This window comes from Pseudomonas sp. S31, from assembly GCF_016648105.1.
Classification (GTDB): Bacteria; Pseudomonadota; Gammaproteobacteria; order Pseudomonadales; family Pseudomonadaceae; genus Aquipseudomonas.
In genome coordinates this window covers 1-115,343 of record NZ_JACVVE010000015.1, presented here as the reverse complement: position 1 = coordinate 115,343, position 115,343 = coordinate 1, and the positions used below count along the sequence as shown (strand labels likewise).

The window sequence follows — 115,343 nt, the reverse complement described above, 5'->3', positions numbered from 1 at the left end:
GGAGGAACACCAGCTGGTTGGACACCTCGCGGGCGAAGCCCATTTCGTGGGTCACCACCACCATGGTACGGCCTTCCTGGGCCAGCGCCTGCATGACCTTGAGCACATCGCCCACCAGTTCGGGGTCGAGCGCCGAGGTCGGCTCGTCGAACAGCATCACCTCCGGCTCCATGGCCAGCGCTCGGGCAATCGCCACACGCTGCTGCTCACCACCGGACATATGCCCGGGGAAAGCATCCTTGCGATGCGCGACGCCGACCTTGGCCAGGTAGTGCTCGGCCTTTTCCAGCGCTTCTTTCTTGTTCACGCCCAGCACATGCACCGGCGCCTCGATCACATTCTCCAACGCGGTCATGTGCGACCACAGGTTGAAATGCTGGAACACCATCGACAGGCGCGAGCGCATGCGCTGCAGCTGCCGTGGGTCGGCGGCCTTGAGCGCGCCATCCTTGCCGGGGACCAGCTTGAGCGCCTCGTTGTTGAGCAGGATCTTGCCGGCGTGGGGCTGCTCGAGCAGGTTGATGCAGCGCAGGAAAGTAGACTTGCCCGAACCACTGGAGCCGATGATGCTGATCACATCGCCTGCCTTGGCCGCCAGGGAAACGCCCTTGAGCACTTCGTGGGTGCCATAGCGCTTGTGCAGGTCTTGGACTTCGAGTTTGTACATGCTGTCGGTTCTCACAGAGCGTTCAGTGCTTGCGCGGCGCCAGGTAGCCGAGCCAGCGGCGTTCGGCCATCTTGAACAGGCGCACGAGGATGAAGGTCAGGCACAGGTAGAACACGCCCGCCGTGATATAGGCCTCGAAAGGCAGGTAGTACTGGGCATTGACCGTACGCGCGGCGCCAGTGATGTCGATCAGGGTGACGATCGACGCCAGGCTGGTGGTCTGCAGCATCATGATCACTTCGTTGCTGTACTGCGGCAGCGCCCGGCGCAGGGCCGAGGGTAGCAGGATGCGCCGGTACATCTTCATGCGCGACATGCCCATGGCCTTGGCCGCCTCGATCTCGCCGTGGGGCGTGGCCTTGAGACTGCCGGCGATGATCTCCGCCGTGTAGGCGCTGGTATTGACGGCGAACGCCAGGCAAGCGCAGAACGTGGCGCTGGACAGCAACGGCCAGAATACGCTGCTGCGTACCGCCTCGAACTGGGCCAGGCCGTAGTAGATCAGGAACAGCTGCACCAGCATCGGCGTGCCGCGAATCACGTAGGTGTACAGCCAGGCGACAAGGTTCACCAGCGGCTGCTTGGACACCCGCATCAGCCCCAGCGGGATCGCCGCCAGCAGGCCAAAGAACAACGACAGCGCCAGCAGCTTGAGGGTGGTCAGCAGGCCGCCGAGGTAAAGCGGCATGGCCTCCCACACCACGTTGTAGTCGAAGATCATAGCTCAGCCACCTTGACGCCCACCGAATAGCGGCGCTCGAGATACTTCAGGGCCAGCAGCGAGATGCTGGTGATAACCAGATACAACGCGGCCACCGCCAGGAAGAACGTGAAAGGTTCGCGGGTGGCATCGGCCGCCTGCTTGGCCTTGAACATCATGTCCTGCAGGCCGACCACCGAGATCAGTGCCGTGGCCTTGGTCAGCACCAGCCAGTTGTTGGTGAAGCCTGGAATGGCCAGGCGGATCATCTGCGGCACCTGGATACGGAAAAACACCTGGCGCGCGCTCATGCCATAGGCCACCCCGGCCTCGGCCTGGCCCTTGGGGATACCGAGAAACGCGCCACGGAAGGTTTCCGACAGGTACGCGCCGAATATGAAGCCCAAGGTACCGATACCGGCAACCAGTGGGTTGAGGTCGATGTAGTCCTCGTAGCCGAGCAGCGGTGCCAGCCGGTTGATGATGTCCTGCCCGCCGTAGAAGATCAGCAGGATCAGGACCAGGTCGGGGATGCCACGAATCACCGTGGAATACAGATCCCCCAGCCAAGCCAGCCAGCGCACCGGCGACAAACGCAGCGCCACGCCGATCAGGCCGAGCACGATGGCCAGGGCCATCGACGACAGGGCGAGCTGTAGCGTCAGCCACGCCCCGTCGAGGATGACTGCCCCGTAGCCTTTCAACATGATTGGGATTCCTCAGGGCTTGGGAATGAAAAATGGTGCAAACCTCAGAGCCTCTGCTGTTTGCACCATTGGAGCGGTGAAACTCGACGTCTTAGTTCGAGTCTGGACCGTAGATATCGAAGTTGAAGTACTTCTTCTCGATTTCTTTGTACTTGCCGTTGGCGCGGATGGCGTCGATGGCAGCATTGATGCGCTCGCGGTTGGCGTCGTCGCCCTTGCGCACGGCGATGCCGACGCCGTCACCGAAGTACTTCACGTCGGTGAACGATGGCCCGACGAAGGCGAAGCCCTTGCCGGCGTCGGTCTTCAGGAAGCCATCTTCAAGCAGGGTGGCGTCGGCAACGGTGCCGTCCAGGCGTCCAGCGGCGACGTCCAGGTAGATTTCATTCTGGGTGCCATACGGCACGACGGTAGCGCCCTTCGGCGCCAGCACTTCCTTGGCGAAACGGTCGTGGATCGAGCCACGCTGCACGCCGATCTTCTTGCCCTTGAGCTCGTCGAGACCTTCACTGACGGTGGTGCCTTCCTTCATCACCAGGCGTGCCGGGGTCAGGTAGTAGCGCTTGGTGAAGTCGACCGACTTCTTGCGGTCGTCGGTGATCGACATGGACGACAGGATAGCGTCGATCTTGCGCACCTTGAGCGCCGGAATCAGGCCGTCGAACTCCTGCTCGACCCAGGTGCACTTGGCTTTCATCTCTTCGCACAAGGCATTGCCGATGTCGTAGTCGAAGCCGGCGATGCTGCCATCGGGCTGCTTGAAGGCGAACGGAGGGTAGGCGGCTTCGATGCCAATCTTCAGCGGCTTTTCATCGGCCTGCGACACCAGGGAAAACACGGACAGCGCCAGGGCGCCAAGCAGTGCGAGCTTCTTCATCAGGTAACTCCATCGTCACGGGGCAATACAAGGCAGGGGTAACGGCTGCCCGATTTGCGAATGGGTACAACGCAGCTACGGGGCATCGACCAAGGTCGCAGACCACGAGCGAGTGAGTGGCATTTTAACGACAGCCCGGTAGTCGATATTTCTTGAAAGCGACAACTACGTATAGAAGCGCAAGAAACTGCGGCGGGCGAGGTTGACAGCCTCTGCAATATATGCAAGAGCGCAAGGAACAGGACCTAGAGAACTAGCAATTAACGGGCCTATTATTGGCAAAGCCTTGTAGGACGGCAAGTGAAGGCTGCGCTCTTGTAAAAAATGCCTACAAAATGCACCGAAAAAATTCACAGCTGTTTCTTCCTGCCCCGTTTGCGTGCGAAAGCGGTGACACAAAGAGTTACCGATGAATGCCGGGTGACAGAAAAGCACAAACCCCGCCGATTGCCCTGGCGGGGTTTGTGGGAAGCGCCCATAGGCTGGCAGGCAGCCCAGGATCTATCAGGCCGAAGCCAGGCTCATCGCCTTGTGGGTATCGATCAGGTGCTGCACCACACCCGGGTCGGCCAGGGTCGAGATATCGCCCAGCGCATCGTATTCACCTGTGGCGATCTTGCGCAAGATACGCCGCATGATCTTGCCCGAGCGGGTCTTGGGCAGGCCTGGGGCCCACTGGATCACATCAGGCGAGGCGATCGGGCCGATCTCCTTGCGCACCCAGTTCTTCAGTTCCAGACGCAACTGCTCGCTCGGCTCCTGGCCGGCATTGAGGGTGACGTAGACATAGATGCCCTGGCCCTTGATGTCATGCGGCACGCCTACGACCGCGGCCTCGGCCACCTTGCTGTGGGCGACCATGGCGCTTTCGATCTCGGCGGTCCCCATGCGGTGGCCGGAAACGTTGAGCACGTCATCCACGCGACCGGTGATCCAGTAGTAGCCATCCTCGTCGCGGCGCGCGCCATCGCCGGTGAAGTACATGCCGCGGAAGGTCTTGAAATAGGTATCGACGAAACGATCGTGGTCGCCATACAGCGAACGCGACTGGCCCGGCCAGGAATCGAGGATCACCAGATTGCCCTCGGCCGCGCCGTCGATCAGGTTGCCCAGGTTGTCCACCAGGGCTGGCACCACGCCAAAGAACGGACGCGTGGCCGAACCCGGCTTCAGACCGGTCGCGCCCGGCAGCGGGCTGATCAGGATGCCGCCGGTCTCGGTCTGCCACCAGGTATCGACGATCGGGCAACGCTCCTTGCCCACGGTCTTGTAGTACCAGTTCCAGGCCTCGGGGTTGATCGGCTCACCCACCGAACCCAGCAGGCGCAGGCTGGAACCATCGGCACCGGCCACGGCGGCCTCGCCCTCGGCCATCATGGCGCGGATGGCGGTAGGTGCGGTGTAGAGGATGTTGACCTTGTGCTTGTCGACGATCTTCGACACGCGGGTGATGTCCGGGTAGTTCGGGATGCCTTCGAACAGCAGCGTGGTCGCGCCATTGGCCAGCGGGCCGTAGACGATGTAGCTGTGGCCGGTGACCCAGCCGACGTCGGCGGTGCACCAGTAGACTTCGCCCGGGCGGTAGTCGAACACGCGCTCGTGGGTCAGCGCGGCGTACACCAGGTAGCCCCCGGTGGTGTGCAACACACCCTTGGGCTTGCCGGTGGAGCCGGAGGTATAAAGGATGAACAGCGGCTCTTCGGCGCCCATTTCCTTCGGCGCGCAGTGGCTGGAGGCGACCTTCATCAGGTCCTCGTACCAGATGTCGCGGTGTTGGTGCCAGGCGATGTCGCCACCGGTGCGCTTGCACACGATGATTTTCTGTACGCTGTTGGTTTCAGGGTTGGTCAGCGCCAGGTCGACGTTGGCCTTGAGCGGAGTACGACGACCGCCGCGCACGCCCTCGTCGGCGGTGATCACCACCTTGGACTTGCAGTCGATGATGCGCCCGGCCAGCGCTTCGGGGGAGAAGCCGCCGAACACCACCGAATGGATCGCACCGATGCGGGCACAGGCCAGCATGGCCACCACCGCCTCGGGAATCATCGGCATGTAGATGGTCACCACGTCACCACGGTGCACGTCCTGGCCACGCAAGGCGTTGGCGAACTTGCACACCTGCTCGTGAAGCTCGCGGTAGGTGATGTTGCGGTGTTCGGAAGGGTCGTCGCCCTCCCAGATGATCGCCAGTTGGTCACCACGCTCCTCGAGGTGGCGGTCCAGGCAGTTGGAGGACACGTTCAGAGTGCCGTCGGCAAACCACTTGATATCGACATGGTGGTCGTCGAAGGAGGTCTGCTTGACCTTGCTGAAGGGCTTGATCCAGTCGAGACGCTGGGCCTGCTCGCGCCAGAATCCGTCCGGGTTGATCACCGATTGCTGGTACATGGCCTTGTAGGTGGCCTCGTCGGTCAGGGTAGTGGCCGCAACCTCGGGACGAACGGGATACAGTGGAGCCGCACTCATCTGTGTTACCTCGGTGTAATAGTTGTTTTTGTATGAAACCGTATGAATCGTTTGTAACTGTACCAGAGCGGGAAAATCCATTCGACGATGGTAGTAGCGCAGCGTTGCGAATCGCGCTCGGCTCTGGCGCGGGGCCTCTAGCCCGCGGCCAGCGGCCCGGCAAGGGAGCAAACCGGGGCGGCCTGCCAGGGCGATTGTTACCGATTCTGTCAAAAGGCAAAAAAACTTTATCAAAACGGACTCTGTTTCCCACAACTAACGGGGCATAAAATTCATCTCGCCAACAAGGCAAAGGCGATTAACAACTGGTAACAGCCCCCACGAAGGCAAACGTTAATCCCCCTCTAATCCCGATAGTTGAAACTTGGCTGTACTCGCGGCGCCACAAGCGCCGCGCACCCCATCACGACCTTAGACAGGTAAAATGAAAATGAAAGCTTTACTGGTATTGGTACTTGGCGGTTTTTGCGGCGCGGCACTGGCCGATGAAGCAAAAGATGTCGAGCAGATCCCGGTTGAACAATACAGCTACTCGCAACACCTGGACATCGCCCGCGTCATCTCCATGAGCGAAGTGCCAAATGTCTGCGAAGTGGTGCCAGCCCGCATGACCTATGAGGACTCCCAGGGCCAGAAGCACATTCTCGAGTACCGCGTGATGGGTAACGGCTGCTCCAACGGCTGATCGATGATCCGGGGCCCTGCTGCGGGGGCCCCTTCACCGGCAAACCAGCCAACGACACCATCCGTTTTGAATTAACAGCCGATTAATTAAACACTCATTATTCCGCCGACTTGCCCAGGTTATATTCCCGTAACTTGTTGGCAATCGTCGTGTGCGAAACACCCAAACGTTTCCCCAATGCACGACTACTTGGAAACTCTGCCTGCAGACTTTCCAATACGGCCTTTTCAAATCGTCCGACAATCTGCGAAAGATCACCGTCCAGGGAAAAATCACCCAACGGTTGCCGTGCGCCATAATCCGGCAAGCGGATATGTTCGCTCTTGACCACCCCGCCCTCGCATAACGAAACCGCCTGGAACAATACGTTTTCCAACTGCCGCACATTGCCCGGCCAATGGTACTGGCCGAGCTTGTCCATCGCCGCCGGCGCCAGACGCGGCATGGCGCAGCCGATCTGCCGGCTGGCCTGATCGAGAAAGTGCTGCACCAGCCCTTCCAGGCCATCCATGCACTCGCGCAGCGGCGGAATATGCAGCGACAGCACGTTGAGCCGGTGATAAAGGTCCTGGCGAAACTCGCCGCGCGCGCACAGTTCGGACAAATCGACCTGGGTCGCACAGATCACCCGCACGTCCAGATACACCTCCTCGTCGCTGCCTACTCGGCGGAAGCAACCATCCTGCAGGAAGCGCAGCAGTTTTACCTGCAGGCGCGGGCTCATCTCGCCGACACCGTCGAGGAACAGCGTTCCGCCCGCCGTCAGCTCCAGCAGGCCCAGCTTGCCTTCGGCGCGCGCACCCTCGAACGCCCCAGGGCCGTAGCCGAACAGTTCGGTCTCGGCCATGGATTCGGGCAAGCCGGCGCAATTGAGCGCCATCAGCGGCGACTGTCCACGCGGGCTGGCCAGATGGCAAGCTCGCGCCAGCAACTCCTTGCCGGTGCCGGTCTCGCCTTCGATCAGCAACGGCGCATCCAGCGGCGCCATACGACGCGCCTCGCGCACCACCGCCGCCATCACCCGCGAGCTCTGGAAGATGCTGTCGAAGCCGCGCAACTCCTGCTTGCGCACGTTGTAGATGCGCTCACCGATGCGATCGGCGCGGTGCAGGGTGAGCACCGCGCCAGCCAGCGCCTCGCTGTCGTCATGCTCGGACTGCAACGGCGCGATATCAGCCAGGAACACATCGCTCTTGACCTTGATGCGCAGGCCATTGATACGCGACTTGTTGGCCCGTACCAACTCGGGCAGGTCGAAGTCTTCGACATAACGTGACAGTGGCAGGCCCGGCACCTCGTCCACTCGCACGCCCAGCAACTGCGCCGCCGCGCGATTGCCAGCGACGATGCTGCCGCCCATGTCGATCGACAGCACCGGAAAGTCCAGCGCGCCGAGCAGGGCATTGAGTTCCATGTGCCGCCGCTCGCTGGGCATCAGGCCCACGCGCTTGACGCCGAACACGCCGGCAATGGCCTCGAACTTGGGGCGTAGCGCCTGGAACTGCAGGTTGATCAGGTTAGGGCAGTGCAGGTAGATGGCGTTGCCATGGTCGCCACCGACTTCGCCTCGCAGCACGTTGATGCCGTATTCCACTAGCAGGTTGAGAATGTCGCGAAGAATGCCGATGCGGTTCTGGCAATGCACTTTGATACGCATGGTAGGTCTCGGGCAGCGAGATTTTTCAACCCCGCGAAGAAAATTCGTAAAGATAAGCTGACAGAATTCCAGGTTTTGCCAGCTCGATACCGCGAATTTTCCGTTACCCTGGCCTTTTTGTAAAATAATCGTTACGAAAACCCTCGCAACGACTGCAGGCGTGCCGCGCCCTCCCCGTGCAAACCGCTGCAATACGAGTAACGTCTAGGTCATGTCGTGGACATAACAAGAAAGCCCTCACCAGGAGAGCCACATGAAACAGACGCAATACGTGGCACGCGAGCCCGATGCGCACGGCTTCATCGACTACCCGCAACAGGAACATGCGGTATGGAACACGCTGATCACTCGTCAGCTGAAGGTGATCGAAGGCCGCGCCTGCCAGGAGTACCTGGACGGCATCGACCAGCTCAAGCTGCCCCACGATCGCATCCCGCAACTCGGCGAGGTCAACAAGGTGCTGGGCGCCACCACCGGCTGGCAGGTTGCCCGGGTGCCAGCGCTGATTCCCTTCCAGACCTTCTTCGAGCTGCTGGCCAGCAAACGCTTCCCAGTCGCGACGTTCATCCGCACCCCGGAGGAGCTCGACTACCTGCAGGAGCCGGACATCTTCCATGAGATCTTCGGCCACTGCCCGCTGCTGACCAACCCCTGGTTCGCCGAATTCACCCACACCTATGGCAAGCTTGGCCTGGCCGCCAGCAAGGAACAGCGCGTGTACCTGGCGCGGCTGTACTGGATGACCATCGAATTCGGCCTGATGGAAACCGCACAAGGCTGCAAGATCTACGGCGGCGGCATCCTGTCCTCGCCCAAGGAGACCGTCTACAGCCTGTCGGGCGAGCCGGAACATCAGGCTTTCGACCCGATCGAAGCCATGCGCACGCCTTATCGCATCGACATCCTGCAGCCGCTGTACTTCGTGCTGCCGAATCTCAAGCGCCTGTTCGACCTGGCCCACGAAGACATCATGGGCATGGTCCAGCAGGCCATGCAGCTTGGCCTGCACGCACCGAAGTTTCCTCCCAAGGCGGCCGCCTGAGCCCGCCCAGACAACAACTCGAACGGAAGACACCCCATGAATGCCTTGAACCAAGCCCATTGCGAAGCCTGCCGCGCCGACGCGCCGAAAGTCACCGACGAGGAACTGGCCGAGTTGATCCGCGAGATTCCGGATTGGAACATCGAGGTACGCGACGGCCACATGGAGCTCGAGCGCGCGTTCCTGTTCAAGAACTTCAAGCACGCCCTGGCGTTCACCAACGCGGTTGGCGAAATCGCCGAAGCCGAAGGCCACCACCCTGGGCTGCTGACCGAGTGGGGCAAGGTCACCGTGACCTGGTGGAGCCACTCGATCAAGGGCCTGCACCGCAACGACTTCATCATGTGCGCACGCACCGACAAGGTGGCCGAAACAGCTGAAGGGCGTAAATAAACGCTGCACCAGGGCCTCCGTCAGGGGCCCTTTTTCATGGAATCTGTCCGGTATCCGCCCGCAAAACCGACAAGCGACAGGGAAAAAATCCAAACTGTCATCCAGACTTGTGTATCCTGCCCCAGCTTGAAAAAGCCTAGAAACGCGCCTGGCGCAGTCTTTTCACTCACACTTGCGAGGAACGACGAGATGCATGAAATCCCGAATCTTCCCTTCCCAAGCCTGAACCCCGAAGAGCAAACCGTTGCTGCCCACTCCGAACCGACGCCTGCCGTCGAGGATGGCGACGATAAATCCAGCGCTGACCAGGAATAACCGCGCACCCCACCCGACTGTGTGAAAACGGCTGACCTGCGGGCTACCCCCGTCATCACGTTTTCACACCGTTCAACAGCATTCCTCTACTCCTATACCACCTACCCTCGGTTGCGGCCACGCAATCTTTCGCCTCCCCCTCACAGGAGGCAGCGTCATGCCACTTACCGCCGAATTACTCGCACGAATCGATGCCCTCGATGCCGAAAGTGTGCGCCTGCACAGTCCACTGTCCGGACCACAAGACCTCATCACCTCGCTGAACGACCATTTCGATCGGGCCCTCGGTCTTGACTCAAGGTTCCCCACCGAGCTGGCTGACCCGGCACTGTTCGCCCGCCTGAGCGAAGCCTTCGCCAGCGAAGCCGCTCGTACGCATTTCAACCACACCCTGCAGCGCCCCGACGATGCACAGGTACACGCACAGCACGTGGCCCTGCTGTTCGCCAGGTGGGTCAAAGTGGTCGTACTCGAGGTCGATCACATCTTGGCAGCGCAACTCGCCGGGCTCCCGCCAGCAGCGCACCCCTACGCCAGTTGCAGCCTGGCGCAGACTTTCTGGAGCCGCCAGCTGTTCCGGCGTCGACGCGAGTGCTTCATCGCCGCCGCGCTGCTGCTCTACCCACTGCGCTCCAGCCCCCCTCTTGCAGCGCGCGCCCCCGCCCCCTCGCTGGCAGTGGACGACTACCTGGCGTTGCCGGTGTTGGCCGCCCATCTGTGGCCCGCACCCGCGGGTAGCAGCAGCGCCGCGCATGTGTTCGAGGTGATGGGGGCGTCTTTGTATGCCCAGGGCCGCCGCTATCGACCACCCACTGCCCGCGAACAAGCGGCAGGTCACACCGCCGACCAGTACGGCAAGGCATGGCTGCCCGGCCTCGCGCTGAATGCCCCTTCAGACCAAGCCCTGGATGCCCTGCTGCACTCGGCCAGCTTCGCAGACCGCGCGCGCGAGCTGGCCGACGCAGCCGAGTGGGAGGCCGTTGGCGACCCTCTGGCGCTGGCTGAGCAGACCCTGGTCGATACGTTGTATCCGCCAGAAGTACGTCGCCCAGGGTTCATTCTGGATTTCGAACTGTTTACTCCCACCAACGCCAACCTCGGCGTGGCCGAGATCCGTCTGGACCTGATCGACAGCCTGCAGGCCAGTCTCGCCTGCATGCCGGCGATCGCCGAACTGGCCAGCGAACTGTTGTTGCGGCGCTTCGCTCCAGAGCTGCTATTGACGGGCTATCCGGAAGACTTCAGCTACCAGGCTGACCTCCCCTGGATGCAGATCCGCCAGGGGGCGTCGATGCTGATCGCTCGCCAGCAACCGATGACCTTCGAGCTTGCCGAGCAGGCCATGCAGCAGCCGGGGACAGAAGGTGACCCGATCGCTGCTGCGGCCTTGCGCGATACGCTTGCCGTGTGGGCACCGCTCAAAGGCGGTTTCGAGGATGCTCCGCCTTGGTCCGACCGCCAATGGCAGTTGGCCCTCGACCGTTATCGAGTTCTTAGGGACCAGGAGAGCCTGCGCGACCTGCCCGACCGTTTCGAAGAAGCCCGGCGGCAACTGCGCCAAGCCGGGATCGACCCGCAGGGGCACAACGTCGATGGCCAGCAGCATCTACAGCGCTACCTGGACGTGGGGGCCGGCTATCGGCATATCCGCGAACTACCGGATGTGACAGCCTGGTACGAAAGCGCGTTCGCCGCCTGGTTCCAACGTGCCAGCAAGGTTTACCAGGGTATCTTCGATCGCTGCCTGGCTCACTTGCCGCAGGACTACCAGGACCGCTTGCGCGACCAACCCTGGACGGCCTATGCCGTGACCTGGCCACTGTACCTGGGCCCCGCCGGTCAGCTGGCGTATGGCGACGGCGCCGATGAAGACTGGCACCGTGAAACCGCCACCCAGGGCATGGTCGTGCATGCCCCCGGCGAGAGCTGCGACCTGCTCTGCGAGCTCTTTCCCGAGCGGCTGGAATGGCGCGCACACGAGATACCTCCGACATCAGCCGAGCGACTCGCCAGCCAGCTGCATCTGCAATACGAGCAGTACAACCAGACCGCGCGACCGTGGCATTCAGCCGATTTTCCAGCACTGCTGGCGTTACCCGAAGCCCCTTCGAAGGATCGCCTGGCTGCCCTTGCCCAGTGCTACGCAGGCTCCATCGCCCTGGCCAATCGGGACGCCTTGCACGCCCTGGGCAAGGGCGCGACCGAACATGAGCTGTTCCTGGCCAGAACCCACTCCGTAGGCATGGGCCGCTACCTGCTGAAACTGTTTTCGAACATCGTGCCAGGCGTTAGCTGCGTGGCCCCCCAAGACGGAGCCGACGCCGCCAGTTGCGCCGCAGATTTCATCACTTCGGCAGGCGCCGTACTCACTGTTGGCGGACGCCTTTTCCGGCCGATCGCCAGGCTGCCAGGCGTACTGGGCGACAATGCCAAGGCGGCACGGCTGGGCGCCACGCGCGCAGCCAGGCGCTGGAGCAGCGGACCCGACAGCGCGGCCATGTATTCGCGGGTGGGCGACCTGCGGCCTTGGCACAGCGCTCCGGAGCTTGCCATGGGCCGCCCTGGGCCCGAGGGCCTGAGGGTGCAGCAGCATACATTGCCAGGCCAGACACCCGACGCCTTGCTGCTCGATCGCTTTCCGGGGAACGATATCCCCCTGGCCTGGAACCACCCCGAACGGCCCATTCTGATTCGCCGTGACGCCGAACATGTCGACGCCATCGTCCAAGGCACAGCGTACCGCTACCAGTCCAGACAACCAGGCGACCTGGCTCGCCGACTGCAGCACGAACCGCTGCTGGGCCAACCTCCCGCTGTGCAAAGCCCACCTTATCCGAGCCCTGAAGCCCGTATCGCCTTGCATTTCGCGCCCCCGCCCAACGACGCTGGCACGCCCCTGTTCGGGCAACAGGTCAGTCATGCCTTCCAGACCGTCAGAATCGAGCCGGCCCCCATCCGATTTCGCCCGCAGAACAGCCGTTTCGATACGTGGGCCCAGGTCATGGTGCGCGACGGCAAGGTGGTCAATTACGTGCCTGGCAACCCGAGCCGCATCAAACCGCTGGCGGTGGATGAAACCCAATTGCGCCTTGGCGTCATCGCACCGCCCGTTTATCACAAGCGCATCGTGGTGGACCCGTCGGCCGAAGTTGCCTTTGGCCTGCCGGACGACCTTACAGCAGACCAGGTCAGGCACATCAATCGCTACTGCCCCCCGGTCCGCCTGGGCGGCCTGGCACGTACGATTGCCGACCGACGCACGCTGCGTGGCGCGATAATAGACTGGCGCGGCGAGCGATGGCTGGTCGTCGAAGCCGACCTGGGCGTGTTCTATGGTGCGCCCTACACCCCCTGGGCCTGGCAGGCGCAGCTTCCCGTCACACCCCAGCTGCCGGGCCAGTTGCCACAACCTCCACGAAACCTGCGCCGCTACTTCGCCAGGATCAAGGACGAGGAAGCGATCGAACGCTACCTGGAAATCAGCGAAACCTACCGAATCGTCGCGCAGCGCCCAAACCTGCAGCATGACATCGACAATCTGACGCAACTGCTGCGCGACTGGATCGATCAGGGCACGGCCTTCGAGCCCGTGCAACCCTCGCCATTCTTGGAGTTCCTGAAGGCGGCACAAGAGCGCCTGCTACCCATCCACGCCCGCAACATCCTCACCCAATCACCGGCACAGGATGCCCTGGCAGGCCTCGCCCGAAACGGCGTGGTAGGGCTGAATCGGGAAATCATCCCCAACTGGAGGCAATTCAACGCAGCCAGCGGGCTGGAGCGCCAGCGCATGCGAGGCATACTCGACGACCTGCTGCCGGCATCGGGCAGCACTTCACCGTACACGCTGAGCACCGCACCAGCGGAACTCAGCCCCGCCGACATCGCCGCGCTACGCCAACACGTGTTTCCCACCAACCTGGCGTTTGCCAGCGTGACCCTCACGGACCAGAGCCGACGGGTCTATTTTTCGTTGTCTGGCAGTGTTGGCCGGCGCCCGCTGACGATCCTCGCCCATCCCAGGACCACGCCATTGGTACACTACATCGATGCGCGCCAGGCGATGCAAGGCCTGCCACCGGACCCACGCTTTACCGAGCTGACCAGCCTGCGCCGCGTCGACTTCCTGGAGCTCAAGCAGCACAAACGCCACCTCGATGCCGAACGGCAGATCGCCTCGGCGCTGAACCGTGACCTGCTCGAACGGGCCGACGAGGTCGAGACCATCGAGTTCTTCACCCTGCTCGACACCTGTCGCTCGTGCGGAGGCTTCGTCCTGCCGCGGCTGCGCCTGGACTATCGGCAAGCCCGCTTCAGCGTGACCTGGATGGCCGAATACCCGCAGTGAATGGACGGTCACGATGGCTACCCGAAGCGATCGTGACCGCTTGCTGAAAAGCTTCACCCACAACGGCAGCCTCTGTCGCTAAGATAGCAGCACTCTCGTGTCAGCCTCAGCGCCTCATTGGACTCCCGCAATGCCACAACGCAGCACATCTTCGTTGGCTATCACCGCCCAGGTGGTATCCATCGTCCTCTTCACCTTCATCGGCTACCTGAACATCGGCATTCCCCTGGCCGTGCTGCCAGGCTACGTACACACCGAGCTGGGCTTCGGCGCGGTGGTCGCGGGCCTGGTGATCAGCGTGCAGTACCTCGCCACCCTGCTCAGCCGCCCCACCGCCAGCCGCATCATCGACACCCAGGGCAGCAAGAAGGCAGTCATGTATGGCCTGGCCGGCTGCGGCCTGAGCGGCGTGTTCATGCTCGCCTGCGCGTTTCTCACCCAGCTCCCTTGGCTGAGCCTCACCTGCCTGTTCATCGGCCGCCTGGTGCTCGGCAGCGCCGAGAGCCTGGTGGGCTCTGGCTCGATTGGCTGGGGCATCGGCCGGGTCGGTGCCGAGAACACTGCCAAGGTGATTTCCTGGAACGGCATCGCCAGCTATGGCGCGCTCGCGATCGGCGCGCCGCTGGGCGTGGTGATGGTGCGCAACCTCGGGCTGTGGAGCATGGGCGTGAGCATCATCCTGCTCTGCGCGATCGGCTTGTCGCTGGCTTGGCCGAAGCGTGCCGCGCCTATCGTCAGCGGCGTGCGCCTGCCCTTCTTGCAAGTGCTGGGCAAGGTGTTCCCGCACGGCTCGGGGCTGGCCCTGGGCTCGATCGGCTTCGGCACCATCGCCACCTTCATCACCCTCTACTACAGCAGCCGTGGCTGGAACAACGCCGCGCTGACCCTGAGCCTGTTCGGCGCCAGCTTCATCAGTGCCCGCTTGCTGTTCGGCAACCTGATCAACCGCATTGGCGGTTTCCGCGTGGCGATCGTCTGCCTGGCGGTGGAGACCTTGGGGTTATTGATGCTATGGCTGGCACCGAACGCCGAGCTGGCCCTGGCAGGCGCGGCATTGAGCGGGTTCGGCTTCTCGCTGGTGTTCCCGGCGCTGGGCGTGGAGGCGGTGAACCAAGTGTCGGCCGCCAACCGCGGCTCGGCGGTAGGGGCGTATTCGCTGTTCATCGATCTTTCGCTGGGGATCACCGGGCCGTTGGTGGGCGCGGTGGCTGCGGGGTTCGGCTTTGCTTCGATGTTTTTGTTCGCCGCCGGAGCGGCGGGCTGTGGGTTGGTGCTGAGCCTGTATCTGTATCGCCAGGCGCGGCGAGGCTACGAACGCGCGGGGGCTTGAGAGATTCGGCCTATTCGCGGGTAAACCCGCTCCTACAGGGGTCCGAGATACCTGTAGGAGCGGGTTCATCGGGGCGCCGAACCGCCGCGAATAGGCCCTCCCAGGTCAGCGCTGTGCGTACTGCAACACTACTTCCAACGGATGGCGCATCTGCCGCTCGGTCATGCGCTTGACCTGGCTGCGGCACGAATAACCGGTCGCCAACGCCTCGCCCTGCTTGTCCAGCTTGGTCGCCCACGACTGCTCGAAGATCGTCCGCGAGGTGTCCTGATTACGCGCCTCATGCCCGTAGGTGCCAGACATGCCGCAGCAACCGGTGGCCTCGGTCACCAGCTTCAGCCCCAGGCGCGCGAACACCTGCTCCCACTGCTTGGTGCTGGCCGGCACGTTGGTCTTCTCGGTGCAGTGCGCCATCAGACGGAAATGCTCCGGCGCGCCGCCAACGGCCTGCTCGGGCAGCACGTCGACCAGCCACTCTTGCGGCAACAGCACCGTCGGGCATGCCTCCAGGCCTGGCACCTTCTGGTACTCCTGGCGGTAGACCAGGGTCATCGCCGGGTCCAGGCCCACCAGCGGCACACCGCAGTCGGCCAGGGCCTTGAGCTGGGTGGCGTTGCGGATCGCTGCCTTGGCGAAGGCGCCGAGGAAGCCCTGCACGTGCAGCGGCTTGCCATTGGCACTGTACGGCGCCAGGAACACCCGGTGACCGAGGCGATGGGCCAGCTCGATGAAGTTGGCCAGCACCGACGTCTCGAAGTAACGGGTGAAGGCATCCTGCACCAGCACGATACTGCGCTCGCGCTGGGCCGGGGTCAGCTCCATCAGGGCCGGCACGCTGGCCACGCCGACCTTGCAACGGGTCAGGGTCGACTGGAAGTTGAAACGGCTGATCAGCGGGCTGTCGACCATGCCGATCTTGTCGGCCAGCAGCCTGCTCACCCACTTCGAGCCCATCACAGCGTTGTAAAGACCCGGCGCATGGGCCAGGTAGGGAATGGTGAACTCGAGCGAGCCGATCAGGTAGTCACGCAAGGGGCGCTGGTAACGGCCGTGGTACAGCTCGAGGAAGCGCGAGCGGAAATCAGGCACGTTGACCTTGATCGGGCATTGCCCGGCGCACGACTTGCACGCCAGGCAACCGGCCATGGCGTCGTAGACCTCATGGGAGAAGTCCTCTTGCCCCTGGTTGCGCGCACGGTTGTTGCGCAGGCGCGCCGGCAGGCCCTTGAGCCACGACACCTTGTTGCGCGCCGCAGCCAGCACGTCGATGTTCGCCTCGCCCTGCAGGCGCAGCCACTCGCGCATCAGCGAAGCGCGGCCCTTGGGCGAATGCTGGCGTTCGCGAGTGGCCTTCCACGACGGGCACATGGCGTCGTTGGGATCGTAGTTGTAGCAGGCGCCGTTGCCGTTGCAGTGCACGGCGCTGGGGAAGTCCTGCCAGACGCGCTCGTCGATGGTGCGGTCGAGGTCGCCGCGCAGGGTCACGCCATCGACCTTGGTCAGGCCTTCGGCGCTGTCCGGCGGAGTGCAGATCTTGCCTGGGTTGAGCTGGTTGTGCGGGTCGAAGGCGCCCTTCAAGCGCTGCAACGCAGGGTACAGCTCGCCGAAATACTCCGGCACGTACTCAGACCGCAGGCCCTTGCCGTGCTCGCCCCAGAGCAGGCCGCCGTAGCTTTTGGTCAATGCCGCCACGGCATCGGAGATCGGCTTGACCAGCGCGGCCTGGGCCGGGTCCTTCATGTCCAGCGCCGGACGCACGTGCAGCACGCCGGCATCGACGTGGCCGAACATGCCGTAGGCCAGGCCATAGCCGTCGAGCAACGCACGGAAGTCGGCGATGTAGTCCGCCAGCTGCTCCGGCGGCACTGCGGTGTCTTCGACGAACGGCTGCGGACGCACCTCGCCCTCGACGTTGCCGAGCAGGCCCACCGAGCGCTTGCGCATGGTGTAGACGCGGGTCACGGCCTCGGCCCCCTCAGCCAAGGTGTGGCCCAGGCGCTCGACGCTGGTATCGCTGCGCAGGTGCTCGATGAACGCCTCGACCCGGGCGTTGACCTCAGCCGGCTCATCGCCGCAGAACTCCACCAGGTTGATGCCCAGGGTCGGGCGCTCGGGGTCGGCCGGGAAGTATTCGGCCACGCTGTGCCAGACGATGTCCTTCATCGCCAGCATGAGCACCTTGGAATCCACGGTCTCGATCGACAGCGGCTTGAGCGCCATCAGCGCATTGGCATCGCGCAAGGCGTCCATGAAGCTGGTGTAGCGAACGTTGACCAGCACCGCATACTTCGGAATCGGCAGCACATTGAGCTTGGCCTCGACCACGTAGCCCAGTGAACCCTCGGCCCCGCACAGCACGCTGTTGAGGTTGAAGCGGCCCTGGTCGTCGCGCAGGTGGGCCAGGTCGTAGCCAGTCAGACAGCGGTTGAGCTTGGGGAAGGTCGACTCGATCAGTTCGGCCTGGGTTTCCTGGATCTCGCGGGCCATGCGGTAAACCTCACCGGCTCGGCCTGGCGCGGCACAGGCCAGCTCCAGCGCGGCATCGTCGATCGGCAGGCTGTGCAGACGCTCACCGCCGAGCAGCACGCTGTGCAACTCGAGCACGTGGTCGCGGGTCTTGCCATACGTGCAACTGCCCTGGCCGCTGGCATCGGTATTGATCATGCCGCCGACGGTGGCGCGGTTGGAGGTGGATAGCTCTGGGGCGAAGAACAGGCCGTGGGGCTTGAGCGCGGCATTGAGCTGGTCCTTGACCACACCGGCCTGGACCCGCACCCAACGCTCCTCGACATTGATTTCGAGGATCTTGTTCATGTGCCGCGACAGGTCGACGACGATCCCATCGGTCAGCGACTGGCCGTTGGTACCGGTGCCGCCGCCACGCGGGGTCAGCTTGACCTGCTGGAAGCGCGCCTCACCCATCAGCGTGGCGACCCGCGCCACGTCGTCGGCGTCCAGCGGGAACACCGCCGCCTGGGGCAGCCGCTGATAGATCGAGTTGTCGGTGGCCAGCACCGTACGGGTGGCGTAGTCGGCACTGATCTGGCCACGGAAGCCGCTGTTGCGCAGGGCTTCGAGGAATTCGGGATAGTTGGCGCTCGGTGGGGTGGTCTGCAGCTGGGCGATCATCGAAGGATGGCCTCTTGATATTGGCTAATTCACGGGAAACCTGTCGTTCCGGCATGGGTCGTTGCATGCAGGGATGACGCATGGGCCAATGTTCCTGTAGTTTCGCTCTGGGGGCAAACGGATAATCCTGCCGCTATCGATGACTTTTATGAATGAATTACCGCCACCTCACCCCGTCGATGTCACTGCTGCTGGCTTTCGAGGCCGCCGCCCGGCATGAAAGCTACACCCGCGCCGCTGCCGAACTGTCGCTGACCCAGAGCGCGGTCAGCCGCCAGGTACAAGCCCTGGAGCAACAGCTTGGCCTCACGCTGTTCCGCCGCGAAGGCCGCCAGGTACAGCTGACCGACGTCGGCCGGCTGTACCAGCGCGAACTGAGCGAGGCGTTGGGGCGCATCCGCAGCGCGACCCTGCAGGCGCTGGCCTACCAGTCCGGGGTTGGCACCTTGCGCCTGGCAACCCTGCCGACCTTCGGCTCCAAGTGGCTGCTGCCGCGCCTGCATGCGTTCTACGGTGCGCACCCCGGCATGCTGGTGCACATCCATTCACGCATCGAAGCCATCGATTTCGCCACCAGCGAGATCGACGCCGCCATCGGCGTGGCCAGCCACGACCTGCCGGGGTTGATCTGCCACCGCCTGCACGCCGAGGAACTGGTGGTGATCCTGCCGCCCGAGGCCGGAGGCGATGCCCAGGGCTGGGGGCCGACGCGGATCAGCGAGGAAGTCTTGCTGAACGTGGCCAACAACCCGCACGCCTGGGGAGAATGGTTTTCCCACCACGGCCTGCCGCACCGGGCGATGCGCCTGGGGCCGAGCTTCGAGCTGACCTCGCACCTGATCCAGGCGGTGCGGGCGGGGATCGGCATTGGCTTGGTGCCGCGGATACTGGTGGAGGAAGAACTGGCCAAGGGCGAACTGTTCAGCCCAGGGACGGCGGTTGCCAGCCAGCGCAGTTACTACCTGATCTATCCGCCGCGCAATGAGGCGCTGCCTTCGTTGCGGGCGTTTCGGAGTTGGTTGCTGGAGCAGATCTGAGATTTCTGTTGGCTGCTATGGCCTCTTCGCGGGTAAACCCGCTCCTACAGGGGGCAGTGCAGTCCCTGTAGGAGCGGGTTTACCCGCGAAAGGGCCGGCACAGGCAATAAAAAACCCGATGCCAGCCACCTGACATCGGGTTCATGCAAATCGCTTGCGCTTACTTCACTGCACTACCGGCAGCAGGCTTCACGGGAACCTGGCGCTTGCCCTTGATCAGGTAGGCCAGGAACATCGCCACCAGCCACACCGGAATCGCATACACCGACACCTGGATGCCTGGGATCTGCAGCATGATGCCGAGGATCAACACCACGAAGGCCAGCACCACGTAGTTGCCATACGGGTAGAACAGCGCCTTGAACAGTGGCTTCTGCCCGGTACGGTCAAGGTGCTGGCGGAACTTCAGGTGCGAGTAGCTGATCATCGCCCAGTTGATCACCAGGGTCGCCACCACCAGAGACATCAGCAGCTCCAGGGCATTCTGCGGCATCAGGTAGTTGAGCAGCACGGCGATCAGGGTCACGGCCGCCGATACCAGGATCGAACGCACCGGCACGCCGCGCTTGTCGACCTTGGCCAGGGCCGCCGGGGCATCACCCTGCTCGGCCATGCCCAGCAGCATCCGCGCGTTGCAGTAGGTGCCGCTGTTGTACACCGACAGCGCCGCAGTCAGTACTACGAAGTTCAGCAGATTGGCGGCCGTATCGCTGCCCAGCATCGAGAACACCTGGACGAACGGGCTGCTGCCATAGCTGCCGCCAGACGCGTCGATGCTGGCGACCAGGCTGTCCCAGGGGGTCAGCGACAGCAACACCACCAGGGCGCCGACATAGAAGATCAGGATGCGGTAGATGACCTGGTTGATCGCCTTGGGGATCACGGTCTTCGGTTTATCGGCCTCGGCAGCGGTGAAGCCGAGCATTTCCAGGCCACCGAACGAGAACATGATGAACGCCAGGGCCATCACCAAGCCGCTGACCCCGTGCGGGAAGAAGCCGCCATGCGACCACAGGTTGCTCACCGAGGCGTCCGGGCCACCGCTGCCGCTGGTCAGCAGGTAGGCGCCCAGGGCGATCATGCCGACGATCGCCGCAACCTTGATGATGGCGAACCAGAACTCGGCCTCGCCGAAGACCTTGACGTTCATCAGGTTGATGGCGTTGATCAGCAGGAAGAAACCAGCCGCCGTGACCCAGGTCGGGATCTCTGGCCACCAGTAATGGATGTACTTGCCGACAGCAGACAGTTCGGACATGCCGACCAGGATGTACAGCACCCAGCAGTTCCAGCCCGAGAGGAAACCGGCAAAACCGCCCCAGTAGGTGTGGGCGAAGTGGCTGAACGAGCCGGCCACCGGCTCCTCGACGATCATCTCGCCCAGTTGGCGCATGATCATGAAGGCGATGAAGCCGCAGATGGCGTAGCCGAGGATCATCGACGGCCCGGCGGATTTCATCACCCCAGCCGAGCCCAGGAACAGGCCGGTACCAATCGCGCCGCCGAGGGCGATCAATTGGATGTGGCGGTTCTTCAGGCCCCGCTTCAGCTCGCCTGAATGCATGTTTTGTCCACTCATGAACGAAGTCACCTGCATTGTTTTTATCTGTGACGGAATCGGACCCACCGCGCTCGTGGCGCAGCGGAATGGGCAAGGTGGTTACCTTGGGTTTCTTGAGCACAGGCCGATCAACCGACCTTGAACAAGAGTGCGCGGGTACGCAGGAGGGTCACAGGTAAAACGCGGCGCACTGTATACCCCCGCAAGCGCGCAGGCGTCAACGCGTTGCGTCGATTCCCGAAAGAAAAACGCAGCGTTCCTGGGGTGAAGGCCTTGGAAGGCTTGGTGATCGGCGTACATGGCGCCTCCGTTTCTTGTTCTGTAGACCCGGCTCTGCGGTCGGGCTTCTTGCGCACGGCAATGGCCGCTATCTCAGCGGTGTAGAGGGGTTGCGGCAAGGGGGTGAGGGTAATTGGCAGGGTGGGGGGAAGCACAGGGATGGCAAGTTCTGTTTACACGGTGCCGGAAAATCCGCAGCCCGAGCTGAATTCGCACGATTTTGTATATATTTCTTTACAAGATGGTTCAAGAACTTGCCAGTCGTCCGAAATAATCTTTCAGTTCAACAAGTTGCAGGCGTAAAAAAGCCAGCCCGAAGGCTGGCCTGTCATCACCGCTGCAAATCAACCACGCGGTTTACCGCGACCGCGACCTGCTGGCTTGTCGCCGTCCGGCTTGGACGGGCGCTTGCGCATGTCGCTCGGACGCTCGGCCACGGCGCTGCCACGCCCGCCCTTGCGCGGGGCTTCTTCACGCGGCTGGCGAGCAGGGCGCTCGGCAGCACCGGCTTCATGGGCCGGTCGCAGGTTGCGTACCCGCTCGTTGCGCCCCATCGGCCGGCTGGACTTGCGCTGCATGCGCTCCATGCGGTCCTTGGTCTTGAGGTTCATGGCCGGCAGCGCCACCGGCTGCAAGCCCACTTCGGCGGCCAGGATGTCGATCTCGCCCTGGGTCATTTCACGCCAGCGGCCCATCGGCAGATCGGAGTTGAGGAACACCGGGCCGAAGCGAACCCGCTTCAGGCGGCTGACCACCATGCCCTGAGACTCCCACAAGCGGCGAACTTCGCGGTTGCGACCTTCCATCACCACGCAGTGGTACCAGTGGTTGAAGCCTTCGCCACCGGGTGCCTTCTGGATATCGGTGAACTTGGTCGGGCCGTCCTCGAGCATCACGCCTGCCTTCAGGCGGTCGATCATCTCGTCGTCGACTTCACCGCGCACGCGCACCGCATACTCGCGGTCCATCTCGTAGGACGGATGCATCAGGCGGTTGGCCAGTTCACCGTCGGTGGTGAACAGCAGCAAGCCGGTGGTGTTGATGTCCAGGCGGCCGATGTTGATCCAGCGGCCCTCTTTCGGCCGCGGCAAGCGATCGAACACGGTCGGGCGGCCTTCCGGGTCGTCACGGGTGCAGATCTCGCCGTCGGGCTTGTTGTACATGATCACCCGGCGGGTGGCCTCGGCGGCCTCCTCGCGCTTGATCAGCTTGCCGTCGACGGTGATGGCGTCATGCAGGTCGACGCGCAGGCCGAGGGTGGCCTCGACGCCGTTGACCTTGATGCGGCCCTGGCTGATCCAGGCTTCGACATCACGGCGCGAGCCGACGCCGATGCGTGCCAGCACTTTCTGCAGCTTTTCGCCGGATGGAGGGGTGATTTCGGTATCTTGCAGGTCTTGCTCACTCATCTGGGCACCTCCCGGTGTAGGAATGAAATCGAGGATCTGGCGACGAACGCGCCAAAAGGCCGCGCATCATACGCGGTTCGGTGGCGGAACGCACTGGAGGGTAGAGGGTTTTGTGGGCTTTGGGAGTGAATTCCGCCTAGTGGTGATGTGAAGGCCTTTCGGGCCTCTTCGCGGGTAAACCCGCTCCTACAGGGATATCACCGATCCTGAATGTGGCGTTGAGCCTGTAGGAGCGGGTTTATCGGGGCGCCGAACCGCCGCGAAGAGGCCGGTACAACCAGCAAAAAACCTCAGGGCTGCAACTTGCCCTCATCCTCCACCGACGCCTCGGGCTCTTCCTCGCGCAGGTCCTCGAAATCGGTCTTCAAGCCCTCTTCCATCTGGTCCAGCTCCACCAGCAAACTGCGGAAGCTGGTCTCTTCCTTGGGCTCGGCCAGCGCCTCTTCCTCACCCAGGCTGGCATCGGCCAATGCCTGCAGGTGCGCCGGCACCGGCGCGTCATCCGGGTCGAGCAGCGGTGCGGGCTCCGGCTCCATCTCGCGCAATTCGGCCAGCGCCGGCAGTTCGTCCAGGCTCTTGAGGTTGAAGTGATCGAGAAACGCCTTGGTGGTGGCGAACATCGCCGGGCGCCCGGGCACCTCGCGGTAGCCGACCACGCGAATCCACTCGCGCTCGATCAAGGTCTTGATGATGTTGCTGTTGACCGCCACGCCACGCACGTCCTCGATTTCGCCACGGGTGATCGGCTGGCGATAGGCGATCAGCGCCATGGTCTCGAGCAGCGCACGGGAGTAGCGTTGCGGGCGTTCCTCCCACAGCCGCCCGACCCAGGGTGCAAAGTCTTCGCGGATCTGCAGGCGGTAACCGCTGGCCACTTCCTTGAGCTCGAAAGCACGCCCGGCACAGGACTTGCCCAGGACCTCCAGAGCCTTCTTGAAGACCTTCGGCTCCGGGCGCTCGGCCTCCTCGAACAGCTCGTAGAGACGCTCCAGGGATTGCGGCTTGCCCGAGGCGAGCAGAAAGGCTTCGATCAGCGACGCCAGGTCGCGGGGTTCATTCAGATTCATCGGGTTCTTCGACAGACTCGGCGCGCAACCGCACATGGATCGGCGCGAAAGGTGCATTCTGCACCAGTTCGACCAGCGATTCCTTCACCAACTCGAGAATCGCCATGAAGGTCACCACCACGCCCAGCTTGCCCTCGTCGCTGGCGAACAGCTCGACGAACGGCACGAAGGCGCCGCCCTTGAGACGTTCCAGCACATCGCTCATGCGTTCGCGAGTAGACAGGGTCTCGCGGGTGATCTGGTGGCTTTCGAACAGGTCGTTGCGGCGCATGACCTCGGCCATGGACACCAGCAGTTCTTCCAGGCTGACCTGTGGCAGCAACTTGCGCACCTTGGCCTGGGGGGCCTCCAGGCGCGGCACGACGACCTCGCGGCCGACCCGCGGCAATTCGTCGATACCTTCGGCGGCGGCCTTGAACCGTTCGTACTCCTGCAGCCGGCGAATCAGTTCGGCGCGCGGGTCGCCCTCCTCCTCCTCGACTTCGGCCGAACGCGGCAACAGCATGCGCGACTTGATCTCGGCGAGCATCGCGGCCATCACCAGGTACTCGGCGGCCAGCTCCAGGCGCACGCTCTTCATCAGCTCGACGTAGCCCATGTACTGGCGGGTGATCTCCGCCACCGGGATGTCGAGGATGTCGATGTTCTGCTTGCGGATCAGGTACAGCAGCAGGTCCAGGGGGCCTTCGAAGGCTTCGAGGATGACTTCCAGGGCGTCCGGCGGGATGTACAGGTCCACCGGCATTTCGGTCAGCGCTTCGCCGTAGACCAGCGCCAGCTGCAACTGCTGCGGCGACGCAGCCTCGGCAGCCGGCGCCGCGGACGCTTCCAGCTGGCTCACGCGTCGACCATGAACGGCGTGGGGTCGCCGCAGCCTTCGCGGATCAAGGCAGGTTCGTCACCGGTGAGGTCGATGATGGTCGAGGCCTTGAGGTCGCCGTAACCGCCATCGATGATCAGGTCGACATGGTGCTCCAGGCGCTGACGGATCTCGTACGGATCGGTCATCGGCTCTTCTTCGGGCGGCAGGATCAGGCTCACGCTCATCAGCGGCTCGCCGAGTTCTTCCAGCAATGCCAGCACGATCGGATTGGACGGCACGCGCAGGCCGATGGTGCGACGCTTTTCGTGCATCAGCAGCCGTGGCACCTCGCGGGTGGCATTGAGGATGAACGTGTAGGGCCCTGGGATATGCGCCTTGAGCAGGCGGAAGGTGGACGTGTCGATCTTGGCGAACAGCCCCATCTGCGACAAGTCGCAGCACAGCAGGGTGAAGTTGTGCTGCTTGTCCAACTGGCGCAAGCGCCGAACCCGCTCGATGGCGCTCTTGTCGCCAATCTGGCAGCCCAGCGCGTAGGCGGAGTCGGTGGGGTACACCACCACGCCGCCCTTGCGGATGATTTCGACGGCCTGCTTGATCAGGCGCGCCTGCGGGTTTTCCGCATGAATCTGGAAAAATTGGCTCACGAAGTCTTCCTGTTCATAGCGCCATAGGCTGTTCATCACGGAATCGACGCCACAGGGGTGGCAGGTCCTCGGGCAATGGCCGGTAGGCACCGATCTCGCCCCAGGTGCCGGGGCCGTGGAAATCGCTGCCAGCACTTGCCAGCAGCCCGAACTCACGGGTGAGGATGGACATCGTGCCCACTTGCTCGGCCGGCATCATCCCATTGACCACTTCAAGTGCCTGCCCACCTGCCTGAATATAGTCGGCTATCAGCCGTCTGCGCTTGCTGCGAGTCAGGTCGTAATGCATCGGATGGGCCAGGCTCACCCATGCGTTGGACTGGCGCAGGGTGGCAACGGTTTCCTCGAGTGTCGGCCAGTGCAGCTTGACGTCGCCCAGCTTGCCGGCGCCCAGCCACTTGCGAAACGCCTCGCCGCGGTCCTTGACGTGGCCGGCGCGCACCAGGAACTCGGCAAAATGCGGCCGCGCAGGGGCATTGCCGCTGTCGCCCAGCTCCTGCTGCACGGCGCGTGCGCCATCGAGGGTGCCGGGCATGCCCTTGGCCGCCAGCCGTCTGTCGATTTCCTCGGCCCGCAACCAGCGGCCACGGTGCAGGGCTTCGATGGCTTCGAGCAACGGAGGGGCATCGAGCGGGAAGTCATAACCCAGCACATGGATGGTCGCGCCACCCCACGTGCACGACAGCTCCACCCCGCTGACCCAGCGCATGCCCTGCGCCTTGCAGGCCTGGCGCGCCTCGGCGAGGCCCTCGAGGGTGTCATGGTCGGTCAGTGCCAGCGTTTGCACCCCATGCTCATGGGCTCGGGCGACCAGGGCCGAAGGCGACAGGGCGCCGTCGGAGGCCGTGCTGTGACAGTGCAGATCAACATTCATTTAGGAGCGCTTTCGCTGGAATCGATGTTTGTTATTATGCCGTCACATCCCGATTCTGGCTGCCATTGTGAAACAATTCATCGATTTCATCCCGCTGCTGCTGTTCTTCATCGTCTACAAGCTCGACCCGCGGCCCATGGAGGTCGCCGGCCACAGCTTCGAGTTCGGCGGCATCTACAGCGCCACGGCGATGCTGATCATCAGCTCGCTGGTGGTCTACGGCGCGCTGTTCCTGCGCCAGCGCAAGCTGGAGAAGGGCCAGTGGCTGACCCTGGTGGCCTGCCTGGTGTTCGGCGGCCTGACCCTGACCTTCCACAGCGAGACGTTCCTCAAGTGGAAGGCACCGGTGGTCAACTGGCTGTTCGCCCTGGGCTTTGCCGGCAGCCACTTCATTGGCGACCGGGTGCTGATCAAGCGCATCATGGGCCACGCGCTGACCCTGCCGGATGCCATCTGGACCCGCCTGAACCTGGCCTGGATCGGCTTCTTCCTGTTCTGCGGCGCGGCCAACCTGTTCGTCGCCTTCACCTTCCAGGACTTCTGGGTCGACTTCAAGGTGTTCGGCAGCCTGGGCATGACCGTGCTGTTCCTGGTGGCGCAGGGCGTATACCTGTCGCGTCACCTGCACGACGACCCTTCCACCTCCAAGACCAAGGATTGACATGCTCTACGCCATCATTGCCAGCGACGTCGCGAACTCCCTGGAAAAACGCCTGGCCGCACGCCCGGCGCACATCGAGCGCCTGCAGCAGCTCAAGGCCGAAGGCCGCGTGGTGCTGGCCGGCCCACACCCGGCCATCGACAGCAACGACCCGGGTGACGCCGGTTTCAGCGGCAGCCTGATCGTCGCCGAGTTCGACTCCCTGGCCGCTGCCCAGGCTTGGGCCGATGCCGATCCGTACGTTGCCGCGGGCGTGTACGACAAGGTCATCGTCAAGCCGTTCAAGCAAGTGCTGCCTTGAGCCGAAACCGCGTAGCGGCCTTTGCGGGCAAGTCCGCGAGGGCCGCTACGCAATCCACATCCATTCATCAAATCTGATAAACGGCCGACAACCTCCTGAACCCATACCGCCTCAGGAGTACCCATGCGCCAAGGTCAGATGTTGCTGTTGTTTTGCCTGTTGTTGCTGTCTCCGCTCGCCGAAGCCGAGCAGCCCCTGTCGCTGGAAGCCGGGGCACGCCTGACCGAACTGCAGCAGCGCCTGGACGACAGCGAAAAGCAACGTGCGGCACTGGCCGAGCAACTGCAGAACAACGACAGCCAGCGCGAAAGCGCGCAGCTGACGCGCCTGCGCCAGGACAACCAACGGCTCAAGCTGGCGCTCCAGCAATTGCAGGCCGTGGCCCCGCAACAACTGCTGACCGATAAGCAACAATGGTTTCTGATTGGCTCGGGTGTTGCACTCTTGTCGGCAGTCTGCGGTATCTTTGCCAGTGGCGGACACAGAAGACGCCGTCAATGGTTGAATTGAGTGAGTCATGAGCGAGCTGTTACTGATTGATGATGACCAGGAACTCTGCGAGCTGCTCGGCAGCTGGCTGAGCCAGGAAGGCTTTGTCGTCCGCGCCTGCCACGATGGCCAGAGCGCGCGCCAAGCGTTGGCCGAGCAGGCGCCGGCGGCCGTGGTGCTGGATGTGATGCTGCCCGACGGCAGCGGCCTGGAACTGCTCAAGCAGCTGCGCAGCGATCACGCCGAGCTGCCAGTGCTGATGCTCTCTGCGCGGGGCGAGCCGCTGGACCGGATTCTCGGTCTGGAGCTGGGCGCCGACGACTACCTGGCCAAACCCTGCGACCCCCGCGAGCTCACGGCCCGTCTGCGCGCGGTACTGCGTCGCAGCCACCCCACCGCCACCACCACCCAGCTGGAAATCGGCGACCTGGCCTTCAGCCCGGTACGTGGCGTGGTCAGTATCGACGGACGCGAGATGAGCCTGACGCTGTCCGAAAGCCGTATCCTCGAAGCGCTGTTGCGCCAGCCGGGCGAGCCGCTGGACAAGCAGGAACTGGCGCAGATCGCCCTGGGGCGCAAGCTGACCCTCTACGACCGCAGCCTCGACATGCACGTCAGCAACCTGCGCAAGAAAGTCGGCCCGCATGCCGATGGCCGCCCGCGCATCGTCGCGCTGCGCAGTCGCGGCTACTACTACAGTCTCTAGACGTTCTTTACCGACCCTTTACCCTCGGCTGACTGCGCTTGACCTTGATTTCCCTAGACTGGGCTCATCCGGTAACGACCGGCCCATGAAAGGAGAGACACCATGCGCAAGACCCTTATCGCCCTGATGTTCGCCGCCGCCCTGCCAACCGTTGCCATGGCCATGCCAGAGGGCGGCCCGCGCCACGACGGCCCGCATCACCGCGGTGACGCGCCTTTCGCCCAACTGGACCTGAGCCGCGACCAGCGCCAGGAAGTCGGCAAGCTGATGGGTGAGCAGATGAAAGCCCAGCGCGACATCACCAAGCGCTACCTGGACAAGCTGCCCGCCGCCGACCAGAAGGCCATGAAGGACGAACTCAAGGCGAGCCGCGAGAAAACCGACAGCCAGGTACGTGCCCTGCTCAAGCCTGACCAGCAGAAGAAGTTCGACGAACTGCAGAAGGAACGCGCCGCCCGCCAGGCAGAGTGGAAAGAGTTCCAGGCCTGGAAAGCTGAAAAAGGCGGCAAGGCCCAGTAAGCTGTCCTACCCCATGCCCGGCCCGCGCCAAGCGAGCCGGGCTTTTCACGCTTACAGGAGGTGCTCTTGCGTTCTCTGTTCTGGCGCATCCTGGCCAGCTTCTGGCTGGCCATCGCCCTGGTCGCCGGCTTGTCCATCCTGCTCGGCCACGTGCTCAACCAGGACGCCTGGATCCTCAGTCGCCATCCCGGCATCAACACCCTGGCCGCCCACTGGACTCAGCATTACGAGCAGGAAGGCCTGGAGTCAGCCCAGCGCTTCCTCGAACGGCGCAAGCAGCGCTACAAGATCGACGTGCAGGTGCTCGACGACAGCGGCGAGGCCGTGGTGCCTGGTACCTTCCCGCGCCGTGCGGCAGCGTTCGAAGCACGCCAGCACAACGATGAGCGCCACCTTCCCTGGCGTCGCCTGACCGAGGAGTACACCAGCCCCACCAGCGGCGAGACCTACCTGCTGATCTACCGTATTCCACACCCCGAGCTCGATGCCTGGCACCGCGAAAGCCTGCTCTGGCCGCTGAGCGCCCTGGGCATCGCCCTGGTGGTACTGACCTTGTTCAGCCTGCTGGTGACGCTGTCGATCACCCGGCCGTTGAGCCGCCTGCGCGGCGCCGTGCACGACCTGGGCCAGACCAGCTACCAGCAGACCAGCCTGGCGCGACTGGCCGGGCGGCGTGACGAATTCGGCGTGCTGGCCAACGACTTCAACAAGATGGGCGCGCGCCTGCAAAGCCTGATCGGCAGCCAGCGCCAGTTGTTGCGTGACGTGTCCCATGAGCTACGTTCGCCCCTGGCGCGCCTGCGCATCGCCCTGGCCCTGGCCGAGCGGGCCGAACCCGAGCAGCGCCAGGCCCTGTGGCCACGCCTGACCCGCGAATGCGACCGCCTGGAAGACCTGATCAGCGAGATCCTGGCCCTGGCCCGGGTCGATGCTGAGCAGTCCCATGCCGAGCCCGTCGACCTCAACGCCTTGCTCGGCAGCGTGCGCAAGGACGCCCAGCTCAGCGCGCCGGAACAGGAAGTACGCCTGGAAGCCCAGCCCGGGCTGACGCTGCAAGGCTGGCCGACGCTGATCGAGCGGGCCGTGGACAACCTGGTGCGCAATGCCCTGCGCTTCAACCCGCAGGGACAGCCGATCGAAATCCGCGCCAACCGCGAGCAGGAGCGCATCGTCATCAGCGTGCGTGACCATGGGCCAGGGGCGGCGCCGGAGCATCTGGAGCAGCTGGGCGAGCCGTTCTTCCGGGCGCCGGGGCAGGAAGCTGCGGGGCATGGCCTGGGGCTAGCGATCGCACGCAAGGCGGCGGAGCGGCATGGGGGCAGCCTGGTGCTGGAGAACCATCCGCAGGGGGGCTTCCTGGCTCGGTTGGAGTTGCCGCTAGCGGTGGTGACTGGCAGTTAAGAGGATGTAGGGTTCACCGGCCCTTTCGCGGGCAAGCCCGCTCCTACAGGCTCAACATTGGCCCTGTAGGAGCGGGTTTACCCGCGAACGAGGCAACGCGCTACTCGCCCCAGGCGCTGACGAACGCGGCCGTTTCCAACACCGGCGCCGTACGCGGCTCGGTCGCCGGCGTGCCCACGTACAGGTAGCCGATCAGTTCTTCGTTTTCAGCCATCCCCAGCCCCTTGTGCACGTGCGCATCGAAGGCCATGTCGCCTGTACGCCACACCGCGCCGATGCCCTGGGCATGCGCCGCGATCAGGATGCCATGGGCCGCGCAGCCGGCCGCCAGGCGCTGCTCGCTCTTGGGTACCTTGAAATGGTCCTGCAGCGTCGCGATCACCACGATCAGCAGCGGTGCCCGCAGCGGCATGGCGCTGGCCTTGTCGAGCGCGGCCTGGCTGGCATCACCCTTGGCCTGCAGCGCTTCGGCGAACAGCTCACCGAGCTTTTCCCGGCCCTGGCCCTCGATGGTCAGAAAGCGCCATGGGCGCAGCTGGCCATGGTCCGGTGCGCGCAATGCAGCCTGGAACAACGCCTCGCGTTGGGCGTCGTTGGGCGCGGGGTCGGTCAGGCGTGGCACGGAAACACGGTTGAGCAATGCGTCGAGAGCCTCCATCGGCTACCCTCCTGGCAGGTTAATGTGCGGCCATTCTAGCGTTTACATCACCAGACCCATAGGTAGAATGGCGCCCTTCCGTTTCGAGTCAGAGCAGATCACATGGCGTTGCCGACCTTAAGGATCATTGGTTTCATCATCGGCATCTTCCTCATTACCCTGGCCGTGAGCATGGCCGTGCCCATGGCCACCCTGGTGATCTTCCAGCGAACAGGCGACATGCCGTCGTTTCTCTGGTCCAGCCTGATCACCTTCGTCGCCGGCCTGGCCATGGTCATCCAGGGTCGCCCAGAGCACGTGCACCTGCGCCCACGCGACATGTACCTGCTCACGGTCTGCAGCTGGCTGGTGGTCTGCGTGTTCGCCGCCCTGCCCTTCCTGCTCACCCAGCACATCAGCTACACCGACGCCTTCTTCGAAAGCATGTCCGGCATCACCGCCACCGGGGCCACGGTACTCAGTGGCCTGGACAACATGTCGCCCGGCATCCTGATGTGGCGCTCGATGCTGCACTGGCTCGGCGGCATCGGCTTCATCGCCATGGCCGTGGCGATCCTGCCACTGCTGCGCATCGGGGGCATGCGCCTGTTCCAGACCGAGTCCTCGGACCGTTCCGAGAAAGTCATGCCGCGCTCGCACATGGTCGCCAAGTCCATCGTCGGGGTGTATGTCGGCTTCTCGGTACTGGGCGCACTGGCATTCTGGTGGGCCGGCATGAGCCCGTTCGATGCCATCAACCATGCCATGTCGGCGATCTCCACCGGCGGTTTCTCGACCTCCGACCAGTCCCTGGCCAAGTGGGACATACCGGCGGTGCACTGGGTCGCGGTGGTGGTGATGATCCTTGGCAGCATGCCGTTCACCTTGTATGTGGCGACCCTGCGTGGCAACCGCAAGGCGCTGATTCGTGACCAGCAGGTGCAGGGCCTGCTGGGCATGCTGGTGGTGACCTGGCTGGTGCTGGGCACCTGGTACTGGTACACCACCAACCTGCACTGGCTCGATGCGCTGCGCCACGTGGCATTGAACGTGACCTCGGTGGTCACCACCACCGGCTTCGCCCTGGGCGACTACAGCCTGTGGGGTAATTTTTCGCTGATGCTGTTCTTCTACCTGGGTTTCGTCGGCGGCTGCTCCGGCTCGACTGCCGGCGGTATCAAGATCTTCCGTTTCCAGGTGGCCTATATCCTGCTCAAGGCCAACCTCAACCAACTGATCCACCCACGCGCGGTGATCAAGCAGAAGTACAACGGCCACCGCCTCGACGAAGAGATCGTGCGTTCGATCCTGACGTTCTCGTTTTTCTTCGCCATTACCATCTGCGTGATGGCGCTGCTGCTGTCGCTGCTGGGCGTGGACTGGATGACCGCGCTGACCGGTGCCGCCGGCACGGTGTCCGGCGTCGGCCCGGGGCTGGGCGAGGTGATCGGGCCATCGGGCAACTATGCCACCCTGCCCGACGCCGCCAAGTGGATTCTGGCCGCCGGCATGCTGCTCGGCCGCCTGGAGATCATTACGGTGCTGGTGTTGTGCATGCCTGCATTCTGGCGTCACTGACCGCCGGGTTGTCCGCTCCCAGGCGCGCCCGGTATTCGCTGGGGGTCGCGTCGAACCAGCGCCGGAAGGCCCGGTAGAAATTGCTGGGATCGGCGAAGCCGAGCAGGTAGGCGGTTTCGAGCAGGGTCATGCCGGGCTGGGCGAGGTACTGCTCGGCCAGCTCACGGCGGGTGTCGTCGAGCAAGGCCTGGAAACTCGTGCCTTCCTCCTGCAGGCGGCGCTGCAAGGTGCGCTGGGACAGGTGCAGGGCCTGGGCCAGGGTCTCGCGCTTGGGCTCGCCCTGGGGCAGGATACGGCACAGCACTTGGCGCACTCGATGAGTGACGCAGCTTTCCGAGAAACGCGCCAGGTATTCGCCGGCGAAACGGTCGTGCAGCACCGCCATAGCTTCATTGGCCGTTGGCAGCGGTGCTTCCATGTCGGCACGCTCGAACACCAGCGCGTCGCGCGTGGCGCCGAACACCAGCGGTGAATGGAACGCCACCTTGTAGGGTTCGATGTTCTTCGGCTGCGGCCCCTGCACCATCACCCGCACCGGCTGGATCGGCCGCCCGCTGAGCCAGGTACACAGTGCCAAGGCGCAGGCCAGCGATGCTTCGGCGCTGTGCCGGGTGGGCGGCAGGTGGTCGCCATGCACGGTCAATATCAGCGAATAGCCTTCGGGACCAAGGCGGAAGCTCAGGTCGGAGCTCTCGGCAATGATGCGCTGGTAGCGCACCAGGCGCTCGAAGCCTTCGGCCAGGGTGCGGCTGGACATCAGCGCATACCCCACCACATGGAACGAGGCCGGACGCACCACCCGCGCCATGTTCAGACCGATGGCCTCATTGCCCGACAGCTCCACCGCCAGTTGCCAGAGGCGGGTCATGTCGTCCTGGGGAAAGCGTGCGTCGGGGTCGTCCAGGGCGGCGAAGTCCAGCCCGAGCTGCTTGAACATGGCCGGGCAGTCGAGCCCTTCGAGCTCGAGTGCCTTGACGATCCCTGATGCCCAGCTGGCTGACGTGGTTCTTTCACTCATGACAGGCTTCTTTCGCTGACCGCTTCATGCGGTAACCCAAGGATACTCAATTGGCGCCCATTGTCACTGGCCGGCTCCGCCAATGACTCTAGACTCGAATCAGGCTCCACGCCGTGTATCCTGTCAAAAAGTGTTAACACTGGAGCGATGCCATGACCAGCACAGCGCAGTTTCGCAGTTTTGCCGAGTTCTATCCCTACTATCTGGGCGAGCACAGCAACCCGACCTGCCGGCGCCTGCACTTCGTCGGCACCAGCCTGGTGATCGCCTTGCTGGCCTATACGATCGGCAGCGGCAAATGGCTGTTGCTGCTGGCCGTGCCGGTGTTCGGCTATGGCTTCGCCTGGATCGGGCACTTCTTCTTCGAGAAGAACCGCCCGGCCACCTTCACCCACCCGCTGTACAGTCTGATCGGCGATTTCGCGATGTTTCGCGACATCCTGCTGGGGCGCATCAGCCTTTAGGGGTGCACGGCGCTGGGGGAAATTGGGGCACAATGCTCGCCTGCCCCGCGAGGACCTTGCAATGCACACCGGCCCGATCCTTTCCCTGCGCCACTACCGCCATGACCTGATCGCCCATAGCCACGAACACCCACAACTGGTGTTCGGGCTGCGTGGCCGCCTGGATTTCGAAGTGCAGGGCCAGGGCGCCTCGCTCGACCGCCAAGGACTGCTGGTAGTGCCGGCGGGTGCACACCACACTTGCGGCAGCGATGCCGGTAGCCATTGCATGGTGCTCGACGTACCGAGCGAATCCTGGCTGCGCGAGCAACTGGGCGAGCATGCCGATGCCAGCCGGCGTCTGCTCGACTGCCCCGGCCCTTTGGCGCTGGACCCTCGCCAGCAACAGCTGGTGGATTGGCTGGCGGCAAGCCCCATGGATGATCCACTGATTGCCCGCCAGGGTGCGGTGTTGCTGCTGGCCAGCCTCAACCCTAGCGCTTCGGCCAGCATCACGCCCAGCCGACGCCTGCCCTATGCCGCTTTCGATGCGCATATCGAGCAGCACGCGGCCTACCCGTTGCAGGTGGCCGACCTGGCGCGCATCGCCGGGTTGTCCAGCGCCCGCTTGCATGCACGCTTCGTCGCGGAGTGTGCAATGACGCCGATGGACTACATCCGCCAGCGGCGTCTGCTCAAGGCACGGCAACTGGTGACCGGCACGACCCTGCCGATGGGCGAGATCGCCGCGCAGGTCGGGTACGGCTCGCAGAGCGCGTTTTCCGCGGCGATGTTGCGGGCGTTCGGTTGCTCGCCCTTGGCCCTGCGGCGCGAGTCTGGCGACAACTGACGCCAGGTGCGCGACAGAAGTCGTTCGCCTGTGGGGATACACTGCGCCTGTGCTGGCCCTTTCGCGGGTAAACCCGCTCCTACAGGAATCGCTGCCCGTTGTAGGAGCGGCGGTTCGCCGCTGCGATTTACCCGCGAAAGGGCCGGCACAGCTGGCAAAAATACCACCCCAGAAGGACCACCATGAACCACCGCACCGCCCTCGGCGCCCTGCATATCGGCGCGCTGTTCTTCGGCCTCACCGGCGTCTTCGGTAAACTGGCCAGCAGCGCCAGCCCGACCCACATCGTGTTCGGCCGCGCCGCCTTCGCCGTGCTCGCCCTGGGTCTGTTCGCCACGCTGGCGCGCCAGGCCTGGCAACCGCTCACGCGCCAGGACATCCGCCGCCTGCTGCTGGGCGGCGTGCTGCTGGCGGGGCACTGGGTGAGCTTCTTCATCGCGGTCAAGGTCGGCGGCGTGGCCATCGCCACCCTCGGTTTCGCCAGCTTCCCCGCGTTCACGGTGATCCTCGAAGGGCTGCTGTTCCGCGAGCGCATTCGCCGTAACGAGGCGCTGCTGGTCGTGCTGGTGAGCATCGGCCTGGTGCTGGTCACGCCGCAGTTCGACCTGGCCAGCGAAGCCACCGGCGGGCTGCTCTGGGCACTGTTGTCGGGGTTGCTGTTCTCGCTGTTGTCGCTGACCAACCGTGCAGGCTCCGGGCGCTTGCCGGCGGTGCAGGCCGCGCTGTGGCAGAACCTGGTGGTGGGCCTGTGCCTGCTGCCGTTCTCCGCACCGGGCATGGCCGAGGTCAAGGCCGTGGACTGGCTGTGGATCGCCCTGCTGGGCATTTTCTGCACGGGTGTCGCGCACAGTCTGTTCGTCGCGAGCCTGGCCGTGATCAAGGCTCGCACCGCCGCCGTGGTGTTCGGCATGGAGCCGGTCTACGGCATCGCCATGGCCTGGGTGGTATTCAATGAAACGCCCACTCTGCGCATGCTGGCCGGTGGCGCGCTGATCATCTTCGCCATCGTACTGTCCAGCCGCCTGGCCGCCGAACAACCACCGCGCCAGCGCGAGGCGGCGCAGGGCGCCTGATCAGCGATCGTTGTGGCCCAGGTCGCGCTGCGGGTCGATCTGGTCACGCACACGCTGCTTGAGCTGCTTGGCCTCGGGGAACCCACCATCGGCCTTGCGCTCCCAGATCTGCACGCCATTGCAGGTGATCCTGAAAACGCCCCCCGTCCCAGGTTCCAGGGCAACCCGGCCAAGGTCGTCGCAGAAGGTGCTGAGCAGTTCCTGGGCCAGCCAGGCGGCACGCAGCAGCCACTGGCACTGGGTGCAGTAGGTAATGACAATTTCTGGCTTGGCATCGGACATGGTCGCGGGTCTCCGGTTGAGTGGCCGCTTATACTAGCGGTCTTTAGCCTTCGGTTTGAGACTCACGATGCGTCGTCTGCTGTTCTGCCTGTTGCTGATGCTCACCACCTGCACGGTGCTTGCCACCGAACCGACCCGGCCCAAGGTCGGCCTGGTGCTGTCCGGGGGCGCCGCCCGCGGGCTCGCCCACATCGGCGTGCTCAAGGCCCTGGAACAACAGGGCGTACGTATCGACGCCATTGCCGGGACCAGCATGGGCGCGGTGATCGGCGGCCTGTATGCCTCCGGCTACAGCGTCGAGGAACTGGAAAAGCTCGCCACCACGCTGGACTGGCAACAGGCGCTGTCGGATGCCCCACCCCGCAAGGATGTACCCTTCCGGCGCAAGCAGGATGATCGCGACTTCCTGGTCAAGCAGAAGATCAGCTTTCGCGACGACGGCAGCCTGGGCCTGCCGCTGGGCGTGATCCAGGGCCAGAACCTGGCCCTGCTGCTGGAAAGCAAGCTGGCCCATACCGCCGACATCCGCGACTTCGACAAACTGCCCATTCCCTTCCGCGCCGTGGCCACCGACATCGCCAGCGGCGAAAAGGTGGTGTTCAACCGCGGCCACCTGCCCCAGGTGATCCGCGCCAGTATGTCGATCCCTGCGGTATTCGCCCCGGTGGAAGTCGATGGCCGGCTGCTGGTGGATGGCGGCATGGTCGACAACATCCCGCTGGACGTAGCGCGCGACATGGGTGTGGACGTGGCCATCGTGGTCGACATCGGCTCGCCGCTGCGTGATCGCAAGCAGCTGGCCACCGTGGTGGATGTGCTCAACCAGTCGATCACCCTGATGACCCGGCGCAATTCCGAGGAGCAACTGGCCAGCCTGCACCGCGACGACATTCTCATCCAGCCACCGCTGGCGGCGTTTGGCGTGACCGACTTCGGCCGCGCCCGCGACATGATCGAGGCCGGCTACCGCGCCGCGCAACTGCTCGAGCCACGCCTGGCGGCCCTGCGCCAGCCCGAGGGCGACGCCAGCCTTGCGGTGGCACGCTCACCGCGCCAGCGCACCCCGGTTATCACCGCGATCAAGGTGGAGAACGACTCCAAGGTCAGCGACGACGTGATCCGCTACTACATCCGCCAGCCGATCGGCCAGCCCCTGGAGCTCGATCGCCTGCAGACCGACATGGGCACCCTCTATGGCCTGGACTACTTCGACAGAGTGCATTACCGGGTGGTGCACAAGGGCGACGACAACACGCTGGTGATCACCGCGCGAGGCAAGCGCGGCGGTACCGACTACCTGCGCCTGGGCCTGAACCTGTCGGACGACCTGCGCGGCGACAGCGCCTTCAACCTCGGCGCCAGCTACCGCGTCAACGGCATCAACGAGCTGGGCGCCGAATGGCTGACCCGCGCCCAGATCGGCGACCAGCAGGAGCTTTACAGCGAGTTCTACCAGCCGCTGGACGTGGGCTCGCGGTATTTCATCGCGCCTTACCTGGACTTCAGCTCGCAGAACATCGAAGCCACACTGGACAACGACCCGATCGCCGAATATCGCCTGGAACGCTATGGTTTCGGCCTGAACCTCGGCCGCCAGATCGGCACCTATGGCGAGGTGCGCCTGGGTGCCGGCAAGGCCTGGGGCGAGGCCGAGGTGCGCATCGGCGACCAGGACCTGCCGAAGGTCAGCTTCAACGAGGGCTTCTACGAGCTCAAGTACTCGTTCGACACGATGGACAACGTGTATTTCCCGCACAGCGGCGAGGACATCGGGCTGACCTTGCGCAAGTACGACAAGTCGCTGGACTCCGACGAGGACTATCGCCAGTGGCTGCTGAACCTGGACAAGGCGATCAGCAGTGGGCCGAACACCTTCGTGCTGGGCGGGCGCTACGGGCGCACCCTGGACGACACCGAGGTGGTCACTTCGAGCTTCGTCATCGGCGGGGCGCGTGAGCTGTCGGGCTTCCGCCAGGATTCGGTCTCAGGGCAGAACGTCAGCCTGCTGCGGCTGGTCTATTACCGCCGGCTGACGCCGCGGGCCTATGTGCCGCTGGACTTCCCGCTGTATATCGGAGGGTCGCTCGAACGCGGGCGAGCCTGGAACAACGACAACGACTTCGACAGTGGCTATATCAATGCGATGAGTATCTTCCTGGGGATGGAGACGCCGCTGGGGCCGCTGAACCTAAGCTATGGGGCCAATAGCGCGCATGAGCAGGCGGTTTACCTGAACCTTGGGCATACGTTCTAGAAGGGTGGTGTTTGGGGGCGGGTTGATCCATTCCTTGTGTTGGCGCTACCGCCCCCAGACAGCCGCGTCACACCTTCTCGAGATTGGCCAGAATCTTGGCATGCACACGCATGCACACATCCAGATCGTCCTGCTCGATCCCGGTGAACAGTTCAAGCCGCAGGGCATTGGCGATGGTCTCGATCTGCTCGATCAGCGGCCTGGCCGGCGGACACAGGGCGATCTTCTTGGCCCGGCGGTCTTCCACCACCGCCAGTCGCCTGACCAGCCCCTGGTTCTCCAGGCTGTCGAGCAGGCGCGCAAGGGTCGGCCCCTCGACGCCCACGCTCTGCGCCAGCTCACGTTGGGTAGGCGGCTCTTCGAAACGCGCCAGGTGCAACAACACCAGCCAGCGCGCCTGGGACAGGTTGAGCCCGGCCAGGCGGCGATCCAGTTCGGCACGCCAGCCCCGGGACATCTGGGCCAGTTGCATGCCGAAGCGGTGTTGGTTGTCGTTCAGGGGCATAGGAAACTCATCGACTAGAACTAATTATTAGGCAGCTAACCATGACCGCACTCATCAAGCAAGGCTACCTGGCGTGGTCAGGACTGAAAATCGTCAAAAAGGATGACAAAGATCAGCACTTGACCGATATGCCCCTCGATCAGAGCTCGAACTCCGCTGCCAGCGCCGCACGCACGCAGTGAAGCACGCCTTCCGGCACCCGAGCGCCGAACAACGGCGCGATGGTGGTCACAGATGGCAGCTCGCCTTCGCCATCGAGGAAGGCGTCCTGGATTTCCATCATCAGGTCTTCAGGGAGGTCCAAAGCCTGTTCCAGGCTCAGTTCCTGACGGCCGATGGCTTCGGCAAGCAGGCTGTAGACGTTCTTCTCGCTGCAGTTCAACTGGCCGGCGATCTGCGCCGGGGTCATGCCCGCACGGGCCAGGCTGACCAGTTCGTGACGCAGGTCGAGCACCACCTTGGGCGCTTCTTCGGTCCCCCCGGCGCCATTGAGCACTTCGAGGAAGGCCTGGCCGTAGCGCTCCAGCTTGCGTGCGCCCACGCCGCTGACCTGGGCCATGTCGCTGAGGCTGTTGGGCTGGCTGCGCAACATCTCGAGCAGGGTCGAATCGGGGAAGATGACGTAGGGCGGTACGCTGTGTTCCTCGGCCAGTTTGCGTCGCAAGGTACGCAGGGCCTCCCACAGCTCGCGCTCTTCGGCGCGCACCAGCTGGCTGGCCGGGCTGCCGCCGCCGGAGGACGTCTTGGCCACGGTCTGCGGCTTGAGGTCGCGGCGTAGCTGCAAGGTCACCTCGCCGCGCAGCAACGGCCGGCAACTGTCCGACAGGCGCAGGCCACCGTAGCCTTCCAGGTCGATGTCGACCAGGCCACGCGCCACCAACTGGCGGAACAGCGAGCGCCATTCGGCCTCGGCCATGGCCTTGCCGACACCGAACACCGATAGCTTCTCGTGCCCGAAGTTGCGCACCTTGTCGGTGTCCTTGCCGAGCAGCACGTCCACCAGGTGCCCGACGCCATAGCGTTGGCCAGTGCGGAACACCGCCGACAAGGCCTGGCGCGCCGGCTCGGTGGCATCCCAGGTCTGCACCTGGTCGACGCAGTTGTCGCAGTGCCCGCAAGGCTGTTCGAGCACTTCGTCGAAGTACGCCAGCAGCGACTGGCGACGGCAGCGGGTTTCCTCGCACAGGGCCAGCATCGCATCGAGCTTGTGCTGCTCCACGCGCTTGTGGCGCTCGTCGCCCTCGGAGTTCTGCAGCATCTGCTTGAGCATCACCATGTCCTGCAGGCCGTAGGCCATCCAGGCATCGGAAGGCAGGCCGTCGCGGCCGGCACGGCCAGTTTCCTGGTAATAGGCCTCGAGCGACTTGGGCAAGTCTAGGTGAGCGACGAAACGCACGTTGGGCTTGTCGATGCCCATGCCGAAGGCGATGGTCGCGACCATGATCAGCCCTTCTTCGTTGAGGAAGCGGTGCTGGTTGGCAGAGCGCGTCTCGGCCGGCAGGCCGGCGTGGTAGGGCAGCGCCGGGAAGCCCTGGTCGCAGAGGAACGCGGCGGTTTCATCGACTTTCTTGCGCGACAGGCAATAGACGATGCCGGCGTTGCCCCGGCGCTCGCCGAGAAACGCCATCAACTGCTTGCGTGGCGCCTCCTTGGGCACGATGCGGTAGAAGATGTTGGGCCGGTCGAAGCTCGACAGGAAACGCTCGGCACCCTGCAGGTGCAGGCGCTGGACGATTTCCTCGCGGGTACGCATGTCGGCAGTGGCGGTCAGGGCGATCCGCGGCACATGCGGGAACAACTCGGCCAACTGGCCCAGTTGCAGATATTCGGGACGGAAGTCATGCCCCCACTGCGACACACAGTGGGCTTCATCGATGGCGAACAGGGCGATGTCCAGCCCACGCAGAAAGTCCAGCATGCGTGGCTGCACCAGGCGCTCCGGCGCCAGGTAGAGCATCTTCACCTCGCCCCGGCGCAGGCGCCCGGCCAGGTCGCGCTGTTGCTCGGCGCTAAGCGTGGAGTTCAGGGCCGCGGCGGCCACGCCCAGTTCGTCGAGGGTGGCGACCTGATCGTCCATCAGTGCGATCAGCGGCGACACCACCACGGTCAGGCCCTGGCGCAGCAGGCCCGGTACCTGGAAGCACAGCGACTTGCCGCCGCCAGTGGGCATCAGCACCAGGGCATCGCCGCCATTGGCCACGCATTCGATGATCGCAGCCTGGCGCCCACGGAAACTGTCGTAGCCGAAGATATCCTTGAGAACCCGCTGAGCCTGTTCGAGCATGTGCAACTCCAAAAATCGCCGTACCATCCTGGACCAACAGGCTGGACGAAAAACCCGCCCCGCACACGTCGAATGCGTAAGCGGCTTTTGCCAACGGGCGGCAAAACACGCCCCTGGATGAAAAACCGCGGAGTATACCGTAGTGACGGGCCGCGCAGTGCGCAGCGCTGACAGACGTTCCTTTGCCCCGCTGTCGCCGCAAGGTGCTAGAATTCACTATCGTTTATTCCCCAAGGTAGCCCTGTAATGTCCTTCGCCGAGCAACTGACCCGCCTGCAAGCCTTCCTCGATGCCGATGAGCTGCACGAAGAAGCGCTGGACTACGTCGCCGCACATGGCTACCTGACCGCCTTGTCGATCACCGCCGAGGAGGTTCCCGAGCGCGAGTGGATCGACGCCCTGTTCGCCGAGGAGCCGCACTACGCCAGCGACGCCCAGCGCACCGAGATCGAGGCCACCCTGGTCGCGCTCAAGGCGCACATCGCCCGCCAACTGGCCAGCGACGACGAATTCGAGCTGCCATGCGACCTGGACCTGACCGACGAGCCGGACGATTCCGACCTACGCGGCTGGTGCATCGGCTTCATGGAAGGCGTTTTCCTGCGCGAAGAAGCCTGGTTCGAGAACGCCGAGGAAGAAGTCAGCGAAATGCTCTTGCCGATCATGGTCGGCTCGGGCCTGTTCGACGAGCAACCGGAGTTCGCCGACATCGCCAGCAACGCCAACCTGCAGGACGACATGATCGTGCAGATCCCCGAGGCACTGACCGCCCTGTTCCTGCTGCTGCACGCGCCAGACGAGAAGCCGGCCCTGCTCAAGCCTCGCCACCACTGAGCCGCGATGCGCTACCTGCTGCTGGCCATCGGCTGGCTCAGCGTTGCGTTGGGGGTCGTGGGGATCTTCCTGCCGGTGCTGCCCACCACCCCGTTCCTGCTGTTGGCGGCAGCGTGCTTCGCGCGCAGTTCGCCACGCTTTCACCATTGGTTGGTCAACCACCCCAAGCTGGGGCCATGGATCCGCGACTACCTCAGCGGTGAAGGCATTCCTCTCAAGGGCAAGGTCTATGCCATCGGCCTGATGTGGGCGAGCATCGGCCTGTCGTGCTACCTGGTGCCACTGTTTTGGGCACGGGCCTTCATGCTGACCAGTGCGGTGCTGGTGAGTGTGTATATCCTCAGGCAGAAGACCCTGCACCGCTAGTGGCGGCATGATTCGCCCCCGAGATGCCCCACGATCTAACAATCGACTTTTCCTACAGTTTTTTAGGACGCCCCCAGACTGCCGGAGCAGCGGTTCCTCGTTAGTGTGAATGGCCCGCACCTTAGCGCCAGTTCATACGTAAAGGAGCCACTATGAACGATGCTTGCGTCAGCAGCGCCACTTCCGATCCTCCCTGCAGTGCTCGCGTACCGATCTTTCCCATTCGCTATGCCATCGTGCCGCGCCCGGCAGGTGGGGCGCACTGTCGCTATGCAGATTCCGGTTTCGACTTGGAGAGAGGCTTCGCCCCTCTTCAACATTCCGCCTACACCTTGCGTACGTTGCGTCCGGGCTACGTCTACGTGTACATGAAAGGTACCCGCGGCGAAAAACTGGTCATTCACGAGCACGATGGCAAAGGCCAGTACAAGGAGCTCCGCTACAAAGGCCTCGATAATTACCACCAGCGAAATCGCTACCTGGCTGGCTACAGCACGGCCTGGGTCTGGGCCGACACCCGCGAGGACACCGCCAAGGAGGTCTGGATCGCCTACAGCCCGCATCTGTGGACCAACGCAATGACCGCCCGCATCACCGGTTCGCTGACGCTACGCAAGCGCCACATGCGCCAGCTCGACATGACTGAACTCGTGGCCAGCAACCAGGCGCCCTCCTCCCAACCCCATGTCTTGCCCATGAGTGCCGTGACGACTTGGGTCGAGGACTTGAAGCCCCTCGACCAACGCATGTCGCTGACCTGGAGCAGCAACCCGATCCATGAGGTTCTGCCCATCGGCAGGCTGACCGCCATGGCGCGGCACTATCCCATTACCCAGCCGAAGATCCCTGCCGTGGTGGCGTTGAGTGATACCGAAGGCATGGCGTTGGACTTGAGCCTCTCCGTTTCGGCGTATCAGCATCAAATGCGTGACCTGATGCCCGCCGAACAACTGGAATACACCAAGCCGGCACAAGGCTCTGAACAAGCCGACGTGCCGGGGTGTTATCAGTTGGATGCCGAACGCATCAGCCGCGAAAGCCACGATTTTCACCATCGCAACCTGATCGGTGCGCTGTTGAACAAGACCCTCGAAAGCCTCTATCCGAGCAAGTCCTCCCCACCCGAAAATGTTGCCCAACTTCTCCGACTTCGTGAGGGAGGCGCCCAATGGTCCGAAGCCGAAGCCCGCTTCCGGGCGCTGACCCACGAGGACTACTCCGAGAACGGTGCGCGCCTCGCGCAGCGAATGGATATCCCCAAGTACCTGCAATTTCTCTCTGAACGCGACGAGCTGGAACAACGCATCGCCGCCCTGCGCGAGGACGCCTTGCAAGCCAGCAACGATCATGACATCTGGCTGGCGACTGCCGAGGATTCGCATCTCGACGATCCCTACAGCCTGGCAGCAGCGCTGGCCTGCTACGACCGCGATGACTCCATCTCCGCCCGAGGGCTGGAGATGTCTCTGGCGTTGTTGATCCACCCGATGAGCCAACCTGCGCAAGGTACCGAAGAACACGACCGTCGCCTGAAGCGCCTGGAGAGGTGGCTCGATCAGCATGACAGCCCACTCTATACGGCGCTGGCGCCGTTCAATCCGTTCAAGGACAAGGCGGATGCGGTCGGTACCTTGCTGGGGGGAAGTGACAATGTCATCCAAGGTCTGGCCGGACGCTTCCCCGCGACAGCCGGCATCACGGACCTGACAGCTCAGACAGTGACCACCGTGGTACTGAAACGCATGCGTGGGGAAACCCGATGGAGCGCGAGTAATACGCTTCGCCAGCAAGTACTGATGGCCGCTCAGGAGGCGAATGCGGAGAAAGCGCTGGGGCTGTTGGCGGCTCGCTACAACGTGACTGATCAACTGATTCGTGACAATCCGTTTAGCCAAGAAGTAGACCGTTATTTGAAAAGCGGAATGGCCCGGATTGAGGAGATGAAGCAACTGCGCATCAGCGGAAGCCGGACGGTTACGCTCGAAATGATCACCACTTCTACCATGAAACCTAAATTTCTTGGTCTGCTGAGCTCTGGGGCGGGGGCCGGCCTTAACTCTGCGGTACTCTGGTTCAACATCATCTCACTGCAAGCTGCGTATCAGAGCCTACAAACCAGCCAGTCGCCTGAGTCCATCACTGGCTTTGCCTCATCAATCTTTGGCGTAATCGGTGCTACCGCCGGAGCATTGGTCAGCGCCAGAACGGCGCAAAGGGCTTTACTGCTGCGTCTAAGTCCATCCGCACCCGGCCTAGCGTTTACCCGCAATCTCATGGAAATGTTCGCGAGCAAATTATTCATATCCACAACTGGATATTTAACCATCCTTTTGGGGCTCTCATCAGACCTTCTGAAATCGTCACGTCAGAAAAGACTTGGAGACCCCATCGCTGCCAACTATACAAAACTTGCAGGCGTTTCAACAGCTATCGGTTCCGCCCTGGTTCTTCAGGCCAGTTTGTCTTTATCAGCGATCACAACCGCAATATCCTTCGCAGGGCTGGCGGCTGCAGGAGTCATACTGATCGGAGGCCTATTGATAGCAGCGGGCTTTTACGCATACTCAAAAGCAAACGAGCGCATTCACACGCCGCTGGAACTGTGGACAGCCAGAGGCGAGTTTGGCAATCGCAATAATGATGGCGAAATACATGAGGGCCTAATCTTGCACTCCGATGCAAAGCTTCCGGGGTACTCGACGGTGACTGAAGAGATCAGTAATTGGTACAACGAATATTATACACCCATCTTGCTCACGGGCACTGAAGCCAAGTCAATTGGTTTAAAAACCGCTACAACCGGATGGAAAGACAGCGACACATGGATCTCAACCAACTGGGCTAGCGTGACACATACCGAGATCACTACCTCTACACCTACTGTTGAGCTCACCATACTACTGCGAGAATTTGTGATTGGGGAAAGTGAATGGCATGCAGAATTTGGCATTTATGATAAAAACAATTCATTTACATCTTTAAACCTAGAACCCACCTGCCACCTTACAGCATACGGCATAGCACTCAACTTCAAGCAACGAATCGCGAGCAAGTCACGCATCACCTTGAGTATAACCTACGCACCCAACCAGGGATTCTCGAAAACGATACCGGTGACGAAAAATTTTCAAATCCAAGGATAATCATGCCCATCACATGGATATACCAAAAGTCCACCAAGACGAAAACAGCACCAAAAATCTATGGGAAGGAAGTTACCGTAAACCCAACTTTTATCGCATTAGACAACCCCTGGGTAACCGACTCAGTAATTATGAGTAAAATCTATACAGTAATGATTCTAGGAATCATGCTCACTGTATACCCAATCATCCTCTCCGACCTTATAGACCAACCCCATACATGGGATGCTATGTCGCTTGCGCTCGACATACTAATACCTTTCACTTTTGCGCCATTCCTAGCCTACAGAATTTATTTAATCAAAAAACTTTCAAAAATATACTTCAACAGAAAAACACAATCAATATATTGCCGAAGAGGAAATAAACTATTTACACTCGACTGGAAGACCATTCATGGTGGGATGCTCACAATGCGTGTATCTTATGGAAATTCATTATGTATTACTTATGCTCTAGCGTTAGCCTCACCGCGGCATGATGGTAGTCTTCATCAGAAAGATTGCATCTGGATAGATAGCAACCGGCCGCATGATCCAGATATACGACATGTGGAAGAACTTTGGGAATATCTTCGGCATTACATGGAGCATGGTCCAGATAAACTCCCTCCTCCCGGTCCGCCCAACTGGTGGCACCGCCCAATGCATGCCATCAGTCTGACCCCAGCAGAGGCTTGGCGTCACTACGTACCCTGGCGCACCGGCGAGCCGGGTGAGATGCAAGGCAAAAAAAACTGGCAGCTCCCGTTCTGGGCTATCGTGTTTCCTCTAACTTTCCCCGTAGCCGTCTGCTGGTACATCATCTGTAAAGTATTCAATGTCAAAGCTGCGCCTGTCCCCCCTGAAGCGTTTGCATCGAAATGAGCGTTCAGGGCGCAAGCCTAGAACAACCGTGCAGCCAGTCACGCCTCAAGGCCGCTCCCATAGCAGAAGCGGCCTGCGTAACGTTCTCTGGTAGAGCCTTACACCGTATCCACCTTCAACGAATGATCATTGAGCATCCCGGTAATGATCGTCGCCGTGTCCTGCCCCGCTGAGATCACTCCCCCCGACCCCGCTGTCACCCCGTAGTGCTGGGCCAGGTCGACGCCGGCCAGGTCGATGGTCTGGGTCGAGGCAGCGCCTGCGATACTGCTGACCTCGATGGTCGAGACGGCCTGGGTACCGGTACCGCTGACCTTGAAGTGCAGGTAATCATCGAGTGACGCAGCACTGCCATTCTCGCCCTGCAACAACTGCGACAGATCCAGATGGTCACTGCCCAGGCTGAAGTCGGTGATGGTGTCGTGGCCGGTGTCGCCCTTCTGCCAGATGAACGTGTCGCTGCCACCGCCACCGGTGAGCGTATCGTCCCCCAGCCCACCGGTGAGCCGATTGTCGCCGCTGTTGCCCACCAGGATGTCGTTGTGGTCCGAGCCGATCAGGTTGTCGATGTTGAGCAGCGTATCGAGCCCGGCACCACCCGTGTTCTGCTGCGCGGTCAGACCCAGGTTGACGGTGACACCCGACGTCGCCGAGGCGTAGCTGGCGGTGTCATTGCCGGCGCCACCGTCGAGCAGGTCGTTGCCTGGGCCGCCGATCAGCAAGTCATCGCCTGCACCGCCGTAGAGCTTGTCGTTCCCCGCGCCACCGATCAGCACGTCATGCCCATCGCCACCATAGAGCGTGTCGTCGCCGCTGCCTGCGAGCAGCACATCGTCGTGCGCGGTGCCGTTGAGGGTCGTCCCCGCCTGGTAGGCGATGTCCACCGCCCCGGTGGCGCTGCCACCATGGCCATCACTGACCGTGTAGGTGTCGTGGTGCACTTCGTTCTCGGCCTGGGCGTAATTCACCTTCAAGTTCAGCGTGTAATCCTCGGGGCCGGACTTGCTGCTGCCGCTGGCATTGACCTCGTTGATCACATGGATGCTGTAGATACCATCATGAGTGGCGGTGAAGCTCTCGCCACTGGCGATCGTGTGATAGCTGCCGGTGTCGTCCTTCCACTCCATCGTCAGGTTTTGCGCAGGGCGATCATGGCCGAGCTGCAGGGTTTCGCCCTTGCGCAACTCGACGGTAATGACATCTTCGCTGTTGCTGCCATTCACCGAGCCCAGGTAGCCCAGCACCACGACTGCCGCAGTCATCGTGCTGGCATTGAGGGTGAAGGCGCTGCGATCCAGCGCCAGGAGCTTGTTCTCTGGCTTGTTGCCACTGCCATCGAACCTGATCTGTGCGTTGGCACTGGTACTGAAACCCACACCTTTGTCAGCAAAGTTGGTATTGAACGTGATCGGCGAAGCGGTCAGGCGGTCGTTATCGGCGTCGCTGTCGTTGTACAACAACGCCTCGGCCGGCACGGTCAGTGTGGCCCCAGTGATGTTGGTGATGATGTGATCGGCGCCAGCCACAGGGGCGGTATTGCCATTGACCCGCACGGTCAGGGTGGCGCTGCTGGTGTCTCCGTCGTTGTCGCTGGCGGTGAAACCGAAGCGTTCCACGGCGCTGCCGCTGCTGCCCTTGGCCGACGTGTAGGTGTATTCACCGGTGTCCATGTCCACCAGCAGGGTTCCGCCCAGCGCCGTCTTGATGCTGAGGGAGTTGGTCACCGTGTCGAAGCTGGCCTTGTCGGCGCCGCCTGCTACCGTGTAGCCGCCCTTACCGGCATCGGCTTTGGGGTCGAAGGTGTAGGTGACGCCATCCACCAGCAAGGCCTTGATGAAACCACCATCGGCGCCGAACCCGCCGCCAGTCATCAGGCTGCCGGTGATTGGCGCGCCTTGCACGGTACCCGACAGTACCGAGCCCAGCTGGTTGAGATCGGTGACCACCACCGAGTTGGTGTCGATATGGCTGCTGCCGTCGTAGGCCAATGGATCGAGCTTGCCCGCGTTGGCACCGTTACCCATACCGATGGCGTAGGACTTGACGTCGTTGCTGTCGAGGAACGACTCCCACTTGCCCTCGCGGGTGGCGTCGATGGCATGACCGGTAGTGGGCGCACCATCGGAGAAGAAGTAGCTGACGTTCTGTGCTCCGCTCAGCTTGCCGGTCTTGTCGAAAGCGGTCTGTGCAAAATCGACAGCGTCATCGTAGTAGGTCGAGCCGCCTGCTTTCAGATTGGCCACCAGGGCCTTGGCCTGGTCGATGGATACCCACTGATCGGACAGTATCTTGGCACCCGTGCCGAAGGTGACGATCTGCACCTTGATATCGCCCATGTCGTCGTACTTGTCGAGCAACGCACTGATCGCCTGCTTGGTCAGCTCCAGGCGGTTCAGCCCAGACACGCCGGAACTCTGGGTCATGCTGCTGGATACGTCGATCACCAGCAGGATATTGGAGTCCACCTGGCCCGGTGTGATGGAGCGCTCGGAGCATACGGTGCTAGGTGCATCGTCCACGATGTTGACATGGATGGTGCCGGTGACCGTGTTGCCCAGTGAGTCGGTTGCCTGGTAGGTGAATTTTTCCGAAGCCGAATCCGCACCCGGGGTGTTCGCCGGGGAGGTCAGTGTGTAGGTGTAGGAACCGTTCGCGTTGATCTGTATCTGGCCGTACAGCCCCTTTGGCTCACCGACAAGGCTGTAGGTGATCGCGCCTATGCCGCCGTTAACCGAACCAGCCAGGCTTCCCGTGGCTGTTTCCGCGGTCGAGGCAGGATCGCTGCCCGTGGCTGTACCGGCGGCCAGGTCCTTGCCGTCCTGGATCATGTCCAGGGCCCGCTCGGACACGGTCACGCTGGCGTCGCCACAGGTCGTCATCGAGATGTCGTGCACCTTGATGGTGATGGTCGTGGTGCTCTGGTCGCCATCGGCGTCGCGGATGGTATAGACGAACACGTCCGTGGCACCGGCTGGCGCCACGCTGTTGGGGTTGGCGTGGTAGAGCGCGTTGCCCTCGGCATCCAGGGTCAGGTAGCCATATTGGCCCTGGACGTGGGTGCCGAGATTGCCGACTGCGGCAGTCGAGGTATTGGAGCCTGCGCGCACACCCACGACATAGGCGCCATCGCTGCGCACGTCGGCGCCGATGGTGTCGTTGTCCAGCACGTTGCCACCGATGGTGCCGCCTTCGTACACGTTGACGAAGTCGCTGTCGGCCTTGGGCACATCGTCGACGATGGTGATGACGATGGTGCCGGTGGTGCTGTTGCCCAGGCTGTCTTTCACTTCGTAGTGGAAGCTTTCGCTGACCTTGTCCGCGCCGCTTTGGGAGTGTTCCGCAGGGTTGGTCAGGGTGTAGGTGTAGGTACCGTCGGACTTGAGCTGAATCTGGCCAAAGTGCCCTTGCGGATCGTCCGTCAAGGTGAACGTCAGGGCCCCCTTGCCGCCATTGACCGAGCCGGCGAGGCTGCCCGTGGCCGTCTCCCCGGTCGAGGTTGGGTCGCTGCCGGTGACTTTGCCCGCGGCAAGGTCCTTGCCGTCCTGCTGCAGGTCCAGGGCTTTTTCGTACACCGTCACGCCAGCATCGCCGCAGACCGTCATCGAGACGTCGTGCACCTTGATGGTGATCGTCGTCGTGCTCTGGTCGCCATCGGCGTCACGGATGGTATAGACGAACACGTCCGTGGCACCGGCTGGCGCCACGCTGTTCGGATTGGCGTGATACACCGCGTTGCCCTCGGCATCGAGAGTCAGGTAGCCGTACTGGCCCTGGACGTGGGTGCCGAGATTGCCGATGGCGGCAGTCGACGTATTGGAACCTGCGCGGACACCCACGACATAGGCGCCGTCGGCGCGGACATCGGCGCCCACCACGTCGTTGACCAAGACGTTGTCGCTGACCGTGCCGCCTTCGTACACGTTGGCGAAGTCGCTGTAGGCCTTGGGCACGTCGTCGACGATGGTGATGACGATGGTGCTGGTGGTGCTGTTGCCCAGGCTGTCTTTCACCTGGTAGGTGAAGGTTTCCGTGATGGTGTGCGCGCTGCCTTGCGGGTGATCGGCAGGCGACGTCAAGGTATAGGTGTAGGTGCCATTGTCGCCCAACTGGAGCTGGCCATACTTGCCTTGCGCGCTGCCCACCAGGGTGAAGGTCAGCGCCCCTATGCCGCCGTTGACCGAGCCAGCGAGGCTGCCCGAGGCCGTTTCCCCGGTCGAAGTGGGGTCGCTGCCGGTGACCTTGCCAGCGGCAAGGTCCTTGCCGTCCTGCTGCAGGTCCAGGGCTTTCTCGTACACTGTCACACCAGCATCACCACAGACCGACAAGGAGATATCGTGCACCTGGAGGGTGATGGTGGTGGTGCTTTCGTCGCCGTCGGCATCGCGAATGGTGTAGACGAACGTGTCGGTGGCCCCGGCTGGCGCCACGCTGTTCGCGTTCGCATGATACGTCGCGCTGCCGTCGGCCTGCAGGATCAGGTAGCCATACTGGCCCAGCACCTTGACACCGAGCTGGCCGCTGGCGGAGGTCGAGGTATCGGAGCCGGCGCGCACGCCTACCACGTAGGCGCCATCGGTGCGCACGTCGGCGCCCACCACGTCGTTGACCAGCACGTTGTCGCTGACCGTGCCACCTTCGTACACGTTGGCGAAATCGCTATAGGCCTTGGGGACGTCGTCGACGATAGTGATGACGATGGTACTGGTGGTGCTGTTGCCCAGGCTGTCCTTGACCTCGTAGGTGAACGTCTCGGTCACGCTGTTCGCGCCGTCGTTCTGATGGACAGGCGAATCGGCAGGTTTCGTCAGCGTGTAGGTGTAGGTGCCATCGGAATTGATCTGGATCTGGCCGTAACTACCCTGCGGATTGCCCACCAAGGTGAAGGTCAAGCCGCCGGATCCGCCGCTAACGCCACTTGCCAGGTTGCCGGACGCGGTTTCACCCGTGGAGCTCGGCTGGCTGCCGGTCACCTTGCCGGGAGCCAGGTCATTGCCGTCCTGGACTGTGTCCAGTGCGTTCTCGTAGACCGTCACGCCACTGGGCCCTGCTACCGACAGCGAGCAATCCGTGACGTTGATGGTGATGGTGGTCGTGCTTTCATCGCCATCGCTATCGCGGATGGTATAGACGAACACATCGGTGGCACCTGCGGGCAGCACGCTGTTCGGGTTGGCGTGATAGACCGCGTTACCCGCCGCATCGATGGTCAGGGTGCCGTACTTGCCTACGATGTCGGTATTGAGGTTGCCGATGGCCGAGGTCGAAGTGTCGGAACCTGCACGCGCACCCACCACGACGTTGCTGCTGGCGACCTGGTCGGCGCCCATCTTGTCGTTGAGGAAGACGTTGCCCGATACCGTACCGCCCTCGACCACGCTGTCGCTGTCCGGGTTGGCCTGCGGCACGTCGTCGACGATGTTGACGTCCAGGGTACCGGTGCGGGTATCGCCGTCCACGTCCTTGGCGATCACGCTGAACTGTTCGCTGATGCTGTTAATGCCGTCGCCGGTCGGATGACTTTCGTTATCCACCAGGGTGTAGCTGTAGCTCACCACGCCGGTGCTCGGGTTGTAGCCGGTCACGGTCAGGGTGTTGCCTTCAGGGGTGGTGATCGACTGCGGGAAGCCCACCGCCGCGCCATTGCTGACCACCGTGATGCCGCCGACGCTCAGGCTTTGCAGGCCATCGGGGGCGGTGACCTTGAAGGTGCCCTGCTGGGTCAGGGCACTCTCGTTAGGCGCGCTGCCGTCGGCGAGGTTCTTCTCGTACACGGTCAGTTCGCCGCCCTTCACGTCCAGGCCTTCGAGGGTGACCGGGTCATCGAGATTGCTCACGTTCAGGGTCAGCGTCGCCTTGCTGGTATCGCCGTCGGCATCCTTGATCGTGTAGGTGAAGGTCTCCGTACCGCTACCGCCACCACCGAGATTCTTGAAGTCCGGGTCGTTGCTGTTCAGGGTATAGGTGTAGGAACCGTCGGCTGCCAGCACCAGGGTGCCATAGGTACCGGTGAAGGTGCCGGCCACCACCGGCCCGCCCGCCACGCGGTCGGCGCCTTGCACATCGTTGGTCAGTACGTTGCCGGTCAGTTCGGTGTGCTGCTCGGTGGCAGTCACGGCGTTGCTGTCATTCACTGCCTTGGGCACGTCATCGACGATGTTCACATCCAAGGTAGCGCTGCGGGTATCGCCATCCACGTCCTTGGCGATCACGCTGAACTGTTCGCTGATGCTGTTGGCATCGCCACCCGTCGGGTGGTTATCGTTGCCTACCAGGGTATAGCTGTAGCTCACCACGCCAGTGGTCGGGTTGTAACCGGTCACGGTCAAGGTATTGCCGGCAGCGGTGGTGATCGACTGCGGGAAGCCGGCCGCCACGCCATTGCTGACCACCGCGATACCGCCCACGCTCAAGCTCTGCAGGCCATCGGGGGCGGTGACCTTGAAGGTGCCCTGCTGGGTCAGGGCGCTCTCGTTCGGCGCGCTGCCGTCGGCGAGGTTCTTCTCGTAGACGGTCAATTCACCGCCCTGCACATTGAGGCCGTCGAGGGTGACCGTGTCGTCGAGGTTGTTGACGTTCAGGGTCAGCGTCGCCTTGCTGGTATCGCCATCGGCGTCCTTGATCGTGTAGGTGAAGGTCTCCGTACCGCTACCGCCACCGCCGAGATTCTTGAAGTCCGGGTCGTTGGTGTTGAGGGTATAGGTGTAGGAACCGTCGGCTGCCAGCACCAGGGTGCCATAGGTACCGGTGAAGGTACCGGCCACCACCGGCCCGCCCGCCACGCGGTCGGCGCCTTGCACATCGTTGGTCAGTACGTTGCCGGTCAGTTCGGTGTGCTGCTCGGTGGCAGTCACGGCGTTGGTGTCATTCACGGCCTTGGGCACGTCGTCACGGATCGTCACATCCAGCGACCCTTGCGCGACGTCACCGTCGCTGTCGCTGACCAGCACCGGGAAGTGCTCGCCCAAGCTATTGGTATCGCCACCACTGGCGTGCTGCTCGGCGCCGTTGAGGGTGTAGCTGTAGCTCACTACGCCGGTTGCCGGGTTGTAGCCGGTGATGGTCAGGGTGTTGCCCAAGGCGGTGGTGATGGACTGGCCGACGCCGGTGACCACGCCAGCCGTCACCACGTTGATGCCGCCTACGCTGAGGTTGAACACCCCGTCCTCGGCCACCACGGTGAAGCTGCCCAGCTGGGTGAGCGCCGCCGGGTTGCTGGCCGACCCCAGGGACAGGTTGGCCTCGTCGAGGGTCAACTCGCTCGGGCTGACATCCAGCCCTTCCAGGGTAACGGGATGGTCCGTCCCAGGAGGGGTCGGTGGCTGCACGATGTCGTCGTTGCTGGGATCGAGGCCACCAATCTCGCGGCTGGCCAGCTCAGGTATGCCGTTGAAGCCTGCGGTGGGGAAGCCGATCTGCGGGTCTACGCGCCCCCCCACTTCGCTCAGCATCACGAAGCTGTGGCCACCGCCCTGGCCGCCAGCGGCACTGTTGCCGGTCGGGCCCGCCGCAGTCGCCTCGGCCACCTGGCTAGGGTCCTGGCCGGCGGCGATGGCTTGCTGGAGTTTCTCGACATCGCTGAGCTGCGCATCGGTGGGAGCCAGGTCGGCAACCTGCACGTGCGGGGCCTGGTTGGCCAGCAGGTTGGGGGCCATCTCCAGGCGGCTATCGCGCCCCAGGGTCAACTCGCTGCCGTTGTCCAGGTGGACCGCCACGGCACCGGCGCTGCCGGTTTCGACCTGCTCGCCCGCGTATACGCGATCGCCTTCCACCAAGGGCCGACGGCTGCCATCGCTGCCAACCGCAAACACTTCGCCGATCACCTTGCCGACCACACCAATCAACTTAGCCATGATCCAACGCCTCCCCTCACCAATGGGTTTTTCCACAACTCGGACAGGGGAAGAAAGCTCAGGCGTGGTCGGGTATTCGACTGCCTCGAAAACGAGACACCAGCTCCCCGAAATATCCATCTTGGCGATAGCGATTCAATCAACGACCGTTCAGTCATGCCAATTTTTTGTCGCCAAAATTCGCTTTTTCCTGCCTATCCCTGTCCCTAGCTGTAAAAAATCTGGAACTTTCCAAGATCCTTGAAACGCGCCTGCTGTAGCGGTTTTTCAAATCACTTGAAGGAAACAATGTCCTGCTTTCCATAGACCGCATAAGTTTTTTTTCGCATATGGCTTATGAGAAATTCTTCTTAGCTCGCGCCGGAAATGTTCTTAGCTCCTTGTTACAAACCTGAAACGGTTTTGATGATAAATATCGCCAATTTTTTGGCGAAACAAAGAAAGCGACACACCGACACTTTGCATATCAGGGAGAAGTACCCCATGCGCGCGCTCACCCCACTCACCAGTGCGATTCTGTTGGCGATGACGTGCGCCAACGCCCAGGCGATGTCGATTACCGAGGCGGTGCAAAGCGCCGTGGACTACCACCCGCAGATCAGCTCCAATCGCAACAGCACGCTGTCGGCCGACGAGGATGTGAAGTTCGCGCGCGGTGGCTACTACCCGACCGTCGACCTGGTCGCAGGCTACGGTCGCCAGCGTTCGGACAACCTCAACACCCGAGGCCTGAACGCCGATGGCACGCGCAACCACAACAAGGAAACCCTCAATTACACCCAGTCCGAACTGCGCCTGCGGCAGATGATCTTCGACGGTTTCAACACCGCCAACGAAGTCGGCCGTACCGAAGCCGTGGCCACCTCCCGGGCCTACTACACCCAGGCCATCGCCCAGGACGTCGCCCTACGCGCCATCGAGGTGTACCTGGAAGTGCTCAAACGCCGCGAATTGGTGACCCTGGCCAAGAACAACCTGCAGGCGCACCTGCGCGTCAACGACCAGATCGGCCTGCGCAGCGAACGCGGCGTCGGCAGCAACGCCGACCTCGACCAGTCCACCGCCCGTCGCGCCCTGGCGGAAAACAACCTGGACACCGCCGAGGTCGACCTGGCCGACGCCGAGGCCAACTTCTATAGCGTGATCGGCCGCGTACCCGACGAGCTGGAAGCGCCGCAGTCGATCCAGCCGCAGATGCCCGCCAACCTGGACGAAGCACGCCAGGGCATGCGCGAGAACAATCCCTACCTGAAGTCCGCCCAGGCCGACGTGAATGCAGCAGAGCAACAGTACGAAGTGGCCAAGTCGCCCTTCTACCCCCGCCTGGATGCGGTGCTGGCCACCGGCGCCAACAACAACATCGGCGGTGAACGCGGACACGCCAACAACGACTGGCAGGCCGGCGTCGAGCTCAGTTACAACCTGTTCCGCGGCGGCAGCGACAAGGCCCGCCTGCAGTCCGATGCGCACAAGATCAACCAGGCCATGGACATCCGCAACAACGCCCTGCGCGAGCTGACCGAGAACCTCAGCCTGGCCTGGAATGCCATGAACAACGCGCGCAAACAGACCCCGACCGCCCGCGAATACGCCGAGACCACCCAGCGCGTACGTGGCGCCTACCAGGACCAGTTCGGCCTGGGCCAGCGTACCCTGCTCGATGTGCTCGACAGCGAAAACGAGCTATACAACGCCAATCGCCGCTACACCGAAGTCCGCTACACCGAAGAGTTCTCGATGTACCGGGTGCTGGCGACCATGGGGGAGCTGCTGAGCAAGCAGCGCATTTCCCTGCCGCCCGAGGCCATCGCCAAGACCGATGTGCGTACCCAGGCACAGTTGCCTGAGATGCGCTGAGCCGCGCACTGCTTCTGGCACTGCTAGCAGTCCCCCATCCACCGTGGCGGAGTAGGCCATCGTGACCAGTATGCAAAGCGGGCAACCGCGCCCGGATGTCGATGACCCGTTGCTCGACGGCTTGCTGATCCTGTGTCACCTGCATGGCCGCCCGGCCAGCAGGGCAAGCCTGTGCAGCGGGCTGCCACTGGCCCAGCAGCGCCTGGGTGTCGACCTGCTGCCGCGGGCGGCAGCCCGGGCCGGGTTGCAGGGCCGCGTGCTGCAACGCCCGCTGGCGGAAATTTCGCCGCTCAACCTGCCGGTGCTGTTGTTGCTCAACGATGGCCGCAGCGCCGTGCTGCAGCGCTGGGGCGAAGATGGCCGGGCGCTGGTCCTGCCCTGCGAGGCCGATGGCGGTGAGCAGTGGGTCGAGCGCGAGGCGCTGGCGCAGGCCTACGCTGGCCGCGCCCTGTTCGCCCGCCCCCGACATACCCTGGAAGACTTGCGCACACCGCTGATGCCACGGGTAGAAGCCTGGTTCCGCGATACCCTGCGCCACTCCCGCTGGCTGTATGGCGATGCCTTGCTGGCCAGCCTGCTGATCAACCTGCTGGGCCTGATGGTGCCGCTGTTCGTGATGCAGACCTACGACCGCGTGGTCCCCAACCAGGCGTTGTCGACGTTGTGGGTATTGGTGGCCGGGTTGTTCATCGGCACGGCCTTCGAACTGGTGCTGCGCATGGTCCGTGCGCACCTGCTGGACCAGGCCGGCAAGAAGACCGACCTGATCCTCTCCGCTACGTTGTTCGAACGCATCACCGGGATGTCGATGAAAGCCCGCCCCGCCACCATCGGCGGCTTCGCCCAGAGCATCCACGACTTCCAGGGCCTGCGCGAATTCCTTACCGCAGTGACCCTCACCAGCATCATCGACCTGCCGTTCGTCGCGCTGATGCTGCTGGTGATCGGCCTGCTGGGCGGCTGGCTGGTCCTGATCCCGCTGATTGCCTTCCCACTGGCGGTGGGCTTTGCCCTGTTCATCCAGGTGCGCTTGCGCGACACGGTGCAGAAAAGCCTGAGCCTGGGCGCGGTACGCCAGGCCCTGCTGATCGAGACCCTCGGCGGCCTGGAAACCCTCAAGGCCTGCGGCGCCGAAAGCGAGCGCCAATACCAGTGGGAACACACCAATGGCGCCATCGCCCGCCTCGATGCCCATGCCCGCAACCTGTCGTCACTGGCCAGCAATGGCACGCTGTTCATCCAGCAGTTCTGCGGCATGGCCACCATCGTCGCCGGGGTGTACAGCATCATCGCCGGCAACCTCAGCGTTGGCGCCCTGGTCGCCAGCTACATGCTCGGCAGCCGCGTGCTGGCTCCGCTCGGCCAGATCGCCGGGCTGATCACCCGCTACCAGCAAGCCCAACTGACCATGCGCAGCACCGACGCGCTGATGGCCCTGCCGCAAGAGCGCCTGGCCGACCAGCAAGCGCTGGAGCACACCACGCTCAAGGGTGCACTGGCCCTGAGCCACGTCACCTTTCGCTACCCCGGGCAGGCCTCGCCGGCATTGCAGGACGTCAGCCTGTCGATCCAGCCTGGCGAACGCATCGGCATCATCGGCCGCAGCGGCTCGGGCAAGAGCACCCTGGCGCGCATGCTGATGGGCTTCCACCACCCCGACGAAGGCCAGGTGCTGCTCGACAACCTCGACCTGCGCCAGCTGGACATCGCCGACCTGCGCAGCCAGATCGGCTATGTCGCCCACGATTTGCCGCTGCTGGCCGGCAGCCTGCGCGACAACCTCACCCTCGGCGCCCGCCACGTCAGCGATGCGCGCATGCTCGAAGTGGCCGAGCTGACCGGCGTCACCGAGCTGGCCCGGCAACACCCCAATGGCTTCGACCGCCCGGTGGGCGAGCGCGGCCAACTGCTGTCGGGCGGTCAGCGCCAAGCCGTGCTGCTGGCCCGCGCGCTGCTACTGGAACCGCCCATCCTGATCCTCGACGAACCCACCAGCCACATGGACAACAGCAGCGAGGACCAACTGCGCCAGCGTCTGCTGGCCTGGGTGCCGGGCAAGACCCTGCTGCTGGTGACCCACCGCACCTCGATGCTCAGCCTGGTGGACCGCCTGCTGGTGCTGGACAACGGCAAGATCGTCGCCGATGGGCCGAAGGATGCGGTCGTCGACGCATTGCGCAAGGGCCGCGTCGGCGCGGCCTTGTAGGAGAAGTCCATGTCCTTGAGCCACGCTGTGCGCAGCTATTTCCAAGCTGCCGACAAGAGCGCCGAGCGCGACTACATGCCCGAACTGGCCGGCGCCACCCTGCAGGACTCGCCGCGCCTGTCGCGCCTGACCGTATGGCTGGCGGCGATCCTGCTACTGGTCGCACTGGCCTGGGCCAGCCTGGCGGTACTCGATGAAGTGACCGTGGGCGAAGGCAAGGCGATCCCCTCTAGCAAGGTGCAAGTGGTGCAGAACCTGGAAGGCGGCATCGTCACCGAACTGTTCGTACGCGAGGGCCAGATGGTGGAGAAAGGCGCCAAGCTGCTGCGCCTGGACGACACCCGCTTCCGCTCGAACAAAGGCGAGAGCGAGGCCGACCGCTATGCGCTCATGGCCCAGGTCGAGCGGCTCTCGGCCGAGTCGGAAGGCCGGTCGTTCGTGCTTTCGGACGAAGTCCGTGGCAAGGCGCCACAAGTGGCCGAGGACGAACAGGCCCTGTACGACTCGCGCCAGCGCCGGCTGGCCAGCGAGAAACAAACCCTCAGCGAGCAACTGCGCCAGAAGACCCAGGAGCTGGCCGAGTTTCGCTCCAAGGTCGACCAATACCGCTCGGCCTTGGGCCTGCTGCAGGAAGAGTTGAACATGTCGACGCCTTTGGTGGGCACGGGTGCCATCTCCCCGGTGGAAATTCTCCGCCTCAAGCAGCGTACGGTCGAAGCCCGCGGTCAGCTCAACGCCACCAGCCTGGCGATTCCGCGGGCCGAAGCGGCGGTGGCAGAGATCAAGAGCAAGATGCAGGAGTCCGACGCGACCTTCCGTTCCGAGGCGGCCAAGGACCTCAACGACAAACGCACCGAGCTGTCGAAGATCACCGCCACCAGCATCGCCATCGATGACCGGGTCAACCGCACCACGGTGGTGTCGCCGGTGCGCGGCATCATCAAGCTGCTCAAGGTCAACACCATCGGTGGCGTGGTGCAGCCGGGCAGCGACCTGGTGGAGATCGTGCCGATCGAGGACAACCTGCTGATCGAGGCCAAGGTCCGGCCCCAGGACGTCGCCTTCCTGCACCCTGGGCAGCAGGCGATGGTCAAATTCAGCGCCTATGACTACACCATCTACGGTGGCTTGAAGGCCAAGCTCGAGCTGATCGGCGCCGACACCGTCACCGACGACAAGGGCAATGCGTTCTACCTGATCCAGGTGCGAACCGAGAAGAACCACCTGGGCGGCGACAACAAGCCGTTGCTGATCATCCCCGGGATGATCGCCACGGTGGACATCATCACCGGGCAGAAAAGCGTGCTGGATTACCTGCTCAAGCCGGTGCTCAAGGCCCGGACCGAGGCGTTGCGCGAACGCTGAATGGCAAATCGCCCTTGCCACTCCTGATAGCGGCAGCCTTGCACAGTGTCGCACTGCTGGAGACCTAGCATTTTTGCCAGTAGAGGCAAATGACGAAAGATCGCATTCTGACGGCTCCCATTACCTGAAGGAGTAGGTCACATGCGATTTCTTGCGATTGTAGGTGTTGCAAGCGTTCTGGCTGTAGGGAACGCATTTGCGGCTACATGCCCAGAGCCATCCAGCATCAGCCAAAAAGCTGATACACAAGACGACATGGATGGGATCGCTTACAGCGCCACGAATGCGGATGGTCAATGGTCGGGTTTCACACCCGATGCAACGGAATCGAACGCCGATGAATTCAAGCTGGTGAATCAGAAAGAGACCACCACCTCGATCATTTGCCGATACGAGAGCGAGGACGAAGGCATCAGCCTGGCATTGAAAAAATGATGCGCTGAGGCTAATGCCGTTCACATAAGAATGCCGGGGCTGCTGCGCAGCCCTTCGCGGCACAAGGCCGCTCCTACAATGTCTGCGTGAGCCCTTTAAACATGGGATTGCGCGATTGGTGTAGGAGCGGCCTTGTGCCGCGAAGGGCCGCAGAGCGGCCCCCATTGGCTTAACTGACTGGCATTATGCGCTGAGGCCCCTCATACAGAGGCAAGACCGTCCTATCATCGAATCTCACATTCAATGAGCGGGGCGGCTTGCTGCTTCAGCAACCATGATTTCGCTCAAACACCTCAGCCCCCATCGCCCTGATCTGCCCTTCGATCAACGCCTCGAACGGCCGCAGCAGCTCATCGAAACCGGCCGGCTGCTCCAGCACGTTCAGCGCCAGCACCACTGCTTCGATGGTCGATACCGCCCCCGGCTGCGGTGCCTTGCGCAAGCGATAGCGCGACGGCGCCACCTGCGCCAAGGTGACCTTCGGCAGTGCCTCTAGCAGTGGGTTCAGGTACAGCAGCTTGCGTGCCTTGCGCCAGGTGCCGTCGGGCACGATGAGCATCAGCGGGGTGTCCTCGCTGCCGGCATAAGGCCCCAGCACCTGGGCCCGCTCGCCTGGGAACAGGAGCACGGGCCGATACCCCGGTGTCGCCAGCAGGGCGTCCAGGCCGTCGAATACCTCACCCACGCGCAGCTCGGCGTTGACCAGGCCCAGGGCCGCCAGGCGCGCAGTATTCAACGCGTGGCTGGTTTCGCTGGGGTGCTGCAGCAGGACGACGCGGGTGCGGCTGTCGAGCGCCGGAATCAGCGGGCAGAGGCAGTGGTCGAGCGGGCGCTGGCAGCGTTCGCAGCGGGGTCTGGGCATAGGGGTCTCCGTTGGCGGAGGGATTTTGCCACAGGCTGGCGTATTGGGCCCGCTTTGCGGGCCCTAGCGGTTGAAGCGCTCGGCCAGATCATGCAGGTACTCAGCCATGCGTTCCAGGTCCTGGCTGATCTCGGCCCCCTGCTTGGCCTGCCCTGCCGTCTCGTCGCACAGATGGCTGATGCGCACGATCTGCTGGTTGATGTCTTCGGCCACGTGGCTCTGCTGCTCCGACGCCGTTGCCATCTGCTGGCTCATGCCGGTGATGCGGCTGACCGCCTGGGCAATGCCGGCCAACGCGGCCTGCACCGCCTCGACACTGTGCACGCTGTCACGGGAGATCTGCTCGCCACGGCTGGCCGTGCTCACGGCACGCTCGGCACTGGCACGCAAGGTGGCGATGATCTGGTGGATCTCGTCAGTGGACGAGCGGGTGCGCCGGGCCAGTGAGCGAACCTCGTCGGCCACCACCGCGAACCCGCGCCCCTGCTCCCCCGCCCGCGCCGCCTCGATCGCGGCGTTGAGCGCCAACAGGTTGGTCTGCTCGGCGATCGAGGTGATCACATCGACCACGCTGCCGATGGACTGGGTCTGCTCGGCCAGGGCGTTGACCGCCTGGCCGATGTCATCGACGGCGTCGCTCATGCTGCCCATCGCCCGCAGGCTCTGTTGCGCCAACTCGCTGCCCTGCTGGGCCAACTGGTCGGCATCGCCCGCAGCATGGGCGGTGTTCTGCACGTTGTGGGTGACCTCCTGGATGGTCGCCGCCATCTGCGCGATGGCCGTCGCCGATTGGTCGGTCTCGCTGCGCTGGCGGTCGAGCATCTGCGCCTGAGCCTCGGACAGGTCGGCGGACTGCGCTGCGCGCGCCTTGACCCCGACACCGGCATCCACCAGGCGGGTCAAGGCAGTCTGCAGGCGGGCTTCTTCGCTGAACATGGCCAGGTCCAGTTGCCCCTGCAGGCCAGGGTTGTCGCTATAGGTGAGCGCCACCACCGGGCTGGTGAAGGCCTTGGGATGCTCGTCCAAGGTTCGGCGAATGGCCCGGTTGTGCTGGTGCTCCAGCAGGTACCAGGCCAGCACCAGGCTGCCGGCCAACACGCCAAACGCCGCTGGCGGCGCCAGCCACAGGCCCCCTGCAGCCGACAGCAGGCCGGCGCCGGCCAGCGGCCAACCACGCGCCAGCCCATGGCCCAGGCGCGTCGCCCAGGACACCGGCGCACGCCCCGCCCGCAACCGTGCATACAGCGCCTCGGCACGGCGGATCTGCTCGCGGCTGGGCAGCGAGCGCACCGACTCGTAGCCGCTGATGCGGCCATTCTCGTAGATCGCCGTCACATAGGCGCTGACCCAGTAGAAATCGCCGTTTTTCGCGCGGTTCTTGACCACGCCCATCCACGGCTTGCCCTGCTTGATGGTCTCCCACATGTGGCCGAACACCGCTGCCGGCATGTCCGGATGGCGCACCAGGTTATGTGGCTGGCCGACCAGTTCGTCGTAGGTGAAACCGCTGATCGCCACGAAGGCGTCGTTGCAGTAGGTGATCCGACTGTTCAGGTCGGTAGTGGAAATCAGGCGCTGTTCGCTAGGAAAGGTTCTTTCATGCTCAGTGACAGGCACATTCATGCGCATCTGGGCGGTCCTTCTAGGCAATACGAGAAAAAAATCCAGCAACGCATAATGTTTTTAGCAGAGCGTTGTCAGGATAGCGGCCAGATTTTGCAGGACATTAACACGCGTCGACGGAATGCCTGCACATCGTGTTGATCAGCCGACGTTGAGGTGGCTCTTGAGCAGGTCGCGGAAGCTCTGGATCAGCGGTTCACGGCTGCGCCCGCGACGGGTGATCAGGGAGAACGGCGCCTGGTAACCGAACGTCGCCGGTGACAGCACGCGCAGGTCGCCCTTGTCGACCCAGGCCTGGGCGTAGTGCTCGGGCAGGTAGCCGATGTAGGCACCGGACAGGATCAGGATCAGCTGCGCCTCCATGCTGTCCACCGTCGCCGCGCTGTGCTTGAAGCCATGCCGGGCCAGCTCGGCCTGGCTCCAGTAGCCCCGGCCGACCATGCGCTGCTGGGTCACCACCTCTTCGGGGATGCGCCGTTCGGCATACAGCGGGTGCCGGCTGCTGCAGTACAACCAGTGCTGTTCGCGGTACAGCGGCTGGTAGACCAGCCCGCTCATGCGCGAGGAGAACGCACCGATGGCCAGGTCCAGGCGGTTGTCCTGCACGCCCAGTTGCAATTCGTAGGGGCTGGACACCGACAGGTGCAGGTGCACCGCCGGGTGTTCCTGGCTGTAGGCGCCAATGGCCTCGGCCAACGGCAGCGCCCGGTCACCGACGGTGGAATCGATCACCCCCAGGTTGAGCGTGCCACGCAACTCGCCCTTGAGCGCGGCTGCGTACTGCTCGAAACCGTCCAGCTCGGCGAGCAGGCGCAAGGTTTCCTGGTGGAACAGTTCGCCCTTGCTGGTCAGGCTGAAGCCGCCGCGTCCCCGGTGGCAAAGCACGATGCCCAGAGAACCCTCGAGTTGGCTCATGTAGGTGCTGATGGCCGAGGTCGACAGGTTGAGCTCGCGCTGGGCACTGGCGAACCCCTGGTGGCGCACCACGCTGACGAAGATCCGCAGCAGTTTCAGGTCGGGGAGTGTCGAGGCCATGGCGCACAGGGTCAGCAGCAGTCAGTGCGGCCAGTCTACCCCGTCCAGGGGGCTTTAGTTCAGAAATTTATGAACTAAGTTTTTGCCGGTAGCGATTCTTCCAGGGCACTACCTTGCGCAGACTTGGCCGAAATATCCCTGCCTGCCAGGTGCCCTGCCTTGTCGAGGCACGCGGCGGACAGGTTCGAACAATCAGAACAATCGACCGACTGATGAGGCCCACCGTGGACAAGACTCTCCACCAACCACTGGGCGGCAACGAAATGCCGCGTTTCGGCGGCATCGCCACCATGCTGCGCCTTCCCCACCTGCAAAGCGCCGCCGGCCTCGACGCCGCGTTCATCGGCGTGCCGCTGGACATCGGCACCTCGCTGCGCTCCGGTACCCGCTTCGGGCCGCGGCAGATCCGCGCCGAGTCGGTGATGATCCGCCCGTACAACATGGCCACCGGTGCCGCGCCGTTCGACTCGCTGTCGGTGGCCGACATCGGCGACGTGGCGATCAACACCTTCAACCTGCTCGACGCCGTGCGCATCATCGAAGAGGCCTATGACGAGATCCTCGAGCACGACGTCATCCCGATGACCCTCGGGGGCGACCACACCATCACCCTGCCGATCCTGCGCGCCCTGCACAAGAAGCACGGCAAGATCGGCCTGGTGCACATCGATGCCCACGCCGACGTCAACGACCACATGTTCGGCGAGAAGATCGCCCATGGCACCACCTTCCGCCGTGCCGTCGAAGAAGGCCTGCTCGACTGCGACCGCGTGGTGCAGATCGGCCTGCGCGCCCAGGGTTACACCGCCGACGACTTCAACTGGAGCCGCCGCCAGGGCTTTCGCGTGGTCCAGGCCGAAGAATGCTGGCACAAGTCGCTGCAACCGCTGATGGCCGAAGTGCGCGAAAAGGTCGGCGGTGGCCCGGTGTACCTGTCGTTCGACATCGACGGTATCGACCCGGCCTGGGCCCCAGGCACCGGCACCCCGGAAATCGGCGGCTTGACCACCATCCAGGCGATGGAGATCATTCGCGGCTGCCAAGGCCTGGACCTGATCGGCTGTGACCTGGTCGAAGTCTCCCCGCCCTACGACACCACCGGCAACACTTCGCTGCTGGGCGCGAACCTGCTGTTCGAAATGCTCTGCGTATTGCCGGGCGTCGTCCACCGCTGATCCAGCCTGGCGGCCCACCCACCAGGCCGCCCACACATCACGAGAGCGCCGGGCGCAGCAGCCGCCCGGGCGTTCGACCGCGCCATAATAAAGACAATCGGGAGATCCCCAATGGCCTTGGACATCATCGTTGTAATGCTCTATGCCGCTGGCATGCTCGGGCTTGGCTGGTATGGCATGCGCCAGGCAAAGAGCCATGAGGACTACCTGGTGGCCGGACGCAACCTCGGCCCGACGCTGTACATGGGCACCATGGCCACCACCGTGCTCGGCGGCGCCTCCACCGTCGGCACCGTGCGCCTGGGCTACGTCCACGGCATCTCCGGCTTCTGGCTCTGCGCCGCGCTGGGCCTGGGCATCATCGCCATCAACCTGTTCCTCGCCAAACCCTTGCTGCGCCTGCGCATCTTCACCGTGACCCAGGTCCTGGAGCGGCGCTACAACCCCATGGCGCGCCAGGCCAGCGCGGCGATCATGCTGGTCTATGCGTTGATGCTCGGCGTGACTTCGGTGCTGGCGATGACCACCGTACTGCAGGTACTGCTCGGCCTGCCGTTCTGGGCGTCGCTGCTGCTCGGGGGTGGCGTGGTGGTGATCTACTCGACCATCGGTGGCATGTGGTCGCTGACCCTGACCGACATCGTGCAGTTCGTGATCAAGACGGTCGGCCTGATGTTCATCCTGCTGCCGGTGTGCCTGTACCAGGTCGGGGGCTGGGACGTGCTGGTGGCCAAGCTGCCGGCCGCCAGCTTCCAGCTGACCACCATCGGCTGGGACACCATCATCACCTATTTCCTGATCTACTTCTTCGGCATCCTCATCGGCCAGGACATCTGGCAGCGGGTGTTCACCGCCCGTGACGAGAAGGTCTGCCAGCGCGCCGGCACGGCCGCCGGTATCTACTGCGTGCTCTATGGCCTGGCCTGCGCACTGATCGGCATGGCCGCGCATGTGCTCCTGCCAGACCTGGCCAACCCTAACAATGCCTTCGCCGAGATGATCAAGAGCGCCTTGCCCGATGGCATTCGCGGCCTGCTGCTGGCCGCTGCCCTGGCTGCCATGATGTCCACGGCCAGCGCCGCGCTGCTGGCCGCGTCCACCACCCTGACTGAGGACATGCTGCCCAAGCTGCGCGGTGGCAAGCAGTCGAGCCTGGGCCTCAACCGCCTGGTCACCTTGCTCACCGGCCTGGTGGTGCTGGGCATCGCCCTGGTAGTGAGCGATGTGATCAGCGCCCTGACCCTGGCCTACAACCTGCTGGTGGGAGGCATGCTGGTGCCGCTGATCGGTGCGATCTTCTGGAAACGCGCCACCACTGCCGGGGCGATCGCCAGCATGTCGCTGGGCTTCGTCACCGCGCTGGTGTTCATGTTCAAGGACGGGTTGGATGCCAATACGCCGATCTACTACAGCCTGGCGATTGGCCTGGTGAGCTTCGTGGTGGTCAGCCTGGTGTCGCCCAGGACGGCGGCCGAGGTGAAACTCGCCTGATCCCGCCTACCAGAGCGAGTGCAGGCGAAAACAGAAAGGCCGCTGCATCCCCCGGACGCAGCGGCCTTTTTGTTCCTCATCAGCGGCGACGCGGTTGGCGCTTGCGCTGCTCTTCATCAGTCGGGATCGGTACCGGCTGCAAGGGTGGTGGAATCAGCCCCAGCGCCACACCCAGATCGTGGAGCCAGTTGAACATGTCGTTTTTCATAATGCCCCCTTGACGGGTCAGCCTCACGGCGAATCAATCCTGCGATGTTTCATACAGATCATAGCTCTATGTGCTGTATTACGCATGCCCATAGTCCAACAGATATGGTCGAGTTTGATGCAAATCAAGCGGAAACGGCTGCGTCCGACGACTGGTTAATCGTTTCGCTTTGTTGCAAATCGATCCAGGCCTGCAAATTCGCCCCGCGCATCCCCTGGCGCCACATCAGCCAGGTGACCGCATGGTCGAACGGCGCCTGCAGGCGATGAGCACGTACCTGGTCACGTCCGGGCAGGCTGTCCAGCATCGATTCGGCCATCAAGGCCACCCCAGCCCCGGCGATCACGCAGGCGAGCATGCTCTGGTACGACTCGATCTCCATCACCCGGCCCATCGGCGTATGCGCGTCGGCATACCAGGCCTCCAGGCGCATGCGATACGAGCAGCCCTGGCGAAAGGTGAACACGGCCTTGCCGGCCACGTCCCGGGCACTGCGCACCGGTGGGTGTTCCGGGCTGGTGATGATCAGCAAGGTTTCGTCGCACAGCGGCACCCCGTCGAGCCCGGCCAGGCTGGGCGGGCCATCCACCAATGCGGCATCGAGGCGATGGCTGAGCAGGCCTTCGAGCAATTCTCCACTGGGTGCGGCCTGCACCTGCAGGTTCACCTCCGGGTAGGCCTGGTGATACCGCGCCAGCAGCGCCGGCAGGTGAATGGCCGCCGTGCTGTACATGGTGCCCAACACGAAGTCGCCGGCAGGTTGACCGCCTTGCACTGCCGCTACCGCTTCGTCGTGCAGCGCCGATAAGCGCTGGCTGTAGTCCAGCAGTACCTTGCCGGCCGGCGACAACTGCAGGCGCTGGCGTTCACGCAGGAACAATTCGACGCCGAGCTGTTCCTCGAGCTGGCGCAGGCGCGTCGACAGGTTCGACGGCACCCGGTGCAAGCGCTCGGCGGCGCGGGTAACGGAACCTTCCTCGGCCACGGCCTGGAAGATACGCAGTTGGCTGAACTCCATATCATTCTCCAAAACAGAACAACTTGATCATCATTATTCAATTTTATTGAAAGGAAAAGCGCCTTAACCTGCCATCCATCGCTTACCTGCATGCCGGAGTCCACGCCATGTCGCCACTCGTACAACTTTTGGCCAGCACTGTCGCGCTGATGATGGCCATGGGGATCGGCCGCTTTGCCCTGACCCCGCAACTGCCACAACTGATCGCAGAAGGGCACTTCGACCTGACTGCCGCCGGCCTGGTGGCCGCAGCCAACTACCTGGGTTACTTCCTTGGGGCGGTGGACGGCATGTTCGCCCGCAAGCCCGCTCAGGTTCGCCTGCGCCTGCACGGCGGCCTGTGGCTGTGCGTGCTACTGACCCTCGCATCCTGGGCCGCTCAAGGCTTCTGGAGCCACCTGCTGCTGCGCTTCGGCACCGGCGTGGCCAGCGCCTGGGTACTGGTGATGATCACCAGCCTCAGCCAGCAGGTGGCCAATGCCAATGGCCGCCAACGCCTGGGCGCCATGGTGTTCGCCGGCCCTGGCCTGGGTATCGCCCTGACCGGCCTGCTGGCACTGGGCGCGCATTTGCTGGGGATGGGGTCGGCAGCGCTTTGGCTGGTGTATGCCGTGGCTGCACTGGTGATGCTGCTGGCGGTACGCCCCGCCCTGCCACGTGCGGTGGAGCCCGCGCCGGTCACCGCTGCGCAAGGGCCGAGCCGCAGCCTGGGGATTGGCCGGCTGGGACTGGTCTATGCCCTGTACGGCGTGGGTTACATCCTGCCGGCCACGTTCCTGTCGCAAATGGCCAACCAGCAGTTTCGCGGCAACTGGATGGCCGACCTGTTCTGGCCGGCGTTCGGCCTGGCTGCAGCGCTGGGGGTGGTATTGGTGAGCCTGCGCCGCCCAGGGCAGACATCGGCCTGGCTGACCGTCACCTTGTGGCTGCAAGGCCTGGGTGTACTGGCCTGCCTGCTGGGCGATGGCATCGGCCTGGCCCTGGGCGTGGTACTGTGCGGCACGCCGTTCCTGGCCTGCATGCAGTTGGTGATGCAACGCTCACGGGAGCTGGCCCCGCATGCCACCCAGCGCAATGCCGGCCTGCTGACCGCCTGCTTCGCCCTGGGGCAACTGAGCGGGCCATTGTTGGCGGCAGTGAGCAACCATTACAGCGGGAGCTTGCAACCGGCGCTGCTGCTGGCAGCGAGTGGACTGGGGGTTGCGGGGCTGTTGGTACTGATCCCTGGCCGGCACTACCAACGCCTCAACCCACAACCTTGCGCAATTGCCGCTTCACCCAGGGCTCGGCATTGACCAGCACCACCCCCAGCAACACCATCACCGCGCCCACCACGAAATTCACGCTCAATGGCTCACCCAGCAACACCACCCCGAACGTCACGCCAAACAACGGCGTGATGAACGAAAACACCGCAAGGTTGGAAGCCAGGTACTTGCGCAGCAGCCAGAACCAGGTGAGGTAGCTGACGAACGACACCACGACCGCCTGGAAAAGCACGCTACCCACCGCCAGTGGCGTCAAGGACACTTCGCCGATCTGCCCACTCAGCAGGGCGATCAGCAGCAAGCCGGCGAAGCCGATGGCCAATTGGTAGAACAAGGTGAGAGTCGCCGGCGCTTCCGACAGGCGAGAGCAACGCACCACTACGGTAGTGGCCCCCCAGGCCATCCCGGCCAAGACACCCATGGCATCACCCAACAGCATCCGGCCATCCATTTGCTCGAACGACATGCCGCCAGCGAAGGCCGTAGCGATACCGCCGAAGGCCAGCAAGATGCCGAGCCATTGCAACAACCGCAGACGCTCGCTGGGCATGATGAAGTGCAGGCCCAACGCAGTGAACATCGGTGCGGTATACAGGAACACCGACATGTGCGCCGCAGAAGTCAGCTTCAACCCCTCGGCGATGAACAGGAATTCCAGGCCGAACAGGGCACCTGCGAGCAAACCAGCCTTCCAGGTCTGTCCGACCTGTTTGAAGTCGCCCCGCCACACCACCAGTGCACCGACCAGCAGTGCGGCAATGCAGTTGCGTAGTGCCGCCTGCATGACGGGCGCGATATCGACGGCGGCGGTCTTGATCAGCACCTGCTGGCAACCCCAGATCAGGCACCGGACCAGCATCACCTGGAAGGCGAAAGCGTCGGGGCTTTTACGGGCCTCGCTCATGGGCGGGCCATCTGGGTGAACAAATGCATGGGGCAAACTCGGCAATCGATGAGGAATGGCCGATTATCAGGTTTCCGCGCCTGCCCTCGCCACCCTCAAATCGCTCCGCCTGCAATCTGCGCTTTCGACGCAACCTGTACGAAAGTGCTCTCGTCCAATGCATCGTCCTGTTCATCCAGCACCTGGCGCGGGTGCTCGAAGCCGGGAATGCTGCTGTCGATCAGGCTCAGCAGACGAGAGCCGTTCTCGGTGAGTACGAAATTCTCGCCGTTGCCGCCGTCTTCTTCGGGTCGACTTTCGATGAAGCCACGCTCGAACAGCAGCTTTTCATACTCGCAGGCGCGGGTTTTCAGGTGGTCCAGGTCCCCCACCGGCTGGCCCTTGGCGGCCAGGTCAGCCGCGTGTTGCTCGGCATAGGGGCGAGGGGTGAAGCTGTGATCGGCACCGTTCTGCACTTCATGCAGCAGACGTTCGATCAGGTCCCAGTCGTAGTGTGAGCTCATGGCCGTGGCCTCCGGCTTTGAAGAAGGGGTACACAGCTTGGGACCAATGAGCGAGGACGAGCGTTCCGAAAGGATCAGCGCTAGCGCAATCACTGCTTCACCAGGTAATTGATGAACAAGCGAAACAGCTCGGCATTGCCGGCAATACCTAGCCGCTGCCAGATGTTGTGCCGATGTACCTTCACCGTGCCCTCGGAAATACCCAGTTCTCGGGAGATCGACTGGCTACTGTGCCCCTGCAGGATCAACTTGGCCACGTGCCGCTGGGTTTCGGTGAGCTGGCCCTGGAGAATATCGACGAATGCGTCCTCGAGCTGGCTGTCCGAATCCTGTGGGTCGGCCAGATCGTCGGCATGGGCCAGGCGCAGGTGCTGGCTGAAAATCGCATCGATCAGCGGCGTCAGCGCTGCCAGACGCTCGGCTTCGGCCGCCTCGAACGCGCCCTTGTCGAGCCCGCGCATCAGCGAATACACCAGTGCGGTGCGTGGCCGCACCGGGACGATGAAGCCGATTTCCTCGATCAGGCTGCCATGGTGCGACGACACGCAGGGATGGATGTCGTGGGAGATGGAAAAGCCCGAGGCGAAGAAGCTGTCTGGCGCCAGCTCGCTCATGCGCCACAGGCCCGCCGGGTGGTGGTTGGTGCAGGCCACATAGAACGGGTCGAGCAGATAGCCACCACGCAGATAGGCCTTGAGCGTACGCTCGGCTACCCGCTGGTTGTAGCCGTCATGCACCAGCAGCGCCGGCTGGTTGAAGCGAAACAGGTAGGCGCAGCTCATGTCGAAGTCGACCACGCTTTTGAGCGCGGTATCGAGGGCCACGCCCAGGTCGCCGCTGCCGATGCTGCGGATGACCGTGCCGAGGCGGTTGGCGTCGTCGCTGTTCATGCTAGGGCCTGTCTGAAATGAAAAATCGAACGCAAATGCCGTGCGGGAAGCCCGCACGGCATTGAACGACGATCGCCCTCCTTACTGCAACGAAGCGCTGACCTGCAGCACCCCCGCCGCTTCTTCCTGGCGCCCCAACTCCACCGCCTTGGGCACGGCCAGCCAATACGCCAGTAGCATCCCGAGCAAGCCGCCGGCGAGCTTGCCGATGATCAGCGGCCCGATCAGCGTGGGCTGGAAGTTGGCCGAGTAGGCCAGGTGGTCACCGAAGGTGAACGCCGCGCAGACCGCGAAGGCGATGACCAGTACCTTGTCCTTGGGCGGCATGTCGGCCACCAGGCGGAACATCGCCAGGATGTTGGCCGAGGCCGCGAGCACGCCTGCGGCGCCCACGGGCGACAGGCCGACCTTGCCGGCCACCTTCTCGATCGGGCGGGACAGGAAGCGCTTGATCAGGTACACCATCGGGAACGCCCCGCACAGCATGATGCCCACGTAGCCGGCGATCTCCAGCGCACGGAACTGGTCGTCCTTGTCGGCGATGATCGGCGCGAAGCCCCAGCCGCCGAACAGCGAGGTGAATACGCCAGTGAAGTACTCGACGATCGAAGCCACCAGGACCAGGGTCACTGCGGCGTACATCAGCTGCCCAAGCTTGAGGAACAGGTGCACCATCAGGTTGGGGAAGTAGCGCAGCGCCGCGGCCAGTGCCACGCAGAACAGGATCAGCGGCGACAGATTGCGCAACAGCGTCGGCAAGGTGAAGTGCAGCGCCTGAGTGGCCGCGCCCGCAGTGGCGATATCCGGGCGTACGCCGAGGCCCATGGCCTGCATGCCCATGGCGATCAAGACGATGCTGATCGGGATGCTCAGCAAGCCAGCCATGATGCCCAGGGCCATGTACTTGTGGTCGGCCTTGTTGAGCATGGCCAGCCCCACCGGGATCACGAAGATCACCGTCGAGCCGCACTGGAAGCCGGTGATCAGGCCGAGGATCCAGCCTTCGGGGCTGCTCGAGAGCGCCTGGGCCAGTTGGTAGCCGCCCAGGTCCGAGGCGATGAAGATCGGCCCGGCGATCCCGGCATCGGCGCCCATGGCCTGGAACAGTGGGCCGATGAAGTGGCTGATGAAGCTGGAAATGAACGGAATAGCAGCCATGATCCCGGCCACCGGGATGAAGATCGGCCCAATGCTGTGCAGGCCGGCGGTGAACTCCTTGGCCAGTTCGGATTCCGCGTTGACGATCGATGCGATCGCGCCGACCACGGCGCACGCCATGATCACGTAGATGACGTAGGTGCCTATGTTTTCCATCTGCTGCCTCTGATCTTGTTGGAGTTGGCTTGGGGGCAGAATTGAAAGGTGCTGCTGTTTTTCTTGTTCAAGACCGGCCCTGAGACCAGGGCCGGTGGGCTTTACATGGCGGTGTAGGCGTTGTCGACGAACAGGTGCGAGCCGCTGACGAAGCTGGACTCGTCGCTGGCCAGGAACAGCGCTGCATTGGCCACTTCGGTCGGATCGCACAAGCGGCCTTGCATGGTCTTGATGGCTTCGTCGGAGGCATCGACGCCGTAGCCACGCAGCAGATCGAGCTCGCGGCGACCGTGGGCGGTGCCGATGAAGCCCGGGCAAATGGCGTTGCTGCGGATGTTCTGGTCGCGGAATTCGACGGCCAGGGCGCGGGCGAACATATGGCATGCGCCCTTGGTGGTGCAATACAGCACTTCCATCGGCGTGCCGACCACGGCAGAAATCGACGAAGTGCAGATCACACTGCCGCCACCGGCGGCGAGCATGCCGGGCAGTACCGCCTTGGTGACCAGGAACATGCTCTTGACGTTGACGCTCATCAACCGGTCCCACTCGTCTTCGCCGGTTTCCAGGAACGGGCCGGCGGCGATGATACCGGCATGGTTCATCAGCACGGTGATCGGGCCGAAATGCTCCTGCGCCTGGCTCACCGCGCGATGCACCTGCTCGGAACTGGACACGTCGGCGGGTACGAACAGGGCCTGGCCGCCATTGGCGTTGATCCGCGCGGCCACGGCTTCACCCTGGCTGCTGGGCAGGTCGAGGATCGCCACCTTGGCGCCCTCGGCGGCGAACAGCTCGGAGGCGGCCAGGCCGCAGCCGCCAGCGCCACCGGTGATCAGCGCGACCTTGCCTTTCAATCGATCCATGGGTTGTTCCTCGGTTGTTGTGTTTGTGGGAACAAACTAGGGCCGAGGGGAGATGGGGTCCATATACCCGGGGGTATAGGTGGTGGATTTTATGAACTTACCCCATCTGCCGGTGCTCCACCGCGTACAGCCACCGACGGAGGTGATCAGGATGAAAATGCTGCCAACCCTGGCCTGTGCGGCCGGATTGCTCTGCGCCCTACCCGCCTGGGCCTGCACGCCCGAAGAAGCCACGCAGAAACGTGAGGAGCTGGCCGGGTTGGTGACCCAGCTGACCGAACAGAATCCGCAGAAGGCCAAGGAGATAAACGAGGAGCTCCAGGGGATGGAGCTGGGGACGGCGAGCAAGGACCTGCCCGACAAGTGTCAGTTGATCGACAAGCGGATCAAGGAATTGAAGGAAGCTGAGAAGAAGGCTGGGTAGGTGTTGGCATTTTTGCGGGCAAGCCCGCTCCCACAGGATGGACTGCAAACTGCCTGTGGGAGCGCGCTTGCCCGCAAAAATGCCAACACCGCCGGTGAATGTTACTCAGCCGCAGGCTTGCGCTTCTTCAGCGGCGCCAGGCCATCGGAGCTGGCCAATGGCGCATTCGGCCTTGGCTTGGCGGTCGGCTTGCGCTTGGCAGCGGCCTTTTTCTCGCCTGTCTTCTTGTCGACCTTCTTCTTCTTGGCACCCACCGCCTTGCCCGAGGCCTTGACCTTCTTCGGCCCGCTGTAGGTACCCTTCACTTCCTTGATCACCCGGCGCTCGAAGGTCTGCTTGAGGTAGCGCTCGATGCTGGACATCAGGTTCCAGTCATTATGGGTGATCAGCGAGATCGCCAGGCCTTCGCCGCCGGCACGGCCAGTACGGCCCACGCGGTGCACGTACTCGTCACCGCTGCGCGGCATGTCGAAGTTGATCACCAGGTCCAGGCCGTCGATATCCAGGCCACGAGCGGCGACATCGGTAGCCACCAGCACCTTGGAACTGCCCTGTTTGAAGCGCTCGATGGCCAGCTTGCGGTCCTTCTGGTCCTTCTCGCCGTGCAGGACGAAGGCCTTGACGTCCTTGGCCACCAGATGGCCGTAGATGCGGTCGGCCAAGGCGCGGGTGTTGGTGAAGATGATCGCCTTGTCGAAAGTCTCGTTGGCCAGCAGCCACTGGACGATCTGTTCCTTGTGCTGGTCGTGGTCGGCGGTGATGATCTGCTGGCGGGTGCCTTCGGCCAACTGCGAGACGCTGTTGAGCATCAGGTGCTCGGGCTCTTTCAGCACCTTGCCGATGATGTCGCGCAGCGCCGCGCCACCGGTGGTGGCGGAGAACAGCAAGGTCTGCTCGCGGTTCTCGCATTCTTTGCACAGGCGCTCCATGTCCTCGGCGAAGCCCATGTCGAGCATGCGGTCGGCTTCGTCGAGGATCAGCACCTGCACGTGGGACAGGTCGAGGTTGCCGGCATTGAGCTGCTCGAGCAAGCGGCCTGGGGTGCCGATCAGCACGTCCGGAACCTTGCGCAGCATGGCGGCCTGTTCCTTGAAGTCTTCACCGCCGGTGACCAGGCCCGCCTTGATGTAGGTGAACTGCGAGAACAGCTGCACCTGCTTGAGGGTCTGCTGGGCCAGCTCGCGGGTCGGCAGCAGGATCAGCGAGCGGATCTCGACGCGCCCGCCTTTAAGGTCGACCAGGCGGTTGAGCAGCGGCAGGACGAAGGCGGCAGTCTTGCCGCTGCCAGTCTGCGCAGTCACACGCAGGTCGCGCCCTTGCAGGGCCAGGGGGATGGCCGCGGCCTGCACCGGGGTTGGCTCGACGAATTTAAGCTCGGCCACGGCTTTAAGCAGGCGTTCGTGCAGGGCGAATTGGGAGAACACGGAGGTAACCTCGGGCAAGTGCGGGAAATTCAAGTTGCATAGGGTAACGTTTTCTGCCGCCGGAGCCGAATTTCTTTTGGCCACCGCAGCGTCTTCCGCGTTCTAATAGTCCTTCTTTTCGCTACACAGATGTTGCAAAGCCCATGGATATCCAAACATTCTGGCGTGACACCCTCGACGTGTGGGGCACCCTCGACCAACATCCCCTGCTGCACGCCACCCTCGGCCTGGCCGTGCTACTGCTGATCTCGCTGCTGCTCGGCCGCCTGGTGCGCTACCTGATGCTGCACGCAGCGCGCCTGCTGGCCCGCCAGTCGGCGTTGATATGGCTCGACGACCTGCGCCACAACAAGGTGTTCCACCGTCTGGCCCAGACCACGCCCTCGCTGATCATCCAATTCGGCCTGAAACTGGTCCCGGAGCTGTCCGACACCGCCCAGCACTTCCTCGGCAACGTCGCCCTGGCCTTCACCCTGCTGTTCATGACCATGGCCCTGTCGTGCCTGCTCGACGCGCTGCTGGACATCTACGCCCGCACCGAGCATGCCCGTACGCGCTCGATCAAGGGCTACGTGCAGCTGGCCAAAATGATGCTGTGGATCTTCGCCTCGATCGTCATCGTCGCTACCCTCATCGACCGCTCGCCGCTGTTGCTGCTGTCGGGCTTGGGTGCGATGTCGGCGGTGCTGCTGTTGGTGTACAAGGACACGCTGTTGTCGTTCGTCGCCAGCGTGCAGCTCACCAGCAACGACATGCTGCACGTCGGCGACTGGATCGAAATGCCCCAGGTCGGCGCCGATGGCGACGTGGTGGATATCACCTTGCACACGGTCAAGGTGCAGAACTTCGACAAGACCATCGTCTCGATCCCCACCTGGCGTCTGATGAGCGAGTCGTTCCGCAACTACCGCGGCATGCAGCAGTCTGGCGGGCGGCGGATCAAGCGCAGCCTGTTCATCGACGTGGCCAGCGTGCGCTTTCTCACTCCCGAGGAGGAGCAGCGCCTGGAGCAGGTGCACCTGCTGGCCGACTACCTGGCGGCCAAGCGCCAGGAGCTCGCCGATTGGAACCAGGCCAAGGGCAAACTGGCCGGGCACTCCGGCAATCGCCGGCGGCTGACCAACATCGGCACCTTCCGCGCCTTCACCCTGGCTTACCTGAAGAACCACCCCAACGTGCACCCGAACATGACCTGCATGGTCCGGCAAATGCAGACCAGCGCTGAAGGCGTGCCGCTGGAGATCTACTGCTTCACCACCACCACGGTGTGGGCGGAGTACGAGCGGATCCAGGGGGATATCTTCGATTACCTGCTGGCGGTGTTGCCGGAGTTTGGCTTGAGCCTGTATCAGCAGCCGAGTGGCAGTGACATGCGCTTGGGGTTGGCGGGGCGTGCTGCGGAGCCGGTGCCGCGTCGGTTGGAAGAGATGAGCGAGGCTTGAGAGTGCCGGGGCTGCTTTGCAGCCCATCGCGGGCAAGCCCGCTCCCACAGGGTCAGCGTCTGCGCGGTTGAAATTGTGGGAGCGGGCTTGCCCGCGATGGGGCGCGTATCGGCCCCAATACGCTTGCTACCTGATGATGGCTCGATCGAGAGAACTATCAGATTTAGGCTATTCCACGTAGGACGTTTCCCAAAGATACTCTTGCGGCCTATTTTCCGTTGCGGCCTCGCTAGAACGCGTTCTAGTCTCAGGATGTCGTTACCCAGTAGCGACATGACTTTGACAGGTCACGACGGTAAACAACAAACTGCTGCCCCTTTATGGTGGCTGTACGTGCGGGCACGCTTGCGTGCGCCGGAACTTGTTGTTTCCGCCGGTCTGTCAACCCGCGTACAGCTACCACCCTCTGTTTGACAGCAGAAGGTGGCCGCCCGACAGATGGAAACAATAATGCTGAAAATAGTTCCCGATCCTCCCCCACACGCCTCCCGCCCCATGAAAGACGCCGTGCTACGAAACCTTGAAGCAACAAGCGGGTGTCGTGCAAACCAGCAGATGCTAGTGGAGTCGAATCCCCTGCCATAAGTCGCAGCCTGTTTCGCCTGGGCTGGCCTCACCGCTGGCAAGGCGGTATCTACATCGGGGCAGTGAAACTGACAGACCGGGCGCCGCCCTTGCCGGAACCGACTTGCATGACCACGCTCCACAGCCGTGGGGTCAGCCCAGGCACCTGGCTATCTCAAAGTGTATCCTCGACTCAGTATGAGGATGATCAAAAATGCTGGAATGGCGTGCCTATCGCTGTAGGCTATTTCCCAAAGCTGCGTTTCCCACCTGTTTACCGTTGCGGCACGGCAGATAAGCGCACTAGTCTCAATGCAGACACCCACACCTAGCGCTGTTCATTCTGCTCATCGATCTGCCCACCCGCTTCCTGAAGCTTTGGCGCAGTACGGCCATTGCACGGGAGCTTCATTTGTCCTTCCCTCATGTCCCCATACTGTCTCCGATCTACACGCCAGAGCTTCACAAGGACGACTACATCGCTGATCCCCGGACCCAGCACCAAAGCTTTGGCTACGTGCCCTTGATGAAGTCTCGGCAAATTCTCCTGCCGGAGGGACACATCTACCTGAGGGCAGGTCGGCAAATAGGTCGGAACAAGGGTTACGGCGTGAGGCACATCTGGGAACAGCACTTCCATGAGCTACCAAGCTGGGGTTACAGAACAGTCAACGAAGTCGCGGCCTATGTGGCTTCGGTAATCGTGCACAAGGCGGCCATCTATTGCGAATTCCACCAGACCAAGAACGGATACCGTATTGCCGTTCTGCGCAGCGCCAAGGGCGTCGTGATCTTGGAGCCCATCGTGGATGACAACTCCGGCCAAGCATTCTATTCGGTGGTGACGGCCTACAGGATCAACCGCCGTGGCCATGGCACTCAGGTAGGAAAAGTAATAGGTAACGCTGAATGAACAAAGGCGCCGATCAGGCGCCTTTGCATAAATGACAGGAGGGCTGGTAGTCGCAGCGCTTACTTAGCAGACTGGCCAGATATGACCAGCAGGGTCGCAAGCCAACCGTTGTTGCCTGGTTGCCGCTACCGCAGGGTGGTGCGCCCCGCAATCCGCACTGTCGGTCGTTAGCACCTTGTCACCGAACAGCAATGCTCTTATTGAGCCCTCGGCAGCAGCTTAACAACGGCGAGAGGTTTGATCAACCAGCAGCGCGCTCAGCTACCCCGCATAACCCAGCAGGTACAGCAGGCCGGTCAACGTCACCAACGACACCACGGTCGACAACAGGATCGTCCGGGAAATCAGCCCTGCCTCGCGGTTGTAGTACTCCGCCAACATGAACGGTCCGGTACCGGTCGGCAGCGCCGCCAGCAGCACCGCCGAAGCCGCCCACATGGTCGGCAGGCTGAACACCTTGAACGCCAGCACCCAGGTCAGCGCCGGCTGGCCGACCAGCTTCAGCCACACCAGTGGCCAGGGACTGGCCTGGGTCCCGATGCGCTTTTCCGCCAGGAAAGCGCCCAGCGAGATCAACGCGCACGGCGTGGTGGCCAGGCTCAGCATGTCCAGGAAGTGCATCACCGGCTCCGCCAGGCCCAGTCCGGACATGGCCCATGCGGCCCCCGCCAAAGGCGACACCACCAGCGGGTTCTTCGCCAGCGCCTTGCTCACCACCAGGATGGCCCGGCCGATCTGTCGCTCTTCCTGCAGGCCGATCTCGATCAGCATCAGCGAGATGGCGAACACCAGGCACACCACGATCAGCGACGAGATCAGCGCCGGCTGCAGGCCGGGCTGGCCGAACAGCAGCACGCACAAAGGAATGCCGATGTAGCCGGTGTTGGCATAGCCCGCGCTCAAGCCGTCGATGCTCGCCGCGACCAGGCCATGGCCGCTGAACAGGCGCCAGCCGAGGGTGACCACGAACATCGCCAGGGCCCCGGCGCCGAACGCCACGATGAACCCCGGGTGCCAGATCTCGCTCCAGGTCGCGGTGGCCGTGACCTTGAACAGCAGCGCCGGCAGGCACAGCCAGACCACCATCTTGTTGATCTCGGCCGCGGCCTTGTCGCCCAGCTTGTTGGTTTTGCGGCACAGGTAGCCGACCAGGATCAGGGCGAAGATCGGTGCGACGATGACGAAGATGGTATGCATGTCAGACCTTCTGGCTCAGTGCCGGGCGCGCACGGCTACCCAAGCGCGCCAACCATACCGAGGCGAGGATGATCGCGCCGCCGACAAGCAAACGCCCCAGCGGCTCGTCGCGGTTCCAGATCAGCAGGTTGAGCAGCAGGCCGACTGGCACGTGCAGGTTGTTCATCACCGCCAGGGTGCCGCCGGAGACCAGGCACGCACCCTTGTTCCACCAGTACAGGCCCAGCGCCGTCGGGCACAGGCCGAGGAACAGCAGCACCAGCCACTGCACGTCGGTGCTCGGCAGGTGCTGGGCATTGCCGAACAGCAGGAACGCCGGCAGCGCGATCAGCAGTGCACCGAGGTAGAAATAGCCAAAGCGCTTGTAGTGCGGCAGGTCGCTGGGGTGGCGGGCGATCAGGTGGCGGTACAGCACCTGGCCGGCTGCATAGGTGAAGTTGGCCAGTTGCAACAGCAGGAAGCCAATGAAGAAATCGCCGGTGATGCTGTCGAAACGAATGACTGCGGCCCCTGCCACCGCGACCGCAGCGGCCAGCAATGCCCAAGGGTTGAAGCGGCGATTCAACGCATCTTCGATCAGCGTCACGTGCAGCGGCGTGAGAATGGTGAACAGCAGCACTTCCGGCACCGTCAGCACGCGGAAGCTCAGGTACAGGCAGACGTAGGTGATGCCGTACTGCAAGGCGCCGATCAGCAGCATCGAGCGGATGAAGCGGGGTTCGACCTGGCGCCAGCGGGTCAGCGGCAGGAAGACCAGGCCGGCCAGCACCACCCGGGCGAGCACGGCGAAGTAGCTGTCGACGTGCCCGGCCAGGTACTCGCCGATCAGGCTGAAGGAAAACGCCTGGATCAGCGCGACGATTATCAGGTAGCCCATGGTTGCCTCTCGTGATTCAAGGGCGCGACCTTAGCGGGTTGCGCCAGCAGAGTTCAACCATGAGGAATGTGGGGGCCGGTAAATCCCCGGCATAAAAAAGCCCGGCCATCAGGCCGGGCAGGTACACCCAAAGGAGCAAAACCAGGTGTCAGGGTTGGGAATTCGTTACCCCTCAGGCCACCGCGGCCAGCTTGGCCTTGGCCTGGTTGAGGCCTTTCTCGTGGAACTCGCCGCTCATGTTCAGGCCCTCGGCATGGATGAAATCGACATCGTGGATACCGATGAACGCCATCACCTGGCGCAGGTACGGTTCCTGATGGTCGCTGGTGGCGCCGGCATGGATACCGCCACGGGCGGTCAGGACGATGGCGCGCTTGCCGGTAAGCAGGCCTTGTGGGCCGGTCGGGGTGTACTTGAAGGTGATGCCAGCGCGCAGCACGTGGTCCAGCCAGGCCTTGAGGGTGCTGGGGATGGTGAAGTTGTACATCGGCGCAGCCATCACCAGCACGTCGGCTTCGAGCAACTCCTCGGTCAATTCGTTGGAGCGGGCCAGGGCCTGCATTTCGCTGGCGCTGCGCTGTTCCTCGGGTTTCATCCAGCCGCCGAGCAGATCGGCGTCAAGGTGCGGGACCGGGGTCGCGGCCAGGTCGCGTACGGTGATCTGATCGGCCGGGTGCGCCGCTTGCCATTGGGCGATGAAGTCGCGGGTCAGTTGGCGGGATACGGAATCCTGCTGGCGGGCGCTGCTTTCGATGATCAGTACGCGGGACATGGCTGCCTCCATCGGCAAAATTGGGTGCGATTCGATGGAGAGAAGATTAAGGCTTGACCTATCGATAAAAAAGCGTAAAAAGTGGGTTCAATCTATCGATTAATCCGTTTTATTCCGCCTTGCAGGCCAGGTCGACGCGCAGCCGGATGATCTGCCGGTTGAACTTGGCGGTGACGTCCACGCTTCTACCGGCCGGCACATTCACCCGACGCACCCGGGGCGCTTCCGGGCCATTGCGGAAAGTGACCTTGCACTGCGCCGGCACCTGCCCATAGTTGTTCAGGCTGATACTGCCGATGTCGTAGGCCGTGGCGTAGGTGGTGTAGTCGAGTTGCACCCCGTCTGTCTGCTTTTCCACATCGATGGGATAGGCCACAGCCACCGCAGGCAGGCACAGCAGCAATACCGCACAACATTTCTTCATGGGCGCTCTCCTTGAGAAGAGCGCAGCTTAGGACAACAGGAGCCGAAGATGAAAGCGCCGCGCGTAACCCTGGATCAGTGGCGAACCCTGCAGGCAGTGGTCGACCACGGCGGGTTTGCCCAGGCCGCCGAGGCCCTGCACCGCTCGCAGTCGTCGGTGAGCTACACCGTGGCACGCATGCAGGAGCAACTGGGCGTGCCATTGCTGCGCATCGATGGGCGCAAGGCAGTGCTGACCGAGGCCGGCAACGTGCTGCTGCGCCGCTCGCGGCACCTGGTCAAGCAGGCCAGCCAGCTCGAGGACCTGGCCCATCATATGGAACAGGGCTGGGAAGCCGAGGTGCGCGTGGTGGTCGATGCCGCCTACCCCAGCGCCCGCCTGGTGCGCGCCCTCAGCGCATTCATGCCGCAAAGCCGTGGTTGCCGGGTGCGCTTGCGCGAGGAGGTGTTGTCTGGCGTCGAGGAAGTGCTGCACGAGGGTATCGCCGACCTCGCCATCAGCAGTTACAGCATCGGTGGCTACCTGGGCACCGAGCTGAGCTCGGTGGAATTCGTCGCCGTTGCCCATCCCGAGCACAGCCTGCACCGCCTGGGGCGGGACATCACCTTCCAGGACCTGGAAAGCCAGTTGCAGGTGGTGATCCGCGACTCGGGCCGGGCGCAGCCTCGCGATGTCGGCTGGCTCGGCGCCGAGCAGCGCTGGACGGTCGGCAGCCTGGGCACCGCCGCCACCTTCGTCAGCAGTGGCCTGGGCTTTGCCTGGCTGCCCCGGCACATGATCGAACGCGAGCTGCGCGATGGCGTGCTCAAGCCCTTGCCGCTGGATCAGGGTGGCAGCCGCCACCCACTGTTCTACCTTTATTCGAGCAAAGAGAAGACCCTGGGCCCGGCCACGCAGATTCTCATCGACCTGCTGCGCAATTTCGACACCGCGCCCCTGGACGTGCCCTTCGCAGCCCCCCCACAAGCTTGAGAGGACCGCGCCGGTGGCCTATTTCGAACATGAAGGATGCTCGCTGCATTATCAGGAATACGGCCAGGGCGAACCCGTGGTGCTGTTGCATGGGCTAGGCTCGAGCAGCCAGGACTGGGAGCTGCAGGTGCCGGCGCTGAGCCAGCACTACCGGGTGATCCTCATGGACATTCGCGGCCACGGCCGCTCCGATAAGCCCCGTGACGGTTACCAGATCGCCACCTTCAGCGCCGACCTGCTGGCCCTGCTCGAACACCTGGACACTGGCCCGGTGCACTTCGTCGGCCTGTCCATGGGCGGCATGGTCGGCTTCCAGTTCGCCGTCGACCATCCGCAGTGGCTGCGCAGCCTGTGTATCGTCAACAGCGCCCCGGCGGTCAAGCGCCGCACGGCCTCCGACTGGCTCTGGTGGGCCAAGCGCTGGGGCCTGGCGCGGCTGCTCAGCGTCGAGACGGTGGGCCAGGGTCTCGCCGCGCGGCTGTTTCCCAAACCCGAGCAGGCCGACCTGCGCCAGACCATGGCCCAGCGCTGGGCACGCAACGACAAACGCGCCTATCTCGCCAGCTTCGACGCCATCGTCGACTGGGGCGTGGAAGAACGCATCGGCCAGATCCGTTGTCCGACGCTGATCGTCGCTGCCGACCACGATTACACCCCGATACAACTCAAGGAGCGCTACGTGGCCAAGATACCCAAGGCCAGGCTGGTGGTCGTCGACGATTCCCGGCACGCTACGCCCCTTGATCAACCCGACGTCTTCAACCAGACCCTGCTGCAGTTCCTGACCGCCGCCTCCACCTCTCAAGGATCTTTGAGCCCATGCTGAAAAACCTCCTGCTCACCGCCTGCTCGTTCGCCTTCGCCGCCAGCGTCATGGCCTCGGACAAAACCCCGCACGTCCTGCTCGACACCAGCTTCGGCCAGGTGGAAATCGAACTGAACGCCGAGAAGGCGCCGGTCAGCACGAAGAACTTCCTCGAATACGTCGACAGTGGCTTCTACAACAACACCATTTTCCACCGGGTGATTCCCGGCTTCATGGTCCAGGGTGGCGGCTTCACCGATCGCATGGTGCAGAAAGACACCCGTGACCCGATCAGGAACGAAGCCAGCAATGGCCTGATGAACACCCGTGGCACCCTGTCCATGGCCCGCACCTCCAACCCGAACTCGGCCACCAGCCAGTTCTTCATCAACGTCGCCGACAATGACTCCCTCAACCCGGGCCGCGACGCTGGCTACGCGGTGTTCGGCAAAGTGACCAAGGGCATGGAGGTGGTCGACCAGATCGTCAACTCGCCCACCACCATCAAAAGCGGCATGCGCGATGTACCGGCAGACCCGGTCTACATCAAGTCGGCCAAACGCATCGACTGATTGCCGGTCTCACAAGGACGTGAGCCGCCTGCAGGTTGGTTGGAAAAGGAGTTGCACTGCCTATGCTGTATCGTCGTTTCGAGCAACTGATCGATATCTTCCGCGAAGCACCGAGCGAGTCGCCGCCCAGTCAGGTCTGGCCGTTCTACCTCTATTACCTGCGTCAGGTCTGGCCGAGCTTTCTCGCCTTGCTGGTGGTGGGCCTGGTCGCCTCGCTGATCGAGGTGGCGATGTTCAGCTACCTGAGCCGCATCATCGATTTGGCCCAGGGCACGCCCAACGCCAGCTTCTTCAGCGAGCACAGTGGCGAGCTGATCTGGATGCTGGTGGTGATCCTGCTGCTGCGCCCACTGTTCTTCGGCCTGCATGACCTGCTGGTGCATCAGACCATCAACCCCGGCATGACCAGCCTGATCCGCTGGCAAAACCACACCTATGTACTCAAGCAGAGCCTGAACTTCTTCCAGAGCGATTTTGCCGGGCGCATCGCCCAGCGCATCATGCAGACCGGCAACTCGCTGCGCGACTCTGCGGTACAGGCCGTGGACGCGTTGTGGCACGTGCTGATCTACGCCATCAGCTCGCTGGTGCTGTTCGCCGAGGCCGACTGGCGCCTGATGCTGCCGCTGCTGGCCTGGATCGCCTGCTACATCGCCGCCCTCTTCTACTTCGTGCCGCGGGTCAAGGAGCGCTCGGTGGTGTCTTCCGATGCCCGCTCCAAGCTGATGGGGCGCATCGTCGACGGCTACACCAACATCGCCACCCTCAAGCTGTTCGCCCACACCGACTACGAGCAGCAATACGCCCGCGAAGCGATTCGCGAACAGACCGAGAAAACCCAGCTGGCCTCGCGGGTCATCACCAGCATGGACGTGGTCATCACCACCCTCAACGGCCTGTTGGTGGTCGCCACCACGGGTCTGGCCCTGTGGCTATGGAGCCAGTCGCTGATCAGCGTGGGCGCCATCGCCCTGGCCACCGGCCTGGTGATTCGCATCGTCAACATGTCGGGCTGGATCATGTGGGTGGTCAACGGCATCTTCGAGAACATCGGCATGGTCCAGGACGGCCTGCAGACCATCGCCCAGCCCGTGACCGTGCGCGACCAGCCCGATGCCCCGCCGCTCAAGGTCAGCCGCGGCGGCGTGCGCTTCGACGATGTCGACTTCCATTACGGCAAGGGCAGCAATGTCATCGAGGGGCTGAACCTGGACATCCGCCCCGGCGAGAAGATCGGCCTGATCGGCCCTTCGGGGGCGGGCAAGTCGACCCTGGTGAACCTGCTGCTGCGCCTGTACGACGTGCAGGGCGGGCGCATCCTCATCGATGGCCAGGACATCGCCGAGGTCAGCCAGGCCAGCCTGCGCGCGCAGATCGGCATGATCACCCAGGACACTTCGCTGCTGCATCGCTCGATCCGCGACAACCTGCTCTACGGCCGCCCCGACGCCAGCGAGGCGCAGTTGCTCGAAGCGGTGCGCCGGGCCAAGGCCGACGGTTTCATCCCGCAGCTGTCCGATGCCCAGGGCCGCACCGGTTTCGACGCCCATGTCGGCGAGCGGGGGGTCAAGCTCTCCGGCGGCCAGCGCCAGCGCATCGCCATTGCCCGGGTACTGCTGAAGAATGCGCCGATCCTGGTCATGGACGAAGCCACCTCGGCGCTGGACTCGGAAGTGGAAGCGGCGATCCAGGAAAGCCTGGAAACCCTCATGCAAGGCAAGACGGTGATCGCCATCGCCCACCGCCTGTCGACCATCGCCCGCATGGACCGCCTGGTGGTGCTCGACCAGGGCCATGTGGTGGAGACCGGCAGCCATGCCGAACTGTTGGCCCAGCAGGGTTTGTATGCCCGCTTGTGGCACCACCAGACCGGAGGCTTCGTCGGCGTCGACTGACCCGTTGTCGCCCCTCAAGCGCTCGCCCGCCTAGCCGATACAAGTTGTCGTACGACTCAACAACTGAAGGCCCTGGCGGGCCGGCGAGGTGGTAATGCTGTTACGCAGATGGAGTATCGCGCCCAGGGCTGCTTCGGGCTTTGCGTGTATTGCACTGATGGTCGCGTTTCTTGGGGTGTTTTCGCTGGCCAAGATGTCGACCATTCGTGATTCGGCCACAGCCATGGAAAAGGACTGGGTACCGAGCATTCGCACGGTCGACACCATCCGCGAGAACATGCTGCGTATCCGCACCATTTCCCTGCGCGTGGCACTGGACCCCAACCCGGCCAACGTCGACACCTATGTCAGCCAGTACGAAGCGCGCAACACGGTGCTGATGCAGAACATCCAGGCCTACGAGGCGCTCGTCGACACCCCGGAGGAGACCCGCCTGTACCAGCTGTTCAGGCGCGATTTCGCGGTGTACCAGAAGGGCATGGCCGACTCCTTCACCCTGGCTCGCCGCGGTGATACGGCGGCATTGCAGAAGCTGGTGCTGGTCGACATGAAGCCGGTGGTCGATGGCACGGGTGCGCAACTGGCCGAATTGGGTGACCTGTACGGCAAGGGCATCGAGCGCGAGGGTACCCTCTCCGCCGAGCGCTATGCGCAGTCGCGCGCGGTGGTGATCGCGGTGATCGTGCTCGCGGCGCTGGTGACCATCGCCCTGGCCTGGCTGCTGACCCGCAGCATCGTCCAGCCGTTGCGCGACGCGGTACTCGCCGCTCGCCAGGTGGCTGAAGGCGACCTGAGCCAACCGATCGCCGTGACTGGCCAGGACGAAGTCAGCCAGTTGCAGCAATCGCTTTCGCAAATGCGCGAACGCCTGCGCGAGACCCTGGGTGAAATCACCGGCTCTTCCACGCAACTGGCGGCCGCCTCGGAAGAACTCAATGCGGTGACCGAAGAAGCCGGTCGAGGCCTGACACGCCAGCATGACGAGATCGAACAGGCGGCTACTGCGGTGAACGAGATGAGCGCAGCGGTGGATGAAGTGGCACGCAATGCCGTGTCCACCTCCGAAGCGTCCAGGGCATCCACGCAATCGGCGCAGCAAGGCCAGGCGCGGGTATCGCAAACCATCGAGGCGATCGGCGACCTGACCGAGGAAGTGACCGCTTCGGCAGCCTTGGTGGGCACCCTGGCCGAGCAATCTCAGCAGGTCGGCAAGGTGCTGGATGTGATCCGCGCGATCGCCGAGCAGACCAACCTGCTGGCGCTGAACGCCGCCATCGAAGCCGCCCGCGCTGGCGAGTCGGGGCGTGGTTTCGCCGTGGTCGCCGATGAGGTGCGGGCACTGGCCCATCGTACGCAGAACTCGACCCAGGAGATCGAGCAGATGGTCTCGCTGATGCGCAATGGCGCCAGCCAGGCCTTGCAGGCCATGCAGAGCAGCAGTGCACGGGCGCAGCACACCCAGGAACTGGCGCAGAGTGCCGGCCAGGCGCTGCACGAGATCACCTCGGGGATCAGCGAGATGTACGAGCGCAACCTGGTGATCGCCAGCGCCGCCGAGGAGCAGGCACAGGTGGCGCGCGAGGTCGACCGCAACCTGACCAACATTCGCGACCTGTCGGTGCAGAGTGCGACCGGCTCGCAGCAGACCAATGCCTCGAGCCAGGAGCTGTCGCGGCTGGCCAATGGGCTGAACGGGTTGGTGAAGCGCTTCATCCTGTAACGCCCAGGGTGGATGGCACGGGCTACGCCAGTGCCATCCACCGCTCAATCGCACCGGTAAGGCAGCATCTCACGAGCCTGCTCGGCGTACGCCCTCACCCCTTCGCGCTCCTGCACCAGGAACTCGTCCACCGCCCGCCGCAAGCCTGGATGCAGCAGGTAGTGCCACGAGCGCGTCAATACCGGCTCGAAGCCCCTGATCAGCTTGTGCTCGCCTTGGGCACCGGCATCGAAGCGCTGCACACCCTGGGCGATGGCGAACTCCATGCCCTGGTAGAAGCAGGTCTCGAAATGCAACCGGTCGAATTCGTCCAGGCAGCCCCAATAGCGACCATACAGGCTGTCGCCACCGACCAGGCTCAATGCCATGGCCACGTCCCGCCCCGCCTGCCGGGCCATGACCACACGCAGTGCCTCGGGCATGCGCTCGGCCAGCAGGCTGAAACACTCGCGGGTCAGGTAGGGCGCGCGGCGCCGCACCGTGTAGGTATTGGCATAGCAGCGGTAGACGAAATCCCACTGCGCTTCGCTGAGTTCGTCGCCCCGGTACCAACGGAAATCGATGCCCTGCCCAGCCACCTGCTCACGCTCCTTGCGCATCTGCTTGCGCTTGCGCGAGCTCAAGGTGTCGAGGAAGTCCTGGAAATCCCGGTAGCCCCGGTTACGCCAGTGGAACTGGCAGCCCAGGCGCTCCAGCCAACCGGGCTGTTCGGCCAGGTGCTGGTCCAGCGCAGGCTCGGTGAAGTTGATGTGCGCCCCGGAGAGCCCACCCTTGCCCAGGTATTCCGGTAGCGCCTGCAACAGCAGGAGGCCATCGGCGGGGTCGGCCGCCAACAGGCGCGGGCCGGTGACCGGACTGAACGGCACGGCGCCGAGCAGCTTGGGGTAGTAGGCGATACCGGCGCGCTCGCAGGCATCGGCCCAACCGTGGTCGAACACGTACTCACCGAACGAATGCCACTTGCGATAGGCCGGCAGGATCGCTCGCACCTGGCCATCGCGTTCGAGCAACAGGTGCTCGGCCGCCCACCCGGTGGCCGGAACGACGCTGCCGCTGTCTTCCAGGGCACTGAGGAAGGCATGGCGCAGAAAGGGTTGGCCGGCGGGCACCAGGGCGTCCCAGGTCGAAGCCGGCAGGTCGCGCAAATGGGCAAGGCTGTAGAGGCTGGTCACGGTGTCGACTCGCTGTTTGCAGAGACCCAGTATCCGGGAAAAGACCGGTATCACTCAAATCCAGGAAAGTTCCCGCGAACCTGTGAATTCTCAATTACTTAACAGCAGTGCCACTAATTAGACATTATTCTGTCATGCACCCCCGCAATACTTGCGCCTGTTTTCTGAAACCCCAGCGACCTGTCTATTCAGGCCTTTTCCGAAGACATGCCAACTTGGGGGTGGGCGCCACAAGCCTCCCCACTTTTTTCCAACAGGGAGAACCTTATGCGTCTTGTTTCTACACTTACCGGAGTGAGCCTCACCGGCATGATGCTGGCTCTGAGTGCTCCGGCCAGTGCTGCAGTCGACGCCAAGCTGCTCGAAATGCTCCGCGCCAACGGCTCGATCAACCAGGCGCAGTACAACGAACTGCAGGCCGACCTGGCCACGGAAACCAAGGAAAAGGCCGACCAGAAAGCCCAGGCCGAGCGCATGAACTCCTTCGAGCAGAAGGTTGCCTGGGCCGCCAAGACCCAGGTCAAAGGCGACGTGCGCCTGCGCTACGAAGACGTCAACGTCGACAACCCGAACAACGACAGCGGCAACCAGGACCGCCAGCGCGTTCGTGCTCGCGTCGGCTTCTACAGCGAAATCAACCCGCAAGTCGACGCCGGCGTGCGCATCGCCACCGGCAGCAGCGCCGACCGCCGCTCCACCAACCAGAGCCTGGACAACTACTTCGACAAGAAGAGCCTGTGGGTCGACTTGGCTTACCTCGACTGGCATCCGACCGCGCTGCCAGGCCTGCACCTGATCGGCGGCAAGATGCAGCAACCCTGGGTCAGCATGGGCGACATCATCTGGGATAGCGACATCAACCCAGAAGGCGTGGCGGCTACCTACAAGACCGACTTGGGCGGCGCCGAAATCTTCGCCAGCGCCGGTCAGTACACCCTCAAGGACAACGTCGACGGTGACGGCGTCCAGTACAAGCACGACGCACAGCTGTATCACGGCCAGTTGGGCGCCAAGTTCGCACCGGCCGACACCCTCAAGCTGACCGTGGGTGCGAGCATCTACGGCTACGACAACGACAAGGCCTCGGCGCTCCTGGCTTCGCTCGGCAACACCACCAACGAGTTCAACCTGGTCGAAGGCTTCGGTCAGCTCGACTTCACCGGCTTCGCCATTCCGCTGTCCGCCTACGGCCAGTACGTGAAGAACACCGAAAGCACCGACGGCGCCGACGTGGGCTGGCTGGCCGGTCTGAAGACCAAGGTCGGCGCCTGGAGCCTGGACTACAACTACCGCGATGTGCAGCGTAACGCCGTGGTCAGCCTGTTCACCGATTCGGACTTCGGCAACGGCTTCACCGGATCGCGCGGTCACAAGTTCAAGGTGGGTTACGAAATCGACAAGAACTTCTCGCTGGGTGCGGCCTACCTGATGGCCAAGACCGACCAGTCGCAGTTGCCCAACAGCAATGCCGACGTAGACACCCTCCAGGTGGACCTGGAAGCCAAGTTCTAAGCGACACCCTCCTCTGCTTCGCTCTGAGGCGGGAAATGCCGACCCCATCCGGCATTTCCCGCCTTTTTTTGCCTGGTGGAAATGCATCCGGCCCCTTCGCGGGACGAGCCCGCGAAGGGGCCGGATGCCTTCTTACATCTCTCAGCGCTTGCGCAGAATCACGCTACCGATCGAATACCCCGCACCGAACGAACTCAACACCCCAAGCGCCCCAGGCGCCAGGTCATCCTGGTACAGATGGAAGGCAATCACCGACCCCGCCGAACTGGTGTTGGCATAACGGTCGAGAATCACCGGCGCTTCCTGCTCGTCCACCTCACGCCCCAGCAGCTTCTTGACGATCAGGTGGTTCATGCTCAGGTTGGCCTGGTGCAGCCAGAAGCGCTGGACGTCGGAAGGCTGCAGGCCGTTCTCCGCCAGGTGCTCGCCAACCAGTTCGGCGACCTTGGGGCACACCTCGCGGAATACTTTGCGGCCTTCCTGGATGAACAGCTTGTCACGAGCACCGATACCCTCTTCCGCCGCCCGGTTGAGGAACCCGAAGTTGTTGCGAATGTTGTTGGAGAATTCGGTCCAAAGCTTGCTGCTGACGATATCGAACTGATGCTTCGACGTGGCCTGGTCGGCGCGCTCGATCAGCACAGCCGTGGCGGCATCGCCGAAGATGAAGTGGCTGTCGCGGTCACGGAAGTTCAGGTGACCGGTGCACACTTCCGGGTTGACCATCAGCACCGCACGGGCCTGGCCCAGTTGCACGCTGTTGGCGGCGGTCTGGATGCCGAAGGTGGCCGACGAGCAGGCCACGTTCATGTCGAAGGCGAAACCCTGGATGCCCAGCGCTTGTTGCACTTCGATGGCGATGGCGGGGTACGGGCGCTGCAGGTTGGAACAGGCGACGATCACCCCGTCGACATCCGCGGCGCTGCGCCCGGCACGCTCGAGCGCCTGGCGGGCGGCAGCCACGGCCATCTCGCAGAGGATCGACGGCTCGTCGTTGGAGCGCTCGGGCAGGCGCGGTTTCATGCGCTGCGGGTCGAGGATGCCGTCCTTGTCCATGACGAAGCGGCTCTTGATGCCCGAGGCCTTCTCGATGAACGCCGCATCGGACACAGGCGCCGCTTCGATCTCGCCACGCTCGATGGCGGCGGCGTTGTCCTGGTTGAACTGCTGTGACCAGGTGTTGAAGGAAGCCACCAGTTCTTCGTTGGAAATGCTCTGGGCCGGGGTAAACAGGCCGGTGCCGCTGATCACGACGTTATGCACGGTCGTTCCTCTGGTCAAAGGCCATCGCCACGGGGCGCTGGCTGGGAATATGAATAATGGCACTTTAGTGCCAATTTTAAGGCGAGGGCTTTGCCCTCGTTCGCGGCGCGAGGCCGCTCCTACAGGGGCCGCAGCGCGGCCCAAATTGGCTCAATATTGCCACAACTGGGGAAGTTTAGCCTTCCACCTGGCTCCACTGCTTGCTCAGTCGCTTATCCGAGATCGGTACCTTGGTGCCCAGCTGCTGGGCAAACAACGACACCCGGTACTCCTCGAGCCACCAGCGGTACAACGTCAACTGCTCGTCGCGCTTGCCCTCCTGGGCATGTTTGTCGGCACGCGCCTTGTACTGGGCCCACAGGTTGCCCAGCTCACCGCTCCACACGCGGTCCTTCTGCACCTGCGCGCCGAGTTTTTCCAGGCGCACTTCCACCGCCTTGAGGTAACGCGGCAGCTCCTTGAACCAGGCACTCGGGGTCTCGCGCACGAAGCCTGGGTAAACCAGGTTGGCCAGCTGCTGCTTGATGTCGTTGAGGGCCACCGCCTGGCTCAGGTCGATCTTGCCCTTGAAACGCTTCTGCAGGCCATGCCACAGCTTGAGCACTTCCAGGGTCTGGCGCGCCAGGCGCTCGGCATGCTCGGCCCAGCTGCCGCGCTTGCGTTCGGCAAGCCCGGCCAGTGCGGCGCCATCGCGCGGCAGCGGGGTTTCGCCTTCGAGAATGCAGGTGTCCAGGCTGGCCAGCAGGATGTCCTCCACCAGTGCCTCGATGCGCCCCAGTTCACGGTACAGCAGGCCCAGCTCGGTCAAGCCCGGTAGCTTGCCACGCAGGAACTTGGCCGGCTCCGCCAATTGCTGCAGCAACAGCCGTTGCAGGGCGCGGCGGTGCTGGAATTCGGCCTCGGCCTGGGTCGAGAAACGCCCTTCGCGCACGGTGCCGTTTTCTTCCACCAGTGCCGGATAGACCGTCATCGACAGCCCGGCAATCTTCTGCTGGGCGGTTTGCGCGACTTCAGCGAAGGCCTTGGCCTGCACCGGTTGCTCGGCCTTGTCGTTGCGCGGCACGGCCAGCGCGGCCTGGCTTGCGGCGGCAAAGCGCGCGGTCAGTTCGGCCAGGTCGCGGCCTTCACCGAGGAACTTGCCCTGGCCATCGAGCACCTCGATGTTCATCCGCAGATGCCCTTCGACCAGGCTCACCGACTCGTTCCAGGCTTCGTCCGGCACACGGGCGCCGGTCATGCGCAGCAACTCCTGGCCCAGCGCCTGGGGCAACGCGCCCTGGCCGAAGCTCATGCGCGCCAGGGCTGCCTTGACGAAGTCCGGCACCGGCACGAAGTTCTTGCGCAGGGCCTTGGGCAGGTTGCGCACCAGGGCCACGCACTTGGCTTCGATCAGCCCTGGCACCAGCCATTCCAGGCGCTCGCCCGGCAGGCTCGGCAACAGCGGTGCCGGTACCCGTATGGTCACGCCGTCGCGGGGGTGGCCGGGTTCGAAGTGATAGGTCAACGGCAGGCGCAGGTCGCCCAGCTGCAAGGTGTCGGGATACTGCGCCGCGGTGACTTCGCTGGCCTCGCGGGCCAGCACGTCTTCCTCGCGCATGATCAGCAGGTTGGCGTCCTTCTGGCTGGTCATCCGGTACCAGCTGTCGAAGGTCGCGGTCTGGTGGATTTCCGCCGGCAGGCGCGCCTCGTAGAAGGCGTAGAGGGTTTCCTCGTCGGCCAGGATGTCACGCCGACGCGCCTTGGCCTCCAGCTCGTCGAGCTGTTCGAGCAAGCGCTTGTTGGCCGCCAGGCACTTGGCTCGCGACTGGATCTCGCCACCGACCAGGCCCTCGCGGATGAACAGCTCGCGCGAGGTGGCCGGGTCGATCGGGCCGAAGTGCACCGGGCGGCGGCCGACCAGAATCAGCCCATAGAGCGTGATCTGTTCATAGGCCACCACCTGCCCGCGCTTTTTCTCCCAGTGCGGTTCGAAGTGGTTCTTCTTGACCAGGTGGCCGGCCAACGGCTCGATCCAGTCGGGCTCGATCTTGGCCACCATGCGCGCGTACAGCTTGGTGGTCTCGACCAGCTCAGCCGCCATCACCCACTGCGGGCGCTTGCGCCCCAAGCCTGAGGACGGATGGACCCAGAACCGTCGTTGCCGAGCCCCCTGGTAGTCACCCTCTTCGGTCTTGTGGCCGATCTGGCTGAGCAGGCCGCTGAGGATCGCCTTGTGCAGCTTCTGGTAGTCGCACGGCTCCTTGTTCACCGCCAGTTGCAGGTCACGGCAGATCAGCCCCAGCTGACGGTGGGCGTCCCGCCATTCGCGCAGGCGCAGGTAATTGAGGAAGTTCTTCCGGCACCAGTTGCGCAGCGGGCTGGCGGTCAACGCCTGGCGCTGTTCCTCGAAGCCACGCCACAGGTTGACCAGGGCGGCGAAGTCCGAATCGACGTCCTTCCACTGGGCATGCGCCTGGTCGGCGGCCTGCTGACGCTCTGGTGGGCGTTCGCGCGGATCCTGTACCGACAGCGCGCTGGCGACGATCAGCACTTCCTGCAGGCTGCCCTGGCGGGCGCCTTCGAGGAGCATGCGGCCCAGTCGCGGGTCGATCGGCAGGCGCGCCAGTTGACGGCCGAGCGGGGTCAGCTGGTTCTCGCGGTTGACCGCCGACAGCTCCTGCAACAGGTTGAAACCATCGCTGATGGCCTTGCCATCCGGCGGCTCGATGAACGGGAAGGCATCGATGGCACCCAGGCGCAAGTGCAGCATCTGCAGGATCACCGCAGCCAGGTTGGTCCGCAGGATTTCCGGGTCGGTGAAGGCTGGCCGGCCGTTGAAGTCCTCTTCGCTGTACAGGCGCACGCAGATGCCCGGCTCGACCCGCCCGCAACGGCCCTTGCGCTGGTTGGCGCTGGCCTGCGAGACCGCCTCGATCGGCAGGCGCTGGACCTTGGCGCGGTAGCTGTAACGGCTGATGCGCGCGGTGCCGGTGTCGATCACGTAGCGGATGCCGGGCACGGTCAGCGAGGTTTCCGCGACGTTGGTGGCCAGCACCACGCGGCGCCCGGTGTGCGGCTGGAAGATGCGCTGCTGTTCGGCCGGCGACAGGCGCGCGTACAGCGGCAGGATCTCGGTATGGCGCAGTTGCGCCTTGCGCAGGATCTCGGCGGCGTCGCGGATTTCCCGTTCGCCGGGCAAGAACACCAGCACATCGCCCGGGCCCTTGCCATTGCCGCGCTCGTGCTGGGCGATCTCGTCGAGGGTGGCGAGGATCGCCTGGTCGACCGTGAGGTCGTCCTCGACCTGGTTGCCCTCCTCGTCCTGCTCGCTGGTCAGCGGCCGATACCAGGTCTCGACCGGATAGGTACGGCCGGACACCTCGATGATCGGCGCACCATCGAAGTGCTGGGAGAAGCGCTCCAGGTCGATGGTCGCGGAGGTGATGATCAGTTTCAGGTCGGGGCGACGGTGCAGCAGGGTCTTCAGGTAGCCGAGCAGGAAGTCGATGTTCAGGCTGCGCTCGTGGGCCTCGTCGACGATGATCGTGTCATAGCGTTCGAGAAAGCGGTCGTGCTGGGTCTCGGCCAGCAGGATGCCGTCGGTCATCAGCTTGACCAAGGTATTGGCGTCGCTCTGGTCCTCGAAGCGCACCTGATAGCCCACCAGCGCCCCCAATGGCGTGCCGAGTTCCTCGGCGACCCGTGCCGCCACGCTACGCGCGGCGATCCGCCGGGGCTGGGTATGGGCGATCAGGCCATGGCTGCCACGCCCCAGCTCCAGGCAGATCTTCGGCAACTGGGTGGTCTTGCCCGAGCCAGTCTCGCCGGCGATCACCAGCACCTGGTGCTCGGCCAGGGCCTTCTTGATCTCGTCGCGCTTGGCAGCGATCGGCAGGCTGTCGTCGTAGCGGATGCGCGGCACGCTGTTCTGACGCGCAGTCACCTGGGCGCAGGACGCCTGGACCTTTTCTGCCCACTGCGCCAGCTTCGCCTCGTCGGGGCGCTTACGCAGCTCGTGCAATTGCCGGCGCAGGCGATGGCGGTCGGCGATCATGGCGTGGTCGAGGTTTTGCAGCAGTTTGTCGATGGCGTGGTCAGTCATGGGGCTTTTTAGTAATGCAGGTGAGCCTGCTGGGCATGATCGGCGTTCGTCGGGATGCGCGATTGTCGCAGATTTGCCGGTTCTCTGCTGGTTGTGGGGCCTCATCGCGGCGGTTCGGCGCGAAGAGGCCCCCAGAGCCAGCGCAATGTTTAGCCGATCCCGATGTAAAGGTTGCCATTCACTGCTTTAATCAACCTTGAGCCGCATGTGAGTATCCAAGGCATGACCCCCATCCAGACCATCGCGCCCCCGCTGTCCCGCCCTTCGCTGCCGAAGGCCCGGACCCGCGCCGGCGAAAATCCGCTGGTCCACGTCATCCTCGCCTTCTGGGCCCTATGGCATTGCCGTCACGCTCGCCCACCGGATACCTCGCTCTCGCCCCTGTGACCCAACCCGGCCGTAGCCTGGCCGTTTGACTCAGTCGGACCGCCCGCGCCTGCGGCGGCCCTGCGCGCCTACGAGCGAGAAAACATGCACTTTGCACCCATTGAGCAAGCGAGCCAGTTCCTGGCCGCCAACCCCGATATCGAACTGTTCGAGCTGTTCATCCTCGACGCCAACGGCGTGCCGCGTGGCAAGCTGCTGCACCGCGACGAGCTGCTGGCGGTGTACCAGAGCGGCCGCCCGCTGCCGAGCACCATCCTGGGCCTGACCCTCAATGGTGACGACGTGGAGAACTCCGGCCTGGTCTGGGACGTCGGCGACATCGACTGCCGCGCCTACCCCCTGGCCGGCAGCCTGGTCCGCCTGCCCTGGCGGCGCGTGCCCACCGCCGCGCTGCAGGTCAGCATGCACCCAAGCGAGGGCTTGCCGGCCAGCGTCGCCGACCCTCGCCATGTACTGCTGCGGACCATCGAGGCGCTCAAGGCCGATGGCTATCACCCGGTGATGGCCTGCGAACTGGAGTTCTACCTGCTCGACCAGCAGCGCGACGCCCAGGGCCGTCCGCAACCGGCCCTGGACAGCGACGGCGGGCGCCCGCGCAGTACCCAGGTGTACGGCCTGCGCGAGCTGGAGCAGATCGAGCCGTTTCTCGCCGACCTCTACGCCGCCTGCAAGGCCCAGGGCATCCCGGCACGCACGGCGATCTCCGAGTACGCCCCCGGACAGGTGGAAATCACCCTTGAGCACGGTGACGCGCTGGTCGCGATGGACCAGGCCGTGCGCTACAAGCGCCTGGTCAAGGGCGTAGCCCACGCCCACGGCATGCAGGCATGCTTCATGGCCAAGCCGTTCGCCCACCTGGCAGGCACCGGTATGCACATGCACCTGAGCCTGGCCGACCGCCACGGCAACAACCTGTTCGCCAGTGAAGACAAGGCCGGCACGCCCCTGCTGCGCCAGGCCGTGGCCGGCATGCTGCGCCACCTGCGCGACTCGCTGCTGTTGTTCTGCCCTAACGCCAACTCGTTCCGCCGCTTCCAGGCCAACAGCTATGCGCCGCTGGCACCGACCTGGGGCGTCGACAACCGCACGGTGAGCCTGCGGGTACCGGGCGGCCCGGCCAACAGCCGGCATGTGGAGCACCGCATCTGCGGCGCCGACGCCAACCCCTACCTGGCCGCCGCTGCCATCCTCGCCGCGACCCACAGCGGCATCCGCGAACAACTCGACCCCGGTGCGCCGGTCGAGGGCAACGGCTACGCCCAGGCCACCGAGCACCTGCCCACCGACTGGCTGAGCGTGCTCGATGCCCTGGAGCATTCCGAATGGGCCCGGGAAGCCCTCGGCGCAGACTTCCTCGGCGTGTACCTCAAGGTCAAGCGCGCCGAGTACCGGCAATTCATGGCCGAAGTCAGCGAACAGGACTGGCGCTGGTACCTGCACCAGGCCTGAGCACCACCCTACGAAGAACAAGGAACACCGATGAACGCAGCAACCAGCAACGGCCCGGCGCAGCGCGCGCCGTCCTACTACAGCGCCAGCCTCAATGACCACACCGAGTACCCCCAGCTCAAGGGCACGGTACAGGTCGACGTCGCCATCATCGGCGGCGGCTTCACCGGCGTGGCCACCGCCGTGGAACTGGCCGAACGCGGCCTGAAGGTGGCCATCGTCGAAACCAACCGCATCGGCTGGGGCGCCAGCGGGCGTAACGGCGGCCAGGTGACCGGCAGCCTCTCGGGTGACGAAGCCATGCGCACGCAGATGCGCAACCGCCTCGGTGCCGAGGTGGACGACTTCATCTGGCACCTGCGCTGGCGCGGGCACCAGGTCATCGAGCAACGCGTGGCCCGCTACGGCATCGCTTGCGACCTCAAGCGCGGTCACCTGCACGCGGCGATGAAGCCCTCGCACCTCGACGAGCTGCGCAGCTTCGAGGCCGAAGCCCAACGCCGCGGCATGGGCGAACAGGTGCAAATGCTCGACCGCGAAGGCGTCGCCGAGCACCTGCAAAGCCCGTTGTACCTGGGCGCACTGAAGAACCTGCGCAACCTGCACCTGCACCCGCTCAACCTGTGCCTGGGCGAGGCGCGTGCGGCCCATGGCCTGGGCGCGCTGATCTTCGAGAACTCCGAGGTACTGGATATCGTCCACGGCCCGCGCCCGGCGGTGGTCACCGCCCACGGGCGGGTCGAAGCGCGCCAGGTGATGCTGGCCGGTGACGTCTACCACAAGCTGGAAAAGCGCCAGCTCAAGGGCAAGATCTTCCCTGCCATGGGCGGCATCGTCACCACCGCGCCGCTGGGCGAGCTGGCCGAGCAGATCAACCCACAGGACCTGGCGGTATACGACTGCCGCTTCGTCCTCGACTATTACCGGCTCACCGCCGACAAACGCCTGCTGTTCGGTGGCGGCGCCAACTATTCGGGCAAGGATTCACGCGACATCGCGGGCGAATTGCGCCCGTGCATCGAGCGCACCTTCCCGGCGCTCAAGGGTGTGCCGATCGAATTCCAATGGAGCTGCGCCATGGGCATCGTGGTCAACCGCATTCCGCAGTTGGGCAAGTTGTCCGAGAATGTCTGGTACTGCCAGGGCTATTCGGGGCATGGCATCGCCACCAGCCACATCATGGGCGAGATCATGGCCGAGGCACTGACGGGGACGTTGGAGAAGTTCGACACCTTCGCGGCGTGCAAGCACGTGCGGGTACCGATGGGGGACTTGCTGGGCAATCCGCTGTTGGCGGCGGGCATGTGGTACTACCAGATGCTGGAGAAACTGCGCTGATCTCGGTGGCTTCTTCGCGGCGGTTCGGCGCCCCGACAAGCCCGCTCCCAAAGGACTTGTGCAGTACCTGTAGGAGCGGGTTTACCCGCGAAAATAAGCCAGCGAGGTCTATCAGGCGATCTTCTTCAAGCCCTGCTTCTTCAGCTCTTCATCGCGCAATTCACGGCGCAGGATCTTGCCCACGTTGGTGGTCGGCAACGCATCGCGGAACTCGATGTAGCGCGGCACCTTGTAGCCGGTGACGTTGGCACGCATGTGCTGCATCACCTGCTCCTTGGTCAGGGTCATGCCCGGCTTGACCACGATGAAAACCTTGATCACCTCGCCGGACTTCTCGTCCGGCACGCCGATGGCCGCGCACTGCAGCACGCCCGGCAGGCCGGCGAGCACGTCTTCGAGCTCGTTGGGGTACACGTTGAAGCCCGACACCAGGATCATGTCCTTCTTGCGGTCGACGATGCGCATGTAGCCGTCCGGCTGGATCACCGCGATGTCACCCGTCTTCAGCCAGCCTTCGCTGTCGAGGATCTCGGCGGTGGCCTCCTCGCGCTGCCAGTAGCCCTTCATGACCTGCGGGCCCTTGATGCACAACTCACCGGTTTCGCCCAGGGCCAGCTCGTTGCCGCTGTCGTCGATGACCTTGCACAGCGTCGAGGGCACGGGAATGCCGATGGTCCCGACCTGGTTGGCCTCGGCCGGGTTGACCGTGGCCACCGGGCTGGTCTCGGTCATGCCATAGCCTTCGCAGATGGCACAGCCGGTGACGGCGTTCCAGCGCTCGGCCACGCTCAACTGCAGGGCCATGCCGCCGGACAGGGTGATCTTCAGCGCGGAGAAGTCCAGCGCGCGGAATGCCTCGTTGTTGCACAGTGCGACGAACAGCGTGTTCAAGCCAACGAAGCCGCTGAACTTCCACTTGCCCAGTTCCTTGACCATGGCCGAGAGGTCGCGCGGGTTGCTGATCAGCACGTTGTGGTTGCCGATCAGCATCATCGCCATGCAATGGAAGGTGAACGCATAGATGTGGTACAGCGGCAGCGGCGTGATCAGGATCTCGCAGCCTTCCTGCAGGTTGGCACCCATCAAGGCCCGGCACTGCAGCATATTGGCCACCAGGTTGCGGTGGGTGAGCATCGCGCCCTTGGCCACGCCCGTGGTACCGCCGGTGTATTGCAACACCGCCACGTCGTTGGGCTGCGGGTTGGCCTCGACGACCGGCTGGCCCTTGCCCAGCGCCAGGGCGTCGTTGAAGCGCACGGCCTGGGGCAGGCGATAGGCCGGCACCATCTTCTTCACGTACTTGATCACGCTGTTGATCAGCAGGCGCTTGAGCGGCGGCAGCAGGTCGGCCACTTCGGTGACGATGACGTGCTTGACCTGGGTCTTGGGCACCACCTTCTCGGCGAGATGGGCCATGTTGGCCAGGCACACCAGGGCCTTGGCCCCCGAGTCGTTGAACTGGTGCTCCATTTCCCGCGCGGTGTACAGCGGGTTGGTGTTGACCACGATCAGGCCGGCACGCATGGCGCCGAAAACCGCCACCGGGTATTGCAGGACATTGGGCAGTTGCACGGCGATGCGATCGCCGGGCTTGAGGTCGGTGTGCTGCTGCAGCCAGGCGGCGAACGCCCCGGACAACGCATACAACTCGCCGTAGGTGATAGTCTTGCCCAGGTTGCTAAAGGCCGGTTTGTCGGCAAAGCGTTGGCAGGATTGCTTGAGTACTGCCTGGATATTGGGGAATTCGTCAGGATTGATTTCCGCCGTAATCCCGGCTGGGTACTTATCCTTCCAAAAATGTTCGATCATGGAAGCCCACTCCTTCAGCAACAGCGAAGTTCGATTCACGCGTCGATGCGCTTATTATTGATTTGGATGACGCTTCGCTGGATGGCGAAACATCTGAAAGCGCGCCGAGCGTAACAGCTTTGCCTAGGGTCGCCTAGAGCCAAAGACGGGCCTTACGGTCACCAAAATGACTCAATGAACAATATGAGTCATTTTTAGAGTAATTATCCAAAATGTCGCATGGCAGGCCAGAGTTGGCCTGCCAGAGCGGTCCAGGGTGCTGGAGCTGGGCGATTTCAGGCCGTCTCGCGTAATTCCCGGCGCAGGATCTTGCCCACCGGCGTCATCGGCAACGCGTCCCGCAACACGATGTACTTGGGCACTTTGTAGCCGGTGAAGTTGGCCTTGCAATAGGCTTTCAACTCCTCGACCGTGACCCCGCCGGCCCGTGGCACCACGAACAGTTTCACCGCCTCCCCCGAGCGCTCGTCGGGCACCCCGATCACCGCGCAACTGGCCACCTGCGGATGGGCCATGAGCACGTCCTCGATCTCGTTGGGGTACACGTTGAAGCCCGAGACGATGATCATGTCCTTCTTGCGGTCGACGATGCGCGTGAAGCCATCCGGATCGATCACCGCGATGTCACCGGTCTTGAACCAGCCCTCGGCATCCAGGGCCTGGGCCGTGGCCTCGGGTTGCTGCCAATAGCCCTTCATCACCTGCGGGCCCTTGATGCACAGCTCGCCGCGTTCGCCCAACGGCAGCTCGTTGCCGTCGTCGTCGATGACCTTGAACGCCGTACCGGCCACCGGGATGCCCACCGTGCCGAGGCGCGCCAGCTGGCCGTAGGGGTTGGTGCTGGCCACCGGCGAGGTTTCGGTCAAGCCGTAGCCCTCGACGATGCGGCAGCCGGTGATGCTTTCCCAGCGCTCGGCGGTGGCCTTGACCAGAGCCGTGCCGCCCGAGTTGGTGATCTTCAGTGCGGAGAAATCCAGCTGGCGGAAACCCGGATGGTCCATCAGCGCGACGAACAGGGTATTGAGCCCCAACAGCGCCGAGAACCGCCACTTGCCCAGCTCCTTGATGAACCCGGGAATGTCCCGCGGGTTGGTGATGAGCACGTTGTGGTTGCCAGTGACCATCATGCACATGCAGTTCGCGGTGAAGGCATAGATGTGGTACAGCGGTAGCGGCGCGATCATTACTTCCTGGCCTTCCTTGAGCAGCTTCTGCCCATCGGGCCCTTGCTGGGACAGGCAGGCCAGCACCTGGAGCATGTTGGCGACCAGGTTGGCGTGGGTGAGCATGGCGCCCTTGGCCAGGCCCGTGGTACCACCGGTGTACTGCAGCACGGCGATGTCCTCCAGGCTCAGCGGCACCGGCTTGCAGGTCAACCCGTCGCCCTGGCGCAGCACCTGCTTGAACGGCGTCGCCTGGGGCAGGCTGTAGGCCGGGACCATCTTCTTCAGCTTGTCGACCACGGTATTGACCAGCCAGCCCTTGGCGCGGGGCAGCATGTCACCCATCTTCGCCTCGATCAGGTACTCGATCGAGGTATCGGCCAGCACCTGCTGGACCCGCTGGCCGAACATGTTCAGGTACACCAGCGCCCGCACGCCGGCATCCTTGAACTGGTGGCGCATCTCGCGCTCGGTGTACAGCGGGTTGGTGTTGACCACGATCAGCCCGGCGCGCAAGGCGCCGAACACGGCGATCGGGTATTGCAGGACATTGGGCATCTGCACCGCGATGCGGTCGCCCGGGGCCAGGTCGGTGTGCTGCTGCAGCCAGGCGGCGAAGGCCGCGGAGTGACGATCCAGGTCGGCGTAGCTCAGGGTCACCCCGAGGTTGCTGTAGGCCGGCCGGTCGGCGAAGCGCTTGCAGGAGCGCTCGAACACTTCGACCACCGAGGCATAGGCCTGGATGTCGATGGTGGAAGGTACGCCCGCCGGGCGCTTGTCGTTCCAGAAATCGGCTTGCATTTATTGTCGTTCCTCTACCTGGGCCCGTTTTCCCTGACCGATTCGCCGCACGGCGAAAAGGCGTTGCCTCGACGTTAGCAGCTAAGTCCAGGGTGGCCTATGCGCAACGTGCTGCCATTAACATCATGAATCTTATTTGTGCCATTCCTGCAATCGGTCGGGTTGCGCATACACTGAGCGAGTATGCTTCCGCCAGGGATCCGCCATGCCCCACGACGCCTTCTGGCTGCCCGCCAGCGAGCATTGCAGCCTCCATGTGCACCAATGGTTGCCGAGCACACCGGTCAAGGCCGTGGTCCTGCTCGCCCATGGCATGGCCGAGCATGCCGGGCGCTACGCGCGCTTCGGGCATGCCCTGAGCGATGCCGGCTACGCCCTGCTGGCGCCCGACCTGCGCGGCCACGGGCGCACCGCCGAACTCGGCAGCCTGGGCTTGTTCGCTCGCCACCGTGGCTGGGAAACCGTGGTCGACGACCTCGGCCTGTTGGCCCAGCACATCGGCCAGCAGTACCCCGGCACCCCGTTGTTCCTGTTTGGGCACAGCATGGGCAGCTACATCGCCCAGGCCTACCTGCTGCACCACAGCGCCAGCTTGCAAGGGGCGATCCTCAGTGGCTCCAACTACCAGCCTGCGGCGCTGTACCGCCTGGCCCGCCAGGTCGCGCGCCTGGAAGCCTGGCGCCAGGGCCCACTAGGCCATAGTGCCTTGCTCGAATGGTTGTCGTTCGGCAGCTTCAACAAGGCGCTGGGCCCCACCCGCACCGCTTTCGACTGGCTCAGCCGCGATCCTGTGCAAGTGGACAAGTACATCGACGACCCGCTGTGCGGCTTTCGCTGCAGCAACCAGCTATGGCTCGACCTGCTGCTGGGGCTGGCACACATCAGCCAGGCGAAGAACCTCGCCCAGATCGACCCGAACCTGCCGCTGCTGGTGATCGGTGGCGAATGTGATCCGGTGAGTGCCGGCAAACGTCTGATGAAACTGGTCGACGCCCTGCGCGCGACCGGCAACCTTCATGTACAGTTGCGGGTTTACCCTGGCGCACGCCATGAAGTGCTCAACGAAACCAACCGTGACGAGGTCACTGCCGATATCCTCGGCTGGCTGGAGCAGGCGCTGGCCCTTTGCCGGCCTGCCCGCAGTGAATGATAGCGGCCTCGTCCGCCCACCAAGGAAGCCCCGATGACCCAGGTCACCAACACGCCTTACGAAGCCCTCGAAGTCGGCCAGACGGCCAGCTACGAGAAGACCGTGGAAGAACGCGACATCCAGCTGTTCGCCGCGATGTCCGGTGACCACAACCCGGTACACCTGGATGCCGAGTTCGCCGCCAAGAGCATGTTCCGCGAGCGCATCGCCCACGGCATGTTCAGCGGCGCGCTGATCAGCGCCGCAGTGGCCTGCACCCTGCCGGGCCCCGGCACCATCTACCTGGGCCAGCAGATGAGCTTCCAGAAACCGGTGAAGATCGGCGACACCCTGACCGTGCGCCTGGAGATTCTCGAGAAGTTGCCAAAGTTCAAGGTGCGCATCGCCACCAACGTGTACAACCAGAACGACGAACTGGTGGTCGGCGGCGAGGCCGAGATCCTCGCCCCACGCAAGCAGCAGACGGTCGAACTGGTGTCGCCACCGAACTTCGTCGCCAGTTGATCCTCCAGGGGCGGCCTGGTGCCGCTCCTACCACGGCAACGCGGCCATGCGCTTTTCGATATGCCGCCGCTCGGGCTCCTGTTGGGTCAGCGCCAAGGCGCGCTGCCACGCCGCACGCGCTTGGTCGACATGGCCCAGCTGATGATGCAGCTCTGCCTGTGCAGCATGCAGCAGGTGATAATCCTGCAACTCCCCGCCTTGCAGAATCTCCTCCACCGCCCGCAAGCCCGCCTGCGGCCCATCGCGCTTGGCCAACGCCACCGCCCGGTTCAGCGCCACCACCGGTGACGGCCAATGCCGTTGCAACACATCGTACAGCCCGACGATCTCCACCCAATCCGTCGCCTCGCTACTCGGCGCCTCGGCGTGCAGTGCGGCAATCGCCGCTTGCACGGTGTAGGCGCCGAATGCCCGACTGCGCAGCGCCAGGCGTACCAGTTCGCAGCCCTCGGTGATCCGCTCGCGGTCCCACAGGCTGCGATCCTGCTGGTCGAGCAGCACCAGGTTGCCCTCGGCATCGCTACGCGCACGCTGGCGCGAGGCCTGCAGCAGCATCAACGCCAGCAGCCCGGTGGCCTCGGCATCGGGCAGCAACCCCACCAGCAAGCGACCCAGGCGTATCGCCTCATCGCTCAACTCCCGCTGCAGCAGGCGCCCGCCGGACGACGCCGAGTAGCCTTCGTTGAACACCAGGTAGATGACCCGTAACACGCTGTCCAGCCGCTCGGGGAGCTCGTGCAGTTCGGGTACCTGGTACGGGATGCCGGCATCGCGGATCTTGGCCTTGGCACGGACGATACGCTGGGCGATGGTGGCCGGGCTCTGCAGGAAGGCCCGGGCGATCTGCTCGGTGGTCAGGTCGCAGACCTCGCGCAGGGTCAGCGGTACCTGGGCATCGGCGGCCAGGGCTGGGTGGCAGCAGGTGAAGATCAGCCGCAGGCGGTCGTCGGCGAGCAGTTCCTCCTCGCTCGGGTCCTGACCCTGGCCTTCGATGAGCATGATCAGATCCGCCTGGGAACGGTCGAAACGGGCGCGCCGACGCAGCGTATCGATGGCCTTGAAGCGCCCGGTCGAGACCAGCCAGGCACGCGGGTTGGCGGGGATGCCATCGCGCTGCCAACGCTCCACCGCGACGAAGAACGCCTCATGCAGCGCCTCCTCGGCGAGGTCGAAGTCGCCCAGCAGGCGAATCAGCGTCGCCAGGATACGTCTGGAATCCTGGCGATAGACCGCCTCGACTTGAGCGCGGACCTGGGCCTGTACCGCCATCAGTCCGGCATCCGCTGGACCACCGCCTCCAGGCGGTCGAGGCTCTCGCCCCAGCCCTGGTAGAAGCCCATTTCCTCATGGGCACGGCAGTCGGCGGCATTCCAGTGCAGGGCACGGGCGGTGTAGCGGGTCTTGCCGTGCTCGTCCTCGAAGGTGATCACCGCCGTCATGAAGGCCTTGTTCGACGGCACCCAGCCCGGGGTGAAGGCATCGGTGAACACCAGCCGGCGCGGCGCGGCAATTTCCAGGAACACGCCCTGGGTCGGGTACTCGGCACCGTCGGGGGCGCGCATCAAGGTACGAAACAGCCCCCCGACCCACAGCTGCATCTCGCATTCCGGCGTGGTCATGCCATGCGGCCCCCACCATTGCATCAGCCACTGGGGGTCGGTCCAGGCGCGGAATACCTTGGCCGGCGGCGCATCGAGCAAACGGCTGATGGCCAACTCATGCTGGGCTTGCCCAGGTTGTGCAAGGCTCATTGTTGTTCTCCATCGCGGTCAGGGTTGCAGTTCTCGCACCGGCCGCACCTCGACGCTACCAACCCGCGCCGCAGGGATGCCCCTGGCGATGTTCAGCGCCTCGTTGAGGTCGCGCGCATCGATCAGGTAGAACCCCGCCAGCTGTTCCTTGGTTTCGGCAAATGGGCCATCGGTCAGGCTCATGCGCCCAGCGCGCAGCCGCACCGTGGTGGCGGTCTGCACCGGCTTGAGCGCTTCGGCGGCGAGCATGCGCCCGGAGCCCTGCAGGCTTTCGGCGTAGGCCATGCATTCGGCATCTTCAGGGCTGTCCGGCAGGCTGTGCAGCAGCCCTTCGTCACAATAGACCAGGCACAGGTATTTCATCGTCGTCTCCAGGGCATTGGCAAAGTGCGTTTGGCGATAGCCGCTCAGGGTTTGAGATCGAAGCGTGCTTTTTGCGTTTCCATGTCGAACGGCGCCGACCAATGCTCGTGGATCACCTGCCATTGCCCTGCAGTCCTGCGGTAGCCCACGGTTGCGCGCATGAAGCCGCACTGGCTCTCGTCATCAGCAGGCCCACAGCGGTTGAGCCAGTGGGCCAGCGCCAGGTCGCCGTCGGCGTGCACGGTCAGCTCGGCCTGCTCGAACACCATGGGGCCGGTGCAAAACCCCATGCACATTTCCCAATGCTTCTGGTAGACGGCCTTGCCCTTGAATTGCAGGGCGGCGATGGCGTCGAAGGCGACGATATCGTCGGCATAGGGGGCGGTGATGGCCTGGATGTCCCGGTCGCGCACGGCCTGCATCCAGCGCTCGATCAGTTGACGGATCTCGGTTTCGACTGCGGTGTTCATGGGGCGTTCTCCGCTCGGTGATGAGGTGTGGGCGCAGGGATTGCCTGCGCTTTCATCTCATGGTCGAACGGGGTTTGATGGAATCGACAGTCTGGCTATCTTTTTCGATGGTGCAGACTGCATCGAAGCAATCTTTTTGCTCACATCAAAACGACTCGGCCCCCGTGCCGGCGTCTCGAACAGCGAGTCGCCAGCCACGGGGGCCGATCGGGCAACGCAGGGATCAGCCCTGCTGGCAGCCCTCGCCCATGGCTCGGTACTGGATGGTATGCACCTGGCCTTGGTGGTCTTCATAGGTCATGGTCGCCGGCACCACTTCACAGACATTGGGGATGGTCGACAGGTTGATCACCCGTTTGATGTCCAGGTTCATGGAGTAGTCGTACTGCTGGACCACTGGCTGGGTGGAGACGGGTGCGGCCTCATCGGCAAGGGCGAACGAGGACATACCGACCAATGCAAGAATCAGTAATGGTTTCATGGAGTTTGGCCTGCTAAAGCAATCAAGCTGATCGATTGACTTCTGTAGCCGTGGTAGGCGCGGAGAAGTTGTCATCACTGCGACGATGACACGAAGTACCGATCCCGCTTCGTCATACTGCGTGGGGATGAGTAAATTCTACTCCCCGACCAAAATAGTTGAACCCCAAAGTCAGTTATTCAGCCTTGCGTGATTTGCAACAATCTGCGACAACCCAGGACCGTTTCCCAGCCTCGTTCCCCATGACCGTACCCCACTGTTCCCTCTTGAGTGCCACCGAGGCTCGCCTGCTCGATCACTTCTATCGCCAGCACGGCTCGCGCATGCGCGCCGCCAGCGACGGCGAACGCTGGGTAGCGCGCGCGCCAGGCATCATTGCCGGCTTGAGCCTGTCGAGCGTTGGCGAGGGGTATTGGCTGACCGGACTGCTGGTGGCTCCTGCGCTGCGGGGCCAAGGCGTCGCCACGTGCCTGGTGGAGGCGGCGCTGGCACGCCGCCAAGCGCCTACCTGGCTGTTCTGCCATCCGGACCTGGCAGCCTTCTACCAACGCCTGGGCTTCAGCGCGGCGGCGACGCTACCTGAAGCGTTGGCCGCGCGCCTGGCGCGCTACCAACGGAGCAAGCGCCTGGTGGCGTTGCAGCGGGATCAATCGTCGCTGGCATCCAAGCCGGGGAACAGCACCTCGGTATAGCCGAACTTGGCGAAGTCCTGGATCCGCGAGGGATACAGCCGCCCGATCAGATGATCGCACTCGTGCTGCACCACCCGGGCATGGAAGCCGTCGGCAAAGCGGTTGATCGCGTTGCCCTGCGGGTCGATGCCGGCGTAGCTGATGTGTTTGTAGCGCGGCACCACACCACGCAGCCCGGGCACCGACAGGCAGCCCTCCCAGCCTTCCTCGATCTCGGTGGACAGCGGCGTGATCGCCGGGTTGAGCAGGATGGTCTGCGGCACCGGTGGTGCGTCAGGGTAGCGCTCGCTGCGCTCGAAGCCGAAGATCACCAGTTGCAGGTCGATACCGACCTGCGGCGCAGCCAGGCCGACGCCGCCGACGTGGTGCATGGTTTCGAACATGTCGTCGATCAACGCCTGCAACTCGGCGCTGCCGATCAGGTGGTCGGGCACTGGTGGGGCGATGCGCAGCAGACGCTCGTCACCCATTTTCAAGATGTCACGGATCATCGCGGGTTTGGCTCTGAAGATGGCGCACGGCTCGGCTCAGGCTCCGTCGCAGGCTGTTCATGACCCAGCACGGTACGGCCATGCTCGGCGGGCTCGCCGACGTCCCTTTCACCGGGGTTCTTGCCCTCGGCGGACATGTGTTCGATCACCGCGTTCATCTCCGCGCCGAGCAGCAACACGGCGGCGGAGATATAGAAGTACAACAGCAGCACGATGATCGCACCAATACTGCCATACATGGCGTTGTAGTCGGCAAAGGTCTTCACGTAGTAGGCAAAGCCCAGCGAGGCGATGATCCATACCACCACCGCCAGTACCGAGCCTGGCGTGATGAAGCGAAACTTCTGCTTAACATCGGGCATCACGTAGTACATCAGTGCCACGGCGACCATCAGCAAGAAGATGATCGCCGGCCAGCGCACGATGGTCCATACCGTGACGATGACCTCCTGCATGCCAATCTGCGAGGCGATCCATTCCATCACCTGAGGCCCCAGCACCATCAGCGCCGCCGCAGCCAGGAGCATGCCGGCCAGGCCCACGGTGTAGAAAATCGACAAGGGGATCCGCTTCCATACCGGCCGTCCCTCTGGCACATCGTAGGCAGCGTTCATCGCGCTCATCATCAACCGCACACCGGCCGAGGCGGTCCACAGCGCGATCACGATACCTACCGACAGCAGCCCACCCTTGGATTGCTGCAACTGGTCGATCACTGGGTTGACCTGCTCCAGCGCCTGCGGCGGCAGCACCAGCTCCGACTGCAGGCGCAGCCAGGAGAAGAAGTCCGGAAGGTGCAGGAAGCCGATCAAGGCGATCAGGAACAAGAGGAAGGGAAACAGCGAAAACAGCATCTGGTACGCCAGTGCGGAGGCATAGGTGGACATCTCGTCGTCGAGAAATTCCTTGACGGTGCGCACCAGCACGCGGTGCAAGGGCAGGCCCTGCAGGGCGGAAAAAATCATAGCGTCTCCTTTCGCCGCTTGATCGGTCGTACGGTCCAGTCTAATAGACCACGGCTTCGATGTGCTGCTCCCTGGCTACTTTAGGAAAATGCCCACATATTCCTGCACCGGCCTCTTCGCGGCCAAGCCCGCGAAAAGGCCAGCACAGGCCACCTCAGATCAAGGCTTCTTCACCGCATCCTTGATGTCACCCTTGACCTGCTGCGCCTCGCCCTTGAGTTCCTGGGCCTTGCCCTCGGCGCGCAGCTTGTCGTTGTCGGTCACCTTGCCGACGCCCTGCTTGACGTTACCAATCGCTTCGTTGGCCAAGCCTTTCGCTTTGTCTTTGGTGCCGCTCATGGCGAATCTCCTGTAATCGAGACACGGGGAACCGTGTCGACAGTCGGTGGACCGGAGGCCCGCGCCAGGAGTTTCAAAAGGTTTTGCGCGCAGAAGCCGAACGGTAAATCAGCGGGCGAATACCGCACCGAATTGGCCCTGGACCTCTGCCCCATCGGCGGCGGCTGCCCTAGTATCCCCGGCAAAAGGCCGCCCCATGCAGGCTGCCACCCTACAAGAACAACAGCTTCTGGATACCCGCACACATGCGTCTGATACCTCTGTTCGCGGCCTTGCTGCCGCTGCTTCCCTTGCCTGCACTCGCCGGCCAAGCCACTGGCGAGCAAACCCTGCGCGTCGACCACTACGCCGATGACGACAAACCTGGCAGCCTGCGCTGGGCCATCGAGACCAGCAACCGCGAGCCTGGCCGCTATCGCATCGAGATCGCCGCCGTCGGCCAGGCGCCGTACGTCATTCGCCCGAGCCGAGCGCTGCCGGAAATCAAGGGCCCAGTGCGCATCACCGGCCTGCCCTGGGCACGTGACGGCCAGTACATCGCCATCGACGGCTCGGCCTACATCAAGGACCAGGGCGTGCGCACATGCCCAGGCGCGCTGCCCGGCCAGTTCGGCACCAATGTGCGCACCACCACCAACCCCGGCCTGGTGCTGCGCGACACCCAGGGCGTGCACCTGAGCGGCCTGGAAGTACGCAACTTCTGCATCGGCATCCTGGTCAACCGCGCCAGCAACAACGTCATCGAGGACAACCGCATCGTCGCCAACAAGGGCGGTGCCGGGATCATGCTCACCGGCGACGATGGCGCGGGCACCCCCACCGCCACCACCACGATCAACAACAAGGTGCTGCGCAACCAGTTGATCGACAATGGCGACGGCCTTGAACTGACCCGCGGCGCTGCGTTCAACCTGGTCGCCGACAACCTGTTCCGCTCCACCGAGGCCAACCCGGAGCCGTCCCAGGGCATCGAGATTCTCCTGGGCAACGACAACAGCGTGGTGCGCAACCGCTTCGAAAACTACTCCGACGGCCTGCAGATCAACTGGGGCAAGCGCAACTACCTGGGCGCGAACACCTTCACTGGCAACTCGATCGGCGTCAGCGTCACCGGCGAGGGCAACATGCTCGACGGCAACCTGATCCACGGCAACCGCATCGGCGTGGCACTGCGCCCCGAGCCAGACATCACCGCCACGCGCCTGAGCGGCAACCGCATCTGGGACAACAGCAAGGACATCCGCCGCTGCGAAGCCGGTGGCTCGTGCGTGCCGGACCAGCGCACCGGCGCCATCGTCTTCGGCGTGCCTGCCCAGGCCCATGCGCTGTATGTGGGTTCACGCGGGGTCGGGGCGGAGCTGGCGAAGAAGGACCAGGCGATCATCTGCGACGGCAATGGCGAGCCCAAGCCCTGCCAGCCGCTGCCCAACCACAACCAGCAGGCGCCAAGGCTGCTGGCGCTGGACGGCAATGTGCTACGTGGCGAGGTGCAAGGGCCGGCGTCGAGCCTGCTGCGCATCGAACTGTTCGGCAATGCCGAAGCCAATGCGACCGAGGCCGAGCGATACCTGGGCGAAGTGCTGGTGAACAGTGATGCCAAAGGCCAGGCGCAATTTGCCCAGCCATTGGACAATGCCGCTGGGTTGAACAGCTTCACCGCGACGGTGACCACCGCCGACGGCGCCACTTCCGAGTTGAGCCTGCCGGTTCGGCGTTAAGGCTGCTGGCCCTTTCGCGGGCTTGCCCCGCGAAGAGGCCCTGAAGCCTTGCCGCGCCCGCTGCCACCCCTCACAATGCAGCCCTAATCAAGCGTCAACCCGCAGGAACCTGCATGAAACTCGACAAACCCGCCGCCATCGCCCGGCGTAACGAAGCGCTGGCAAAACCGGTGCTGACCAGCGCCAACACCCTGTTCGCCATCCTCGACCCCAAGCGCAACCTGTGGTGGTTCGAGGTGCCGGTGGCGCTGCTGCGCAAGGGCCAGCCCGACTGGGTCAACCTGCTGCTGCACACCCCGGAAAGCGACGAACTGCAACACCTGAAGGTGCCGACCAACTTCCTCAAGGCCCACCAGGAGCAGATGGAAGTGCGCAACCCTGGCAAGCGCCGCTCGACCATCAGCCTGGCACTGAGCGCCGACCGCGACTCGCTGCTGCGCGACACCCGTCCGGGTGGCGAACAGCTGGACTTCAAGACGTTCGTGCAGGCCTGATCAGGCCTTTTCGATCCGGTCGTCATGGATGACGATGCGGCCCTGCTTGAACAACCCGCCAATGGCCTTCTTGAAGTTGCCCTTGCTGACATTGAACATCTGGCTGATCACTTCCGGGGCGCTCTTGTCGCAGACCGGCAGCACTCCGCCTTCGGCCTCAAGGCGTGCCAGGATGCGAGCCTGAAGGTCATCGCCCAGCGCCTGGCCCACCGGCTGCAGGCTCAGGGCGATCTTGCCGTCATGACGCACTTCCTTGATGAAACCGTCCACATGCATGCCCGAACGCAGGAACTTGAACACCTCGTTCTTGTGGATCAGGCCCCAGTGGCGGTTGTTGATGATCGCCTTGAAGCCCATGGGCGTCTCGCCCGCAACCAGCAGTTGCACCGGCTGGCCGGCCTGGTAGTCGGCCGGGGTGCGGTCCAGGTAGCGGTCCAGGCGCGAGGTGGCAGTGATACGCCGGGTGCGCTTGTCGAGGTAGGCGTGGACCACGCAGTAGTCGCCGATCTTCAGCTGGCGCGACTCTTCCGAGTAGGGCATCAGCAGGTCCTTGGACAGGCCCCAGTCGAGGAAGATACCGGCGCCATTGATGTCCTTGACCTTGAGGCTGGCGAACTCGCCGACCTGCACCTTGGGCTTTTCGGTGGTGGCGATCAGTTGGTCTTCGCTGTCCAGGTAGATGAACACGTTCAACCAGTCGTCGACCTCGGTTTCCGCGTCCTTCGGAATGTAACGCCCGGGCAGCAGGATCTCGCCATCGGCGCCGCCATCCAGGTACAGGCCGAATTCCACATGCTTCACGATTTGCAAACTGTTGTAACGCCCAAGCAGAGCCATTTCCGATGATCCTCAAGACAAGGCGGCTATTCTACACCTGAAGCCGGCACGCTGCCCGACCGCTGATTCGGTTGAACCGCGTCGCTGCGCCCTGCGCCTACCGATTGGCCCGCCCCTGCCAGGATTCGCACATGCCTCTACGCCTGTCCAAAGCCCTGTTCATCGCCCTCGGTTTCATCGTCGCGCTGGCCGCCTGCACCCGCATCGACCTGGCCTACCGCAACCTCGACCGCCTGGTGCCCTGGTCGCTGGGCGATTACCTGGACATGAACCGCGAGCAGAAGGCGCTGCTCGACGACCGCCTCAAGCAGCACCTGGCCTGGCATTGCAAGACGCAACTGCCCGGCTACCTCGACTGGCTCGACCGGGTGCGCGACATGGTCGCCGAGGGCCAGGTGACCGACCAGGCCGTGCAACAGCGCACCGTGGAAGCACGCCAGGCCATCGGCCGGGTGGCCGAGGCGATCACCCCGTCGGCTGCCGAGCTGCTGCGTGGCATGAGCGACAGCCAGGTGGCCGAGATGCGCGAAGCCTTTCACGACGACATCAGCGAACGGCAGAAAAAGTACGTCGACACCCCGTTGGCCGAGCAGATCACCCGGCGCACCGAGCGCATGGAAAAACGCCTGACGCCCTGGTTCGGCGAACTGACCCCGGTGCAGCAACAGCGTGTGCGGGCCTGGTCAAAGGCGCTGGGGGACCAGAATCGCGAATGGATCGCCAACCGCGCGCATTGGCAACAGCAATTGCTGTTGGCGATGAACCAGCGCAACGATGCCAGTTTCGAGCCGCGCCTGGCGACCTTGCTGCAGCGCAAGGAGAGCCTGTGGACGACGCAGTACCGGGCGGCTTACGAGAACACCGAAACACAGGCGCGTAGCCTGCTGGTGGATCTGGTGCAGCAGAGCACACCGCAGCAGCGGCTTTTCTTGCAAGAGCGGTTGAGCAAGGTGCGGGCGGATTTCAGTGGGTTGAAGTGTTTGCGGGGGTGACGGTGCAAGGCAGGTCTGGCCTCTTCGCGGGCAAGCCCGCTCCTACAGGGGGATCACAGTGGCCGAAAACGGTGCAGTACCTGTAGGAGCGGGTTTACCCGCGAAAGGGCCGGCACAGGCAAACCGAAATCACCGCCCCTTGCGCCGATACGGAAACACATCGATCACCTTCCCCTCGCGAATCGCCGCCTGCAGCCCCTTCCAGTAATCGGCGTCATACAACTCCCCATGCAAACGGCTGAACAGCCGCCGCTGCCCCATGTCGGCGAACAGGAACGGCGGAAACTCCTCGGGAAACACATCGTGCGGCCCGATCGAATACCACGGCTCGCCGGACATCTCGTCCTCTGGATAACGCGGCGGCGGGATATGGCGAAAATTCACCTCGGTCAGGAAGCTGATCTCGTCGTAGTCGTAGAACACCACTCGCCCATGACGGGTAACGCCGAAGTTCTTCAGCAGCATGTCCCCGGGGAAGATGTTGGCCGCAGCCAGTTGCTTGATCGCCAGGCCGTAGTCCTCCAGTGCCTCCAGCACCTGGGCCTCGCTGGCCTGCTCCAGGTAGAGGTTGAGCGGGGTCATGCGCCGTTCGGTCCAGCAGTGGCGAATCAGCACCGTGTCGCCTTCGAGCAGCACGGTCGACGGCGCCACCTCCAGCAATTCGGCCAGGCAAGCGGGCTCGAACTTGCCGAGCGGAAAACGGAAATCGGCGAACTCCTGGGTATCGGCCATGCGCCCGACCCGGTCGACGCTTTTCACCAGGCGGTACTTGTCGATGACGGTGGCGCGGTCGACGGTCTTCGACGGCGAGAAACGGTCCTTGATGACCTTGAACACGGTGTTGAAGCCCGGCAGGGTGAACACGCTCATGACCATGCCACGTACCCCCGGCGCGATGACGAAGCGGTCGTCGCTGGCGGCCAGGTGGTTGATCAGGGCGCGGTAGAACTCAGACTTGCCGTGCTTGTAGAAGCCGATCGAAGCGTACAGCTCGGCGATATGCTTGCCCGGCAGGATGCGCTTGAGGAAGTTGACGAACTCACCGGGCACCGGCACATCGACCATGAAATAGGAGCGGGTGAAGGAGAAGATGATCGACACCTCGGCCTCGTCGGTGATCAGCGCGTCGGCCTCGATGCCATGGCCTTCGCGGTGCAACAACGGGATCACCAGCGGCCACTGCTCATCCAGGGTGTAGAGGCGACCGACCAGGTAGGCCCCCTTGTTGCGGTACAACACCGATGAAAACAGCTCCACCGCCAGCGCCGGGTCCTTGCAGACCCAGCCGGGCAGGCTGTCGCGCAGTTGCCCGGCGAGCCGCGCCAGGTCCGCTTCCAGGTCGGCGTACGGCACATCGCACGCGTGGTCTTCGAGGATCGCCCGCAACAGGCCATCCAGCCCGGGATCGGGCCGATAGGTGCGGGTCTGGGCCGCACGTTCGTGGGCACGCAGGGCGGGCCGTGTCGTGTGGATGAACATGCAGCCGTCGCTGATCAGGTCATGGCTGAACAGGCTGCAGAACAGCGAGTTGTACCAGGTTTCCGCCAGTTCATCGTCCAGCCGCAGGTCGATCAGCTGGATGTAGGCACTCTTAGCCAGCGGCCACTGCGTCACGTCGAGCAGCACCTCGTCCGGGAACGCCTGGCGCAGGCCGCCGTTGGTCTCGGCCACCTTCTCTTCATAGAGGTTGATACGCGCAGCCGCCGCCTGCTGGATGTCCTGCCAGCGCGCCTGCTCGAAACGGGCCTGGGCGCCGAGGGTGATGCACCGGAAGTGTTCGCGGTAGTTGTCGAAGCCGTCGAGGATGAGCCGGGCGATCTCGGCGGCGGGCCAGGGCTGGGGCATGAGGGGGCCTCGGAGGCAAGGCTGGAGTGGACAGCTTAGTCGGTCTCGGCTGTGGCGACCGGCCTCTTCGCGGCGGTTCGGCGCGAAGAGGCCAGTACAGGTTCACACCGCAAGAAAGCACAAGAACCCCAGCCCCACGTCACGTAAACTCCCCGCCCTACCCCAACCCCGGAGCCCCGAGTGAG

At 63.6% G+C, this 115,343-nt stretch carries 95 protein-coding genes and 1 pseudogene (1 of these 96 running past the window's edge); 47 read left to right on the top strand and 49 right to left on the bottom strand.

Annotated elements, in window-relative coordinates:
• The 5 genes from IAE37_RS13575 to acs all read right to left on the bottom strand — a co-directional run.
• Positions 1-667 carry the 5' portion of an ABC transporter ATP-binding protein gene (locus tag IAE37_RS13575; RefSeq protein WP_201174396.1) on the bottom strand. 98 nt of this gene lie to the left of the window's left edge, so the window shows 667 of its 765 coding nt (coding positions 1-667); it begins with the start codon at positions 665-667; the stop codon falls past the left edge of the window.
• A gap of 22 nt (positions 668-689) precedes the next feature.
• Positions 690-1,388 carry an ABC transporter permease gene (locus tag IAE37_RS13570; protein ID WP_201174394.1) on the bottom strand — a complete coding sequence of 233 codons (699 nt, stop codon included), beginning with the start codon at positions 1,386-1,388 and terminating at the stop codon, positions 690-692.
• Positions 1,385-2,074, bottom strand: coding sequence for an ABC transporter permease (locus tag IAE37_RS13565; RefSeq protein WP_201174391.1), 690 nt, complete (start codon positions 2,072-2,074; stop codon positions 1,385-1,387). The genes IAE37_RS13570 and IAE37_RS13565 overlap by 4 nt, the downstream gene beginning before the upstream one ends.
• Before the next feature lie 91 nt (positions 2,075-2,165).
• Entirely contained in the window at positions 2,166-2,951 is a 786-nt protein-coding gene (locus tag IAE37_RS13560) for an ABC transporter substrate-binding protein (protein WP_201174389.1), read from the bottom strand.
• Positions 2,952-3,455: 504 nt separating this feature from the next.
• Positions 3,456-5,417 (bottom strand): acetate--CoA ligase, encoded by a 1,962-nt coding sequence (acs, locus tag IAE37_RS13555; protein ID WP_201174387.1) that lies wholly within the window; start codon positions 5,415-5,417, stop codon positions 3,456-3,458.
• Between the two features lie 430 nt (positions 5,418-5,847).
• Here acs and IAE37_RS13550 point away from each other — a divergent pair, with 430 nt between their 5' ends.
• On the top strand, positions 5,848-6,102 hold the full coding sequence (locus IAE37_RS13550) for a DUF2790 domain-containing protein (protein ID WP_201174385.1): 255 nt from the start codon (positions 5,848-5,850) through the stop codon (positions 6,100-6,102).
• Between the two features lie 97 nt (positions 6,103-6,199).
• Here the strand turns inward: IAE37_RS13550 and IAE37_RS13545 are convergent, their stop codons facing one another.
• Positions 6,200-7,759, bottom strand: a complete 1,560-nt coding sequence (locus IAE37_RS13545) for a sigma-54-dependent transcriptional regulator (RefSeq protein WP_201174382.1) — start codon at positions 7,757-7,759, stop codon at positions 6,200-6,202.
• A gap of 253 nt (positions 7,760-8,012) precedes the next feature.
• Between IAE37_RS13545 and phhA the strand changes: the two genes are divergently transcribed.
• The 5 genes from phhA to IAE37_RS13525 all read left to right on the top strand — a co-directional run bounded on the left by phhA (position 8,013) and on the right by IAE37_RS13525 (position 15,187).
• On the top strand, positions 8,013-8,801 hold the full coding sequence (phhA, locus tag IAE37_RS13540; protein ID WP_201174380.1) for a phenylalanine 4-monooxygenase: 789 nt from the start codon (positions 8,013-8,015) through the stop codon (positions 8,799-8,801).
• Between the two features lie 36 nt (positions 8,802-8,837).
• Positions 8,838-9,194 (top strand): 4a-hydroxytetrahydrobiopterin dehydratase, encoded by a 357-nt coding sequence (locus tag IAE37_RS13535; protein WP_201174378.1) that lies wholly within the window; start codon positions 8,838-8,840, stop codon positions 9,192-9,194.
• 189 nt (positions 9,195-9,383) lie between these two features.
• A complete protein-coding gene (locus IAE37_RS29015; RefSeq protein WP_268933319.1) occupies positions 9,384-9,509 on the top strand; it encodes a hypothetical protein in 126 nt (41 codons plus the stop codon).
• Between the two features lie 157 nt (positions 9,510-9,666).
• Entirely contained in the window at positions 9,667-13,857 is a 4,191-nt protein-coding gene (locus tag IAE37_RS13530; RefSeq protein WP_201174376.1) for a deaminase domain-containing protein, read from the top strand.
• Between the two features lie 130 nt (positions 13,858-13,987).
• Positions 13,988-15,187 (top strand): MFS transporter, encoded by a 1,200-nt coding sequence (locus IAE37_RS13525; protein WP_201174374.1) that lies wholly within the window; start codon positions 13,988-13,990, stop codon positions 15,185-15,187.
• Between the two features lie 105 nt (positions 15,188-15,292).
• Here IAE37_RS13525 and ydiJ read toward each other — a convergent pair whose 3' ends face one another.
• Positions 15,293-18,316, bottom strand: coding sequence for a D-2-hydroxyglutarate dehydrogenase YdiJ (ydiJ, locus tag IAE37_RS13520; RefSeq protein WP_201174373.1), 3,024 nt, complete (start codon positions 18,314-18,316; stop codon positions 15,293-15,295).
• A 152-nt stretch (positions 18,317-18,468) separates the two neighbouring features.
• Between ydiJ and IAE37_RS13515 the strand changes: the two genes are divergently transcribed.
• Positions 18,469-19,353 (top strand): LysR substrate-binding domain-containing protein, encoded by an 885-nt coding sequence (locus IAE37_RS13515; RefSeq protein WP_201174372.1) that lies wholly within the window; start codon positions 18,469-18,471, stop codon positions 19,351-19,353.
• Positions 19,354-19,513: 160 nt separating this feature from the next.
• On the opposite strand, the gene IAE37_RS13510 is transcribed toward IAE37_RS13515, so the two are convergent.
• From IAE37_RS13510 to IAE37_RS13485, 6 genes are all read right to left on the bottom strand, one after another.
• Entirely contained in the window at positions 19,514-20,932 is a 1,419-nt protein-coding gene (locus tag IAE37_RS13510; protein WP_201174371.1) for an amino acid permease, read from the bottom strand.
• Between the two features lie 605 nt (positions 20,933-21,537).
• Positions 21,538-22,602, bottom strand: coding sequence for a 23S rRNA pseudouridine(2605) synthase RluB (gene rluB, locus IAE37_RS13505; RefSeq protein ID WP_201174370.1), 1,065 nt, complete (start codon positions 22,600-22,602; stop codon positions 21,538-21,540).
• A 290-nt stretch (positions 22,603-22,892) separates the two neighbouring features.
• Positions 22,893-23,669 (bottom strand): SMC-Scp complex subunit ScpB, encoded by a 777-nt coding sequence (scpB, locus tag IAE37_RS13500; RefSeq protein ID WP_201174369.1) that lies wholly within the window; start codon positions 23,667-23,669, stop codon positions 22,893-22,895.
• Positions 23,656-24,381, bottom strand: coding sequence for a segregation and condensation protein A (locus IAE37_RS13495; protein WP_201174417.1), 726 nt, complete (start codon positions 24,379-24,381; stop codon positions 23,656-23,658). The genes scpB and IAE37_RS13495 overlap by 14 nt, the downstream gene beginning before the upstream one ends.
• Before the next feature lie 125 nt (positions 24,382-24,506).
• A complete protein-coding gene (locus tag IAE37_RS13490) occupies positions 24,507-25,136 on the bottom strand; it encodes an L-threonylcarbamoyladenylate synthase (protein ID WP_201174368.1) in 630 nt (209 codons plus the stop codon).
• Positions 25,137-25,149: 13 nt separating this feature from the next.
• Positions 25,150-26,010: a PHP domain-containing protein gene (locus IAE37_RS13485; RefSeq protein WP_201174366.1), complete on the bottom strand. Its 861-nt coding sequence runs from the start codon at positions 26,008-26,010 to the stop codon at positions 25,150-25,152.
• A 67-nt stretch (positions 26,011-26,077) separates the two neighbouring features.
• Here IAE37_RS13485 and IAE37_RS13480 point away from each other — a divergent pair, with 67 nt between their 5' ends.
• The 6 genes from IAE37_RS13480 (at position 26,078) to IAE37_RS13455 (ending at position 30,087) form a co-directional block, all read left to right on the top strand.
• The gene (locus IAE37_RS13480) at positions 26,078-26,671 is read left to right on the top strand and encodes a septation protein A (RefSeq protein ID WP_136915983.1); all 594 of its coding nucleotides are present in this window, start codon (positions 26,078-26,080) and stop codon (positions 26,669-26,671) included.
• 1 nt (position 26,672) lies between these two features.
• Complete coding sequence (locus tag IAE37_RS13475; protein WP_201174364.1) at positions 26,673-26,972, top strand: YciI family protein; 300 nt, start codon at positions 26,673-26,675, stop codon at positions 26,970-26,972.
• A gap of 123 nt (positions 26,973-27,095) precedes the next feature.
• Positions 27,096-27,482 (top strand): translation initiation factor 2, encoded by a 387-nt coding sequence (locus tag IAE37_RS13470; protein WP_201174363.1) that lies wholly within the window; start codon positions 27,096-27,098, stop codon positions 27,480-27,482.
• A gap of 7 nt (positions 27,483-27,489) precedes the next feature.
• Positions 27,490-28,167, top strand: coding sequence for a response regulator transcription factor (locus IAE37_RS13465; protein WP_201174362.1), 678 nt, complete (start codon positions 27,490-27,492; stop codon positions 28,165-28,167).
• A 102-nt stretch (positions 28,168-28,269) separates the two neighbouring features.
• Positions 28,270-28,686 carry a Spy/CpxP family protein refolding chaperone gene (locus IAE37_RS13460; RefSeq protein ID WP_201174361.1) on the top strand — a complete coding sequence of 139 codons (417 nt, stop codon included), beginning with the start codon at positions 28,270-28,272 and terminating at the stop codon, positions 28,684-28,686.
• A 60-nt stretch (positions 28,687-28,746) separates the two neighbouring features.
• On the top strand, positions 28,747-30,087 hold the full coding sequence (locus tag IAE37_RS13455; RefSeq protein WP_201174360.1) for a sensor histidine kinase: 1,341 nt from the start codon (positions 28,747-28,749) through the stop codon (positions 30,085-30,087).
• A gap of 100 nt (positions 30,088-30,187) precedes the next feature.
• Here IAE37_RS13455 and IAE37_RS13450 read toward each other — a convergent pair whose 3' ends face one another.
• Positions 30,188-30,745 carry a nitroreductase family protein gene (locus IAE37_RS13450; protein WP_201174359.1) on the bottom strand — a complete coding sequence of 186 codons (558 nt, stop codon included), beginning with the start codon at positions 30,743-30,745 and terminating at the stop codon, positions 30,188-30,190.
• 102 nt (positions 30,746-30,847) lie between these two features.
• On the opposite strand from IAE37_RS13450, the gene IAE37_RS13445 reads away from it, so the two are divergent.
• On the top strand, positions 30,848-32,302 hold the full coding sequence (locus tag IAE37_RS13445) for a TrkH family potassium uptake protein (RefSeq protein ID WP_201174358.1): 1,455 nt from the start codon (positions 30,848-30,850) through the stop codon (positions 32,300-32,302).
• Here the strand turns inward: IAE37_RS13445 and IAE37_RS13440 are convergent.
• Entirely contained in the window at positions 32,259-33,320 is a 1,062-nt protein-coding gene (locus IAE37_RS13440; protein ID WP_201174357.1) for an AraC family transcriptional regulator, read from the bottom strand. The genes IAE37_RS13445 and IAE37_RS13440 overlap by 44 nt on opposite strands.
• Before the next feature lie 152 nt (positions 33,321-33,472).
• Between IAE37_RS13440 and IAE37_RS13435 the strand changes: the two genes are divergently transcribed.
• The 3 genes from IAE37_RS13435 to IAE37_RS13425 all read left to right on the top strand — a co-directional run bounded on the left by IAE37_RS13435 (position 33,473) and on the right by IAE37_RS13425 (position 35,686).
• A complete protein-coding gene (locus IAE37_RS13435; protein ID WP_201174356.1) occupies positions 33,473-33,784 on the top strand; it encodes a DUF962 domain-containing protein in 312 nt (103 codons plus the stop codon).
• Between the two features lie 61 nt (positions 33,785-33,845).
• The gene (locus IAE37_RS13430) at positions 33,846-34,613 is read left to right on the top strand and encodes a helix-turn-helix domain-containing protein (RefSeq protein ID WP_201174354.1); all 768 of its coding nucleotides are present in this window, start codon (positions 33,846-33,848) and stop codon (positions 34,611-34,613) included.
• A 182-nt stretch (positions 34,614-34,795) separates the two neighbouring features.
• On the top strand, positions 34,796-35,686 hold the full coding sequence (locus tag IAE37_RS13425) for a DMT family transporter (RefSeq protein WP_201174353.1): 891 nt from the start codon (positions 34,796-34,798) through the stop codon (positions 35,684-35,686).
• On the opposite strand, the gene IAE37_RS13420 is transcribed toward IAE37_RS13425, so the two are convergent.
• Positions 35,687-35,968: a SelT/SelW/SelH family protein gene (locus tag IAE37_RS13420; protein WP_201174351.1), complete on the bottom strand. Its 282-nt coding sequence runs from the start codon at positions 35,966-35,968 to the stop codon at positions 35,687-35,689.
• A gap of 67 nt (positions 35,969-36,035) precedes the next feature.
• On the opposite strand from IAE37_RS13420, the gene IAE37_RS13415 reads away from it, so the two are divergent.
• Positions 36,036-38,222: a patatin-like phospholipase family protein gene (locus IAE37_RS13415; RefSeq protein ID WP_201174349.1), complete on the top strand. Its 2,187-nt coding sequence runs from the start codon at positions 36,036-36,038 to the stop codon at positions 38,220-38,222.
• 67 nt (positions 38,223-38,289) lie between these two features.
• Here the strand turns inward: IAE37_RS13415 and IAE37_RS13410 are convergent, their stop codons facing one another.
• Positions 38,290-38,727: a MarR family transcriptional regulator gene (locus IAE37_RS13410; RefSeq protein WP_201174347.1), complete on the bottom strand. Its 438-nt coding sequence runs from the start codon at positions 38,725-38,727 to the stop codon at positions 38,290-38,292.
• Between the two features lie 139 nt (positions 38,728-38,866).
• Positions 38,867-41,011: a DNA helicase RecQ gene (gene recQ / locus IAE37_RS13405; RefSeq protein WP_201174345.1), complete on the bottom strand. Its 2,145-nt coding sequence runs from the start codon at positions 41,009-41,011 to the stop codon at positions 38,867-38,869.
• Positions 41,012-41,257: 246 nt separating this feature from the next.
• Between recQ and IAE37_RS13400 the strand changes: the two genes are divergently transcribed.
• From IAE37_RS13400 to IAE37_RS13385, 4 genes are all read left to right on the top strand, one after another.
• Positions 41,258-41,845 (top strand): YecA/YgfB family protein, encoded by a 588-nt coding sequence (locus tag IAE37_RS13400; RefSeq protein ID WP_201174343.1) that lies wholly within the window; start codon positions 41,258-41,260, stop codon positions 41,843-41,845.
• A 6-nt stretch (positions 41,846-41,851) separates the two neighbouring features.
• Positions 41,852-42,211: a YbaN family protein gene (locus tag IAE37_RS13395; RefSeq protein WP_201174341.1), complete on the top strand. Its 360-nt coding sequence runs from the start codon at positions 41,852-41,854 to the stop codon at positions 42,209-42,211.
• Between the two features lie 152 nt (positions 42,212-42,363).
• Positions 42,364-45,354, top strand: a complete 2,991-nt coding sequence (locus IAE37_RS13390) for a T6SS effector BTH_I2691 family protein (RefSeq protein WP_201174338.1) — start codon at positions 42,364-42,366, stop codon at positions 45,352-45,354.
• 2 nt (positions 45,355-45,356) lie between these two features.
• Complete coding sequence (locus IAE37_RS13385; protein ID WP_201174336.1) at positions 45,357-46,220, top strand: DUF6708 domain-containing protein; 864 nt, start codon at positions 45,357-45,359, stop codon at positions 46,218-46,220.
• 98 nt (positions 46,221-46,318) lie between these two features.
• On the opposite strand, the gene IAE37_RS13380 is transcribed toward IAE37_RS13385, so the two are convergent.
• Entirely contained in the window at positions 46,319-54,070 is a 7,752-nt protein-coding gene (locus IAE37_RS13380; RefSeq protein ID WP_201174334.1) for a retention module-containing protein, read from the bottom strand.
• A gap of 483 nt (positions 54,071-54,553) precedes the next feature.
• On the opposite strand from IAE37_RS13380, the gene IAE37_RS13375 reads away from it, so the two are divergent.
• From IAE37_RS13375 to IAE37_RS13360, 4 genes are all read left to right on the top strand, one after another.
• A complete protein-coding gene (locus IAE37_RS13375) occupies positions 54,554-55,927 on the top strand; it encodes a TolC family outer membrane protein (RefSeq protein ID WP_201174327.1) in 1,374 nt (457 codons plus the stop codon).
• A 70-nt stretch (positions 55,928-55,997) separates the two neighbouring features.
• Positions 55,998-58,133, top strand: a complete 2,136-nt coding sequence (locus IAE37_RS13370; protein WP_201174415.1) for a type I secretion system permease/ATPase — start codon at positions 55,998-56,000, stop codon at positions 58,131-58,133.
• 9 nt (positions 58,134-58,142) lie between these two features.
• On the top strand, positions 58,143-59,498 hold the full coding sequence (locus tag IAE37_RS13365; protein ID WP_201174326.1) for an HlyD family type I secretion periplasmic adaptor subunit: 1,356 nt from the start codon (positions 58,143-58,145) through the stop codon (positions 59,496-59,498).
• Between the two features lie 141 nt (positions 59,499-59,639).
• Positions 59,640-59,933 (top strand): DUF3757 domain-containing protein, encoded by a 294-nt coding sequence (locus tag IAE37_RS13360; protein WP_201174325.1) that lies wholly within the window; start codon positions 59,640-59,642, stop codon positions 59,931-59,933.
• A 265-nt stretch (positions 59,934-60,198) separates the two neighbouring features.
• Here IAE37_RS13360 and IAE37_RS13355 read toward each other — a convergent pair whose 3' ends face one another.
• From IAE37_RS13355 to IAE37_RS13345, 3 genes are all read right to left on the bottom strand, one after another.
• The gene (locus IAE37_RS13355; RefSeq protein ID WP_201174324.1) at positions 60,199-60,795 is read right to left on the bottom strand and encodes a tRNA-uridine aminocarboxypropyltransferase; all 597 of its coding nucleotides are present in this window, start codon (positions 60,793-60,795) and stop codon (positions 60,199-60,201) included.
• Positions 60,796-60,858: 63 nt separating this feature from the next.
• The gene (locus tag IAE37_RS13350; RefSeq protein ID WP_201174323.1) at positions 60,859-62,424 is read right to left on the bottom strand and encodes a methyl-accepting chemotaxis protein; all 1,566 of its coding nucleotides are present in this window, start codon (positions 62,422-62,424) and stop codon (positions 60,859-60,861) included.
• Between the two features lie 135 nt (positions 62,425-62,559).
• On the bottom strand, positions 62,560-63,453 hold the full coding sequence (locus IAE37_RS13345; RefSeq protein WP_201174322.1) for a LysR family transcriptional regulator: 894 nt from the start codon (positions 63,451-63,453) through the stop codon (positions 62,560-62,562).
• 224 nt (positions 63,454-63,677) lie between these two features.
• Between IAE37_RS13345 and speB the strand changes: the two genes are divergently transcribed.
• Positions 63,678-64,628, top strand: a complete 951-nt coding sequence (speB, locus tag IAE37_RS13340; RefSeq protein WP_201174320.1) for an agmatinase — start codon at positions 63,678-63,680, stop codon at positions 64,626-64,628.
• Positions 64,629-64,739: 111 nt separating this feature from the next.
• On the top strand, positions 64,740-66,119 hold the full coding sequence (locus IAE37_RS13335) for a sodium:solute symporter (protein ID WP_201174319.1): 1,380 nt from the start codon (positions 64,740-64,742) through the stop codon (positions 66,117-66,119).
• 79 nt (positions 66,120-66,198) lie between these two features.
• Here the strand turns inward: IAE37_RS13335 and IAE37_RS29080 are convergent, their stop codons facing one another.
• Entirely contained in the window at positions 66,199-66,327 is a 129-nt protein-coding gene (locus IAE37_RS29080) for a PA1414 family protein (RefSeq protein ID WP_328822732.1), read from the bottom strand.
• A gap of 124 nt (positions 66,328-66,451) precedes the next feature.
• On the bottom strand, positions 66,452-67,345 hold the full coding sequence (gene ptrR / locus IAE37_RS13330) for a putrescine utilization regulator PtrR (protein WP_201174318.1): 894 nt from the start codon (positions 67,343-67,345) through the stop codon (positions 66,452-66,454).
• A 107-nt stretch (positions 67,346-67,452) separates the two neighbouring features.
• Between ptrR and IAE37_RS13325 the strand changes: the two genes are divergently transcribed.
• Positions 67,453-68,640, top strand: coding sequence for an MFS transporter (locus IAE37_RS13325; protein ID WP_201174317.1), 1,188 nt, complete (start codon positions 67,453-67,455; stop codon positions 68,638-68,640).
• Here IAE37_RS13325 and IAE37_RS13320 read toward each other — a convergent pair.
• From IAE37_RS13320 to IAE37_RS13300, 5 genes are all read right to left on the bottom strand, one after another.
• Positions 68,591-69,517 carry a DMT family transporter gene (locus IAE37_RS13320; protein ID WP_201174316.1) on the bottom strand — a complete coding sequence of 309 codons (927 nt, stop codon included), beginning with the start codon at positions 69,515-69,517 and terminating at the stop codon, positions 68,591-68,593. The genes IAE37_RS13325 and IAE37_RS13320 overlap by 50 nt on opposite strands.
• Positions 69,518-69,612: 95 nt before the next feature.
• A complete protein-coding gene (locus IAE37_RS13315) occupies positions 69,613-70,020 on the bottom strand; it encodes a transcriptional regulator (protein ID WP_201174315.1) in 408 nt (135 codons plus the stop codon).
• A gap of 89 nt (positions 70,021-70,109) precedes the next feature.
• Positions 70,110-70,910: a helix-turn-helix transcriptional regulator gene (locus tag IAE37_RS13310; RefSeq protein WP_201174314.1), complete on the bottom strand. Its 801-nt coding sequence runs from the start codon at positions 70,908-70,910 to the stop codon at positions 70,110-70,112.
• Positions 70,911-70,991: 81 nt separating this feature from the next.
• Positions 70,992-72,224, bottom strand: coding sequence for an ethanolamine utilization protein EutH (eutH, locus tag IAE37_RS13305; RefSeq protein ID WP_201174312.1), 1,233 nt, complete (start codon positions 72,222-72,224; stop codon positions 70,992-70,994).
• 101 nt (positions 72,225-72,325) lie between these two features.
• Entirely contained in the window at positions 72,326-73,090 is a 765-nt protein-coding gene (locus IAE37_RS13300; RefSeq protein WP_201174310.1) for an SDR family NAD(P)-dependent oxidoreductase, read from the bottom strand.
• A 151-nt stretch (positions 73,091-73,241) separates the two neighbouring features.
• Between IAE37_RS13300 and IAE37_RS13295 the strand changes: the two genes are divergently transcribed.
• A complete protein-coding gene (locus IAE37_RS13295) occupies positions 73,242-73,514 on the top strand; it encodes a hypothetical protein (RefSeq protein ID WP_201174308.1) in 273 nt (90 codons plus the stop codon).
• A gap of 101 nt (positions 73,515-73,615) precedes the next feature.
• Here the strand turns inward: IAE37_RS13295 and IAE37_RS13290 are convergent, their stop codons facing one another.
• Entirely contained in the window at positions 73,616-74,938 is a 1,323-nt protein-coding gene (locus IAE37_RS13290; RefSeq protein ID WP_201174306.1) for a DEAD/DEAH box helicase, read from the bottom strand.
• 143 nt (positions 74,939-75,081) lie between these two features.
• Between IAE37_RS13290 and IAE37_RS13285 the strand changes: the two genes are divergently transcribed.
• Positions 75,082-76,380, top strand: coding sequence for a mechanosensitive ion channel family protein (locus IAE37_RS13285; RefSeq protein ID WP_201174304.1), 1,299 nt, complete (start codon positions 75,082-75,084; stop codon positions 76,378-76,380).
• 976 nt (positions 76,381-77,356) lie between these two features.
• The gene (locus IAE37_RS13280; RefSeq protein WP_236409947.1) at positions 77,357-77,857 is read left to right on the top strand and encodes a hypothetical protein; all 501 of its coding nucleotides are present in this window, start codon (positions 77,357-77,359) and stop codon (positions 77,855-77,857) included.
• A 261-nt stretch (positions 77,858-78,118) separates the two neighbouring features.
• Here IAE37_RS13280 and IAE37_RS13275 read toward each other — a convergent pair whose 3' ends face one another.
• The 4 genes from IAE37_RS13275 to IAE37_RS13260 all read right to left on the bottom strand — a co-directional run bounded on the left by IAE37_RS13275 (position 78,119) and on the right by IAE37_RS13260 (position 81,127).
• Complete coding sequence (locus IAE37_RS13275; RefSeq protein ID WP_201174303.1) at positions 78,119-79,054, bottom strand: AEC family transporter; 936 nt, start codon at positions 79,052-79,054, stop codon at positions 78,119-78,121.
• A 1-nt stretch (position 79,055) separates the two neighbouring features.
• Positions 79,056-79,931: a carboxylate/amino acid/amine transporter gene (locus IAE37_RS13270; RefSeq protein WP_201174301.1), complete on the bottom strand. Its 876-nt coding sequence runs from the start codon at positions 79,929-79,931 to the stop codon at positions 79,056-79,058.
• A gap of 172 nt (positions 79,932-80,103) precedes the next feature.
• Positions 80,104-80,703, bottom strand: coding sequence for an FMN-dependent NADH-azoreductase (locus IAE37_RS13265; RefSeq protein WP_201174299.1), 600 nt, complete (start codon positions 80,701-80,703; stop codon positions 80,104-80,106).
• Positions 80,704-80,812: 109 nt separating this feature from the next.
• Positions 80,813-81,127 (bottom strand): 3-phosphoglycerate kinase, encoded by a 315-nt coding sequence (locus IAE37_RS13260; RefSeq protein WP_201174298.1) that lies wholly within the window; start codon positions 81,125-81,127, stop codon positions 80,813-80,815.
• A 48-nt stretch (positions 81,128-81,175) separates the two neighbouring features.
• Between IAE37_RS13260 and IAE37_RS13255 the strand changes: the two genes are divergently transcribed.
• From IAE37_RS13255 to IAE37_RS29185, 6 genes and pseudogenes are all read left to right on the top strand, one after another.
• Positions 81,176-82,099 (top strand): LysR family transcriptional regulator, encoded by a 924-nt coding sequence (locus IAE37_RS13255; RefSeq protein WP_201174297.1) that lies wholly within the window; start codon positions 81,176-81,178, stop codon positions 82,097-82,099.
• Positions 82,100-82,112: 13 nt separating this feature from the next.
• Positions 82,113-82,925 carry an alpha/beta fold hydrolase gene (locus IAE37_RS13250; RefSeq protein WP_201174296.1) on the top strand — a complete coding sequence of 271 codons (813 nt, stop codon included), beginning with the start codon at positions 82,113-82,115 and terminating at the stop codon, positions 82,923-82,925.
• Positions 82,919-83,476 (top strand): peptidylprolyl isomerase, encoded by a 558-nt coding sequence (locus tag IAE37_RS13245; RefSeq protein ID WP_201174295.1) that lies wholly within the window; start codon positions 82,919-82,921, stop codon positions 83,474-83,476. Before IAE37_RS13250 ends, IAE37_RS13245 begins: the two co-directional genes overlap by 7 nt.
• Positions 83,477-83,538: 62 nt before the next feature.
• Positions 83,539-85,371: an ABC transporter ATP-binding protein gene (locus IAE37_RS13240; protein WP_201174294.1), complete on the top strand. Its 1,833-nt coding sequence runs from the start codon at positions 83,539-83,541 to the stop codon at positions 85,369-85,371.
• A 94-nt stretch (positions 85,372-85,465) separates the two neighbouring features.
• Positions 85,466-86,236: pseudogene (locus tag IAE37_RS29190) on the top strand (MCP four helix bundle domain-containing protein); the annotation flags it as partial.
• Positions 86,228-87,091, top strand: a complete 864-nt coding sequence (locus IAE37_RS29185) for a methyl-accepting chemotaxis protein (protein WP_442967821.1) — start codon at positions 86,228-86,230, stop codon at positions 87,089-87,091. The pseudogene IAE37_RS29190 and the gene IAE37_RS29185, both read left to right, overlap by 9 nt.
• Positions 87,092-87,135: 44 nt before the next feature.
• On the opposite strand, the gene IAE37_RS13230 is transcribed toward IAE37_RS29185, so the two are convergent.
• Entirely contained in the window at positions 87,136-88,263 is a 1,128-nt protein-coding gene (locus IAE37_RS13230; protein WP_201174292.1) for a GNAT family N-acetyltransferase, read from the bottom strand.
• Between the two features lie 267 nt (positions 88,264-88,530).
• Here IAE37_RS13230 and IAE37_RS13225 point away from each other — a divergent pair, with 267 nt between their 5' ends.
• Positions 88,531-89,775, top strand: coding sequence for a putative porin (locus IAE37_RS13225; RefSeq protein WP_201174290.1), 1,245 nt, complete (start codon positions 88,531-88,533; stop codon positions 89,773-89,775).
• 141 nt (positions 89,776-89,916) lie between these two features.
• Here IAE37_RS13225 and IAE37_RS13220 read toward each other — a convergent pair whose 3' ends face one another.
• Positions 89,917-91,038, bottom strand: a complete 1,122-nt coding sequence (locus IAE37_RS13220; protein ID WP_201174289.1) for a beta-ketoacyl-ACP synthase III — start codon at positions 91,036-91,038, stop codon at positions 89,917-89,919.
• 175 nt (positions 91,039-91,213) lie between these two features.
• Entirely contained in the window at positions 91,214-95,119 is a 3,906-nt protein-coding gene (gene hrpA / locus IAE37_RS13215) for an ATP-dependent RNA helicase HrpA (RefSeq protein ID WP_201174288.1), read from the bottom strand.
• 471 nt (positions 95,120-95,590) lie between these two features.
• On the opposite strand from hrpA, the gene IAE37_RS13210 reads away from it, so the two are divergent.
• Both IAE37_RS13210 and IAE37_RS13205 read left to right on the top strand, forming a co-directional pair.
• Entirely contained in the window at positions 95,591-96,955 is a 1,365-nt protein-coding gene (locus IAE37_RS13210; RefSeq protein ID WP_201174287.1) for a glutamine synthetase family protein, read from the top strand.
• Positions 96,956-96,985: 30 nt separating this feature from the next.
• Positions 96,986-98,293, top strand: a complete 1,308-nt coding sequence (locus IAE37_RS13205) for an NAD(P)/FAD-dependent oxidoreductase (RefSeq protein ID WP_201174286.1) — start codon at positions 96,986-96,988, stop codon at positions 98,291-98,293.
• Positions 98,294-98,404: 111 nt separating this feature from the next.
• On the opposite strand, the gene fadD1 is transcribed toward IAE37_RS13205, so the two are convergent.
• Positions 98,405-100,102, bottom strand: coding sequence for a long-chain-fatty-acid--CoA ligase FadD1 (fadD1, locus tag IAE37_RS13200; protein ID WP_201174285.1), 1,698 nt, complete (start codon positions 100,100-100,102; stop codon positions 98,405-98,407).
• Between the two features lie 275 nt (positions 100,103-100,377).
• Positions 100,378-102,066 carry a long-chain-fatty-acid--CoA ligase FadD2 gene (fadD2, locus tag IAE37_RS13195; protein ID WP_201174284.1) on the bottom strand — a complete coding sequence of 563 codons (1,689 nt, stop codon included), beginning with the start codon at positions 102,064-102,066 and terminating at the stop codon, positions 100,378-100,380.
• A gap of 205 nt (positions 102,067-102,271) precedes the next feature.
• Between fadD2 and IAE37_RS13190 the strand changes: the two genes are divergently transcribed.
• Both IAE37_RS13190 and IAE37_RS13185 read left to right on the top strand, forming a co-directional pair.
• Positions 102,272-103,216, top strand: coding sequence for an alpha/beta hydrolase (locus tag IAE37_RS13190; RefSeq protein ID WP_201174282.1), 945 nt, complete (start codon positions 102,272-102,274; stop codon positions 103,214-103,216).
• Positions 103,217-103,249: 33 nt separating this feature from the next.
• Positions 103,250-103,720: a MaoC family dehydratase gene (locus tag IAE37_RS13185; protein WP_201174280.1), complete on the top strand. Its 471-nt coding sequence runs from the start codon at positions 103,250-103,252 to the stop codon at positions 103,718-103,720.
• Positions 103,721-103,747: 27 nt separating this feature from the next.
• Here IAE37_RS13185 and IAE37_RS13180 read toward each other — a convergent pair whose 3' ends face one another.
• The 5 genes from IAE37_RS13180 to IAE37_RS13160 form a co-directional block, all read right to left on the bottom strand.
• Positions 103,748-104,989: an RNA polymerase sigma factor gene (locus IAE37_RS13180; RefSeq protein ID WP_201174278.1), complete on the bottom strand. Its 1,242-nt coding sequence runs from the start codon at positions 104,987-104,989 to the stop codon at positions 103,748-103,750.
• The gene (locus tag IAE37_RS13175) at positions 104,989-105,471 is read right to left on the bottom strand and encodes an SRPBCC family protein (RefSeq protein ID WP_201174277.1); all 483 of its coding nucleotides are present in this window, start codon (positions 105,469-105,471) and stop codon (positions 104,989-104,991) included. Before IAE37_RS13175 ends, IAE37_RS13180 begins: the two co-directional genes overlap by 1 nt.
• A gap of 18 nt (positions 105,472-105,489) precedes the next feature.
• The gene (locus tag IAE37_RS13170) at positions 105,490-105,834 is read right to left on the bottom strand and encodes a YciI family protein (protein ID WP_201174276.1); all 345 of its coding nucleotides are present in this window, start codon (positions 105,832-105,834) and stop codon (positions 105,490-105,492) included.
• Between the two features lie 44 nt (positions 105,835-105,878).
• Positions 105,879-106,304: a YybH family protein gene (locus IAE37_RS13165; RefSeq protein ID WP_201174275.1), complete on the bottom strand. Its 426-nt coding sequence runs from the start codon at positions 106,302-106,304 to the stop codon at positions 105,879-105,881.
• 223 nt (positions 106,305-106,527) lie between these two features.
• The gene (locus tag IAE37_RS13160; protein ID WP_201174274.1) at positions 106,528-106,785 is read right to left on the bottom strand and encodes a DUF2790 domain-containing protein; all 258 of its coding nucleotides are present in this window, start codon (positions 106,783-106,785) and stop codon (positions 106,528-106,530) included.
• Between the two features lie 323 nt (positions 106,786-107,108).
• Here IAE37_RS13160 and IAE37_RS13155 point away from each other — a divergent pair, with 323 nt between their 5' ends.
• Complete coding sequence (locus IAE37_RS13155; protein WP_201174413.1) at positions 107,109-107,477, top strand: GNAT family N-acetyltransferase; 369 nt, start codon at positions 107,109-107,111, stop codon at positions 107,475-107,477.
• Here the strand turns inward: IAE37_RS13155 and def are convergent.
• The 3 genes from def to IAE37_RS13140 form a co-directional block, all read right to left on the bottom strand.
• A complete protein-coding gene (gene def, locus IAE37_RS13150) occupies positions 107,432-107,968 on the bottom strand; it encodes a peptide deformylase (RefSeq protein WP_201174273.1) in 537 nt (178 codons plus the stop codon). The genes IAE37_RS13155 and def overlap by 46 nt on opposite strands.
• Entirely contained in the window at positions 107,965-108,933 is a 969-nt protein-coding gene (locus IAE37_RS13145) for a YihY/virulence factor BrkB family protein (RefSeq protein WP_201174271.1), read from the bottom strand. The genes def and IAE37_RS13145 overlap by 4 nt, the downstream gene beginning before the upstream one ends.
• A 159-nt stretch (positions 108,934-109,092) precedes the next feature.
• Positions 109,093-109,272, bottom strand: coding sequence for a CsbD family protein (locus IAE37_RS13140; protein ID WP_110743729.1), 180 nt, complete (start codon positions 109,270-109,272; stop codon positions 109,093-109,095).
• Positions 109,273-109,517: 245 nt separating this feature from the next.
• On the opposite strand from IAE37_RS13140, the gene IAE37_RS13135 reads away from it, so the two are divergent.
• Complete coding sequence (locus tag IAE37_RS13135) at positions 109,518-110,990, top strand: right-handed parallel beta-helix repeat-containing protein (protein ID WP_201174269.1); 1,473 nt, start codon at positions 109,518-109,520, stop codon at positions 110,988-110,990.
• 113 nt (positions 110,991-111,103) lie between these two features.
• Complete coding sequence (locus IAE37_RS13130; protein ID WP_201174267.1) at positions 111,104-111,484, top strand: hypothetical protein; 381 nt, start codon at positions 111,104-111,106, stop codon at positions 111,482-111,484.
• On the opposite strand, the gene IAE37_RS13125 is transcribed toward IAE37_RS13130, so the two are convergent.
• Entirely contained in the window at positions 111,485-112,321 is an 837-nt protein-coding gene (locus IAE37_RS13125; RefSeq protein WP_201174265.1) for a CvfB family protein, read from the bottom strand.
• Positions 112,322-112,452: 131 nt separating this feature from the next.
• Between IAE37_RS13125 and IAE37_RS13120 the strand changes: the two genes are divergently transcribed.
• Positions 112,453-113,313 carry a DUF6279 family lipoprotein gene (locus IAE37_RS13120; RefSeq protein WP_201174263.1) on the top strand — a complete coding sequence of 287 codons (861 nt, stop codon included), beginning with the start codon at positions 112,453-112,455 and terminating at the stop codon, positions 113,311-113,313.
• A gap of 129 nt (positions 113,314-113,442) precedes the next feature.
• Here the strand turns inward: IAE37_RS13120 and aceK are convergent, their stop codons facing one another.
• A complete protein-coding gene (gene aceK, locus IAE37_RS13115) occupies positions 113,443-115,158 on the bottom strand; it encodes a bifunctional isocitrate dehydrogenase kinase/phosphatase (protein ID WP_201174261.1) in 1,716 nt (571 codons plus the stop codon).
• Positions 115,159-115,343 lie beyond the last annotated feature (185 nt).

Coding starts and splice junctions, on each gene's coding strand:
- IAE37_RS13570 (WP_201174394.1), bottom strand. CDS start 1,388: ATGATCTTCGACTACAACGTGGTGTGGGAGGCCATGCCGCTTTACCTC.
- IAE37_RS13565 (WP_201174391.1), bottom strand. CDS start 2,074: ATGTTGAAAGGCTACGGGGCAGTCATCCTCGACGGGGCGTGGCTGACG.
- IAE37_RS13560 (WP_201174389.1), bottom strand. CDS start 2,951: ATGAAGAAGCTCGCACTGCTTGGCGCCCTGGCGCTGTCCGTGTTTTCC.
- acs (WP_201174387.1), bottom strand. CDS start 5,417: ATGAGTGCGGCTCCACTGTATCCCGTTCGTCCCGAGGTTGCGGCCACT.
- IAE37_RS13550 (WP_201174385.1), top strand. CDS start 5,848: ATGAAAGCTTTACTGGTATTGGTACTTGGCGGTTTTTGCGGCGCGGCA.
- IAE37_RS13545 (WP_201174382.1), bottom strand. CDS start 7,759: ATGCGTATCAAAGTGCATTGCCAGAACCGCATCGGCATTCTTCGCGAC.
- phhA (WP_201174380.1), top strand. CDS start 8,013: ATGAAACAGACGCAATACGTGGCACGCGAGCCCGATGCGCACGGCTTC.
- IAE37_RS13535 (WP_201174378.1), top strand. CDS start 8,838: ATGAATGCCTTGAACCAAGCCCATTGCGAAGCCTGCCGCGCCGACGCG.
- IAE37_RS29015 (WP_268933319.1), top strand. CDS start 9,384: ATGCATGAAATCCCGAATCTTCCCTTCCCAAGCCTGAACCCCGAAGAG.
- IAE37_RS13530 (WP_201174376.1), top strand. CDS start 9,667: ATGCCACTTACCGCCGAATTACTCGCACGAATCGATGCCCTCGATGCC.
- IAE37_RS13525 (WP_201174374.1), top strand. CDS start 13,988: ATGCCACAACGCAGCACATCTTCGTTGGCTATCACCGCCCAGGTGGTA.
- ydiJ (WP_201174373.1), bottom strand. CDS start 18,316: ATGATCGCCCAGCTGCAGACCACCCCACCGAGCGCCAACTATCCCGAA.
- IAE37_RS13515 (WP_201174372.1), top strand. CDS start 18,469: ATGAATTACCGCCACCTCACCCCGTCGATGTCACTGCTGCTGGCTTTC.
- IAE37_RS13510 (WP_201174371.1), bottom strand. CDS start 20,932: ATGAGTGGACAAAACATGCATTCAGGCGAGCTGAAGCGGGGCCTGAAG.
- rluB (WP_201174370.1), bottom strand. CDS start 22,602: ATGAGTGAGCAAGACCTGCAAGATACCGAAATCACCCCTCCATCCGGC.
- scpB (WP_201174369.1), bottom strand. CDS start 23,669: ATGAATCTGAATGAACCCCGCGACCTGGCGTCGCTGATCGAAGCCTTT.
- IAE37_RS13485 (WP_201174366.1), bottom strand. CDS start 26,010: ATGAATGTTGATCTGCACTGTCACAGCACGGCCTCCGACGGCGCCCTG.
- IAE37_RS13475 (WP_201174364.1), top strand. CDS start 26,673: ATGCTCTACGCCATCATTGCCAGCGACGTCGCGAACTCCCTGGAAAAA.
- IAE37_RS13470 (WP_201174363.1), top strand. CDS start 27,096: ATGCGCCAAGGTCAGATGTTGCTGTTGTTTTGCCTGTTGTTGCTGTCT.
- IAE37_RS13465 (WP_201174362.1), top strand. CDS start 27,490: ATGAGCGAGCTGTTACTGATTGATGATGACCAGGAACTCTGCGAGCTG.
- IAE37_RS13460 (WP_201174361.1), top strand. CDS start 28,270: ATGCGCAAGACCCTTATCGCCCTGATGTTCGCCGCCGCCCTGCCAACC.
- IAE37_RS13450 (WP_201174359.1), bottom strand. CDS start 30,745: ATGGAGGCTCTCGACGCATTGCTCAACCGTGTTTCCGTGCCACGCCTG.
- IAE37_RS13445 (WP_201174358.1), top strand. CDS start 30,848: ATGGCGTTGCCGACCTTAAGGATCATTGGTTTCATCATCGGCATCTTC.
- IAE37_RS13440 (WP_201174357.1), bottom strand. CDS start 33,320: ATGAGTGAAAGAACCACGTCAGCCAGCTGGGCATCAGGGATCGTCAAG.
- IAE37_RS13435 (WP_201174356.1), top strand. CDS start 33,473: ATGACCAGCACAGCGCAGTTTCGCAGTTTTGCCGAGTTCTATCCCTAC.
- IAE37_RS13430 (WP_201174354.1), top strand. CDS start 33,846: ATGCACACCGGCCCGATCCTTTCCCTGCGCCACTACCGCCATGACCTG.
- IAE37_RS13425 (WP_201174353.1), top strand. CDS start 34,796: ATGAACCACCGCACCGCCCTCGGCGCCCTGCATATCGGCGCGCTGTTC.
- IAE37_RS13420 (WP_201174351.1), bottom strand. CDS start 35,968: ATGTCCGATGCCAAGCCAGAAATTGTCATTACCTACTGCACCCAGTGC.
- IAE37_RS13415 (WP_201174349.1), top strand. CDS start 36,036: ATGCGTCGTCTGCTGTTCTGCCTGTTGCTGATGCTCACCACCTGCACG.
- IAE37_RS13410 (WP_201174347.1), bottom strand. CDS start 38,727: ATGCCCCTGAACGACAACCAACACCGCTTCGGCATGCAACTGGCCCAG.
- recQ (WP_201174345.1), bottom strand. CDS start 41,011: ATGCTCGAACAGGCTCAGCGGGTTCTCAAGGATATCTTCGGCTACGAC.
- IAE37_RS13400 (WP_201174343.1), top strand. CDS start 41,258: ATGTCCTTCGCCGAGCAACTGACCCGCCTGCAAGCCTTCCTCGATGCC.
- IAE37_RS13395 (WP_201174341.1), top strand. CDS start 41,852: ATGCGCTACCTGCTGCTGGCCATCGGCTGGCTCAGCGTTGCGTTGGGG.
- IAE37_RS13390 (WP_201174338.1), top strand. CDS start 42,364: ATGAACGATGCTTGCGTCAGCAGCGCCACTTCCGATCCTCCCTGCAGT.
- IAE37_RS13385 (WP_201174336.1), top strand. CDS start 45,357: ATGCCCATCACATGGATATACCAAAAGTCCACCAAGACGAAAACAGCA.
- IAE37_RS13380 (WP_201174334.1), bottom strand. CDS start 54,070: ATGGCTAAGTTGATTGGTGTGGTCGGCAAGGTGATCGGCGAAGTGTTT.
- IAE37_RS13375 (WP_201174327.1), top strand. CDS start 54,554: ATGCGCGCGCTCACCCCACTCACCAGTGCGATTCTGTTGGCGATGACG.
- IAE37_RS13370 (WP_201174415.1), top strand. CDS start 55,998: ATGCAAAGCGGGCAACCGCGCCCGGATGTCGATGACCCGTTGCTCGAC.
- IAE37_RS13365 (WP_201174326.1), top strand. CDS start 58,143: ATGTCCTTGAGCCACGCTGTGCGCAGCTATTTCCAAGCTGCCGACAAG.
- IAE37_RS13360 (WP_201174325.1), top strand. CDS start 59,640: ATGCGATTTCTTGCGATTGTAGGTGTTGCAAGCGTTCTGGCTGTAGGG.
- IAE37_RS13355 (WP_201174324.1), bottom strand. CDS start 60,795: ATGCCCAGACCCCGCTGCGAACGCTGCCAGCGCCCGCTCGACCACTGC.
- IAE37_RS13350 (WP_201174323.1), bottom strand. CDS start 62,424: ATGCGCATGAATGTGCCTGTCACTGAGCATGAAAGAACCTTTCCTAGC.
- IAE37_RS13345 (WP_201174322.1), bottom strand. CDS start 63,453: ATGGCCTCGACACTCCCCGACCTGAAACTGCTGCGGATCTTCGTCAGC.
- IAE37_RS13335 (WP_201174319.1), top strand. CDS start 64,740: ATGGCCTTGGACATCATCGTTGTAATGCTCTATGCCGCTGGCATGCTC.
- IAE37_RS29080 (WP_328822732.1), bottom strand. CDS start 66,327: ATGAAAAACGACATGTTCAACTGGCTCCACGATCTGGGTGTGGCGCTG.
- ptrR (WP_201174318.1), bottom strand. CDS start 67,345: ATGGAGTTCAGCCAACTGCGTATCTTCCAGGCCGTGGCCGAGGAAGGT.
- IAE37_RS13325 (WP_201174317.1), top strand. CDS start 67,453: ATGTCGCCACTCGTACAACTTTTGGCCAGCACTGTCGCGCTGATGATG.
- IAE37_RS13320 (WP_201174316.1), bottom strand. CDS start 69,517: ATGAGCGAGGCCCGTAAAAGCCCCGACGCTTTCGCCTTCCAGGTGATG.
- IAE37_RS13315 (WP_201174315.1), bottom strand. CDS start 70,020: ATGAGCTCACACTACGACTGGGACCTGATCGAACGTCTGCTGCATGAA.
- IAE37_RS13310 (WP_201174314.1), bottom strand. CDS start 70,910: ATGAACAGCGACGACGCCAACCGCCTCGGCACGGTCATCCGCAGCATC.
- eutH (WP_201174312.1), bottom strand. CDS start 72,224: ATGGAAAACATAGGCACCTACGTCATCTACGTGATCATGGCGTGCGCC.
- IAE37_RS13300 (WP_201174310.1), bottom strand. CDS start 73,090: ATGGATCGATTGAAAGGCAAGGTCGCGCTGATCACCGGTGGCGCTGGC.
- IAE37_RS13295 (WP_201174308.1), top strand. CDS start 73,242: ATGAAAATGCTGCCAACCCTGGCCTGTGCGGCCGGATTGCTCTGCGCC.
- IAE37_RS13285 (WP_201174304.1), top strand. CDS start 75,082: ATGGATATCCAAACATTCTGGCGTGACACCCTCGACGTGTGGGGCACC.
- IAE37_RS13275 (WP_201174303.1), bottom strand. CDS start 79,054: ATGCATACCATCTTCGTCATCGTCGCACCGATCTTCGCCCTGATCCTG.
- IAE37_RS13270 (WP_201174301.1), bottom strand. CDS start 79,931: ATGGGCTACCTGATAATCGTCGCGCTGATCCAGGCGTTTTCCTTCAGC.
- IAE37_RS13265 (WP_201174299.1), bottom strand. CDS start 80,703: ATGTCCCGCGTACTGATCATCGAAAGCAGCGCCCGCCAGCAGGATTCC.
- IAE37_RS13260 (WP_201174298.1), bottom strand. CDS start 81,127: ATGAAGAAATGTTGTGCGGTATTGCTGCTGTGCCTGCCTGCGGTGGCT.
- IAE37_RS13255 (WP_201174297.1), top strand. CDS start 81,176: ATGAAAGCGCCGCGCGTAACCCTGGATCAGTGGCGAACCCTGCAGGCA.
- IAE37_RS13245 (WP_201174295.1), top strand. CDS start 82,919: ATGCTGAAAAACCTCCTGCTCACCGCCTGCTCGTTCGCCTTCGCCGCC.
- IAE37_RS13240 (WP_201174294.1), top strand. CDS start 83,539: ATGCTGTATCGTCGTTTCGAGCAACTGATCGATATCTTCCGCGAAGCA.
- IAE37_RS29185 (WP_442967821.1), top strand. CDS start 86,228: ATGCGCGAACGCCTGCGCGAGACCCTGGGTGAAATCACCGGCTCTTCC.
- IAE37_RS13225 (WP_201174290.1), top strand. CDS start 88,531: ATGCGTCTTGTTTCTACACTTACCGGAGTGAGCCTCACCGGCATGATG.
- hrpA (WP_201174288.1), bottom strand. CDS start 95,119: ATGACTGACCACGCCATCGACAAACTGCTGCAAAACCTCGACCACGCC.
- IAE37_RS13210 (WP_201174287.1), top strand. CDS start 95,591: ATGCACTTTGCACCCATTGAGCAAGCGAGCCAGTTCCTGGCCGCCAAC.
- IAE37_RS13205 (WP_201174286.1), top strand. CDS start 96,986: ATGAACGCAGCAACCAGCAACGGCCCGGCGCAGCGCGCGCCGTCCTAC.
- fadD1 (WP_201174285.1), bottom strand. CDS start 100,102: ATGATCGAACATTTTTGGAAGGATAAGTACCCAGCCGGGATTACGGCG.
- fadD2 (WP_201174284.1), bottom strand. CDS start 102,066: ATGCAAGCCGATTTCTGGAACGACAAGCGCCCGGCGGGCGTACCTTCC.
- IAE37_RS13190 (WP_201174282.1), top strand. CDS start 102,272: ATGCCCCACGACGCCTTCTGGCTGCCCGCCAGCGAGCATTGCAGCCTC.
- IAE37_RS13185 (WP_201174280.1), top strand. CDS start 103,250: ATGACCCAGGTCACCAACACGCCTTACGAAGCCCTCGAAGTCGGCCAG.
- IAE37_RS13180 (WP_201174278.1), bottom strand. CDS start 104,989: ATGGCGGTACAGGCCCAGGTCCGCGCTCAAGTCGAGGCGGTCTATCGC.
- IAE37_RS13175 (WP_201174277.1), bottom strand. CDS start 105,471: ATGAGCCTTGCACAACCTGGGCAAGCCCAGCATGAGTTGGCCATCAGC.
- IAE37_RS13170 (WP_201174276.1), bottom strand. CDS start 105,834: ATGAAATACCTGTGCCTGGTCTATTGTGACGAAGGGCTGCTGCACAGC.
- IAE37_RS13165 (WP_201174275.1), bottom strand. CDS start 106,304: ATGAACACCGCAGTCGAAACCGAGATCCGTCAACTGATCGAGCGCTGG.
- IAE37_RS13160 (WP_201174274.1), bottom strand. CDS start 106,785: ATGAAACCATTACTGATTCTTGCATTGGTCGGTATGTCCTCGTTCGCC.
- IAE37_RS13155 (WP_201174413.1), top strand. CDS start 107,109: ATGCGCGCCGCCAGCGACGGCGAACGCTGGGTAGCGCGCGCGCCAGGC.
- def (WP_201174273.1), bottom strand. CDS start 107,968: ATGATCCGTGACATCTTGAAAATGGGTGACGAGCGTCTGCTGCGCATC.
- IAE37_RS13145 (WP_201174271.1), bottom strand. CDS start 108,933: ATGATTTTTTCCGCCCTGCAGGGCCTGCCCTTGCACCGCGTGCTGGTG.
- IAE37_RS13140 (WP_110743729.1), bottom strand. CDS start 109,272: ATGAGCGGCACCAAAGACAAAGCGAAAGGCTTGGCCAACGAAGCGATT.
- IAE37_RS13135 (WP_201174269.1), top strand. CDS start 109,518: ATGCGTCTGATACCTCTGTTCGCGGCCTTGCTGCCGCTGCTTCCCTTG.
- IAE37_RS13130 (WP_201174267.1), top strand. CDS start 111,104: ATGAAACTCGACAAACCCGCCGCCATCGCCCGGCGTAACGAAGCGCTG.
- IAE37_RS13125 (WP_201174265.1), bottom strand. CDS start 112,321: ATGGCTCTGCTTGGGCGTTACAACAGTTTGCAAATCGTGAAGCATGTG.
- IAE37_RS13120 (WP_201174263.1), top strand. CDS start 112,453: ATGCCTCTACGCCTGTCCAAAGCCCTGTTCATCGCCCTCGGTTTCATC.
- aceK (WP_201174261.1), bottom strand. CDS start 115,158: ATGCCCCAGCCCTGGCCCGCCGCCGAGATCGCCCGGCTCATCCTCGAC.